The organism is Halomonas sp. 1513 (assembly GCA_001971685.1).
In the GTDB taxonomy this organism is placed as follows: domain Bacteria; phylum Pseudomonadota; class Gammaproteobacteria; order Pseudomonadales; family Halomonadaceae; genus Franzmannia.
On record CP019326.1, the window covers coordinates 970,892 to 1,083,944 of the forward strand.

A 113,053-nucleotide genomic window follows, 5' to 3' on the forward strand; every position below is an offset into this window, starting at 1 on the left:
GTGATCTGCCGCTACGCCGAGCCGCTGGTCGACCACGCCGGCTTCCTCAACCTCAAGGGCAACCTGTTCGACTCGGCGCTGATGAAGACCAGCGTGATCTCGGCGGATTTTCGCGCCCGCTTTCTCAGCGACCCCGACGACCCCGAGGCGTTCGAGAGCAAGGTGGTGGTGTTCGACGGCTCTGAAGACTACCACGCGCGCATCGACGACCCGGCGCTGGGCATCGACGACCGCACCATCCTGGTGATGCGCGGCGCCGGCCCGGTGGGTCACCCCGGTGGCGCCGAGGTGGTCAACATGCAGCCGCCGGAAGCGATGATTCGTGCAGGGACCGAGTCGCTGCCGTGCCTCGGCGACGGCCGCCAGTCGGGCACCTCGGGCTCGCCGTCGATCCTCAACGCCGCGCCGGAGGCGGCCACCGGCGGTGGCCTGGCGCTGCTCGAGGACGGCGACCGGCTGCGCATCGATCTGGGCCGGCGCGAGGTGCGGCTGCTGGTCGACGACGCCGAGCTGGCCGCGCGGCGCGAGCGCCTCGAGGCCCAGGGCGGCTATCGTTACCCGGACCATCAGACGCCGTGGCAGGAGATCCAGCGCAGCATGGTGGAGCCGCTGGACCGCGGCATGACCCTGGCACCGGCGACCAAGTATCGCGACGTGGCGCGGGTCAGCCCGCCGCGGGACAATCACTGACATGGCGGCATTTGCATCACTTTCACACCGTCAGCAGGGCCTGCTGCTGACCGCGGGTGGGGCGCTGATCATGGCCCCCGATGCGCTGCTGATCAAGGTCGCCAATCTGCCCGACGCCGAGATCCTGATGTGGCGGGGCTTTCTGTCGGCGCTGGGGTTCTTCCTGATCGCCTTGATGCGCCACGGCAATGGCCTCTGGGCGGTCTATCGCCGCTGCGGCTGGACCGGCATCGCCGTGGCGCTGCTGTTCAGCCTCACCACCTGTGGCTTCGTGCTCGGCAACCAGTACACCAAGGCCGGCAACGTACTGATGATCCTGGCCGGCGCGCCGCTGATTGCCGCGGCGTTGTCGTGGGTCATTCTCAAGGAGCGCCTGCCGCGGCGCACTTGGATCGCGATCTGGCTGTGCCTGGCGGGGATCGCCATGATCGCTCTGGATGACGCCGGTGCCGGCAGCTGGGTAGGCAACGCCTTTGCACTGATGGCAGCCACGACGCTGGCGATCAACTTCACCCTGTGCCGCACCCGGCCGGGCATCGACATGAGCCCGATGCTGGTGTTCAACGGCATCATCGTCGGCAGCGTGGCCGGGCTGTTCTGGCTGGCCGGCGGCGAGACGTCGCTGCCGCCGACCAACCAGCTCGCGGTGGTCGTGCTGCTGTGTCTGATCATCGTGCCCTGCGGGGTGACCCTGCTGCAGCGCGGCCCGCTGTATCTGCCCGCCGCCGAGGTGGGGTTGTTATTGCTACTCGAAGTGGTGGTCGGCACCCTGCTGGCGTGGTGGATCATTTCGGAGCAGCCGGCGCCCATGGCGCTGGTGGGTGGCGTGCTGGTGCTCGGCACACTGACCGTCAAAGGCCTCTACGAGCGGCGCCTGGAGCTCCGGCTGCGCGCTGGAGCCACGCCGGCGTTGCAACAGACAGTCGAACGCACGGATACGGTATGATATCGAGGAATCGCAACAGGGGCTTACCGCTTTGACGTCACCACTCTCCAAGCCTGCGGCATCCAAGCCTGCGGCATCCAAGCCTGCGGCGCGCCCCAGCATCGCCGAGCATCTCGCCGAGGCGATCTTCTCCGGTCGTTACCAGCCCGGTGACTTCGTGCCCCGCGAGCTGGATCTCTGCGAGCGCTTTGCTATCAACCGTTCGGCGGTGCGCAGCGACCTGCGGCAACTGGTCGATGCCGGCATCATCGAGCGCATCTCCGGCCACGGCTCCAAGGTGCGCGAGTATGCCGAGTGGCATATTCTCGACCCCCAGGTAACCGACTGGATGACCCGCTACGCCGCGCCCAATCCGGGCATTCAGCGCGAGATCCTGGCCTTTCGTCTCGACGTCGAGCCCTATGTGGCGATGACCGCTGCGCGGCGTGCCAAGGCTCGCGACCTGGTCGCCATCGAAGAGGCGTTCGAAGGGCTGGGGCAGAACCTGCGCAATGCCAGCTGCGCCGAGGAGCGGCGCCTGCACAGCGAGTGCGACGTGGCCTTCCACGTGGCGATCTTCAAGGCCACTCACAATATCGTCTGGTCGCAGCTGTCGCATATTCTGCGCCCCTCGATCCACCTGCTGGTGTCGATGTCCAACGAGAGTGCCAGCGACCCCGAAGAGAGCCTCGAGCGGCATCGTCAGCTGATGGAGAGCATCCGCATGCGTCGCCCGCGTGAGGCGTTTCTGGCCGCCCAGGCGGTACTCGCCGGCACCGCCGATGCGCTGGGCCTGGAGCCGGGTGCCAGTACGCTGGGTCGCTGCGTGGACCTGCCCTGAGCTACCGTCATTCATCGCTGCTCCAGCGCGATGCCAGCGAGGCCTTCGTCGAGTAGGGCAGGGTGGCTCAGAGGTCGTCCGAGCGTCCTGTCAGCAGCGGCGAGTCGCTCGCCTGCAGCGTAATGGCGATGCCGCCAAGGCAGGTCATGTCACGGTCCCAGGGGCAGCTGACGATACGCGTGGGGCCGATCAATTCGCTGACCAGCGCCTCGTCGATGGCGTCCTGCATGGCCTCCTGCATGGCCGCGTAGCCGCGTACCCCAGAGCCGGTCACCAGCACCAGGTCGGGGTTGAACAGCGCGAGTAGATTGGCCATGCCGTAGCCCAGCGCGCGTCCCGCCTCGTTGAAGATGCGTTGGGCGTTGGCTTCGCCCTGCATGGCCAGTTGGGTGAGGGCCTGCATCTGCGCCTCCGACGGGTGGGCGCTGTCGCCAGCGGGAAGCTCCAGCACCTCGCGGGCCTCGCGGTAGAGCGCGTAGTCGCTGGCATAGGCCTCGATACAGCCGCGCTTGCCGCAGGCGCACTGGGCCCCCCCCGGCTGGTACTTGCTGTGGCCGAACTCCGCGGCGGAGCCGTTGGCGCCGAGAAACGGCACGCCGTCGATCATCACCGACATGCCGATACCGTACCCCAGCATGATCACCGCCAGATTGGGATAGCCGGCATAGGCGGGCTTGGTGGCCAGCACGCTGGCGATGCAGTTGGCATCGTTCTCGAGCAGCACCGGGCAGCCGAAGCGCTCGGCCAGCGGCGGCGCCAGCGGCGTGTTGCGAAAGCCCAGGGCCGGCGACCAGATCAGCGTACCGCTATGCGACGACACCACCCCCTGCACCGCCAGGCAGATACCCACCAGGCGGCGGTGGCTGGCCAGGGCCTTGGCTCGCACCGCGGCAATCTTCTCCACGAGTAGCGTCACCAGATCCTCCGGGGTGAGGGCCAGAGTGGCGACGCTATGATGCTCGCTGTGCTGCACATGGCCGCTATAGTCGCCCACCACCAGCTGCAGCTCATTGATCGACAGCTTGACGCAGATGACGCAGGCCGCCTCGGGGGCCAGCCGGATCAGCGTCTTGGGGCGGCCACGTCCGCTGGGGCGGGTGGTGTCCGGCGGTAGCTCGCTGATCAATCCCAGTTTGAGGAGATCGGTGCTGATCGAGGTCACGGTGGCCGAACTGATGCCGTTGAGAAGGCCCAGATCGACCCGCGCGGCGGGGCCGTGCTCGCGCAGGCTGCGAATCACCGCCAGGGTGTTGTCGTGGCGGCTGGTGTCATGGGGCTGAGAGGCCATGGGTTTCGCCGTTGCTATGGGTCATGGGCAGTCTACCAGAGTCGCTATGTCGCCATGGCCTGCGGTGGCTGGCCCTCGACCGGTGGAAAAAAATGCGACCTAAGTTGCATAGGCGCGTATTTATTTTAGGGTCTAAATTAATTCTGCGCCAACGTCATCATCCCCTCCACAATGACAACAAGGGAGATCACCATGCGCGAGCCCACGGCCCGCTATCCCAGCCTCGATGAGCGCGTCGTTTTCGTTACCGGTGGCGGTGGCGGGATCGGTGCGGCCCTGGTCGAGGCCTTTCACCGCCAGGGTGCGAACGTCGCCTTCGTCGATATCGACGATGTGGCAAGTCAGGCGCTGTGCCGCGATCTCGAGGCGCAGACCGGTCGTGCGCCCAGCTACCACCGCTGCGACATCCGCGATATCGCCGCCCTGCAGGCCGTCATCGATGAGGTCAGCGAGCGCCTGGGGCCGATTCGCACCCTGATTAACAATGCCGCCAACGACGACCGCCATGATTGGCGTGACGTGAGCGTCGAGTACTGGGACGAGCGCATGTCGCTCAACCTGCGCCCGATGTTCTTCTCGAGTCAGGCGGTGGCCGAGCGCATGGCTCAGGCCGGCGGCGGCTCGATCATCAATTTCGGCTCGATCAGCGTGCGCCTGGCGCTGGGCAACTTGTCCACCTACGTCACCGCCAAGGCGGCAGTGCATGGCCTGACCCGTAGCCTGGCCCGCGACCTCGGCGAGCAGAATATCCGCGTCAATACCGTGGTGCCGGGCTGCATCATGACCGAGCGGCAGCTCGACAAGTGGATCGGCCCCGAGGACGAGGCGCGCATCCTCGAGCATCAGTGCCTCAAGGTGCGCCTGGCCCCTGAACACGTGGCGCCGACGGTGCTGTTTCTGGCCGCCGACGATAGCGCCCAGTTGACCGGCCACGAGTTCTCGGTGGATGCGGGGTGGGGCTGATGAGCGATCAGACTGCGCCACTTTTGTCGGCACACCGCATCTGCCGCTCGTTTGGCCAGAATCAGGTGCTGTTCGATATCGACCTCGATCTCGTCCCCGGCGAGGTGCATGCGCTGCTGGGTGAGAATGGCGCCGGCAAGTCGACGCTGGTCAAGATTCTCTCCGGCTACTTGAGCGCTACGTCGGGCGACATTCGCCTGCAGGGCGAGGCGCGTCGCTATCGCAGCAGCGGCGAGGCCGAGGCCGACGGCATCGTGATGATCCACCAGGAGCTGGCGCTGGCCGAGCAACTGACAGCCGAGGAGAACATCTTCCTGGGTCGTGAGCTGCGCCGCGGGCCCTTCCTCGACCGCCGCGCGATGCGCGAGCGCTGTCGTGCGGCGCTGACCGAGCTCGAGACCCGGGTCGACCCGCGCGCCAGGGTCAAGGACCTCAGCACCTCCGACCAGCAGATGGTGGAGATCGCCAAGGCGATCACCCGCGACGTGCGCGTGCTGATCATGGACGAACCCACCGCGACCCTCACCGAGCATGAGGTCGAAGTGCTGTTCACGCTGATAGGGCGGCTGCGCCAGCGCGGCGTGGCGATTCTCTACATCTCCCACAAGCTGCGCGAGATCGAGCGGATCGCCGACCGGGTCACGGTGCTGCGCGACGGCCGGCTGATCGACTGCGCGCCGATGGCCGGGCGCAGCAAGGAGGCGCTGGCGCGCCTGATGGTGGGGCGCGAGATCAGCGACATGTACCCCGAGCGCAGCGTGCTGGCCAACGACGCGCCGGTGGTGCTGGAGGCGCGGGACATGGTGGTGCCCGGGGCCGTGAAACAGGCGAGCTTCAGCCTGCGCCGCGGCGAGGTGCTGGGCTTCGGCGGGGTGGTCGGGGCCGGTCGCACGGCGCTGATCGAGGCCGTGCTGGGCCTGCGTGCCCGTAGCCAGGGCCAGGTGCTGCGCAACGGCCAGCCGGTGATGCTGCGGCATTTGCGCGACGCGGTACGCCAGCGCATTGCCTATCTCACCGAGGACCGCAAGGGCAAGGGCCTGGTGCTCAACATGGGGCTGCGTCCCAACTTCACGCTGCTCAACCTGCGCGCCTACTGCCGGCCGCTCATCGACCGGCGCCGCGAGGAGCAGGCCTTTCAAGAGGCCATCGAGCGCTTCGACATCCGCCTGCGCACCCAGGCGGCTAGTGCCGCCGAGCTCTCCGGCGGCAACCAGCAGAAACTGCTGCTGGCCAAGGTGATGTCCATCGATCCCGAGATCGTGATCATCAACGAGCCGACCCGCGGCATCGACGTGGGTACCAAGCACCAGATTTACCACTTCGTGCGCGAACTCACCGACGCCGGCCGCTCGGTGATCCTGATCTCCTCGGAGATGGCCGAGCTGATCGGCCTCTCGCATCGGGTGGCGGTGATGTGCGCCGGGGTGCTGACCGGTGTGCTTGAGGGCGAGCAGATCAACGAACACGACATCATGCAGTATGCATCCGGTATCAAGGGAGTGGGAGCAGATGAACAACGCCGTGCCTGATAACAAGCCGGTCGCTGGGAGCCGCGTCTCCTTCGATCTCAAGACCTGGGGGCCCTTCATTGCCTTGCTGGCCCTGGCGCTGCTGGGGGTGTTGATCAATCCCGCCTTCCTGGGGCTGGACAACCTCTCCAACATGCTCACCCGCAGCGCCTTCATCGGCATCATCGCCATCGGCGCCACCTTCGTGATCACCGCCGGCGGGCTGGATCTGTCGGTAGGCTCGATGGCGGCGTTCATCGCCGGGGTGATGATCATCCTGATGAACAGCCTGGTCGAGCAGTTCGGCCCCGGCCTCACTACCATCCTGCTGGGCATCGGTGCCTCGCTGCTGCTGGGGCTGTGCGCCGGTTTCATCAACGGCATGGTAACCACCAAGGGCAAGATCGAGGCCTTCATCGTCACCCTGGGCACCATGGGCATCTACCGCTCGCTGGTCACCTACCTCGCCGACGGCGGCACCCTGTCGCTGGACTGGGGGGTGCGCGACATCTACCGGCCGGTCTACTACGGCAGCCTGATGGGCATCCCGATTCCGGTGCTGGTGTTCCTGCTGGTGGCGGTGGCCGGCTACATCCTGCTCAACCATACCCGCTTCGGTCGCTACTGCTTCGCCATCGGCTCCAACGAGAAGGTGGCCGAGTACAGCGCCATCCACGTCGACCGCATCAAGACCATGACCTACATGCTGCAGGGCCTGTGCGTGGCGCTTGCGACCATCATCTACGTGCCGCGGCTGGGCTCGGCGTCGGGGGCCACCGGGGTGCTCTGGGAGCTCGAGGCGATCGCCGCGGTGATCATCGGCGGCACCGTGCTCAAGGGCGGGCATGGACGCATCTGGGGCACGGTGGTAGGGGCGATCATGCTGACCATGATCGGCAATATCCTCAACCTCACCGATGCCATCTCCAACTATCTCAACGGCACGGTGCAGGGGATCATCATCATCGTCGCGGTGTACCTGCAGCGCGCATCGTGGAGGAAGTCGGCGCCATGAGGCGCCTCATGAGGCAGCAGCATAACAAGCACAATCAGCAGAGGAGCATCATCATGCCAATCACCAAGCACACCAGGATGAAAGTCGCGGCCCTGACCGCGGCGGCGGCCATCGGCCTGCCGGGCCTCGCCATGGCCCAGGAATACACCATCGGCGTGTCGATTCCTGCCGCCACCCATGGCTGGACCGGCGGGGTCAACTTCCACGCCGAGCAGGCCAAGGAGCGCCTCGAGGCCCTGCATCCGGAGGTCTCGATCACCATCACCACCGCCAGCGATGCCGGCGGGCAGGCCAACGACCTCGAAGATCTGGTCTCGCAGCGCAACATCGATGCGCTGGTGGTGCTGCCCTTCGAGTCCGGGCCGCTGACCGACCCGGTGCGGCGGGTCAAGGAGGCCGGGGTGTTCGTCACCGTGGTCGACCGCGGCCTCGAGCAGGAGGGCATCGAGGACCTCTACGTCGCCGGTAACAACCATGAGATGGGCCGCGTCTCCGGCGAGTATATCCGCGACCAGCTCGACGGCGAGGGCGATATCGTGGTGCTGCGCGGGATCCCCACGGTGATCGACGAGGAGCGCGTGCAGGGCTTCCAGGAGGCCATCGAAGGCTCCGACATCAATATCCTCGACATGCAGCACGCCAACTGGAACCGCGATGACGGCTTCGAGGTGATGCAGGACTATCTGGCACGCTTCGACCGCATCGATGCGGTGTGGGCCCAGGATGACGATATCGCTCTCGGCGTGATCGAGGCGGTGCGTCAGGCCGGCCGCGAGGACGAGCTGTTCATCGTCGGCGGGGCCGGCATGAAGGACATCATCGCGCGGGTCATGGAGGGCGACGAACTGGTACCGGTAGACGTGCTCTATCCGCCGGCGATGATCGCCACCGCCATGGACCTCACGGTGCAGAACTTCGTCTCCAACGGCCCGGTGGTCGGCGAGTACATCCTCGGCTCGCCGCTGATCACCCAGGAGAACGCCGAGCAGTACTACTTCCCCGATTCACCGTTCTGATCGAGCCGGTGGGCGAGCGCCGCGGCGCTCGCCCGCATCGATCCGTCTACCACCCATCGGAGAGCCCACTATGCAAACCATCAAAGGGCCGGCGATCTTCCTCGCTCAGTTTGCCGGTGACGACGCCCCCTTCAACAGCCTCGACAGCATCGCCCGCTGGGCGGCGGGACTGGGCTACGAGGGCGTGCAGATTCCCAGTTGGGATGCGCGCCTGATCGACCTGAAACGCGCCGCCGAGAGCCAGACCTACTGCGACGAGATCAAGGGCACCCTGGCCGAGCACGGCCTGGCCCTGACCGAACTCTCCACCCACCTGCAGGGCCAGCTGGTGGCCGTGCACCCGGCCTACGACGAGATGTTCGACGGCTTCGCCGTACCCGAGGTGAGAGGCAACCCCAAGGCCCGCCAGGCGTGGGCGGTGGAGCAGCTGATGCTGGCCGCCAGGGCCTCGAAGAACCTCGGCCTGACCGACCATGGCACCTTCTCCGGCGCGCTGGCCTGGCCCTATGTGTATCCGTGGCCGCAGCGCCCAGCGGGGCTGATCGACGCCGCCTTCGACGAGCTGGCCAAGCGCTGGCGGCCGATCCTCGACGCCTTCGACGAGGCCGGGGTCAACCTCTGCTATGAGATCCATCCCGGTGAGGACCTGCATGACGGTATCACCTTCGAGATGTTCCTCGATCGGGTCGGCTATCACCCTCGCTGCCACATCCTCTACGACCCCAGCCACCTGATCCTGCAGCAGCTCGACTACCTGGGCTTTCTCGACGTCTACCGCGACCATATCCAGATGTTTCACGTCAAGGACGCCGAGTTCAATCCCAGTCCCAAGCAGGGCGTCTACTCCGGCTACCAGTCCTGGACCGAACGCGCCGGGCGCTTCCGCTCGCTGGGCGATGGCCAGGTCGATTTCAAGTCGATGTTCTCGTGGATGGCCGCCAACGACTACCACGGCTGGGCGGTGCTGGAGTGGGAGTGCTGCCTCAAGCACCTGGAGGTCGGCGCCCGTGAAGGGGCCACCTTCATTCGCGAGCATATCATCCAGGTAACCGAGCGCGCCTTCGACGACTTCGCCGACGCCGGCGTCGACCAGGCGACCAACCGCCGCCTGCTGGGCCTCGACTGAAGGATACGACGACATGAGCCAACAAAAGGATACGTCCCGCCGGCTGCGCCTGGGCATGGTCGGTGGCGGCCAGGGGGCCTTCATCGGCGGCGTGCATCGCATCGCCGCCAGGCTCGACGACCACTATGAGCTGGTCGCCGGCGCCTTCGCCTCCGACCCCGAGCGCAGCCGTGCGGCGGCCGCCGAGCTGCACGTGGCCGACGACCGAGCCTACCCCGACTACCGCGACATGGCCGAGGCCGAGCGCCAGCGCCAGGACGGCATCGACGTGGTCGCCGTCGTCACGCCCAATCACCTGCACTTCGACGTGGCGAAAACCTTCCTCGAGGCCGGCATCCATGTGATCTGCGACAAGCCGATGACCACCAGCCTGGAGGATGCCCAGGCGCTGGCTGCGCTGGTCGAGCGCAGCGGCCTGTTCTTCGGCCTGACCCACAACTATTCGGGCTATTCGCTGGTGCGTCAGGCCCGCGACATGGTGGCCGCCGGCGAGCTGGGCGAGCTCAGGGTGGTACAGGTGGAGTATCCTCAGGACTGGCTGTCGACGCGCCTCGAGGAGAGCGGCGTCAAGCAGGCCGAGTGGCGTACCGACCCCCAGCGTAGCGGCCCGGCCGGCTGCCTGGGCGATATCGGCACCCACGCCTATCACCTGGCGCGCTTCGTCACCGGGCTCGAGCTCGAGTCGCTGGCGGCGGACATGCACACCTTCGTCGAGGGCCGCGCCCTGGATGACAACGTGCACATGATGCTGCGTTTCAAGGGCGGCGCGCGGGGCATGCTGTGGTCGAGCCAGGTGGTGCCGGGCAACGAGAACGGCCTCAAGCTGCGGGTCTACGGCAGCCAGGGCGGCCTCGAGTGGCATCAGGAGGAGCCCAACCGGCTGCTCCACTCGCCGCTGGGCGAGCCGCCGCGCATCCTGACTCGCAACGGCCCGGGCCTTGGCGAGGCGGCGCTGGCGGCGTCGCGAATTCCCCCCGGGCACCCGGAGGGCTATCTCGAGGCCTTCGCCCAGCTCTACGGCGACTTCGCCGAGCAGATCCGTGCTCGCCAGGGCGGGCGTTCGGCCGCGCCGCTGGCCGCCAATACCCCGGACGTGATGGACGGGGTCGATGGCCTGCGTTTCATTACCCGGGCGCTGGCGTCGTCCGCGGCAGGAGGTGCCTGGGTGGATGTGTGAGGCCCAGACCCTCGACAACGGCCAACTGCGGCTGGTGGTGGCGCCGGGCAACGGTGCCTGTGTGGTGCGCTTCGAGGCACTGACGCCGGCAGGGCCGGTGCCGCTCTTGCGACCCGGTGACGGGCCGGATGACCACCCTAACCGCATGGGGCTGTATCCGCTGCTGCCGTGGTCAAACCGCATCTCCGGCGGCGGCTTCGCCTGGCGTGGCCAGGAATATGCGCTATTCGCCAACCTCGCCGGTGAGGCAGCGCCGATCCACGGCGACGGTTGGCAGCAGCCCTGGCGAGTGGTGGCGCTGGCACCAGAGAGGATGCGGCTGGTGCTGCACTCGGCCTGGCAGCTGCCCTTCGACTACCGCGCGGTGCTGGACTATCGGCTGCAGGGCGCCAGCCTGGTGGTCGACCTGCAGCTGACCCACCTGGGTCCGCAGCCCGTTCCCTACGGCGTGGGCATGCATCCCTGGTTCGTGCGCACCCCGGATGTGCGTCTCTCGGCCCCGGCGAATGGCGTTTGGGAGGTGGATGCCGCGCAGCTTCCCAGCCACTGGCGGCGCTTGGACGCAGAAGATCCCTGGCAGTTTGCCGAGACTGCGGCGCTGCCCGAGGGTCGCATCGACAATCTGTTCACCGGCTGGCGCGGGCGTGGCCAACTTAGCTGGCCGCAGCGCGGGCTGAGTATGGCGCTGAGCGTGGCGCCGCGGCTCAGTCGATACCTGGTGTTCTCACCGGGGCGCGATGCAGACTTCTTCTGCTTCGAGCCCGTCAGCCATACGGTGGATGCCCACCATCTCGACGACCCGCTTGGCAAGGGGCTGGTCGAGCTGGCCAGCGGTGAAAGCCTCAGGCAGCGCTGGCGCTTCGGCCCGGTGCAGTGGCATGGCACCGTCTAATCAAGGAGGACCGCGATGGCGGCTGAGATCGAGCTCGAGCTGAACATGAGCCTGGGCGAATGCCCGCTGTGGTCGGTGGCGCGCCAGACCCTCTACTGGGTGGATATCAATCGCGGCACGATCTACGCCTGGTGCCCGGGAAGTGGCGCGCCGCCGGAGACCATCACGCTAGGGGAGAAGGTCGGTTGCATCGCGCTGTGTGAAGACGGGCTGCTGGCATCGATGAGTTCGGGAGTCGTGCGGCTGCGCCTACCCTTCAACGGCCGGCTAGAACGCTTGGCGGCTAATCCCGAATGGAAAAAAGAGGGGAAGAAAGAGGGAAAAGAAGAGCGGCAGGGCAACCGCTTCAACGACGGCCGCTGCGACCCGGCCGGACGTTTCTGGGTGGGCACCATCGACGCCGAGGAGCGCCACCCCACGGCGGCGCTCTACTGCCTCGAGGGCGGCGAGCTGGTGCGCCGCCAGGCGAAGCTTGGCATCGCCAACGGCCTGGCCTTCAGCCCCGACCAGCGCTGGCTCTACCACACCGACTCGCTGACGCGGCGCATCCTGCGCTACCCCTTCGACGCGGCCAGCGGTGCCACCGGCGCGCCGCAACCCTGGGTCGATCTGGAGGCGCTGGGACTGCCGGGGGTGCCGGACGGCGCCGCGGTGGATAGCGAAGGCTGCTACTGGAGCGCGCTCTACGACGGCGGCCGCGTGGTGCGATTTTCGCCCCACGGCGAGCTGCTCGCCGAGATCGAGGTGCCGTGCCCGCACCCCACCATGCCGGCATTTGGTGGGCCCAACCTGCACACGCTGTATATCACCACGGCGACCCAGCATCTGGACGCGGCGGGCCGCGCGCGCTGGCCGGCGGCAGGCAGCTTGCTGAGCGTCAACCTAGACGTGCCGGGGCTCGCCGAGCCAAGCTGGGGGGGTAGCTGAACGAGTCTCAAGCGTCTCCCAAGGCTTGGCTGCTCTGGCGGAGTTACGCCTAGCGCCCCTAGGCTTGGCCACGCCAAGATCGGTTACAGTAAGGTGGGAAATACAGCCTTCAGGAGTGGTGACCATGACTGCCAGCCAGCGCGGGCTCGCAAGTTTCCGGGGAGCGGGGCGGCGTCGCTTCAAGCTTTGTGACCGGGTATATGGCGATATCGTCGACCGCATCATTCGGCGCGAGTTCGCGGAGGGCGAAAAGCTTCCTTCCGAAGAGTTATTGGCTAAGCGACACGGTGTCTCACGGCCGATTGTGCGTGAGGCCTTGGCAAGGTTGCGTGAGGATGGCCTGATTCGCTCGCATCGTGGCGCTGGCAGTTTCGTACACTTGCGGCCGAGTCGTGCAATGCTCGACTTCGCCCCATTGGAGAGCCTGGCCGATATTCAGCGCTGCTTCGAGTTCCGCATTGCCGTAGAGGCTGAATCTGCACGACTGGCCTCGCTCAATGCCACCAGTGAAGAGCGCCATGAGATCTCTGCCGCACTGGCACTCCTCGAACAGCGCATTCGCGATAATGCCTTGGGGGTCGATGCCGATTTCGGGTTTCACTTGGCAATTGCCCGGGCAACGCACAATCGATTCTTCGAGGACACCCTGCTGTCGCTAGAAGAGTCGATTACCTATGGCCAGAACTTGGCCCGAGGCCTGGGGTTGCGCCATCCCGGCCATCACCTCCCAGACGTGCAGTGGGAGCACCAGCAGATACATGATGCCATCCTTGCGGGGGATAGCGAGTTAGCGAGTCAGTCCATGCGCGCGCATCTCGGAAATTCTCGCCGAAGGATCTTTGAAGGGTGATTTAATATATTGATATTAAAGGATTAATTTCAAAAATTTGACAACTTTTACAACTTAGCTAGCTTGAAGGGGTGACGCTAACGAGAACCATGGTGGGTCGAACAACAACAACAGCCGGCCCGCTAACTCGTAGACAACAAACTCACAACAGCACAATGGAGCACGCCATGAAACTTCTCACCACGACTCTGGTGGGCGCTGTCTCATCCTTCTCGCTGCTCGGCATGGTGGCGATGGCCCAAGCCGACTATCCAGACAGTTCCATAGACTATGTGATTCCCTTCGATCCCGGCGGTGAGTCGGACGTCACCGCCCGATTCCAAGAACCCATTCTCGAAGACATCCTCGGCGTGAGTGTCAATGTGGTGCATCGGCCGGGTGGCGGTGGTGCAGTGGCTTGGAGTGAATTCCAGAACAGCGCTGAACCGGACGGCTACGAGATCATCGGGGTCAATATCCCACACATTATCGGCCAGCCGATCCAGCGCTCCGATGCTGGCTTCGACACAGAAAACTGGGAGATCATCACCTTCTTCCACTCAACGCCGAATGCTCTGATCGTACCGGCAGACAGTCCCTTCGAGACCCTTGATGATCTGGTCGAGTATGCCCGTGAGAACCCTGAAACCGTCACCTTGGGGGGGAGCGGCACCTACAGCGCCAACCACCTTGATATGCTGCGCCTAGAGCAAGAGGCAGATATCGAACTGACCTATATTCCCTTCACTGGTACTGGACCGCTGCCTGGCGCGCTAGAGGGTGGGCACGTGACCGGGGTCTTCAATTACACCATGCTCGGCGTACAGATGGACGACAGCGTGCGCGTCCTGGCGGTGGCCTCCGAGGAACGAGTGCCCGCCTTGCCGGATGTGCCTACCTTCCAGGAAGAGGGCTATGACATCGTCGGCGGTGCCTATCGTGGCGTTGCGGCGCCGGCGGGCACGCCAGACGAGATCGTCGAAACCTTGGCTGATGCCTTCTCTGAGGCTAATGAGCGGATCACCGATGAGCAGGAGCCGCTCGGCTTCGTCATGGAATATATCACCGGCGATGAGATCGATGAGGTAATCGACATGCTCGCCGAAGCATACGGCCCCATTCTCGAAGCCGCAGAATAAGCAACTTCCCCTCCACCCTGGGTACCGTCACCTGACGGCACCCAGGGTTGTCATCGCCTGCTGCCTCCCAAGCTGGGAGCCAACCGGAGGGTTAACGAATGGAGATGCTGTTACAGGCACTAGCCTCGCTGATGACCTTCGAGAGCTTCATCACGGTGCTGGTGGGGGTGTCGGCCGGACTATTGATTGGTTCAATGCCGGGCTTAACGGCCACTATGGCACTGGCTGTGCTACTGCCGTTCACTTTTTCGATGGAGGCCCTACAGGGGTTGATTGCCCTTGGTGCAGTCTATATGGGGTCGATCTATGGCGGTGCCTTTACCGCCATCCTCATTAATACTCCGGGGACGCCATCATCGATTGCCACGACCTTCGACGGCTATCCCATGGCGCGTCAAGGCAAGGCGTTTGAGGCGCTGACGGCGGCCACCCTGGCGTCTGTCGTGGGTGGCTTGGTGGGTGTGGCTTTCCTGCTGATTCTCGCGCCACCGCTCGCTCGGCTGGCGGTGGCCTTCGGCCCCGCCGAGATGTTCTGGGTGGCCATGCTGGGGCTGACGCTAGTGGCCAGCCTTTCCAGCGGTTCGTTGCTCAAGGGCATGCTGGGTGGCTGCATCGGTATGCTGCTCAGCACTATCGGTGTCTCACCAGTAGGTGGTGAGACGCGCTTCACCTTTGGCTTTCCGCCCCTACAAGGCGGGATTGAGTTGATCGTAGCGCTGATTGGCCTGTTCGTGATTCCCGAGCTGTTGACCATGGCAGCCGAGGGCAAGGGAGCACTTCCCCGGGAGGGAAAGTTTGGCAAGCGAGAAGCCAGTATCCGCCAAGTGGCGCGTACTGTCTTCAGTAAACCCGTTAACCTGGTTCGCTCCTGTCTGATTGGCCAAATTATTGCCATTATTCCCGGTGCTGGTGGCAATGTTACTAGCCTAGTGGCGTACAACGAGGCGAGGCGTTTCTCCAAAGATCCTAAGAGCTTCGGCAAGGGGAATGTCGAGGGCATCGTCGCATCGGAATCGAGTAATAATGTGATGGTGGCGGGTAGCATGATCCCGCTGTTGACCCTGGGCATTCCCGGCGCGCCTCCGGATGCCATTATCCTCGGTGTATTGCTTTTACACGGGCTTCGCCCAGGTCTCGATCTATTCACTGAGACCGGTGTGCTTACCAACGGCTTCATTCTCTCCATGGGCTTAGCAGCCTTGATGCTGCTACCGGTGGGGTTGCTGGGCGCTCGCTTGATCCATCGTATAGTGATCCGCACTCCCTACTACTTCATGGTGCCGTGCATCGCAATGGTGACAATTCTTGGCACCTTCTCGCTGCGTAACAGCCTACTCGATGTTGCGATCATGTTGACCTTGGGCTGCGCCGGTTACTTTTTGCGATTGATCGGCATACATGCCGCACCCATTGTGCTTGGATTGATTCTCGGTGGTATCGCGGAGCAGGGCTATGTGCAGACTATGCTGGCCGCAGTGACGGACCCCATCCCCTGGCTGAGACTACTGAGTAATACCCTTTCTAAGGTGCTCGCCGCAATGGTGTTGTTGGGGGTGGCAACGGCACTGGTCCCGATCTGGCTGCAGCGCAGCGGTCGCCTCGACAAGGCATCACCGGACAAGCGAGGTGAGCCATGATTATCAAACTCAATACGGATATTGCGGCAGGGTGCTTTGGGCTGCTGTTCTGTGCTCTATTGTGGTTCCCCCAGAGTGATCTGGGGCGGCTCAGCATTATCTTCCCGCGCGCGATTCTGTTGATCACTACGCTAATTGCCGTTGCCCTGCTGATCAAGGGGCTGTTCTTTACCCCGGAAGGACGTCAGGTAGAGATTACCGGTAGCCCACGTCGGCTGTTGGTCGTGATGGCCGGTTTCTTCATCTGGTGGTTGCTGATCGACATCCTCGGCTTTGCAGTGACCAGCTTCATCGCGATCTACCTACTTTGCTGGTATCTGGCGCGTGTTCAAGGCCCCGTGTCTGCAGGTCAGTTATTGCGTTGGCTGCCGATCATCAGCGTCATCGTAGGCAGTTTCTATCTGACCTTTCGACACCTACTCAATGTGCGTTTGCCTGCCGGGCTACTGTTCTAGGAGATTGATATGAAGATTACCGATATCCGTGAGGCGAGGGTATCGATTGCATCCGATATCGCCAATGCCTATATCTCGTTTGCCAAGATGGATGTGTCGGTGGTGGCGATTTACACCGATGCCTGGGTCGATGGGCGTCAGGTAGTGGGCTACGGCTTCAACTCCAACGGCCGCTATGCTCAGAGCGGACTGCTTCGCGAGCGCTTTCTGCCACGTCTTCAGGAGGCCGAGCCCACGGCGCTACGTGACGAAAGCGGGAGCAATCTAGACCCCTTCAAGGTCTGGTCGGTGTTAATGGCCAACGAGAAGCCTGGTGGTCACGGCGAGCGAAGCGTGGCGGTGGGTATCATCGATATGGCGATCTGGGACATCGTGGCCAAGATCGAGAACAAGCCATTGGCCCGACTGCTGGCCGAGCGCTATGGAGATGGCAATACCGATGAGCGTGTATCCGTCTACGCAGCGGGCGGCTACTACTATCCGGGAAAGCAGATAGAGGGTCTTCAGGATGAGATGCGCAGTTATCTCGATATGGGATACACCTGCACCAAGATGAAGATCGGCGGTGTGCCTCTGGTGGATGATCTCAAGCGTATAGAGGCTGCCATTGAAGTGGTGGGCGATGCTTCGCGTTTGGCCGTGGACGCCAATGGGCGCTTCGATCTCAAGATGGCCCTGGCCTTTGCTGATGGGCTCGCGCCCTATGGCGTTCGCTGGTATGAGGAGGCCGGCGATCCGCTCGACTATGCACTGCAGCAACAGCTCGGCGAGCACTACGACCCGCCGATGGCAACCGGCGAAAATCTCTTCTCTCATCAGGACGCACGCAATCTGCTGCGCTACGGCGGTATGCGGGCCGATCGCGATATCCTGCAGATGGACCCGGCGCTCAGCTACGGTCTGGTCGAGTACTTGCGGACACTGAAGGTGCTACGTAGCCACGGTTGGTCGCCTCGGCAGTGCATCCCACACGGCGGGCATCAGTTTGCGCTGAATATTGCCGCGGGTCTCAAGCTGGGTGGCAACGAATCCTACCCTGAGGTATTCGCACCCTTTGGTGGTTTTGCTGATTCAGCGCCGGTTGAAGATGGGCGAGTAACACTGCCGGATCTTCCCGGAATAGGGTTCGAGGATAAGCATGAATTGATGGAAGTGTTCCGTCAGCATCTTAGCTAAAAGAACGGAGTAAGGAGGACGTGTGAGAACACATCGAATAGCGGTTATTCCCGGCGATGGAATTGGCATTGAAGTCATCAATGCCGGCAAGCAAGTACTGCAGGCGCTGGCTGAGAAGAGCGGTGATTTCAATATCGAGTTTGATGACATTCCATGGAGCTCCGATTATTACCTCGAGCATGGCTACTATATTCCTGAGGGCGGGCTCGACCACCTTAAGACCTACGATGCGATATATTTCGGTGCCGTAGGTAGCCAGCAGGTACCCGACCACATCTCGCTATGGGACCTGCGTCTGGCGATTTGCCAGGGCTTTGATCAATATGCCAACGTGCGGCCTGCCCGAGTGCTGCCCGGCGTCAGCAGCCGGTTGCAGGGGGCCGACTCAATCGACTGGATGATCATTCGCGAGAACAGCGAAGGCGAGTACTCCGGTAACGGGGGGCGCGTACACCGCGGCCTGCCGGAAGAGGTTGGCACCGAAGTGTCACTATTCACTCGCTCGGGCGTCGAGCGTATTCACCGATTCGCTTTCGAGATGGCCATGAATCGGCCACGCAAGCGGCTCACGCTGGTTACCAAATCCAATGCCCAGCGCCATGGCATGGTGCTATGGGACGAGGTATTTTTCGAGGTGGCCGCTGATTATCCGGAAGTAGAGATCGACAGAGAACTGGTAGACGCGGTGACAACTCGCATGGTGCTGAAGCCGGGCAGTATGGATGTGATCGTGGCCACCAACCTGCACGCTGATATCATATCCGACCTGGCGGCTGCCCTTTCTGGCAGTCTGGGTATTGCTCCAACGGCTAACCTCAATCCGGAACGCCGTTTTCCCTCCATGTTCGAGCCAATCCATGGTTCGGCCTTCGATATTGCTGGCCAAGGCATCGCCAACCCAGTTGGTGCTTTCTGGACGGCGGTCATGATGCTCGAACACCTGGGAGAAGCTCAGGCTGCCGGCCGCTTGATGGCAGCGATCGAGCGACTGACAAGCGCCGGGCAGCATGCTCAAGACCTAGGGGGGAATGCCACAACGAGCGAATTGACGGACGCCGTTTGCCATTACCTCCAAGCAGCATGACACTCAGGATCTTGCGCTAGTAGCAGTAGCTCGTAGGCGCAACTCGCCGAGAGCTTACTGCTGCTAGTAAACCTTGCCACTACCCGCCGAACTGAACTGGCCTCGAGACCCGCAGGGCTCTGTTTGTTATTTCGCGGCCATCCGCTCGCCCAGCGCCCGCATAAAGCGGCCGCCGGCCTCGAGCTGCTCGATGTCGATATACTCGTCGGGCTGGTGGGCCTGGCTGATGCTGCCGGGGCCGCAGATCACGGTGGACAGCCCCTCGCGCTGGAACTGGCCGGCCTCGGTGGCGTAGGCCACGGCGCCGCCCGCCGCCTGCTCACCAAGCAGGTCGTGGCACAGCGTCAGTGCCGCGGCGTTGTCGCGGTCGGCGAGTGCCGGCACGGTGGCATTGAGCGTCTCGGTGACGATGCCGGTGTGCGGGGCGCGCCGTTGCATCTCGGCTTCGAGTTGGCTGGCGTAGTCGGTGACGCGGCCTAGCAGTTCGTCGAAGCGGTCCTGGGGCAGGTGGCGGATCTCCCAGTCGAAGCTGCACTCCCGGGCCATGATGTTGATCGCCGTGCCGCCGGCGATCTTGCCGACATGCAGGCTCGAGTGAACCACGTTGAAGGCCTCATCCACGCGGCCCTCCGCCTTGAGCTCGCTCATCACGTCCTCGATCTTGGTGACCAGGCGTGCCGCCACATGGATCGCCGAGACACCCTGGTTGACCTGGCTCGAGTGGGCGGCGTGGCCGGTCACGGTGGTGCGCAGGTTGGTGGCGCCCTTTTGCGCGACCACCGGTGCCATCGAGGTGGGCTCGCCGACGATCACCGTCGCCGGGCGCGGATGGTCGGCCATCAAGCGCTCGATCATGCGCGGCGCACCGACGCAGCCGATCTCCTCGTCGTAGGAGAGCGCCAGATAGATCGGCTTGGGCAGGTCGAGCGCCACCCAGTTCGGCACCTCGGCCAGGGCACAGGCGATAAAGCCCTTCATGTCGCAGGTACCGCGGCCGTAGAGGCGTCCGTCGCCCTTGTCGACCAGCATGAAGGGGTCACTGGTCCAAGGTTGGCCGTCCACCGGCACCACGTCGGTATGCCCCGAGAGCACCACGCCGCCCTCGACGGCGGGGCCGATGCGCGCCAGCAGGTTGGCCTTGCTGCCGTCGTCACTGTCGATGCGCCAGTGCTGCACGCCATACTCGTCGAGGTAGGCCTCGACCCACTCGATCAGCGCCAGGTTGGAGTCGCGAGACACGGTGGGAAAACCCACCAGCGTCTCCAGCAGCGTCGCCGCGTCGTTCATGCTGATGTCCCTTCTCATTGAATCCCATCAGCCTAGCATGAGCCGGGGGCGCCTTCGCCACTCGCACTTCCTACCGATATCTTCGGCGCTGCGGCGACTAAACGTCTATGCCGTGTGCGACTTGGAGCGAGATTCAACTATTCGGGAATTTTGGATAGTTCGGTGAGATGGGGATGAATGACGTGGGGCTTGCTGCTCTCACGCTTGCCTGCCCCAAAGGAGTGTCATGGCCACGGGAGCTGTGGCATTTAGCTCCATGGGCTTCGGCACTGGCCCCTCCCATGAATTAGTGGCAGGCTAAGGAAATATCAGCCCCACCCTGTCGTGATAGTGGTGAACCGCGCTCGGGGAAAATTGGTTTTCGCCTAGTGAAAGCTGGGCAGAGAAAAGGGGGGATAAGTGCTCCAGACTATCAACCAGAAAAAAACACAGATGTATCGTCGCTATCTGGGGCATCGTGATGGAAGCGAACGACGAGTGAGGGAAGAAGATGAGCTGACTGGGCTGCTACTGGGGCCGCTAGCCATGTTCCCCGGTTCTGCCCCTGCTATTTTTTGGTATAACTTGCTTATCGATTCTGGTATTGAAAATTTGCCATCACATGAGCCGCAAGCTTGCCGGATGCAGTTCTGGCCGAGATGTCAAGCGGCTGATGGACGAATTATTGAGCCCGACCTTGCTGTGGAGCTGTGCTGGCCAAGTGGTGACGTACGCCGAGTGACGGTGGAGATGAAATGGAATGCACCGCTAAGTGGTGAAGATCAACTCGGGCGTCAACTAATGAGCCAATGGGAAGGAATGAGGTTCGATTACTTGTTGTTTATTGGTAAAGATGTCACTGAGGCGGCAGGAATGCTTGCGTCGGAAGGCGATAGGAAAAAAGTGGCAGCTTGGACCTGGGACCGAATTGTTACTTTTCTCAATCATAGCGATATTTTGGGGCTAGAGACATGGAGCTATCAGGTGGTCTCGGTTCTCGAGTGTTTGGGAATCCGTGGCTTTCGTGGTTTTTATGTTTTTCAAATGCCAGAAGTTGAGTTGGTTAACAATAAGAGGGTTTTCTGGAAGGGTGAGGTTCTAGGTTAGAAATATTTATATTGAGGATTGATATGAATGAGTTCGCCGCTGGTGAGTCTATATTTCGAGCTTTTAACTTGGTAGAACAGGTGGGACACGAAATTAATGGCCTAGCCAGAATAATAGAGCATGAGCTGGTTGAAAGCTTTATCTCACAGGGGGAAGGAAAGGATGTTAAGTTGGCGAGTTGGCGTAAAGAGGCCGATTGGGTATCTGAGAGCCAGTGGGTCTATATGGGGCATGTCGTTTCTCTTGGCGTTACAACTTGCCGTGGTAAATTGCCTCGTCGGTACTTGAGTATTCAGTTTGCCATGATTGGCGAAACAATGACATCCTTCAAGCACCCTAACTCTCAGCCTCTTGTTCATGTGAGTTTTTGGGACGAGCCTGTGGACATGGAGTACAGCTACATGGGGTTGGAAGATCTTTCTAAACCACTGCCAACTCTGGTTAATGACTCGGTATTTTATTGGTCTGCACCTGGAGACTCGGGTCTATCGGCACAGTGGACATTCAGTGTTCGGCTTACCAGCTTGAATTCCCGAGATGATGTCAAAAATAAGATCGTAGATGTCTTCTGGGAGCTTTTGAGTTGTGATATTGATACTGCCCATCTGGATATTGAGGGTCTGGTCCGGTATAGACTATATGACGACGGTCATTGCAAAATGTTATCTGAAGTGGAATAAGTGGGGTAATGTAATGGACGCTATGCGAAGCCTATACTTGGCTCGACTTTTGATCGAGAATAGAAAAATTGTAGTCACGAATAAACTTGAGCTGCTCAATGGGATCATGGTTTTGCCATTTTTCTCTGCTATTTCACTGGATGTGGCTCGTTTGCTCAACTATAGAGATCATGAGGTCTTCATAGAGTGCAGAGCGAGCGATTATCAGATGACATTGTGCCTGTCTTAATATCATTAGAAGATGAAAGGCATTATCTGATTGCACCGTCGACTGGCTCAACCCAGCATGTACAGTGATGGTTTCACCTGACACATGCCCTCGTGGGGCCCCATAGTTAAACAGTGTTTTCTGCCGTTTTCCTGGCTTCCTTCTTTGGTGTTTTGGGGAGCCCCTTCTTGAAGACGGCATAGGGCGTCATCCCCTTCATGTTGCGGCCTTTGTGAGGGCGCTTCGTGTTGTAGGTGATCAGGTAGTTATCCAGATCCGTCTGCATCTCATCCAGCGCTTCGTACCACTTGGTGCGTCCCTGGATGCGGAAATGTTCGTCCAACAGCGTTCGATGCAGCCGCTCGACGAACCCATTGCTCTGAGGCCGACGCACCTTGGTCGTGCGGTGTTCGAACTCTTCGAGCTAGAGGAATAGCTCATACGGGTGATTATCCTTGCGTCCGCAGAATTCACGGCCGTTGTCGCTGAGCACCGTGCTGATCCTGGCATTGTGCGACTCGAAGAAGGGCAGCACGTCGTTGTTGAGCATATGGACTGCCGTAACAGGCAGTTTGTTGGTGTACAGGCGGCCCCAGGCATAGCGACTGAAGCAATCAATGACGGACTGCAGATAGACCCTGCCGACGCCCTTGAGCGTGCCGACGAAGAGGGTATCGACGGCCACCAGCTCACCGGTGCGGTGGACCTCGATACGGCGTTCGCGAAGTTCCGGACTGAAGCGCTCCAGGTGACGCACCTGGTCATCGGTCAGTTCGATTTTCTGCACGCGAGTGGCCCGTTCGAGGCGCAGGAGGCGCTCATGGCGCGTGAGCAGGTCATGGCGGCCCCAGACACCTCTCACCCCGGTTGAGCTTACCTGGACGCCGCATAAGGCCAGTTCTTGAGAGACGCGCACCGTGCCGTGAGTCTGGCAGGCCAGGCTGTGGCTCGAGGATGGCGGTTTTGATCGCTTCGTTGACGCGATTGGGATGCGGTCGTCGCGGTCCAGGGAGCTTGTCGATTAGCCCCTCGAAGCTGAAGGTTTGATAGTTGCGGCGGATCTCGTAGAACTGCTGGCGGGAGTAGCCCATCACCTTACAGGCCTTGCTGACGTTCTGCAGATCCGTTGCCAATTCTAGGAGGCTGAGCTTGCGTCGTGCTACCTTTTCTTCGGTGATCATAGTCGTTTCCTCATGGTGTTACAGCCGAGCGTCAGACACTCGTTCTATAACCCCCGGGGAGCACTATGGCCACTTCGCTTTCAGTGGCTGGCTGTCAGGTGAATACCGTCACATCTGATAACGAACAATCTACCAAGTGTCAATGCCCAGCATGAAATCGTCCGCCGCGTTGATCAGCTCTTCGCCTTCGCCGACCAGATCGAGCAGCAGGTCAAGAACGCCCAGGCCCGAGTCGACAAGCTGACCCTGTCCATCCTCGCCAAGGCCTTCCGCGGCGAGCTGACCGACGAATGGCGCGCAGAAAGCCCCGATGTGATCAGCGGAGAGAACTCGGCTAAAGCGCTGCTAAAGAGGATAAAGGCGGAGAAGACTAGGTAGGCGCCGGTGGAAAAATGACAAAATGAAAAGTCTAGGTAGGCTAGGTTTTCAGTATAATTAACCCGCTTTGGATTGGTGAAATACCTTGGCTTAACTTTCAGTTAAGGAGTAGTGAATGGCAGACTTTGGAGAGCTGAAAAGGAAAGGTCTTCGGGAGATATGGCAGCATGAAGCCACTGCGTTTACTCCTTGGCTGGCGAGGAATATCGAGGCTTTGGGCGATGCGCTGGGTATGGAGTTGGAGCTGGCGGGTGAGGAGGTCGCCGTGGGTGACTTTTCGCTGGACATGCTGGCCCACGACTTGGGTACAGGTGGGAAGGTCATTGTCGAGAATCAGTTGACGCCCTCTGATCATGATCACCTGGGAAAACTCATCACCTATGCGGCCGGCTTCGGAGCGGAGAAAGTCATCTGGTTGGCAGAAACCCTGCGCGAAGAGCACCGCCAGGCACTTGAGTGGCTCAATCAGAGAACCGATGAGGAGACGCAGTTTTTCGCCGTTACCGTTGATGTGTTGCAGATCGATAACTCTCGTCCTGCCTACGACTTCAAGGTGCTGGTCATGCCCAACGAGTGGCAGAAGACCACCAAACGGAGGAGGAATGCTCCAAGTAGTGAAAAGGGAGACCGGTATCGTGAATTTTATCAACGCCTGATAGATGAGCTGCGGGAGAAGTACCATTTTACCGGGGCGCGGGTGGGGCAGCCACAAAACTGGTACTCCTTTTCTTCGGGGCATACCGGGATACGCTATGGGCTTGTCTTTACTCAGGGAAGTAAGGTGAGAGTTGAGCTCTACATTGATCTTGGTGACGTCGAAAAGAATCAGCAGGTCTTCGATTACCTGGAGCAGCGCAAGCCGGAGATAGAAGTTGATTATGGTACTCCCCTTTCGTGGGAGAGACTGGATAATCGACGGGCCTCAAGGGTTGCAGCCTACCGTGAAGGTTCCATTCAGGATGAGGGTGAAACACTTGATGATATCCACGACTGGTCAGTGGAAGAGCTTCTCAGGATGAAGCGGGTTTTTTCTGAAAGAGTCAGATCAGCGGTTCGACTACTTTAATCGACAGAGAGGTGTTGGAGGTCACCATGCTCAACCGTTCCGCCCTGCTGCTGCACTACAAGGCTCCGGCCGTGCAGTGGATCAACGACGCCGACCCCTCGCCGGGTGGAAAGCCGATCGCCCAGGAGGAGGTCAATCGCGACCGCACCGTCTATCTGATCAGCGATGCGGTCGCGGAGTCTCCCGCGGAAGTCAGGCGGTGGGGCAAGGCCAACTGGCGCAGCCTGTTCTAATCGGAGCTGGCAGGCTGGTATGCCGCCACGGCGCTATGGCCGAAGCGTACCCTGAAGGGCTTTGATGAGTGGTTTGAGGTCGAGTGTCACAGCATGATGATCGATACGCTGGGTACGCCCATCGAGGACGATGAGGCGGAGGACTGACATGATGCTGGGCGGTGGCTACCTCGCGGCGCTTTACCGCAGGGTCAAGTATCTGGGTATGGATCGTTAGGGCGTCCCTGCCTTTCCCGTCGCTGCTGTAAGAGGCATGCTGGCGGGGCACACACCTGCTTGAGGACGTTTGCTCATGTCTCACCCGCAATGGATCGCCCAGTGCATCGAGCTCGCCGTGGAGAACGCCTCGCGTGGTCAGGCTCCCTTCGCCGCGCTGGTGGTGAGCAATGACAGGGTGATTGGGCAGGGCGTCAATGATGTAAAAGCCACCAATGACCTGACGGGGCATGCCGAGATCCGTGCGCTTCAGGCTGCCGCCCGAGAGACAGGGTCGCGGCGATTGACTGGATGTGTGCTCTACACCAGCTGCGAACCTTGCCCAATGTGCCTCGGGGCCATCTACTGGAGCGGGATTACCGAGGTCTATTACGGGCTGTCCATTGAAGGGCAGGCCGAGTTCGATAGCCTGCCGCAAACACAGTATGCCGAATTCAGCAGGGACGCTCACGAGCGCAGTGTCAGTTTGGTTTCGGTCGAGCCCGACGGCATGGATCCACGCCGCCCTTTCCTGGCCGGCTGATTTACATGCCGCGTTACGAACGCCGGCAGTCTCTGGCCCGCTATTCTGACGAGTCGAGGATTCGGGCAGATTAGCCGTCAATCACCGGTGCTAAAGCACCTCCCGCGCTACCTCCATCACCCGCCCATCCACGCCGCGCTGAATCTTGTCTTCGATCTCGCTGCACAGCGACTCCACCTTGGGCCGCGTGGTCGCGGCGACCACGAAGGTCCACTCGCTGGCTTCCAACCGGTCGAGCTCGCCGCTCTCGCAGACCGCGACCGACGGGTTGCGCCCGAAGCGCTCATGCAGGCCGCCCATGCGCTGGCGCTTCTCCTTCAGCGAGCGACAGCCGGGCAGGGAGATGCTGAGGGTGAGTACCGCGATATGCATGGCCGTGTCAGTTCCCCGCACCGATGGTCAGGCGCAGCGCCTGCAGGCCGTCGAGCTCCAGGCGCACCTCATCCGAGAAGACCGGGTGGCCGAGCATGCGAATATCCAGGCTGGCGTTGGCGCCGCGGTAGCGCACGCTGGTCGATAGGTGGGTGTCAGTGGTCAGCGGGGCCAGCGGGCCGTAGTCGACGCTCTCCACCGTCAGCGCGCCGAGGCCTCTTGCTTCGAGCTGCTGCTCGATGGCCTGTGTCGCGGCCATTCCGTAGTAGACATAAAGTCCGCCGTAGGCCAACCCGGCGATCACGATAAGCGATATAAGACGCCCCATGGGCTTCTCCTGATGATGCAACACACGCCACCGTGGCGGGTTGATGGGCAGGTTATACCACGCCGCGAGCCACGCGCATGCCGCCGGGCTGCCAGGCACCCTCGCGGATCATATGACAGCCGCTGACATCGTGGTTATACAGGTAGAGCCAGGCGGGCCCCAAGGCCGTTGTGTGAATGACACGCTTGAAGTCGCCCTGCTTGGGCGTGCGCACCCGGTGGTCTTCGAGGTGGTCGAGGCCGGCGAGCAGTTGGGCGTCGACCTTGAAGACTTCCACCTCGACGCCCTGCGATGGCTGCGGCTTGGCGCCAGGGTAGGGGCCCAGGTCGTAGAGCGTCACCGTGGTCAGGTGGTCGCTGCCGAGAAACTCGGCACCCTCCATCCAGTGATGATTGCGTAGCCCGCGCTTCAGCGTGCCGTAGACGGCCACCAGCGGGCTGTGAGCAACGGCAAGGACCGGGGTATGCATAAGTCATCTCCGTAACGCTGGATCATGCGGTGTATTCTAACACTGCAGCAGTGCGGCGCTATGCGAACCACCCGTGGGCCTTTCCCTGATGGTCGACTGGTCCAACGCGCGTTTTAATGGCAAGAGACAACTCGCGCTAACGATAAGCAGCAACTAGCCTAAGCCTCTGGCAGTTTCACAACGCTACGTACGCTATCGCACGGTGAGCCTGTATTTTAAGGTCCATGCTTAGGGCGAACGTGGCAAAGGAACTGCCTAAACAAGGATGTTGCGAATGCGCTGCAGGGATTGCAGCGCTCCCTTCCCATGGTAGTTCGGTTTTTCGATAGTACGTTATTCTTCACTCTGCGCATTTCTTTATCACCGCGGGCATCACCTGACGCTTATCTCGATGAGCAGTTTCTCATTCACCCCAATAGGTGCGATTATTATGGCCCACTTATTTGTATCGCTAATCGCGAGAAACCGTGCTTCGAGTGTCTCAAAAAATGACACCATGAAAGCCATAAGCCAAGTGATACTGTTTTATCCTTAGCGGTAAGTGCTGGGAACTCCCGCTTGACTAGATATTAACTATGCGCCCGATTCGATATGTTTCAGTCGAGTCTGGTTGCTGACGAGCTGGAGATGTCGTCGCAATCCCACCGGCAACTCTGCATCGTTGTTAAGCTGCAGCTGAAAGTTGCTAAGCAGATTTATGATCTTAATTAGTAAAGGAAGCTCTATGGTGATGCCATTAAATGATGATGATCGTCTTACCGACTTGAAAAAATTCGGTACTGACCCTGGGTCCTTGCATGCAGATATCTATATCCCGAAGAACTTCCATAAAAATGGGCCGCTCGTCGTCATTCTGCACGGCAGCACCCAGTCGGCGGAGAGCTACGATCACGGTTCAGGCTGGTCTGCTCTCGCCGATGAATGTGGAATAGCGCTTTTATATCCGGGGCAAAGAAAAACCAACAACCCCCTTAGCAGCTTCAACTGGTTCAAGTCTGGGGATACCCGCCGGGGTGGCGGTGAACCACTCTCGATTCGTCATATGATCGAGCAGGTCGTTGATGATTATGCCATCGACCCATCCCGCGTCTTCATTACGGGGCTGTCCTCGGGTGGCGCCATGACGTCTGTCATGCTGGCGACCTATCCGGAGGTGTTCGCAGGAGGAGCAATCATTGCCGGGCTCCCCTACGGTAGCGCGGACAATATGATGGAGGCGATGGTCCGCATGAAAGGCTATGGCGGACCGTCAGATCGCAAGCTCGACTCGCTGGTGCGCGATGCCTCGACGTTCGACGGTCCTTGGCCAACGATCTCGGTCTGGCATGGTGGCAGCGATTCGACTGTCAACAATGCCAACGCTGATTCCATCGTCCGACAGTGGCAGAAGATCCATAAGGTCGAGGAAGCACCGACACGGGTGGAGCAGATCGACGGCTATCCCCGACAGGTCTGGTGCAATGAGGAGGGGCGAGAGGTGATAGAGGAGTACATCATTGCGGGTATGGGCCACGGCACACCCATCATGGCCGGGGGAGACAAGGGCCTTGGGAAGGAAGACAAGTATATGCTGGAAGTCGGTATCTCTTCGACACGCCATATAGCGCATTTCTGGGACCTGACGAAGTAGGAGAAGAATGCACACATTCACAACGAGCAGCGCTTCCCTACGTCACTTTGTCTCCCAGCATGTGCTCTCCCCAGAACGTTTGTATCGTGACCATCGCCACGGTCGCTAGCGGTGCGGCGAGTATCGGCCCAGCCGCGCCGACGATAAGGCCTAGCAGTAACTGCACGGCGATATCAGGCTGACGCTCTCACCCTTGCATGTTGTAAGAAAAGGGCCGCTTCCTTTAGAAAGCGGCCCCAGAGCTGTAGTAGCAAAAATGTTCGCTGCCTTATTTGTCGGACGTGCTGGTCGACTTCTTGTTCTTATCAGCGTGCTGCTGATTTTTTTGCCGGGACTCTTCGCTCTCGCCCTTGCCTTTCTGCATGCTTTCCTTAACGTGTTCTTGCCCTTTTTCGAGATTTTGCTGAAGCTGCTGCTGGCCCTTCTGCATGTTTTCTTCGAGCTGCTTTTGGCCCGTTTGCATACTGCTCATCGCCAGTTGCTGGCTCTCTTTGAGGTATTCTTGGCTCAGAGAGCTGATTCTGTCGGTATCGGCTTTCAAGCGTTCGCTCATGTCCTTGATGGACTGCTGCTGCTCTTCGACGACCTTCCGGAAGCTTTCCGAGTCCTTGACCTCGAGCCAGGAGCGGGATTGGGCCAGGCTTGTCTCGGCAAAGGCGCGAACCGCATCGAACTGCGTCGAGAACAGCTCTTCATAGTAATTGGTGGTCAGAGATCCATAGGCACGTACCGGCTCGACGATCGAGCTCTCGAACTGCTGCTTGGCACGGTCGGTCTCTTTCTGGGTAGCTTTATCAGCATCCTGCTTAGTCTTTTCGGCGCTCATTTAGCACCTCCATGTCGGTGAACTGATTACATAGAATACGCGCTGGCTAATGAGTGCCGCCCCGGCAAACAGCCCGGTTTTCCAGCGAGATCGGGGATATCGGCGGAGGGTGCTTGGAGAGCATCCGGCGCCCATGGCGTCGCGTTCATATGATCAGTTAGAGACTAGGCTGAAGTGGCCAATCATTCTGTGCGCCAGCACACTGATTCAGTCTTTGCACCTCACTCCCGTTCGTCCCGCGTCGAGCGCAGCAGCACGCGGTCCATGCCGCGGGTGCTGAGCACTCGCTTGAGCGCGGCAAAAAGATGGGTGGGCACGGTCACCGCGTAGCGGGGCTTCGGCCGGCGGCTCTCCAAGGCGTGGATGAGCTTGTCTATCACGGCTTCGGGGCCGAGGGTGAAGGGGGCCTTGCCCTCCTGGCTGGCCAGGCGGGCTTCCACCTTGCGGTAGGTGTCGGCGTGGGCGCTGCGGGTGGTGTCGATATTGGCCTTGAAGGCCTGGTAGGCATTCTCGCGAAAGCGGCTGGCGATGGGGCCGGGCTGGATCAGGCTGATATGGATGCCGCTGCCGGCGAGTTCCTGGCGCAGGGTGTCGGTGAGGCCTTCGAGGGCGAACTTGGAGCAGACATAGGCGCCGCGGTAGGGCAGGGCGGCGAAGCCGAGCACCGAGCTGTTGTGGACGATGCGGCCATGGCCCTGGGCGCGCATTATCGGCAGTACCCGGGCGGTGAGCTCGTGGGTGCCGAGCAGATTGGTCTCCAGCTGTTCGCGCAGTACCGCACGGGTCAAATCCTCGACGGCGCCGGGCTGGCCGTAGGCGCCGTTGTTGAACAGTGCCGTCAGTCGACCTGCGGTGCGCGCCTCTACGCCTGCTACCGCGGCCTCGATGGAGGCGCTGTCGGCCAGGTCGAGCGGTAGTGCCTCGAAGCCCTCCTCCTCGAGCCGGGCGACGTCTGCCGCCGCCCGGGCGGTGGCGAAGACCCGCCAGCCGCGCTTGGCCAGCGCGTGGGCCGCGGCATGGCCGATGCCGCTGGAGCAGCCGGTGATCAGTATGCTGCGCGTAGACGTCTCGGGGGCGTCTGGCATCCTCGTCTCCTGGTGGTTTTGTGGTGCAGGGTGGCGTTGGGTCTCACGGTGGCGTGCCGATCATCCGCTCCAGCTCACGGTTGAAGGCCGCCGGCTTGGCCATGTGCAGGAAGTGGTCGCTATCTTCCATGATCACGGCGTCGAACTCCGCCAACAGCTGCCGGTTGGCGTCGATGTCGGTGGGCCACAGGTCGGCGTTGATCGCCGCCACGGGGATCGTCAGCTCAGCGAAGTGCCGCGCCGCTTCGCCATCGGCATGCCGCGACAGCATATCCTGCATGGCGCTCATCGCCACCTCGGGCGATGCGGCTGCCATGTCCTGCATGACCCAGTCGCGCAGCGTGGCATCAGTGCCGTCGATGAACATCGATGCCACGAACTGACGGGCGGCCGGGGCGAAGTCCTGCTGGAGCGGTTCGAGCAGCTCGTCGCGCTGCTCCTGGTCGATTTCCGCGGCCACGTCGTGGAAGGTGTCGACGCCGATGATGCCGATCACGCGCTCGGGTAGCAGGCGTGCCGCTTCGACGCTGACCGGCCCGCCCATGGAGTGCCCGATGAGGATCGCTTGCTCCACTTCCAGGTCGTCGAGTACTGCCTTCACGTCCTCCCCGAAGGCCGGCAGGGTGTAGGCCTCACGCCCCTGGCCAGAGTGGCCGTGCCCGGCAAGGTCGACCGTCACCACGCGATGGCGCTGCGCAAAGTGCGGCAGCTGCCCACGCCAGTAGCGCCCGTCGCCGCTCCAGCCATGGACGAAGACCAGCGTCGGCTCGCCGCTGCCCTGCACCTCGTAGGCAATCGGCACGCCGTCCGCCGAGTCGGTCATTCGCGGCCAGTTGACCTCGGCCGCCAGCGCCTGGCCGGCAAGCGCCAACAGCAGCATCAGGCCCGCGCCGTATACCGCAACTCTGCTCATGAGGACCTCCCTCGAGTGTTCGTGACTCCTGCAGCATAGATGAGTCATAGGCTATTCAGCAGGGGGCATCGCGCCTGGCGTTGCGGTGGGTCATGCGCTTACCAACCTGGCCCGGCTGGTGCCGTTGCCCAGCGGCTCGACCTGAATCTGCACCGGGATACGCTCGTGCATCTCCTGTACGTGGGAGATCACGCCGACGCGGCGGCCCAGCGCCTGCAGGCCGTCGAGCGCCTCCATGGCCAGCGCCAGCGACTGCGGGTCGAGGCTGCCGAAGCCTTCGTCGATGAACAGCGACTCGATGGTCAACTCGCCGGAGGCCATCGAGGCCAGCCCCAGGGCCAGCGCCAGTGACACCAGGAAGGTCTCGCCGCCGGAGAGCGAGTGCACCGAGCGGCGCTCGTCGCCCATGTCGTGGTCCACCACCAGCAGGCCGAGCTCGCTGCCGCCGCGCACCAGACGGTAGCGGCGACTGAGCCCGGCGAGGTGCAGGTTGGCGTGCTCGAGGAGCTGCTCGAGGTTGTAGGCCTGGGCGATGCGCCGGAACAGTTTGCCGTCGGCGGAGCCGATCAGCTCGCTGATCTGCCCCCAGCGGCGGTGCTCGGCACGCGCGGCCTCGCGTTCGGCCTGGCCGGCCTGCTGGCGGGCGCGCTTGCGGTCGTCGTCGCCGAGCGCGAAGGCGGCGTCGTCGCGGGCCTGCTGGGCGGCCTCCAGTTGGGGGGCCAGGGCCTGGCGCTCCTCGCTGAGCACCTGGCGCAGGTGGTCCAGCTCGGCCTCGGCGCGCTCACCGAGCAGGGCATCCTCATCGTCGTCGGGGGCCAGCAGCCCCTGGCCGCGGCGGTGTTGGAGCAGCGCCGTGCGCCGCTCGGCCAGGGTGGCGGCGGCGCGCTGGCGGGCCTGGTCGGCGGCCTCGATTCGCTGCTCCTCTGAGCGGGCCTCGTCGTCGCCCTGGGCCAACAGGCGGGCGAGCGTGGCATCGTCCAGCTCGGGGTGGGCACCGCGCCAGGCGTCCAGCTCGGCGCTGAGTGTCTCGAGCTCGTGGCGCCTTGCGCTGAGCTGCTCGGCCTCGTAGTAGCGCTGCTGAGTAAGACGCAGCCGGGCCTGTTCGGCAGCGTGCTGCTGAGTAAGTGCTTGCTCGCGTTCCCGGCGGGCGCTCTCCAGGGCGGCGTCGAGCCGCTGCTGCCAGGCATCCGGGCTGGCGTGCTCACCGAGTGTCTCGGCCAGGCGCCGGGCCAGGGCGGTGCGCTGCTCGCGTAGCGGCGGCAGCTGCGCGTCGAGTTCGGCCAGCCGCTGGTCGGCGCCGGCCTTGTCGGCCGCCAGGCGCGCCAGGGCCAGCTCCCCCTGGCGCAGGGCCTCTTCGAGGGGGGCAAGCTCGGCCTCGGCCCGGGCGAGTTCATCCAGGGTGTGGCGCTCGCGCCGCCGGCGAGACTCGCTGTCATCCTGCTGGGCGCGTAGCCAGGCGTCGCGCTGTGCGTCGTTAACCTCCGCCAGCTCGCCATATAGCGGATGCTCCTGCAGCGCCGACCGGGCGCTGGCCAAGCGCTGGTCGGTCTCCTCCAGCGCCTTGTGGCCCTGGGCCAGGGCGGCCTCCACGGCGCGGTATTCGCCGAGCAGGGTGTCGCGCTGCTGCTGGGCGGCGTCGCGGGCCTGCTTGGCGTCATCCAGCTGGCGCGCTTCTTCCGCTTCCTGGGCAGCGAGCTGGGCAGCCTCGGGTGTCGTGGGTGGCTGCTGGCGCCAGGGATGGTCGAGCCCGCCGCACACCGGGCAGGGTTCGCCCTCCTGCAACTGGGCGCGCAGCTGTGCCACGCTCTCGCTGCGCACCGCGCGGCTGCGCTCGATCAGTGCGCTGACGCTTGCGAGGTGGCCCTCGGCCTTGTCGAGGCGCTGGCGCGCGGCCTGGCCCTCCTCCAGCAGCCGCGTGCGCGCTGCCTGGTCTTTCTCCAGTTGGTCGGCGAGCCGACGCTGATTGGCATGGGTGCGCTCCAGCTCCTGCCAGCGGCCGGCCAGCTCGCCAAGGGCCAGCTGGCGCTGGGCGGCGCTGTCGTGCGCCTGCTGGGCGGCCTGGCGGGCGTCGTCCAGGCGCGGGTGCGTGCCCATCAACTGCTTGAGGGTCGCCTGCCTGTCATCTCGCTCACGCTGGCGGCCCTGCTGGGCCTCGTGGGCCTTGCGGTGTTCATCACTGAGGGTGGCGGCGCGGGCCTGCTGCTGGCGGTGCGTCGCTGCGAGGTCGGCAAGCTGTTTATCCACGCTTTCCAACTGCTGAGACTGTTCGCGCGCTTGACGTAGTGCGGGCTCGGCGCGCTGCCTGGCGTCGCCGGCGTCAGTGAGTGCTTGCTCCGCCGTTGAAAGCGCTGTAGTGGCGGCTTGCTGTTCTGAGAGTGCCGTTTCCAGCGCGCGCCGTGTCTTGGCGTGGGTCGCCTCCAGGGTGGCGATCTCGCCGGGGAGGGCGGCCTGGCGGGCGAGGGCGTGGCGCTGGGGCGCGATCCGCTGGCGCCAGGCGCGGTCGGCACGCTGCTGCGCCAGCCCCTGCCAGGCGTCGTCGGCGGCTTGCCGCTGGGCAACGCCCTGGCGATAGGCGTCGCGCAAGCGGGCGTCGTCATCATGCCAGCGCTGCCGTGTAGAAAGCCTTTCCTGCTGCTTCTTCAGGTTAGTGAGTGCTTGCTGGGTGGCCTCGGCGGCGCGCTCGAGTTCGGCGCGCGCCTCGGGCTCGGCGGGCAGGTCGTCGGCGAGTTTGGCGTCGAGGGCGTCCACCGCCTTCTTTGCTTGGCTGGCGCGGCGGTAGGCGGCGATCGAGATTTGCGAGTACTCGGCGGTGCCGGTGAGGCGCTCGAGCAGGTCGCTGCGCTCGTTGTCGTCGGCCTTGAGGAAGGCGGCGAACTCGCTCTGGGCCAGCAGTACGGCACGCGTGAACTGGTCGAAGCTGAGCCCCAGGCGTTCGGGAAGCAGGCGGTCGAACTCGCGCTTCTGGGTGGTCAGCAGCTGGTCGGCGTCGAGATCGCGCAGCGACTGCTCGGCGGCCTGCAGGCGGCCGCCGGCCTTTTCCCGGGCGCGGCGCACCGCCCAGCGGGCGCGGTAGCGGCGGCCGTCGCGGCCCAGGAAGTCGACCTCGGCATGGCCGCTGGCGGTACCGCGGCGCAGCAGGGTGCGCGGGTCGGCGGTGTTGAGGGTCTCGCCCTCCACGTCGGGCAGCGAGGCGTCGCGCACCGGCGCCTGGCGCAGCCGCGGGGTGCTGCCGTAGAGCGCCAGGCACAGCGCGTCGAGCAGGGTGCTCTTGCCGGCCCCGGTGGGGCCGGTGATAGCGAACAGGCCCGCATCGCGCAGCGGCGCGGTGGTGAAGTCGAGCTCGAGGGGGCCGGGCAGCGAGGCCAGGTTGGCGAGGCGCAGGGCGAGGATCTTCATGGCCGCGGCTCCTCGTCGTCGCTGTCCAGCACCTCCTGCAGCAGCCGGTCGAGGTCGGCCATCACCGCCTCGCCGGGGGGCTCGCCCCAGCGCGCTTGCCAGGTGCGCTCGAATAGCTTGCGCGGCCCCAGGCTCTCGAGGTCGATCCGCGCCGTGTCGGCCTGTTCGGCGACCCGCGGCAGGCGCCGCTCCAAACGCAGCAGGCGCAGGGCTTTGCCTTCCAGGGCGGCGTCTACCCGGGCGCGCAGGTCGGGAATCGGCGCCTCGAGCTCGACGCGTACCTCCAGCCAGGGCCAGCGCTCACGGGCCAGCGCGGGGTCATCCTCCAGGGCCTCTAGCTCGGCAAGCACCTCTTCAAGGGGCGCGGGGCCGATGCGCAGCATGGCCACCGGGCGCGGCACGCGAATTGCCTCGCTGGCCGCCAGGCTGTCGCCGTCGAGGGTGACCTCGACCACCTGGTGCGGGTAGTCGACCTCGCTGAAGTCCAGCGGCAGGGGGCTGCCGCTGTAGCGGATGCGCGCCTCGCCAACCTGCTGGGCGCGGTGCAGATGGCCGAGGGCGACATAGGCGATCTCGGCGGGGAACAGCGACGCCGGGATCGACTCTTCGCCGCCGATCACGATGGGGCGTTCGCTGGCTTCCGACACCGCCGCGCCGTGCAGGTGGGCGTGACTCATGGCGACCAGCGCCTGGCCGGGCTGGCGCTGGTCGCGGGCGGCGGCAATCAGCTGCTGGTGGACCCGTTCGATGCCGGCCACGTAGTCGTTGTGCTGTTCGCCATCGTCGGCGGCTTGGTCGGCACCAAGCCCCGCCCCGGTGACCTCGGCGGGGCGCAGGAAGGGCAGCGCCAGGCACCAGGCGCGGGTCTCGCCGTCGCTGTCGGTGAGCGGTACCAGCAGGCGCTCGGCGTCGAGGCGGCCATCATTCAGCCAGTTCACCCGGCCCAGGGCGTGGGTGCGCAGTCGTTTCATCAGCGGTGCCGGCAGTTCGATGCGATTGCCGCTGTCGTGGTTGCCGGCGATCAGCACGATATCCAGCCGCGGCAGCCGCTGGTGGGCGCGGACGATGAAGTCGTAGAGCAGCTCCTGGGCGCGCAACGAAGGATTGACAACGTCGAACAGGTCGCCGGCCACCAGCAGGGCGTCGGCTCGGCGCTCGGCCAGGGTATCGAGCAGCCAGTCCAGGAAGGCGCGGTGTTCGGCATGGCGCTCCTGACCATGAAAACTCTGGCCGAGGTGCCAGTCGGCGGTGTGGATCAGCTTCACGAAGGCTCCTGGGCGATGAGGCGAAAGGCTCGATGATAGCGCCTGGGCGGGTGGGCTGCAGCGGTGACCATGACAGTCATGCGATTGCCTCTGCGGGGCGGGTGTATCATCCATTAGTCGAAAAAGCTCCCCGCGGCTTTGCACCGGGCTTTTCGCGCCGCTACCCTGGATATTGTACATTCCCCTTTTCTTGTACAATTAATTTGCTTTTGCCTGCTTAAAGACTGCATCCCGCAAAACAACAACCGGAGTACGCTTGTGAAACGATTTGCACTGCTTCCCCTCGCTGCCGCCACCGTGATGATGGCTACCGCCACCCAGGCCGTGGCCGACCGTGAAGGCTGGCCTGATAGCTTCACCATGGGCACCGCCAGCCAAGGTGGCACCTACTACATCTACGGTTCCGGCTGGGCCAACCTGATCGCCGACGAGCTGGGCGACATCTCCGGCGGCGGCGAAGTCACCGGCGGCCCGACCCAGAACCTGGCGCTGGTCCACAACGGCGACATCTCCTTCGGGATGGCTACCATGGGGCCGGCCACCGATGCGGTGAATGGCGAGAGTCCGCTGGCGCCGGGCGTGCCGATGGACAACGTCTGTGCCATGTTCCCGATGTACGAGACGCCGTTCTCGATTACTGCATTGTCGAATTCCGGGATTACCAGCATCTCAGAGATTCCCGACGGCGCGCGGATCGGTTTCGGCCCTTCCGGCTCGACCTCCGACACCTACTTCCCGGCGATCCTCGAGGAGCTGGGAATCGACTTCGAGCGGCGTAACGGCGGCTGGACCGACCTGGGTGGCCAGCTGCAGGATGGCCTGCTCGACGTCATCGCCTTCGCCGCGGGCATCCCGATCCCGGCGGTCAGCCAGCTCGAGGTGCAGACCGATGTCAACATCATCGAATTCACCGAGGAAGAGCAGCAGACTGCCATCGACGCTTACCCGGTCTCCGAATTCATGATCCCGGCCGACACCTACGAGACCCTCGAGGAAGACGCCCGCGCCGTGTCGATGTGGAACTTCGCCATCGCCCGCTGCGACCTGCCGGAAGACTTCGTCTACGAAGTCACGCGCATCACCATGGAGAACAACGACAAGATGATGGACGTGCACCGTAGTGCCGCAACCACCATCCCCGAGAATGTCGTGCACAACGACGTGATGCCGTTCCACGCGGGCGCCGCGCGCTGGTTCAACGAGAACGGCTACGAGATCGATGACGACATGATTCACTAAGTGTTTCTTGCTTGAATCGATGCAACTGGCCGCTCGCCGCGAGGTGGGCGGCCAGTTTGTCTATTGTGAATTCATGCGGTGTCGATGGGTCGATACCGGTGCGGATGTGTGCGTCACATGATGCCTGGAGATGACACTGATGAGCGATAACGACAAGACCCCGCCGGCTGCCGGACGCGGTGCCGATGAGGGGGCCGAGAACAAGGACGCCAAAGAGCTACTCGCCGAAGGCGTCGACGAAGAGGTCATCGAGTCCAATCGCCGCCTGTTTACCGGCTGGCAGTGGGCGCTGTTCGGCGGTCTGGCGATTGCCTACTCGCTGTTCCACCTGATCACCCTCAACGTGATCCCGATGGAGACCTGGTCGTACCGGGTGATCCACATCGCCGGCGCGCTGATCCTTGGATACGGCCTCTATACCGGCGCGCGCTTCGCCTCTGACACCCATCAGGCGGCGCCCAAGTGGCAGGCCGTGCTGGCCGGGCTGCTGCTGCTGCCGGCGCTCTACGCGCTGCTGCAGACCTTCCTGATGTGGCGCGCCATTGCCGGCGGTGCCCAGCGCATCGAGCCGCATATCGAGGCCTGGCATTACGGCTATCCGCTGATCCTGGCCACCGCCGCGGCCATCGTGATGTCGTGGCTGTATCGTCAGGTGCGTGAGAAGTTCGCGCTGCCCGATCTGGTGCTGATGGTCTGCGCCCTGGCCAGCGCCGGCTACTTCCTGGTCATCTACAACACCCCGCTGCGCATGTCGACCGGCACCTCCTTCGCGCCGATGGGGATCTCCTACGCGGCCATCGCCGGCTCGCTGCTGATTCTCGAAATGACCCGCCGGGTCACCGGCAATGCGTTGGTGATCATCTCGCTGGTGTTCCTTGCCTATGTCTGGGGCGGGCCCTATCTTCCCGGTTTCCTCGGCTACCCGGGCCTCTCGGTGGGGCGCTTCTTCAGCCAGGTGTATACCGATGCCGGGATCCTCGGCCCGACCACCGCGGTGTCGTCGACCTACATCATTCTGTTCATCATCTTCGCCGCCTTCCTGCAGGCCTCCAAGGTCGGCGACTACTTCGTCAACTTCGCCTTCGCCGCCGCCGGCCGCGCCCGCGGTGGCCCGGCCAAGGTCTCGATCTTCGCCTCCGGCCTGATGGGCATGATCAACGGCACCAGCGCCGGCAACGTGGTCTCCACCGGCTCGCTGACCATCCCGCTGATGAAGAAGGTCGGCTATCCGGCGCGCAGTGCCGGGGCGATCGAGGCCGCGGCCTCCAGCGGTGGCCAGATCATGCCGCCGATCATGGGTGCCGGCGCCTTCATCATGGCCGAGATCACCGGTATTCCCTACCGCGAGATCGCCGTGGCGGCGCTGATCCCCGCCGCGCTGTACTTCCTCTCGGTGTACTGCATGGTCGACTTCGAGGCGGCCCGCAAAGGCATGCGCGGCATGCGCAAGGACGAGATCCCGCAGTTCCGCCGGCTGGTCAAGCAGGTCTACCTGTTCGCGCCGATCATCATCCTGATCGCCGCGCTGTTCATGGGCTACTCGGTGATCCGCGCCGGCACCCTGGCCACCGCCTCGGCGGCCGTGGTCAGCTGGCTGTCGCCGCACAAGATGGGCATTCCCTCGATCCTGAGGGCGCTGCAGCTGGCCGGCACCATGTCGATCCAGATCATCGTGGTGTGTGCCTGCGCCGGCCTGATCGTCGGGGTGATCTCGCTGACCGGGGTCGGTGCGCGCTTCTCGTCGCTGCTGCTTGGCCTGGCCGGGGTCAGCCAGCTGCTGGCGCTGTTCTTCGCCATGTGCATCTCGATCCTGCTGGGCATGGGCATGCCGACCACGGCGGCCTATGCGGTGGCCGCCTCGGTGGTCGCGCCGGGCCTGATCGGGATCGGCATCCAGCCGCTGGTGGCGCACTTCTTCGTGTTCTACTTCGCGGTGATGTCGGCGATCACGCCGCCGGTGGCACTGGCCGCCTATGCGGCCTCGGGGATCTCGGGGGCCAACGCCATGGAGACCTCGACCACCTCGTTCAAGATCGGGCTGGCGGCCTTCATCGTGCCGTTCATGTTCTTCTACAGCCCGGCGATCCTGATGGAGGGCAGCGGCATGCAGATCCTGCGCGTCGCGGTGACCGCGACGATCGGCGTGGTGATGCTCGCCGCCGCCGTGCAAGCCTGGTACTTCGGGGCGGTCAAGTCGTGGCAGCGGCTGCTGCTGCTGGCCGGCGCGATCTGCATGATCTATGGCGGCATCTATACCGATATTGCCGGCTTGCTGGTGGGCGGCGGCCTGCTGATGCTGCAACGGCGTCAGTCTGGTGATCGCCCGATGCCCGGCACCACCTGACCCCCGGCCATGGAGTGCCCCTGCGGCCCGCCTCATCGAGGCGGGCCGCCTGCGTTGGCGGCGCGACTTGCCAAGTGCGCCGATGTGAACTTGACTGGATAGTCGAGAGGTCGCCTTTTGTCGCTCGCGGCGCTGGCAGATCGCGCTGAACTTTTCTATGGAAAATATTTCCAATATAGTGAAAGTCACAGCCATGGAGATAACAACAGAGGACGCGACCCATGATGACCAATCCGCTGACCAGCAAACGTCCCGATACCCTGGGCATCCACGATGGGCGCCTGGCGGAGTGTCCGCCTACGGCCAACAGCGTCTGCAGCCAGGCCAACGACGATGCCCACTATGTCGAGCCGCTGGACCCGGGCGATCGCTCCAAGGCCCAGCTGATGCGGCGCCTGCAGACGGCGCTCGCCGGCTGCGAGGATGCCGTGATCGTCACCGCCTCGGAAGACTACATCCACGCCGAGTGCCGCTCGCCGCTGTTTGGCTTCGTCGACGACCTAGAATTCCTGTGGAGCGAAGAGGAGGGCGTATGCCACGTGCGCAGCGCCTCACGGCTGGGGGTGACCGACCTGGGCAAGAACCGCGCCCGCGTCGAGAAGCTGCGCATGCTGTTGGAAGGCTGGGGGTTCTGCGAATAGGCCCCGTCAAGGCAGGCATCTGCACCGGGAGGCGTGGTGACGGCGCTGCATGATTGGTCGCTGACGCCGAGCGCGGCGGTTGCCCTGCAGCGCGAGCTGGCGCCGCGACTGATCCTCGAGGATCGGGTCGAGGCGGTAGCGACCATCGCCGGTGTCGATATCGGTTTCGAGGCGGCGGGCGAGATCACGCGGGCGGCGGTCGTGCTGCTGGCTTGGCCCTCCCTCGAACGCCTCGAGCAGCACGTTCATCGTGAACCCACCCGCATGCCCTACGTGCCCGGACTGCTCTCCTTCCGGGAGGTACCCGCCGCGCTGGCCGCATTCGCTAAGCTGCAGCGGCGCCCCGACCTGGTCATGGTCGACGGCCAGGGCATCGCCCACCCGCGTCGCCTGGGCGTCGCTGCGCATCTTGGTCTGTGGCTGGATCTGCCGACCATTGGCATTGCCAAGTCGCGCCTGTGTGGCGAGTACGGCGAGGTGCCTGTGGCCAGGGGCGAGTGGACGCCGCTCACGCATCGCGGCGAGACCATCGGTGCGGTGCTCCGATCACGCCAGGGCGTAAAGCCGGTGTTCGTCTCCCCGGGGCATCGCCTGAGCCTGACCACCGCGGTCGACTGGGTGGTGCGCTGCCTGGGGCGCACCAAGCTACCCGAGCCGACCCGGCTGGCCGACCGCCTCGCCTCGCGGCGGGGCAGTTAGACAGCGCTACTAGACAATATCCAGGGGAACGTCCTGTTCAGGGGCCGGAAAGGCGGCATCGAGCCGCGCGATGGCCTCGTCGTTCAGCGTGATATCCAGCGCCCGGGCGTTCTGCTCGACGTGCTCGCTGCGCACCGCCTTGGGAATCGCGATCACGTCGCGCTTGCCGTCCAGCGGGCGAATCGCCCAGGCCAGCAGCAGCTGGGCGGGGGTGACGCCCAGGCCGGAGGCGACCTCGAGCACCTCGGGGTGGGTCAGCAGGCTGTCGCGCAGGCGGCCGCCCTGGGCGATGGGGCAGTAGGCCATCAGCGGCATGTCGTGCTGGCGCAGCCACGGGCGCAGGCGCCGTTCGATGCCCCGCGAGCCGAGGTGATAGAGCACCTGGTTGGTGGCGCACTCGGCGCCGCCGGGCAGTGCCGCCAGGCTGGCCATGTCGTCGGCGTCGAAATTGGAGACGCCGAAACGCAGGATCTTGCCCTGCTCGCGCAGCCGCTCGAAGGCCTCGAGGGTCTCGTCGAGAGGCACGCTGCCCGGCCAGTGCAGCAGGTAGAGATCGAGGTGGTCGGTGTCGAGGCGCGTGAGACTCGCTTCGCAGGCGGCGATGGCGCTGTCGCGCCCGGCATTCCAGGGGTAGACCTTGGAGACCAGGAAGGCTTGATCGCGGCGTCCGGCCAGGGCTTCGCCCACCACCCGCTCGGCGCCGCCCTCGGCGTACATCTCGGCGGTATCGATGACGCTCATGCCCAGTTCCAGCCCCTGCTGCAGGGCACGTACCTCGTCATGGTGGGGGGCCAGGCCTTCGCCCATGTACCAGGTGCCCTGGCCGATGGCGGGCAGCTCGACGGCGGGCTGGTGGGCACTGGCTGGCATGCTGACGCAGGCGGGTTGACGGGCGGTAGCGGCGGGGCCCATGGTGGTGTCCTCCGATGACATGATGGAAATCTGTTTCATGGCATGCTGGCTCAGGATAGGCGCCTTTGCAATGCGACGCGCTATACTGCTGTGTCAACCGAGGAACCCGATGTGAATGAAGTCCCAAGCCCCGATATCCACTGCGTGGCGGCGACGCGTCGCTGGGTCGAGCAGTTCGTGGTCGGCCATAGCATATGCCCGTTTGCGGCCCGTGAGGTCGAGGCGGGTCGCGTCCGCTATCTGGCCGTCTCGGCCGCCGATTGGACCACGCTGTTGACGACCCTGATCGAAGAGTGCCGCCGCCTCGATGACTCCGCGCAGATCGAGACCACGCTGCTGGTGATCGCCGACGGCGCCGAGGACTTCGATGACTACCTCGACCTGCTGGCGCTGGCCGAGGCGCTGCTGGTCGACCAGGGCTATGAAGGCGTCTATCAGCTGGCCAGCTTCCACCCTGACTACTGTTTCGCCGACGCCGCCGAAGACGCCGTCGAGAACTACACCAACCGCTCGCCGTGGCCGCTGCTGCATCTGCTGCGCGAAGCGAGCCTCAGCGCGGTGCTCGAACACCACCCCGACCCCGAGGCAATCCCTGAACGCAACATGGCGCTGATGGCCGAACTGGGCAGGGCGCAGTTGGCAGCGTCGCTGACGAAGCTACAGGGCTCGCCAGCGGCCGAGTAACGATTTACCCCACCATGAGGAGTGTGCATGAAACAGGTAACCCGTGCTGGAACCCCCGTCGACGTTGCCGGCGATTTTCCGCAGAGCGGCCAGGCGGCGCCATCGCTGACGCTGACCAATCAGGACATGCAGGACGTCACCCTTGCCGACTTCGCCGGCAAGCGCAAGGTGCTCAACATCATTCCCAGCGTCGATACCCCGACCTGTGCCACCTCGACGCGCAAGTTCAACGAGCTGGCGTCGAAGATGGCCAATACCGTGGTGCTGGTGGTATCGGCGGACCTGCCGTTCGCCGCCAAGCGCTTCTGCGGCGCCGAGGGGCTGGACGATGTCATCACCCTGTCGACCTTTCGCCATCCGGCCTTTCATCGCGACTACGGCGTGGCGTTGTCCAGCGGGCCGATGACCGGCTTGACCGCGCGGGCGGTGGTGGTGATCGATGAACAAGACCGGGTGATCCATAGTCAACTGGTCGACGAGATCAAGCACGAGCCAGACTATGAGGCAGCGCTGGCCGCGCTGGACTGATCGATCCTGGCGGCAGCCGTCGCCAGTCGTTGTGACCGGCCGCCTGGCGGCCGGTGCTTCCGTACCACGGATAGGATAGGAGATGACATGAGCATAACCAACAAGGCTTCAGCGCATTGGAAGGGCGATCTCAAGACGGGCCAGGGATCGGTCTCCACCGCCAGCGGGTCGCTCGACAAGACCCCGTACGGCTTCAAGAACCGCTTCGAAGGCGAACCCGGCACCAATCCCGAGGAACTGATCGGTGCGGCCCATGCCAGCTGCTTTTCCATGGCGCTGTCGATGATCCTCGGCGAGGCTGGCCTCACCGCGGACAGCATCGACACTCAGGCCACGGTCAAGCTCGACCAGGATGACAGCGGCTTCAGCATCACCGCGATTCACCTCGAGACCACGGCCAAGATCCCCGGTGCCGACGACGCGGCGTTCCAGGATGCCGCCAACAAGGCCAAGGCGGGGTGCCCGATCTCCAAGCTGTTCAATGCCGAGATCACCCTCGAGGCGACACTCGCCAACTGACCTTTCGCGTTCAGCGTGCCTGACGGCCACCCAGCGGGTGGCCGTCTTGCGTTGGGGCGCTCGCGCGACGCGCGGCATGGCGGCTCGAGGCCTTGACCAAGGCGCGAATCAGGCGCTGCTGCGGGCGGTTGAAAATCAGCCACTCGGGGTGCCATTGCACGCCGATCAGGAAGTCGTGCTCGCGGGACTCGATGCCCTGCACCAGGCCGTCGCGGTCACGGGCGACGATCTCGATGCCGCGCCCGGCCTTCTCTACCGCCTGATGATGAAGGCTGTTGATGCGGCACCAGCTGACCTTGAGGATACGCTGCAGCCGGCTGGCGCCGACGATGTCGACGGTCTTGCGCGGCAGCACCGTGCGGCGTCGCTTGAGGCCCTCGTGGGTGGTATAGATATCCGGATCGAGGGTGCCACCGAGGTGCACGTTGAGCAGCTGGGCGCCGCGGCAGATGCCGAGTACCGGGCAACCGGTGGGAATGAAACGCTCGAGCAGCTGCAGTTCGAGCTCGTCGCGCTGGGGGTCGACGCGCACGTCGAGCTGCACCTCGCCGCCGTAGAGGTGGGCTTCGATATCGTCGCCGCCGCCGATGATCAGCCCGTCGAGCGTCTCGGGGTGGGGGCGTGACGGCGACAGCCGCAGCGGACGGCCGCCGTGACGCCATACGGCGAACCAGTCGAACCACCAGGCAATGCGGCTCTTGTAGTCGGAGGTGGTAATGCCGATCAGTGGGCGGGGCATGCGACTCCTCAGGACTCTTTCATCCAGCTGCGTAGCTTGTCCAGCCAGCGCGTCATGGGTGATAGCGTGTGGTGCGCGAGATACTCCTGCGAACGCTCTTCCAGGCGCTCGAGGTCCGCGGCGAGGATCTCGACCTCGACCCACAGGTTCCACTCCACCACCGAGCCCCACTGCGGTGCCGACAGCTGGGCATTGGGTAGTCGATAGTGATAGGTGGGGCGCGGCTTGATCAGGGCATCGCTGAACATGGCGTCGGGATAGTCGGGGCGCAGGTAGCCAAACAGCGGGAACAGGTCGAGTTCGCGGTTGCGGGTCGGATTGTGCTGGATATAGTCGCCGATCAGGGTGTCGAGGTCCGGTCGGTAGTCGGGGTCGAGCACCAGGATCGCGTAGGCCTTGGGAAAGGGGTTGGCGTGGGGCAGGACCTCGCGGGTGATGTCGATGTCGATCTGATCGCGCAGCCACTCGGCGAGCAGCAGATAGGCGCGCAGATGGGCAAGGATCGAGTCGACGCCGAGGTCCGGCACTTCGGGGTTGAGGTGCAGGCCGAAGCCGTAGAGCAGGCTGGCGTCGGTTCCCTTGGCGCCGTGTACGCGCAGCGCATCGAACAGCGCATCGAGCGCGTCGAGCTGGTCCCAGGGCACTGGCGGGCAGACGATCTCGGTGGGTACCAGGCCGGCCACCACGTCGCCGATCAGCTCGCGGGTCTTATTGTGAAATTCGACCCGCATCTGGTGGCGCTGGCGATCCCATTCGGCATCGCTGATAGGGGCTTGATCGATGACCTTGGCATCGGGATGCGCGACCTGGGCGTCCAGCTCGATACCGAACTCGCCCCAGCGGGTGCCCTCGACCTTGAGGCGATGGGGGCTGAGCACTACCACCTGGCCGCCGAACAGCTCGCAGACCAGTTGGGCGGCGTTGGCGGGGGTGATGCCGGCAAATTCGATCTCGACGCCGACACGCCGCGTCTGGCCTTCTACGGTCTGGGGTGTCGGGGGTGGGCGCACATCCATGCCGGGCTCCACTGCAGCGATGACGGGTCAGCGCTCAGCCTAACATAAGCCAGCGGCGCGACACGCTACCCTAAAGAGGGGTGATGCATGTGCCGCCTTTACCGCGGCCGCGGGTCTGTGCAGACTCTGCGGCTACCACTTGATTGGAGGAAGCATGCCGCGAGCCGCCACTGACCTGCTGTCCGACCGCCTGCTGCGATTCGGCTGGCTGCTGCTTGTGCTGCTGGCGCTGTGCCTGGCGCTGCCGCAACAGGTGGGCGCCCAGGCCTTGCCCCTGGCCGGTTTGGCCGGCGGCGAGGAGGCGGGCGACGAGCACGACCCCGAGGCGTTTCTTGAATCGCTGGACGAAGTGATCGCGACCCTCGAAGACGCCGAGCGACGCGGCTCCCTGGTCGAGAACCTGCGCGACCTGCGCGAGGCTTCGGCCCAGGCCGAGGGCGAGGAAACCGCGCTGCCACGCCAGGGGCTGCTGGGCGCCCTGGCGGATACCCTCAGCGACTTTGGCGATCAGGCAGAGGCCGGCCAATCGCCGCTCGATGTGTGGCAGACCCAGTTCGACCAGGCGCTAAGCGAGAGCCTTGAGCTGCTTGACGAGGCGAGTTCCGGAGACCTGATGCGCCTGGCCGTCGAAGCCACGGTGATGCTGGGGATCTGGGTCGGTCTGCTGATCATCCTGATGGCGGCTGCCCGGCTGGTGGCGCTGCGCCACGACTGGCCGCTACGTCTGCCACGCGAGCCCCGCGCCTGGCAGCTGGTCGTCCATCTGCTCCGCCGCCTGCTGCCCTGGCTGCTGGCGTTCCTGCTCATGCTCGGAGTGGGGCAGTTCGTGCCGGAAAGCGCCGGGCGAGCAGTGGCGCTGGTAGTAGCCTACGCGGCGCTTTGCGGCCGGCTGCTGGCGGTAATCGTCGAGGTGGTGGTGTCGGTGTTCACCCGCGGCCATCGCTTCGTGGCCGTCTCCCACCTACGCCAGCGCGCGCTGCGTCGGCTGTTTGCCATCGGTGCGCTGGTGGCGCTGGCCGATGCGCTGGAGTCGGGCTATCTGATCGAGCTGCTCGGCGGCAATCTTTCTTCGCTGCTGTCGGTACTGGCCAATATCCTCGCCGCGCTGCTGGCGGGCTCGTTCGTGATGCGCTTCAAGCGTCCCATCAAGCACCTGATCCGCAATCGCCCCTACGCCCAGCGGCACCACGCCAGCACCAGCTACGACCTGATATGGGCGCTGGGGGGGCTGTGGCACGTACCCGCGCTGCTGCTGGTCGGCGCCTCACTGCTGGCGATCTTCGTCTCGGTGGGCGATGCCGGCGGCGCGCTGACCCGGGCGATCATCTCGGCGGCGCTGCTGGTGCTGACGCTGGTGGTGACCGGGCTGATTCGCCGCCACGGCGAGACGACGACCCGGCGCAAGCGCATTTCAGAATATCGCAAGCGCCTCGAGCGTTTCGGCTATGCGCTGGCGCACATGGTCTGCTGGGTGGCGTTCGGCGAGCTCTCGCTGCAGGTGTGGGGCGGCTCGCTGCTGGGCCTCGGCCAGCAGGGGGTGGCCAGTGCGCGCATCGGTCAGGCGCTGGTGGCGATCGGTGTCACCGTGCTGGTGGCGTGGTTGGCGTGGATCTTCGCCGACACCGCGATCCAGCGTGCCCTGACATCGTCGGCGCGTTCCCGCGGAAGGCGGGTCAACAGCGCCCGGGCGCAGACCATCACACCGCTGATTCGCAACGTGATCTTCGCCACCATCGTGGTGATCGCGGCCATCGTCGGGCTGGCCAATCTCGGCGTCAACGTCACGCCGCTGCTGGCCGGTGCCGGGGTGATCGGCCTGGCGATTGGCTTCGGTGCCCAGACCCTGGTGCAGGATCTGATCACCGGTATCTTCATCCTCATCGAGGACTCGCTGGCGATCGACGACTTCGTCGACCTGGGCGGCCACCTCGGCACCGTCGAAGGCCTGACGCTGCGTACCGTTCGGCTGCGCGACCTAGACGGCATCGTGCACATCATCACCTTCAGCCAGATCCAGTCGATCCACAACATGTCGCGCCAGTTCGGCATCGCCCTGATGCGGGTGCGCATCCCCCATGCGATGAAGATCGATGACGCCATCAGCCTGGTGCGCGAGGTGGCCGATGAGCTGCGCCAGGACCCGATGATGCGCCACCATATCTGGTCGCCGCTGGAGCTGCAGGGCATCGAGCGCTTCGAGGAGGGGGCGGCGGTACTGCGTATGCGCATGCGCACCGCGCCGGTGATGCAGTGGGACGTGGCGCGCGCCTTCAACCTGCGCCTCAAGCAGCGCATGGAAGAGGATGGCCTGGACGTCGCCATGCCGCGCATGAGCATCCAGATGGAGGGGCGCCTCGGCGAATCGCTGGACGAAGGCCAGGGCGAGACCCCCGAGGCGCCCCAGGACAGCGCCGGCCGCGAGCCCGGCGAAGCCGGGGTCGCCGACCCCGAGGGCGAGACCAGCCCCAGCGGCGGCTCGCCGGACCCTGCCCCATCGCGGTGAGCGAGAGAGGCTAGTTCACAGCAGCGTGTGGCACAGCGCGGCGCCGGCCAGCACGCCGCTGGCGAATAGCCCGGCGATCAGCCAGGGGGCGTGCCACGCCCGCCAGCGGTTGTGCCAGCCGGCGGCATGGCTGAGTCGCTCGACCAGCTCATCTTGCCGTGAGCAGGCGCTGTCCGGCGGCAGCGAGAAGTCGTTGGCCACGCTGTCCTGCCAGTAGGCGCCGTGGGTCAGGCCGAGACGCGCGCGCAGCAGGCCGATGTCACTCAGGGTGGCATGCAGGGCATCGTACTCGTCGCGCCGCGAGCCGACCTGCAGCACCATCTGGGCGTCGGCCTTGAGGGCGCTGTGCTGGCAGGCGTCGATGGCGGTGTGAATCGCCTCCTGACTGGCGTCGGGGGAGAGCCCCAGGCGCTTGTAGAGGTCGCGCATCTCAGCTCACCTCCATCAGGTATTCGTAGGCGTTCTTGATGCGCTGAAAGCGCAGCGAGGCGCTGGCCACCCGCGCCTCGCCCTGGGTGAAGACGCGGTCAGGGTGGTGGGTCTGGGCCAGGCGGCGATAGGCGCGGCGAATCTCGCTGCGACTGGCGCCGGGCTGGAGCCCCAGTACCACCAAGGCATGCCGGGTACGGTCACCGGGCGGCGGCGCTTGATCGCTGCGATGACGCTGCTGGCGCCGGTGGTACTGGTGCTGGTCGCGCTGTTCACGTTCGTGGCGCTGGCGCGCCCGCTCCTGGTAGTCGCGTTCGCGGCGCTGGCGCTCCTGCTCGCGCTGGCTATGCTGGCGTTGCTGCTGCTGACGGTGCTGCTCCTGCTGCTGGCGATGATGCTCCTTGGCCTGCCAGTAGCCGGTGCGGCTAGGATCGTCGGGGTTGGTGAAGGCCTTGCCGGCCACCGCCTCGAACAGCGGGGCGAACTCGCTGGGCGCCACGCCGACCAGATCAGCCAGAAAGCGCAGCACATGGTGGTTGGCCAGCGACGGCATGCCGCCCTCCGCTGCCAGGGCGATGGCCAGGCGCAGGAAGGGGTAGGCCTGTTCGCCGTGGCACTCCTTCTGCAGCAGCTCGGCGGCGAGCTGGATGGCGGCGAGATCCTGGCTGGCGGCGATCTCGATGATCGGTTCCAGGGCATGGCCGTGGCGAAAGCCGTGGGTCAGCTCGGTGAGCCGTGCGCGTTCCGGGTCGCCGATATGGCCACGACTGGCGAGCACCCAGGCAAGCAGCAGCAGCGCTGCCGTATCCGCCTGATGGCGGCTCTTCAGCAGTAGCAGCTCGAAGGGCGAAAAGCGCGCGATGGGCATCCCTTGTCTCCACGGGGTCGCAATTATTGATTATAGGACGTGGCAGCGCCACATGGTCGCCCCGCCTCGCGGTGAAGGCAAGTCCGGCGGCGGTCAGCGGTGGCAGGATCATGGTATAACCGAAGAGTGGGACAGTGTCCGCCAGGGAGCAACGATGGTCAGCGTCGAACGCAAGGAAGGTTTCACCCTCAAGATCTCGCGGATCCTGCGCGAGTCGACCACCCATCGTCTCGACCTCTATCTGTTCGTGCCCGGCGAGCTGGGGCTCTCCTCCGATGTCATCGCCGAGAATGCCTTCTATCACAGTGCGATCCACGTCAAGCGTACCTACTACAGCGATCGCCACCAGCTGCCGCTGGTGCTCAGCCGGCTGGCGCGGCGCGGCTCGCTGGACAGCGATCAGTATCGTCTCAGCCTGAGCCTCTACGCTTACCAGTACGTAGTGGCTCTCGAGCGCGGCGGCCGCGAGCTCCACGATGCCAAGCGCGAGGAGGAGCGCGGCGAGGATGAGGCGACGGCTCAGGCCGAGGCCCGACAGGCGAGCATCGAGGAGCTGGTCGAGCTGGCGCTGGATATCCTCAAGCGGCTGCGCCGTTCGCGTCCGGAGGACGCGCGGCTGCACAAGTATTTCGCCAACGTCGACAACTATCTGTCGTGGTTCACCGAACAGCGGCTGCTGTCGCTGGTGGCGCACCTGCCCCGCGACCGTCACTACAAGGCCAACAAGGCACGCCTGCTGGCGATCTGCCAGGCCGAGAGCGACTATCGCCAGGCGCAGGAGTACAACTCGGCGCGGGTCAATCGCGACCCGACGCGGATTTCCAACAAGATGCGCCTGCTGCGGCGACTGATCGAGTATCCGGTGACCCTCAAAGAGACCACCCAGGAGCTCGGCGGTGGGGAGGAGAAGGCGGTCAAGGGGCTGGCCACCGCGGTGGTGATGATCTTCGTCTCGCTGGGACTGCTGCAGGCCCGTGAGAGCATCGGCGATATCACCGCGCTGTTCGTGCTGGTGCTGGCGGTGCTCTATGCGCTGCGCGAGGTGTTCAAGGATGACCTGCGCACCACCCTGTGGCGCTGGCTGCGCAAGGGCCGGCCCAAGTGGCGGCGGCAGTACTTCGACGTGCACAGCAACCAGCTGGTGGGGCGCCAGCTGGAGTGGTTCGACTACCAGCGCTTCGCCAAGCTCGACGAGACGATCAAGACCGCGCGCAAGCGCAACGTGGCCCAGCGTGAGGAGATGGTGCTGCACTACCGCTCGAATTCACGCATGTCGCCGACGCGTTTTCTCAGCGGCTACGAGCAGACCCGCGAAACCCTGACCCTGGATCTTGCGGTACTCTCGCGGCTGATGGACAAGGCCTCGCACCATGTCTATCGGGTCAAGGATGGCCAGGTAGTGCGCGAGAGCGTCGAGAAGCGTCACCTTATCAATCTGGTGACGCGGGAGCGTATCGGCGACGGTGAGCCGGTGATCCAGCGCTGGAAGGTGGTGATGAGCCGCTCCAAGATCGTCGATATCGAGCCCGCCGAGCCTGGCCATCCGGCGAGCAGTGCGACCACCGGCCGCGACTCGGCGGACAACACCGGCGGCCGAGAGTGATAGACTGTGGCCCGACATTTTCGACTGGACAGACTCGCCTATGAGGCTCGTACTACGCTATTTCTTCCGCACCCTGCGACTGCTGCTGGCCCCGGTGATGCTGATCGCCGAGAAGCTCAGCACGCCGCAATCGGTAGAGCGCACCGATGAGCAGCAGGCCGAGGTGGATCGCGCCTGTGAATCGCTGGCGCTCTACCAGTTCCGCACCTGCCCGTTCTGCATCAAGGTGCGCAAGGAGATCGCCCGGCTGGGGCTCAAGATCGAAATCCGCGACGCCCAGCTCGACCCCGACCACCGCCAGGCGCTGCAGGAGGGCGGCGGCAAGGTCAAGGTGCCGTGCCTGCATATCACCCACGACGATGGCAGCGTCGAGTGGCTCTACGAGTCGGACGCCATCAACGCCTACCTGCACAAGCGCTTCGGGGCGTCAGCCTGACGACATCGGCGAGGGCTTGCCGATGTTCTCCGGCCCGAAGGAGTCGGGCAGCAGTTCGTCCATGCTGTAGGACTTGAGGTGCCGGCCGTTGGCGTCGAGGACGTCGATGCGGGTGTCGCGGCCGGCGAATTCGCGGATGCGCTGGCGGCAGTCGCCGCAGGGCGTGCACAGGTGTTCGCCGGGGCCCATCACATAGACCTGGCGAATCTGCTGGCGGCCGCTGCCGACCATGGCGGCGATGGCCGAGGCCTCGGCACACAGCCCCTTGTAGTTGGCGATCTCGACGTTGCAGCCGAGAAACTGGCTGCCGTCGTCGCTCTCCACCAGTGCGGCGACCGGATGCCGGGAGTAGGGCACATAGGCGTGCCCCTGGATCTCCCGCAGGCGTTCGACGATATCCCGCGATACCTCGCTCATGGCGTTACCCCTGTTGAGTGGCGTGCGGCGTCGTCGCGCAGTACCGCCTCGAGGGCGATCTCCATCATCTCATCGAAGGTGTTCTGGCGTTCGCTGCTGGACAGCGAGTCGCCGCGCACGATGTGGTCCGACACCGTGCACACCGTTGCCGCCCGGGCGCCGAACTCGGCGGCCACGCCGTAGAGGCCGGCGGCCTCCATCTCCACGCCGACGATGCCGTAGCGGCGCATCAGCTCGACCATCTCGGTCTGAGGGTTGTAGAACAGGTCGGCGGAGAAGATATTGCCGACCTTGACCGGAACGCCCTTGGCGGCGGCGGCATCCACCGCATGGCGGGTCAGCTCGAAGTCGGCGATGGCGGCGAAGTCGTGGTCGTTGAAGCGCAGCCGGTTGACCTTGGAATCGGTGCAGGCGCCGATGCCGATCACCACGTCGCGGACCTTGATGTCATCGCGCACCGCGCCGCAGGAACCGACCCGGATCAGCGTCTTGACGTCGTAGTCGGTGATCAGCTCCTTGGCGTAGATCGAGACCGAGGGGATGCCCATGCCGTGGCCCATCACCGAGATCTCGCGGCCCTTGTAGCGGCCGGTGTAGCCGTACATGTTGCGCACGCTGTTCACCTGGCGCACGTCGTCGAGGAAGGTGTCGGCGATGTACTGGGCGCGCAGCGGGTCGCCGGGCATCAGCACGGTGTCGGCGAAGTCGCCGCGTTCGGCGTCGATATGCGGAGTGGCCATCACGAGGCTCCTTGGATGGGGGTAGAGAGAAAGCTTTTGCCGTCGGCCATGGGCGCCAGGCCGAAGTGGCTGGCCAGGCTCTGGCCGATATCGGCGAAGCTGTTGCGCTCGCCCAGCGGGCCCGGCGCCAGGCCGGCGCCGCGAGCCAGTACCGGCACGTACTCGCGGGTGTGGTCGGTGCCGCGCCAGGTGGGGTCGCAGCCGTGGTCGGCGGTGAGGATCAGCAGGTCGTCGGCGTCGAGGCGTGCCAGCAGCTCGGGCAGGCGGGCATCGAAGCGTTCGAGTGCCGCCGCGTAGCCGGCCACATCGCGGCGGTGGCCGTAGAGCATGTCGAAATCGACGAAGTTGGTCATGATCAGCACCCGCTCGCCCGGCGCCCGGGTGGCACTGCGCGCCACCTCGGCCAGGGTGGCGTCCATCAGCGCATCGTGGCCGCTGGCCTTGACCGCCCGGCCGATGCCGCAGTGGGCGTAGATATCGGCGATCTTGCCCACCGAGACCACCTCGCCGCCGGCGTCATGCAGCCGCTGCAGCACGGTGGGCGAGGGCGGCTCGACGCTGTAGTCGCGGCGGTTGGCGGTACGCTGGAAGCTCGCCGCGTCGTCGCCGGCGAAGGGCCGCGCGATCACCCGGCCGATATTGTAGGGCTCGAGCAGTTCGCGGGCGATCTCGCACAGCCGGTAGAGGCGCTCGAGGCCGAAGTGCTGCTCATGGGCGGCGATCTGGAACACCGAGTCCGCCGAGGTGTAGACGATCGGCTTGCCGCTGGCGACGTGCGCCTCGCCGAGCCGGGCGATGATCTCGGTGCCCGAGGCGTGGCAGTTGCCGAGCACGCCGGGCAGCTCGGCTTCATCGATCAGCGCCTCGAGCAGCGCGGCGGGAAAGCTGTGCTGTTCATCCGCGAAGTAACCCCACGCGAAGCGCACCGGCACGCCGGCGATCTCCCAGTGGCCGGAGGGGGTGTCCTTGCCCGAGGAGATCTCCCGGGCGTGGCCGTAGGCGCCTGCGAGCCGAGCGGGTAGCGTGATGCCCGCCGCTAGGCTGCCGCTGCTGTCGCGGTGGGCGTGGAACAGCCCCAGGCGCGCCAGGTTGGGCAGCGCGAGTGGCCCGGCGCGCTGCGAGGTGTCGGCCTCGCCGCGGGCGCAGGCGGCGGCGATATGGCCCAGGGTGTCGGCGCCGGCGTCGCCAAAGGCGGCGGCGTCCGGGGCGGCGCCGATGCCGAAGGAGTCGAGCACCAGGACGATGGCACGGGTCATGAAGCCTCCCGACGAATAGCGTCGTGTATCAGCATGGGCGGCGTCGCGGCGGCGTCGCCCAGGGTAATGGCGGCGCGCAGCTGGGCGACGGCGCGTTCGGCGCTGGCCTCGTCGCGGGCGTGAATCACCGCCAGCGGACGCTCGGCGTCGACCTGTTCGCCGATGGCGGCGATCTCGCTGAGGCCGACGCGGTGGTCGATGGCGGCACCCGCCTGCAGGCGGCCGCCGCCGAGCTCGACCACCGCCATGCCCAGCGCGCGGGTATCCAGGCGCTGCACGATGCCCGGCGCCTCGGCGTGCACGGTGACGCGCAGTGGCGCCTCGGCCAGATAGCGGGCGGGGCGTTCGAGCAGGTCGGCGGGGCCGCCGAGCCCGGCCACCATGCGCGCGAAGCGCTCGGCGGCGGCGCCCGAGGCCAGCGCCCGCTCGAGTTTATGCTCGGCGTCATGGCGATCCTCGGCCAGCCGACCCTGCAGCAGCATTTCCACGGCCAGGGCGCGGGTTACCTCGAGCAGCCGGCTGTCGCCTGCATCGCCGCGCAGCAGGCGCAGCGTCTCGCGGATCTCCACGGCGTTGCCGGCGCAGGGCGCCAGCGGCTGGCTCATGTCGGTGACCAGCGCGGTGGTCGGCGTGCCGGCCTGGCTGGCGACCTCGGCGATGCGCGTGGCCAGCTCGAGCGACGCCTCGTGGGTGGGCATGAAGGCGCCGCTGCCGCTCTTGACGTCCATCACCAGAGCATCGAGGCCGCAGGCCAGCTTCTTGCCCAGGATCGAGGCGACGATCAGCGGCATCGACTCCACCGTGGCGGTGACGTCGCGCACCGCATAGAGGCGCTTGTCGGCGGGGGCCAGGTCGGCGGTCTGGCCGATGATCGCCACCCCGACCTCCTTGACCAAGCGCCGGAAGCGCGCCTGGTCGGGGCCGATGTCGTAGCCGGGGATCGCCTCGAGCTTGTCGAGGGTACCGCCGGTGTGGCCCAGGCCGCGCCCGGAGATCATCGGCACATGGCCGCCGCAGGCGGCGACCCATGGGCCCAGCACCAGCGACACCAAATCGCCGACGCCGCCGGTGGAGTGCTTGTCGAGCACCGGACCGGGCAGGTCGAGGTCGTCCCAGGCGAGCACCTGGCCGGAGTCGCGGGTCGCCTCGGTCAGCGCCACCGTCTCGGCGTCGTCCATGCCGTTGAGGTAGGCGGCCATGGCGAAGGCGCCGATCTGGGCATCGCCGATCTGGCCACTGGCGATGGCCTGGATGAAAGTACGCAGCGCCTCGGCCGGCAGCGCCTGGCCGTTGCGCTTGGCGCGTATCAGCTCCTGGGGCAGCATCAGTAGCCTCCCGGGGTACCCGACCCTGGCGCCTCGACGGCTTGTTCGACACCCAGGGTCTCGAGCAGGTTGTCGAGCAGGCTCGAGGCGCCGAAGCGGAAGTGCGCCGGGGTCACCCAGTCGGCGCCCATGATGCGCTCGGCCAGCGCCAGATAGGCGGCGGCGTCTTGCGCGCTGCGCACGCCACCGGCGGCCTTGAAACCGACATCGGTGCCGCTGCGCTTGATCGCCTCTAGCAGCAGCTCGGCGGACTCGAGGGTGGCATTGACCGGCACCTTGCCGGTGGAGGTCTTGAGGAAGTCGGCGCCGCCGGCGATGGCCAGCTCGCAGGCCTGGCGGATCAGCGACGGCGTGGCCAGCTCGCCGGTCTCGAGGATCACCTTGAGGGTCGCCTCGCCGCAGGCGGCCTTGCAGGCAGCGACCAGATCGCGGCCGAGCGTCTGCTGGCCGGCCATCAGCGCGCGGTAGGGGAATACCACGTCGACCTCGTCGGCGCCGGCGGCGACGGCGTCACGGGTCTCGCGCGCGGCGCGGGCGATGTCGTCGCCGCCGGCGGGGAAGTTGGTGACGGTGGCGATCCTGACCCGCTGGCGCAGGCCGCGCTCGCTGAGCCCGCGATGGGCGGCGGCAATGAAGGCCGGATAGACGCACAGCGCGGCGGGAGCACCGGCTGGGGTATCGGCCTGGGCGCAGAGTGCGGCGATGCTGGCGTCGCTGTCGTCGGCGTTGAGGCTGGTCAGGTCCATGAGGGCCAGCGCCCGGCGGGCGTCGGCCTGAAGGGGAGTATCGGTCATGGCAGTGTCCGTGGCGTCATTGAGAGGCGTGCAGTGGCGCTGCGGCGGCGTGGCCGCAGCGCTCGTTCATGGTATCGCGGGTCAGCCCATGGCCCCCAGGGCCAGGAAGAAGCCGGCGATGGAGGCCGACATCAGGTTGGAGAGGGTGCCGGCGAGCACCGCCTTGAGGCCGAAGCGGGCGATGTCGTGGCGGCGGCTCGGGGCGATGCTGCCGAGGCCGCCGAGCAGAATGGCGATCGACGACAGGTTGGCGAAGCCGCACAGCGCGAACGACAGGATCGCCATGGTGTGGGCGCTCATCGCCTGACCGGTGGCGGCCACCACCTGTTCGCCGTCGAGGTAGGGCGCCAGGTTGATATAGGCGACGAACTCGTTGACCACCAGCTTCTGGCCGATGAAGGAGCCGGCCAGGGTCGCCTCTTCCCAGGGCACGCCGAGCAGAAAGGCCAGCGGCGCGAACAGCCAGCCGAGGATCAGCTCCAGGCTCAGCCACTCGGCGCCGAACCAGCCGCCGATGCCGCCCAGCATGCCGTTGATCAGCGCGATCAGGCCGATGAAGGCGAGCAGCATGGCACCCACGTTGGCGGCCAGCTTGAGGCCCGAGGTGGCGCCTGCCGCGGCGGCGTCGAGTACATTGGCGGGGCGGTCCTCCTCCTCCTTGAGACGCTCCTCGGCCTCGGAGACGCTGTCTTCGGGCTCCTGGGTCTCGGGCATGATCAGCTTGGCGAACAGCAGCCCGCCCGGGGCGGCCATAAAGGAGGCGGCCACCAGGTACTCCATGGGGATGCCCAGCGCGGCATAGCCGGCCAGCACCGAGCCGGCCACCGAGGCCAGCCCGCCGCACATCACCGCGAACAACTGCGAGGGGGTCATGCGCGCAATGAAGGGACGCACCACCAGCGGCGCTTCGGTCTGGCCGACGAAGATGTTGGCGGTGGCCGACAGCGACTCGGTGCGCGAGGTGCCCAGCGCCTTCTGCAGCGCGCCGCCGAGGATGCGGATCACCCACTGCATGATGCCGATGTAGTAGAGCACGGCGATCAGCGACGAGAAGAAGATGATCACCGGCAGCACCTTGATGGCGAACACGAAGCCGACGGTGTCGGTATCGGCCAGGCCGCCGAACAGGAAGTCGATGCCGTCGTTGGCGTAGGTCACCACCTGGCTGACGGCGTCGGAAATCGCGTAGAGCACGGTCTGGCCGAACGGCACATAGAGCACGAAGGCGCCGATGCTGGCCTGGATGGCGAAGGCGCCGCCCACGGTGCGCAGGCGGATGGCGCGGCGGTCGGAGGAGAACGCAAGGGCGATCAGGATGAGGGTGGTCATCCCGACCAGGCTCATAAGGAGTGTCATAGGAGATCCTTCGAGTCGGGCTGGTGAGCGAGGGGCGGTGGTTCTGTGAAATCTATAACATGTGCTGTTATTTTTCTAACATTCTTTGTGCTGGGGCGTCCCGCGTGGTGTGCTTTCGACGCTGGACAGCGCCTGGGACAGCGCCTGGGACAGTGCCTGGGACAGCGCCTGGGACAGCGCCGCAGTGGAAATTCGTCGACGCCTGGCTCAGCATGGAGCGACACGTCATATCGATCTGGAGGTGGGGGTTAGATGAACGGCCGAAGCGCCATGCGCCTGGCCCGGCTACAGGATGTCCTGGCCGGGGGCGGTACCATTCATCTCAGCGAGGCGGCCAAGCTGTGCGGCGTCTCGGAAATGACCATTCGCCGCGACGTGGCGGCCAGCGACGGGGCCATGACCTTTCTGGGTGGCCACCTGATGATGGCCGACAACCCGCAGTTCGCGCCGCTCTACGACCTCGACGAGCAGCGCGGCAGTCACTACCTGGCCAAGCAGCGGCTGTGCCAGGGCGCGGCGTCGTTCATCGCCGAAGGCGATACGCTGTTCATCGACTGCGGCACCACCCTGATGCCGCTGCTGGGCATGCTCGGTGAGTTCGAGGAACTGACCGTGGTGACCTATGCGCTCAACGTGGCCAATGCGGTGGGCAGCCTGCCCAATGTTCGGCTGGTGCTGCTGGGCGGGCTCTATCACCACAGTTCACAATCGTTCGGCAGCGGCGAGATGTACGACGCGGTGCGGCGGCTGGGGATCAACAAGGCATTCATCTCGGCGGCGGGCGTTGACCTGGAGCGCGGCGTGAGCTGCTTCCATTTCCACGAGGTGGCGCCCAAGCAGGCGGCCATCGAGAGTGCCCGCTACCGTATCCTGGTGGTCGATGCCAGCAAGCTGGGCATCGTGCGTCCCGCGCTATTTGCCGAGCTTGGCGCTTTCGACATGGTGGTCACCGATGCCAAGGCGGCACCGGCGCTGAATACCCGGGACGGCGGCGAGCGTCAGCCGCCGCGGGTGATGGTGGCCTGAGAGCCGCAGCGGTTCACGGCTGGCAGAAGTAGACCTGGGCAGGCGGGATGTTGAGCGGCTCGAAGCCGCGCCGCACCTTCTGGTAGGTGCGCTGAAGATCGGGCAGGACCTTGGGGGAGAACTGATAGATCAGCAGCTCGCCGTGGGCGGCGAGAGCCTCGCGGGTGGCGTTGAGCACGCCGTGACGCAGGCCCTCCGGCATGGTACTGAAAGGAATGCCGGCAACCACGTAGTCGGCGGCGGAGAGCTCGCGCTCGGCGAGAATCGTCGCCACGTCCTCCGCCGAGCCCGGCACCAGCTGCAGGCGCGGGTCGGGTAGCGCGGTGCGCAGGTAGTCGACGAAATCCTCGTTGGTCTCGATGGCCACCAGGATTGCTTCGGGGTGCATGCGGCGCAGGATTTCGCGGCTGATGGTGCCAACGCCGGGACCGTACTCGACGATCACCCTGGCGCGCTCCCAGTCCACGGGCTCGAGCAGGCGGCGAATCAGGAACGGTGAGCTGGGTATGATCGATCCCAGCATCTTGGGATGCTTGAAGAAGTTGCGTGCAAATAGCGACAGCTGCTGGCGCTGAGAACTCGGTGTGGCGGCGGTCTTGCGTTCTTCTACGTTCATGCATCCATCCCGTGGCAAGTGAGCGATTCTCCCACTCTAGGCCATGGCGGTGCCGAGAGGAAATTTCCCGTTGCGTTGAGTGCCGCGCTTGTCGTGGATCAAGGTCGTTGATCTCGCCCGGCTGCTAAGCTCAAGGGATCAGGGGACGATGGTTCGTCGCCGCGTTGAGGAGGACCTCACCATGCAAGCCTTCGATGTCATGACCCACGATGTGATCAGCGTCTCGGTGGATACCGAGGTGCGCGAAATCGCCGGACTGCTGCTCGAGCAGCGCATCAGTGCGGTGCCGGTGGTCGGCGCCCAGGACGAGGTGCTGGGTATCGTCAGTGAGGGCGACCTGATGCGCCGGGTCGAGACCGGCACCGAGCGGCGCAGTTCGTGGTGGCTGACCAACCTGTTCAGCGGCACCCAGAGCGCCGGCGAGTACGTCAAGTCCCACGGCCGCAAGGCGGGGGAGATCATGACCCCCAACCCGGTGACCGTCGCCGAGGACACTCCCCTCGGTGAAGTGGCCAAGCTGCTCGAGAAGCACCATATCAAGCGCGTGCCGGTGGTCCGCGATGGCCGCCTGGTGGGTATCGTCAGCCGCGCCAACCTGCTACACGGCTTGGCCATGGCGGGAGTCAGCCAAGCGCAGGCGCCGAGCAGCGATGATCGCGACATCCGCGCCGCGATCATCAAGGAGCTCAAGGACAACACCAATGTGATGACCGATCACCTCAACGTGATGGTCAGCGGCGGTGAAGTGCAGCTATGGGGGCTGGTGGAGAGCAAGCAGGAGAAGCTGGCGGTACAGGTGGCCGCCGAGAACGTCAGCGGCGTGACCCGGGTCGAGAATCACCTCGGCTTCATGCCGCGGGGTGGACTCAGCGGAACCTGAACGCGCGGCGCCGCAAGGCGCCGCGCGGGCTTAACCCGCCTCAGTTCAGGCGGGTAAGCGCCGACTCGAGCGCGGCCACGCTGCGCTCGACGTGGTGCAGCTTGTCGAGGCCGAACAGGCCGATGCGGAAGGTGCGGAAGTCGTCGCCCTCATCGCACATCAGCGGCACGCCGCCGGCGACCTGCAGGCCGGCGGCGGCGAACTTGGCGGCGATGCCGGCATCGTCGCAGTAGCTGACCACCACGCCCGGCGCCTCGAAGCCTGGCGCGGCGACGCTCTTGAAGCCGTGGGCGGCGAGCAGCCCGCGTACCCGCTCACCCAGCTCGAGCTGTTCGTCACGCACCTTGTCGAAGCCGTAGGCCTCGGTCTCGGCCATGATCTCGCGCAGCCGGCGCAGGCCGTCGGTGGGCATGGTGGCGTGATAGGCGTGGCCACCGCTCTCGTAGGCCTGCATGATCTCGTACCACTTGCGCAGGTCGGCGGCGAAGCTCGAGCTGGTGGTGGTCGCCAGGCGCTCCAGGGCGAGCGGCGACATCATCACCATGGCGCAGCCCGGCGAGCCGCTCCAGCCTTTCTGCGGCGCACTGATCAGCACGTCGACGCCGGTCTCCTGCATGTCCACCCACAGCGTGCCGGAGGCGATGCAGTCGAGCACCAGCAGGCCGCCAACGGCATGCACGGCATCGGCCAGGCGGCGGATATAGGCGTCGGGCAGTAGCATGCCGGCGGAGGTCTCGACGTGGGGCGCGAACACCACGTCGGGGCGTTCGGCCTCGATGGTGGCGACGGCCTCGTCGATGGGCACCGGCGCGAACGGCGCCTGGGCACCGTCGCCCTGGCGGCGCGCCTTGAGCACCGTGGCGCTGGCGGGAAGATCGCCCATCTCGAGGATCTGCGTCCAGCGGTAGCTGAACCAGCCGTTGCGGATCGTCAGGGTCTTGTTGCCGGCGGCGAACTGGCGCGCCACGGCTTCCATGCCGAAGGTGCCGCTGCCCGGCACGATGGCCACCCCCGCGGCGCCGTAGACGCGCTTGAGGGTCGTCGAGACGTCGTTCATCACGCCCTGGAAGGCTTGCGACATGTGATTGAGCGAGCGGTCGGTGTAGACCACCGAGTATTCGAGCAGGCCGTCGGGGTCGACGTCGGGCAGTAGTCCGGGCATGGTCAGCCTCTTGGTATCAGCGTGGCGTGGATAGCTCTAGCCTAAGGGCATCGCGCCCGGGGAGCCAGGCGGATGCTGTCGAGATGGGCGGTATCAGCAGCAAAATCTACTGTGCGGCCTGGATGGCGGTCAGTGCGATGGTGTAGACGATGTCGTCGACTAGGGCGCCCCGCGAGAGGTCGTTGACCGGCTTGTTGAGGCCCTGCAGCATTGGCCCCACGCTGACCACCTTGGCGCTGCGCTGCACCGCCTTGTAGGTGGTGTTGCCGGTGTTGAGGTCGGGGAACACGAACACCGTGGCCCGGCCGGCCACCGGCGAGTCGGGCGCCTTCTGCTTGCCGACGCTGTCGATTGCCGCGGCGTCGTACTGCAGCGGGCCGTCGATCAGCAGCTCGGGGTCGCGCTGGCGGGCGATGCGGGTCGCCTCGCGGACCTTGTCGACGTCGGAGCCGGTGCCCGACTCGCCGGTGGAGTAGCTGATCATCGCCACCTTGGGCTCGATGCCGAAGGCCTTGGCCGAACGCGCGCTCTGGATGGCGATCTCGGCCAGCGCCTCGGCGTCGGGGTCCGGGTTGACCGCGCAGTCGCCGTAGACCACCACCTGCTCGGGCAGCAGCATGAAGAAGATCGACGACACCAGGCGGTAGTCCGGGGCGGTCTTGATCAGTTGGAATGCCGGACGCACGGTATTGGCGGTGGTGTGCACCGCCCCCGAGACCAGGCCGTCGACCTCGCCGCGATGCAGCATCATGGTGCCCAGCACCACCGTGTCCTGCAGCTGGGCCTCGGCCATCGGCTCGTTGATCTTGCCACGGCGGCGCTCGACCATGTCGGCGACGTAGTCGTGATAGATGCTTTCCGGGTCGATGATCTCGAGCCCCTCGGGGAGCTCGATGCCGCGGCTGCGCGCCACGCTCTCGACCTCCTCGCGCTTGGCCAGCAGCACGCAGTCGGCGATGCCGCGGCGCTGGCACAGCGCGGCGGCCTCCACGGTGCGCGGCTCGCTGCCCTCAGGCAGCACGATACGCTTGTGCGCCTGCTGGGCCTTCTTGACCAGCTGATGGCGAAACGCCGACGGCGACAGGCGCCGGACATAGCCGCGGCTGAGATGATCCTTGAGCCACTGCAGGTCGATATGCGCGGCGACGAAATGGGCCACCTGCTCGGCACGCTCCAGGTCGTCGGCGGGGATCTCGTTGCTCATCCGGGTCAGGTTCTGCACCGTGGTGAAGCTGTCGGTATCCACCGCCAGCACCGGCAGCCCGGTCTTCAGCGCCGGACGGCAGGCGTCGATCATGTCGTCGTTGGGCAGGTAGCCGTTGGTCAGCATCACCCCGGCCAGCGGCGTGCCGTTCATGGTCATCAGCGCCGCGGCGAGTACGATGTCGTCGCGGTCACCGGAGGTGACGATCAGACTGCCGGGTTTGAAGGCATTCAGCGCATGGGCGGCGCTGCGCCCGCACAGGCTGGTGCTCAGCACCCGCCGACTGGCGGCCTCGCCCTGGTTGAGCCAGCGCGCGCCGAGCGCCTCGGCGACATCCCGGGTGCGTGGCACGCTGAGGGTGTCGCTGAAGGGCACCACGCCGATCAGGTGGAAGCGGTCGGTGGCCAGCGCCGGGGAGTGGCGGCGCAGCTCCTCGAGTAGTCCGGCGTCGAGGGTCACGTTGGCGGTGCCCGGGGCGATCGGCTGCTCGCTGGCCGGCGGCGCGGGCAGGCCCTTCATGCGCATCAGGATGCAGCCCATGGTGCGCGTCGAGCTGACCCCGCCGAAGCTGCGCGAGTGCATGTCGAGCTGATCGGCCAGCTCGCGGGGATCGGCCAGGTCACCGCTGCCGACGAAGATGATGCGAGCATTGAGGGCGTGGGCCAACTGGGCGTTGAGCTGGTTGGCGTAGGTGCTGTGCTCGGTGGGCACCAGGCCTTCGACCACCACGATGTCCTGGGTGGCATCGGCTAGGCTAGCGGCCTGCTGATGCAGCTCGATCACCGACTCCAGCAGCTCGTCGAGCTGGTCCTCGCGCAGCAGGCGTTCGAGGCGCTCCTGGGTGATCGGCTCCGGCGGCGTGCGGCCCAGGGCGCGGGCGACCAGGGCGCTGGAGCGGTCGGGGCCGCTGCCGTTGAGCTCGCGCTGCATGAACGGCTTGAGGAAACCGGCCTTCATGCCGATGAAGTCGAGCGCCTGGATCAGCCCCAGGCAGGCCGAGGTGAGGCCGGCGCCCACCGAGGTGGGCACCAGTAGCAGGGTCTGGACCTGGCGGTTATCGGGTAGCGGGGTCATGCCTGGCGCTCCAGCAGTTGGCGGGTCTCGTGGGCGATCTGGCCCTCCTCGTCGGTGGGGATCACCCACAGCAGGGGGCCGTCGCCTGCGTCGATGCGGCCCTCGCGTCCGCGCAGGGTGGCCCGGTTGGCGGCGTCATCCAGGTTCAGGCCGAAGTGCGGCAGGGCGGCGATCACCTTGGCGCGTACGCGGGGCGAATTCTCGCCGATGCCGCCTGTGAAGATCAGCCCGCTCAGCGTCGGCAGCGCACAGGAGAGCGCCGCCAGCGACTTGGCGATGCGATAGCAGAACACTTCCAGCGCCAGGCTGGCGCCGGCGTGGCCGCGCTCGGCGGCGGCCTCCAGTTCGCGCATGTCGTTGGTCAGCTCCGACAGCCCCTCGAGGCCGCTGCGCTGATTGAGCATGGCGTCGATTTCGTCCAGCGACCAGCCCAGCTGACGATGCAGGTGCGCGTGCAGCCCGGGGTCGACATCGCCGCTACGGGTGCCCATCACCAGGCCCTCCAGCGGCGTCAGGCCCATGCTGGTGTCGCGGCTCTGGCCCTGCCATACCGCGCAGGTGGAACAGCCGTTGCCGAGGTGGGCGGTGAGCCAGCCGTGGTCGCTACCGCCGGCCAGGGCGTCGGCGCGCTGGCTAACGAAGGCGTGGCTGGTGCCGTGGAAACCGTAGCGGCGAATGCCGTGCTCGCGATACAGCGACGCCGGCAGCGCGTAGCGGTAGGCGTGGGCCGGCAGGCTCTGGTGGAAGGCGGTATCGAAGACGCCGACCTGGGGCAGCTCGGGGTAGAGCTCCCGGGCCGCCGCGATGCCGGCCAGGTTGGCCGGGTTGTGCAGTGGGGCCAGCGCCGAGGTTGCCTCCACCGCGGCGATGACCTCGTCGTCGAGCCGTGAGGCACGGGTAAAGTGCTCGCCGCCGTGGACGATGCGATGGCCCACGGCCAGCGGGGTGTGGCCGTCGAGGCGGGCGAAGATCGCCGCCAGTGCCGTGGCGTGGTCGGCCCCCGGCAGCGCCACCTCGTGCACCTCGCCCCGGGCATCCTTGGCCTTGAGGCGAGCCCCCTGGCTGCCCAGCCGCTCGGCGATGCCCTCCAGGCGCGGCGTGTCGTCGGCGGGAATCAGCGCGTACTTGATGGAGGAGGAACCGCAGTTGATGACCAGAACGGGAGCTTGCATAGCGCGACCTGTAGCGTATCGAACGAGAGCATTAGACCTTAGTATAACATTTTCCACTGGCGCCTGAACCGATAGCGGTAATCCCTACGCTGCAGCACTGGGTTTGGCGTGGGATTTATGCTCTGATACTCAATTGAATTAGCCTGCTATCGATTGGATGACCGAATGCCCGCGACCGACCCCAACGCTGCACTGCTGCCTCGTCACCTGGCCATCCTGCTGCTGCTCAGTGTGGCATGCCTGTTTGCCGCCAACCATGTGGCGGCGAGACTGGCGTTCGACGATGGCACCGGCCTGCTGCTGGCGATCATGGCGCGTTCGAGCCTGGCGCTGGTGGTGCTGGGTGTGCTGCTGGCGGTCAAGCGCAGGCCGCTGACGCTGCCCGCCGGAAGCTGGCCCTGGCAGCTCGGCGTCGGCTTGCTGATCGCGCTGCAGAGCCTGTTTCTCTATTCGGCGGTGGCGCGGCTGCCGGTGGCGGTGGCGCTGCTGCTGATGAACACCTTTCCGATCCTCTTGGCGCTGCTGACCTGGGCGCTGGGCGGCGCCCGCCCGACGCTGCGTGCGACCCTGATCATGGCGGTCATCCTGGTGGGGTTGGTGGTGGTGCTCGACGTGCCCACCTGGCTCGCCGACCCGGCGCAGATGGGCGACGACTGGGTCTCCGGGGTGGCCTTCGGCATCGGTGCGGCGGCGGTGTTCTCCTGCGCGCTGTGGATCACCGACCGGCGCCTGGCGCGGGTCAGCAATACCCTGCGAACCTTCCTGACCATGGGCGTGGTGCTGCTCAGCATGCTGGTTGCCGGCGTGGCCGGGCTGGTGCCCGGCGGCCTTGCGCTGCCCGCCACGGCCAGCGGCTGGAGCGGCCTCACGGCGTTGGCACTGCTCTACGGCATCGGCTTCTCGATGCTGTTCGTGTCGTTGCCGCGGCTGAACATGGCGCGCAATGCCCCGGTGATGAACATCGAGCCGGTCGCCTCGCTGGTGCTGGGGTATCTGGTGCTGGGGCAGATGCTCGGCCCGATCCAACTGCTGGGCGGGGCCATCGTGCTGGGTGGGATAGTCGTTCTAGGGCTATCGCGTCGCGCCTGAAGAGGCTGGGCGACACTTAGTGCACGAACGGTGAAAATGAAGTTCTCTCATTTGTCTTTCGTCGAACGGTGATCCACACTTACCGCGAGTTAGAAAACGCTGTTTTCAAACAGGAGGTGTGTGTGATGAAGAGACTACTTTCGGCAAGCGCTATCGCCATGATCGCCGCCGTGGGTGCCAGCGCGGCTCACGCCCAGCAGGCGCAGACCTTCTACCCGCAGGGCTATGTCGGCGGTGACGCCATGTTCTGGGATCTCAACCCCGACCAGGGCACCAGCCGTGATGACGTGGGCCTGCGTCTGCGCGGCGGCGCCCAGATCAACGACTACTTCGCGGTCGAGGGGCATCTCGGCGGCGGTGGTTCCGACGGCCCGGTGGAGCTCGACTACCTGGTGGGTGCCTATGCCAAGGGTATTCTGCCGGTGGCCGACGAGATCCGCCTCTACGGCCTGGCCGGCTTCACCGAGGTCGATTTCGACGTCGACCGCCAGAGCGGCTTCTCCTACGGCGCCGGGGCGGAATTCGACGTGGCCCAGAACCTCTCGGTGGGGGCCGACTACATGCGCTATCTCGACAAGTCGGATTACACCTTCGACGCCGCCAGCGTCGGCCTGCGCTATCGCTTCTAAGCGCTTGCGTCAGGTGTGATATCACCGCGCCCCCGGCCATTGGCCGGGGGCGCGGTCGTTGGTGGCGAGGAATCGCACGTCGCTCAGCGGTAGGTGGCGTCGTACTCGCGGCGCAGCTGGTTCTTCTGCACCTTGCCCATGGTGTTGCGCGGCAGGCTGTCGACGAAGAATACCTTCTTGGGCTGCTTGTACTTGGCCAGCCGGCCGCCCAGGTGCGCGAGCACCTCGCCCTCGTCGAGGGTGGCCCCCGCCTGGCGCACCACCACCGCGGTGACGCCTTCGCCGAAGTCGGGATGGGGCAGGCCGATCACCGCCGACTCCTGCACCCCATCGAGTTCGTCGATCAGCTGCTCGACCTCCTTGGGGTAGACGTTGTAGCCGCCGGAGATCACCAGGTCCTTGTCGCGTCCGACGATATGCACATAGCCCCGCTCGTCGCGCATGGCCAGGTCGCCGGTGATGAAGAAGCCATCCTCGAGCAGTTCCTCGCGGGTCTTCTCGGGCATCCGCCAGTAGCCGATGAAGACGTTGGGCCCGCGGATCTGCAGCATGCCGATCTCGCCCTGGGGCACCTCGGCGCCGCTCTCGCGGTCGGTGATGCGCATCTCCACGCCGGGCAGCGGCATGCCCACCGTGCCGGCACGACGCTCGCCGTGATAGGGGTTGGAGATATTCATGTTGGTCTCGGTCATGCCGTAGCGCTCGAGGATGGCGTGGCCGGTCATGGCCTCGAAGGCCTGGTGGGTCTCGGCGGTGAGCGGCGCCGAGCCGGAGACGAACAGGCGCATGTTGGCGGTCAGCTCAGGCGTCAGGCGCGGGTCCTGTACCAGGCGGGTATAGAAGGTCGGCACGCCCATCATCACCGTGCCTCGGGGCAGTTCCTCGACGATCACATCGGCATCGAACTTCGGCAGGAACAGCATGCTCGAGCCCGCCATCAGGGTAACGTTGCAGGCCACGAACAGGCCGTGGGTATGGAAGATCGGCAGGGCGTGAATCAGTCGGTCTTGGGCAGTGAAGTGCCAGGCGTCGGCCAGGGTCGCGGCGTTGGAGCCGAGGTTACGGTGGGTGAGCATGGCGCCCTTGGAGCGCCCGGTGGTGCCCGAGGTGTAGAGGATCGCCGCCAGGTCGCGCTCGCCGAGTTCGGCGATCGCTTCGCGGGGCGTGGCCGCCGCGGCCTTGTCCATCAGGCTGCCGTCGGCAGCGCTGCCCAGCGTTTCCACGGCGGGGCAGCCGGTCTCGGCGGCGAGTTGGCGCGCCTCGTCCAAGGCGGCGGGGCGGCAGACGAACAGTGCCGGCTCGGCGTCGTTGAGGAAGTAGCGAATCTCCTCACCGGTGTAGCCGGTATTGAGCGGCAGGTAGACCGCTCCGCTGCGCAGGCAGGCGAGGTAGAGCAGGATCGCCTCGGGACTCTTGTCGACCTGCACCGCGACCCGGTCGCCTGGCGTTACGCCCAGCTCTCCCAGGGCGCCGGCCAGGCGGGCGCTCTCTGTGAGGGCATCGGCGTAGGAGTAACCCCGCCCTTCGCGGGTGTTGATGAAGTCGGCGTCGCCGCGCGCCTGCATGCGCTCGGCAAAGGTCGCGAAGAGGTTGTGGTTCATGTGGGACTGTCTCCGGTGATCAGCTTCCGAGCGCGCTTGGCGAGATCCTTGACCTCGCTGGAGCGTGCCACACTGGCGTTGGCGCTGTAGTTTTCATGGTTGCGCTCGATGTCATCGAGCACGTAGAGGTAGTTGACCATCAACCCGGCGGCTTGGCTAAGTCCTTTGTCAGAGGTGTCACCGAGCCAGTTGATGCGATGCAGCTGCGCCCCGTTGCCGAGGTGGAAGCGAGCCACTGGGTTGAGCGGCAGTCCACTGCGGTGCTTGGCCTCCATCAGATACCTTGCCGCCAAGGGCTTTATGATGGCGGCCAACTGATCGGCGAGTTCGGGCTGTCGATGCCAGTCTGGTGTTTCTAGTGCCTCGAGCGCGTTGCGCGTAGCACTGGTAAGGCTGTCGCTCTCACGCTGCTCGTTCAGCCACTCGGCGAAGCCGGGCACCGGCGACAGCGTAACGAAGTGCTTGACCTGTGGTAGCTCCTGCTTGAGTTCCTGGACCACCTGCTTGATCAGGAAGTTGCCAAACGATATGCCGCGCAGGCCGGTCTGGCAGTTGCTTATGCCAAAGAAGGCCGCGGTATCTGCGTCCTCGGGCTCTTCCACGCCGGTGTCTTCGCCGGCCAGGATCGGCTGGATGCGGCTCGGTAGCCCCTTGTGCAGCGCCACTTCAACGAAAATCAGCGGTTCGTCGCCGATCGCCGGATGGAAAAAGGCGAAGCAGCGGCGGTGGCGGGCGTCGAGGCGTCGGCGCAGATCGTCCCAGTCCTGGATCTCGTGTACCGCCTCGTAGCGGATGATCTTCTCCAGGATAGATGCTGGGGTGTTCCAGTCGATACGTCTGAGCACCAGGAAACCGCGGTTGAACCAGGAGCCGAACAGGTGGGCGAAATCGGCATCGATGGCCTGTAGCGCGGGGGCCTCCTTGAGTTGGCTGAGCAGGTCCTCGCGCATCTTGACCAACTGGTAGGTGCCGCCACTGGCCAGGTTGAGGCGCCGGAACAGCTCTTGTCGACGTGGCTCACAGGCACCGAACAGCGCCTGCAGGCTACTGTTGTCTCGCGCTTCGCGGTAGGCCGAGTAGGCGGCGTCGATCTCTGCCGGGTCGGCAGCGAGCGCGTCTGCCAGGGCGTGGAAGAACGCTATCTTGTGGTCGTCATCGAGTTGCTGGTAGATCGCCAGCGCACGGCTCGCCTGGGTGATGCTGGAGGCTTCGCCGTCACTCTCCAGCAGATCGTGGCACACCTCGACTAGCACGCTGTGGTCGTGAACGACGGCATCGCCCTGGCGCCGCCACAGCAGCGCGTCGCGCTGGGTGATGTTGTTGAACAGCTCCTGCAGGAATGACATGTTCATGGTCTTTTACCCCCGTCTCGGCTTAGGGGAAGAAGGTCAAACCGATCACATAGAACGGAATCGAAATGATCAGCAGCGTCATGCAGTAGCCCATGATATGACGTGCCTTGACGCCGGTAATACCCAGCAGCGCCAGTGCCCAGAACGGCTGGAACATGTTGGTCCAGGTATCGCCGGCACCAAAGGCGGTGATAATACGCCCGACTGATACTTCAAGCTCCTTGGCTACCTCCATCAGGATTGGACCTTGCACGGCCCACTGGCCGCCCCCGGAGGGTACGAAGATATTGAGCAGGCCTGCGGCGAACCAGCTGATTACAGGCAGGGTCTGGGGCGTAGCAATGCTGAGCATCGCATCGACGAAGATCACTGCAAGGCCAGACAGCGTCACCATGCCCATGATGCCGCCATAGAAGGGGAACTGAAGGATGATGCCGCTGGCCCCCCTGGTCGCGTCGGTTACCGCATTCATATAGCGAACCGGGGTCTTGTGCAGGGCCAGGCCAAGGAATAGGAATAGAAAGTTGACGATGTTGAGGTTGAGGTCAAAGCCATTGCGTGTGAAATGCATGATTGCATAGCTGCCAGCGAGGATCAGCAGGACTACCGTGAACCACACCGAATCCATGCGGGCGCCGATACTATCAGTATCATCTTCTTGCTGTGGCTTAGGCTCCTCCTCTTTGAGGAACTGAGGAGCATAGGCGTCTATGCCGGCCATCTCATCCTCCCGGCGAGGCGACATGAGATAGAAGGTGACGGGTACGACCACGGCAATCAGCATCAGGCTGTTGAGCAGGGCATAGCTCGAGAAAGCGGTCTGAGTGATCGGGATGATGCCGATAGCGTCTTCCAGGAAGTGGCCGCTGGTGGCCACGGTAAGCCCGGAGGAGGAGGAGGGCCCCATATGCCAGACCATCTGGCCGGAGTAGCCTGCCGCAACGATCAGGGGGTAGTGCAGCTTGATGCCCTGGCGGTGTGCCGCCTTGCCGATCTCGAGAGCGAAGATAGCCCCTACAATCAGCCCCAGTGCCCAGTTGAACCAGGAGAAAACGCAGGCAATCAGTGCGGTCAGAGCCGCCGCCTGGGCGCTACTGGCAGGCTGAGAGGCAAGCCGCTGGATCCACTTCTTGACGGCAGGGGCCGTTGCCAAGGCGTGGCCTGTGACCAGAATCAAGACCATCTGCATGGTGAAGGAGAGCAGGTCCCAGAAGCCCTCATACCAGTGGTCGACCATGGCCAGCAGGCCACTGTCGGTGAGTATCAGGCCGAGCAGGAAGGTAACGATAGTCAATAGCACGGCGAAGATGATCGGCTCGGGCATATAGCGTTCGGAGAAACGCGAAAAAGTATCGCCAAGTTGTTTGATCATGAAGTGTCTCGCTGTCAGGGAATGGGTGTTGTTGTACGTCCATGGCCGGGCGGCGTTGGGCCGCTCCCTGTGGCTGGCGTGATTCACCTCAAGCGGTGGACGTTTTATTCTTATATGGCAAGCGATAAAGAATTTATCATGTGCGCTTGATGTATATATCAATAGGGATTTTATGTACTACTGTCAAGTTTGTGGCACTGCATATGGACGCAGCCTGGGCTGCTCTGGGCTGCTGAGTGGGCAGATGAGGGGAGAGTTCAAATGACCGGCGCCAAGCGTTCCAGTGCGCAGCGGCTAAGGGATGCGCTGGAAGACGACATCATCAATGGGCGTCTGGCGCCCGGAGAGCGTGTCGATCCCGAAGCTCTCGAGCGCCGCTTCGAGGTCTCGCGCACGCCAGTCCGCGAGGCGATCCAGCAATTGGTGGCCAGCGGGCTGCTGACGGTGTCGCCCAAGCGGGGGACCTTCGTGGCCAAGATAGGGCTAGATCAGTTGATCGAGATGTTCGAAGTCATGGCCGAGCTGGAGGGCATGTGCGGGCGTCTGGCCGCGCGGCGTATCACGACCACCGAGCTCGCCTCGCTCGCCGCGACCCTGGCGCGCTGCGAGGCGGCGGCAGAGGCGGGCGATACCGACGAGTACTATTACGAGAACGAGGCCTTCCACGAGTGCATCTATGTCGCCAGCCACAATGCCTTTCTGGCCGATGAGGCGCGCCGTCTCAAGCAACGCCTGAAGCCTTACCGGCGCCTGCAGCTGCAGGTTCGCCAGCGCATGAGCAACTCGCTGGGGGAGCATCGCGAGGTTGTTGCGGCGATCCAGCAGGGCAATGCCCAGGCCGCCGAGCAAACGCTTCGCGAGCATGTGCTGATTCAGGGGGAGCGCTTCAGCGATTTCGTGGCCAGCATCAGAGGGTTCGGCGTCTCGTCCTGACCATAACGCCATCGAATAGCCCAGGTTATCGACGCCCAGTTCCATAAAGCGCCTATGCTGTAGGTGGCGCTGAACGTCTGTGCCGTCGGCCCAGGCGGTTACGCAGCGCTTTTACTGCACTCACGGATTCGAGGTGTTGATCATGACCAATGGAAAGACAGACAAGGCGAAGGGTACTGCCAACAAGGCCGGTGGCAAGGTCAAGGAAGCAGCGGGCAAGGCGACCGGCAGCACCGAGACCCAGGCCAAGGGCAAGGCACAGCAGGCCAAGGGTGACCTGCAGAAGGGCAAGGGCGAGGTCAAGGACAAGCTCAAGAAGTAAGCGAGCCGCTTGACCGCGCAATATCGCAGGGGCCATCAGGCCCCTGCGTCGTGTCTGGCGGTCGTCACACCTCCTTGTAGAGCTCGGCCCCCGCCTTCCTGAATTTATCCGCCTGCTCCTCCATGCCCTTCATCACCGCTTCCTGATCGCCATCGAGGCCGTTGTCGCGAGCGTAGTCGCGAACCTCCTGGCTGATCTTCATCGAGCAGAACTTCGGCCCGCACATGGAGCAGAAGTGCGCCACCTTGGCGGAGTCCTTGGGCAGGGTCTCGTCGTGGTACTCGCGGGCGGTATCCGGGTCCAGGCCGAGATTGAACTGGTCCTCCCAGCGGAACTCGAAGCGCGCCTTGGACAGCGCATTGTCGCGGCGCTGGGCGGCCGGGTGCCCCTTGGCGAGATCTGCAGAGTGCGCGGCGATCTTGTAGGTGATGATGCCGGTCTTGACGTCGTCCTTGTTGGGCAGGCCCAGGTGCTCCTTGGGCGTTACGTAGCAGAGCATGGCGCAGCCGAACCAGCCGATCATGGCAGCGCCGATGCCCGAGGTGATGTGGTCGTAGCCCGGGGCGATGTCGGTGACCAGCGGGCCGAGGGTGTAGAAGGGCGCTTCGTCGCAGTACTCCAGCTGCTTGTCCATGTTCTCCTTTACGAGATGCATGGGCACGTGGCCGGGGCCCTCGATCATCACCTGGACGTCGTGCTTCCAGGCGATATGGGTCAGCTCGCCCAGAGTCTTGAGCTCGGCCATCTGGGCCTCGTCGTTGGCGTCGGCCACCGAGCCGGGGCGCAGGCCATCACCCAGCGAGAAGGCCACGTCGTACTGCTTGCAGATCTCGCAGATCTCCTCGAAGTGGGTGTAGAGGAAGCTCTCCCGGTGATGGAACAGGCACCACTTGGCCATGATCGAGCCGCCGCGGGAGACGATGCCGGTGACACGCTTGGCGGTCAGCGGCACGTAGCGCAGCAAGACGCCGGCGTGGATGGTGAAGTAGTCCACGCCCTGCTCGGCCTGCTCGATCAGGGTGTCGCGGAACACCTCCCAGGTGAGGTCCTCGGCCACGCCGTTGACCTTCTCCAGCGCCTGGTAGATGGGCACGGTGCCGATCGGCACCGGGGCGTTGCGGATGATCCACTCACGGGTCTCGTGGATGTTCTGGCCGGTGGAGAGATCCATGATGGTATCCGAGCCCCAGCGGATGCCCCAGGTCATCTTGTCGACCTCTTCCTCGATGGAGGAGGTGACCGCTGAGTTGCCCAGGTTGCCGTTGATTTTCACCAGGAAGTTGCGGCCGATGATCATCGGCTCGGACTCAGGGTGGTTGATATTGCAGGGGATGATCGCCCGCCCGGCGGCCACTTCGGCACGCACGAACTCCGGGGTGATCTCTTCCGGCAGGCGTGCGCCGAAGCCCTGCCCCGGGTGCTGGTGGCCCAGAATGCGTTCGACTTCCTCGGTGCCGAGCGCCTGGCGGCGCTGGTTCTCGCGAATGGCGATGAACTCCATCTCCGGGGTGATGATCCCCTGGCGGGCATAGTGCAGCTGGGTGACGTTTCCTACCCGGCCATCTTTTGTAGGGAGTGCGCGCCGTGGCGTGCGCTTCAGGTCGAAACGCAGCTGGGCCAGCATGGGGTCGTTGGCGCGGCGCTTGCCGTACTCGGAGGTGGGGCCGTCGAGAAATTCGGTGTCGCCACGCTCTTCGATCCAGGCGCGGCGCAGCTCCGGCAGGCCACGGCGCAGATCGACGCTGATTTCGGGGTCGGTGTAGGGGCCAGACGTATCGTAGACCAGCAGCGGCGGGTTCTCTTCGTCCTCGCCGGAGGTCTTGGTGGGTGATAGCGATATCTCGCGAAAGGGCACGCGAATGTCGGGGCGTGAGCCTTCGATATGGACCTTGCGTGAGCCGGGTAGCGGCTGGATGGCGGCCTCGTCGACCATGGCGGTATCGGCGAGGAAGTGCTGGGTCTTGCTCATGGAGTGTTCTCCCTAGGGTATTGCGGCGGTTGTGCGTTGTCAGGGAGGACAGCTGGGAGGACAGGGGCAGCCAGGCGGAATGCCCTGGCTGCGTGTCGCTTGATCCCTACGCTGGTCCTAGCCAGTTCAGGTTCAACGGGATCCATGCTTCGGCGCGCTGCGCTGCATGATCTCAGCCGTTTTCAACGGCACCCCGTCAAGCGTGGTGGTGCCCGCCGGCGAAGGCGGACAGGTTGCTACTGCATACGTTGCTGCCTTTCTGCTTCTGGCCCGGGGCTGATCCGGCGGCAGGCCTACGAGGAGGCGCTATAAATACTTCCTTGTACGCTACCTACGCCATCCATGGCGTAGAACCTCCTCTTCGGCCTGCCCCCGGCGCCCCTCACCCTGTGGCAACAGCAACGGGTCTACTTCGGCTGGATGGCAGCGGAGTCAATCGCTGCCATCCAGCCCCATCTGCCAGAAGTCGATCTCGAGCCGCGTCGCGTCGCGGAAGATCCGCGTCAGCGCGTCGAAGCGGGCCGGCGTGACGTCGGCCAGGCGCGCATCGAGCCATGCCAGTTCGGCGCGCATGGCGGCCTGGAACTCCTCGCCCTCGTACATGGCGATCCAGGCGTCATAGGGGTTGGCGTCGCCGCGCAGGGTATCCGGCTGAGCATTCAGCCAGTTGGCGATCTCGCCATAGCCCACCAGGCAGGGCGCCAGGGCCACATGCAGGTCGAGCAGGTCGCCGCGATTGCCGGTGTCGAGCACGTAGCGGGTATAGGCGAGGGTGGCACGCGCTTCCGGCAGTTCGGCCAGCTGCTGCTCGCTGATGCCCCACTCCCGGCAGTAGCCGACGTGCAGCTCGAGTTCGACGTCGACGATGGCCTTCAAGCCGTCATGGGCTTGGCGCAGGTCGGCCAGCGTCGGGCTCTTGTAGGCGGCCAGGGCATAGGCACGGGCGAAGTGGATCAGGAACAGGTAGTCCTGCTTGAGATAGTGGCGAAAGGCGTCATCGGCGAGGCGACTCTGGCCCAGCTGGCGCACGAAGTCGTGCTCGATATAGGCGCGCCAGTCGTCCTGGCAGGCTGCAGTGAGGTCGGTAAAGCGGTAGCCCATCTTGCCTCCGGAAGCGATATGGCAATCCGGTGCACGGGCGAAGGGAGAGGGGCCGCACGAAGGGCGAAACGCTGGTGTGCCTGGCCACCGCTTGATTCCTACGCCGGTACGAGCCGGATCAGGTTCAACGGGACCAGTGCTTGGGTGTTGTCGAGAGCTCGACCTACCCCTGCGCCATCTCAGCCGGAATTCACCGACACCCCGTCAAGCGTGGTGCCAGTCTAGCAGGCCAGTGGAAAGTTGCTAGCCTACTGATGCAGCACGAGGCGATTCCGGCGAGAGGCCTGCGAGGGGGCGCTGTGAACCCCTCCCTGGGCGCTACCTATGCCATCCATGGCATAGAACCCCCTCTCCGGCCTCTCGCCAGCGCCTATCGCTCAGCGTTGAATCACTGGCGGCGGTAAAGCCAGCGAACGTCCACGGCGAAGGAGAGGCTCAGCAACAGCAGTGCGGTGGCAGTCAGCAGGCTGGCCAGCGCGGCCGACACCCCGGGCAGCAGAGCCACCATCAGGGCGACCACCTGAACCACGCAGATCGCCTTGCGGCGCAGGCTCTCCGGCAGCGCTGCCTGCAGCCAGGGCCAGCGCTGGCCGCTGAACACGAAGGCGTAGCGCATGGCGCCGATCAGCAGCACCCAGCTGCCGACCTTGCCGAGCACCACCAGTGCCAGGCACAGCAGCAGAATAAGCCCAGCGTCCAGCTCCATGTCGAAGCGCGCACCGAAGGCGCTGATGGATCCAGTGCGCCTGGCCACCCAGCCGTCGATGCCGTCGAGCAGCAGCGCGGCAGCAGCGATCCCGGCGAGTGCGACGGTGTGCTGCTGCCACAGGACGGGCCACCACAGGCTGCCGGCGAGCAGCGCGATCAACGCCGCGCGCAGCAGCGTCACGCGGTTGGCCCAGCCAAAATGGCGCAGTTCTCCGGTCCAGGCAGCGGCAACCAGCACGGCGATGACGAGGTAGCTCAGGGCGCTGGTCAGGGCCAACCACCCCGGCGCGGTCAGCGCATGTTGAGTTAACTGTGCCAGCACCAGCACAACGGCGAGCCCTGCGGCCAGATCGGCTATCGGGCGCTGAAAGGCGGTAGAAGTAGAGAGAATACGACTCATGCGGGGCTCTTATGCGCTATAGCTGAAGGGGGACGTCTGTCGTGCCAGCCGGCGTATGGCCTATTGCCAATAGCCTAGCCCAGCGCCGTATCGTTGGCGAAAAATGATGCAAAATACCCTGCCAGTACATATATTGTATAAATATTGAAACCTAAATGTCGAGAACGCGTCTTCAGTAGCACGACTAACAGCGGGACCGCGATATGCCTTATACGACAAGCATGGCCTTCTGGACGCTGGCTCCCGGTCACGGTGTGCTGCGCAGCGAGCCGCTGGAGGCGCCTGGTCCGGATGAGGTAGTGGTCGAGGCGCTTTACAGCGGTGTGAGCCGGGGTACCGAATCGCTGGTGTTCACCGGCCGGGTACCGCCCAGCGAGTATCAGCGCATGCGTGCGCCGTTTCAGGAGGGTGACTTCCCAGGCCCGCTGAAGTACGGCTACGCCAGCGTGGGTTGCGTGGTCGAGGGGCCTGAGACGCTGCGCGGGCGCACCGTATTCTGCCTCTATCCGCATCAGCAGCGCTACGTGGTGCCGGCCAGCGCCGTGCATCCGCTGCCCGATGACGTTCCCCCCGAGCGCGCCGTGTTGGCGGCCAATCTCGAGACGGCGATCAACGGCGTGTGGGACGCGGCGCCCGGGCTCGGAGATCGCATCTGCGTGATCGGCGCCGGGGTGGTCGGTGCGCTGGTGGCTTGGCTATGCCAGGGTATTCCCGGTACCCAGGTGTGCCTGGTGGATATCGAGCCAGAGCGAGCCGGCCTGGCTCGGGCGCTGGGCGTGCCCTTTGCCCTGCCCGATGAAGCGCCGCTCGACAACGACCTGGTGATCCATGCCAGCGGCCACCCTGGTGGGCTGGACACGGCGCTGCGTGTGGCCGCCCGCGAGGCCACCCTGGTCGAGATGAGCTGGTACGGCGAACAGCCAGTGGCACTGCCGCTGGGCGGCGCCTTCCACGCCCAGCGCCTGACTCTGCGCTCCAGCCAGGTGGGCGGCATCGCGCCCCAGCGTCAGCCGCGCTGGGACTTTCGCCGGCGCATGCAGCTTGCGCTGCGGCTGCTGGCCGAGCCGCGGCTCGATGCGCTGATCAGCGGCGAGACGCCCTTCTCCTCCCTGCCCGACGAGATGCCGCGCCTGGTACAGGGCGGCGGCACGGTGCTCTGCCACCGTATTCGCTATGCAACGACCTGACCCCCTTCGAGGAGCTGTCTATGTACCGTCTGACCGTTCGTGACCACTTCATGATCGCCCATAGCTTTCGTGGCGATATTTTCGGCCCCGCCCAGCGCACTCACGGGGCCACTTATGTGGTCGACGTCACCTTTCAGCGCCGCGAGCTGGATGACGACGACCTGATCGTGGATATCGGCCTGGCCAGCGAGACGCTGTCGACCCTGCTGGCCGAGTTCAACTTCCACAACCTCGACGAGCTCGAGGAGTTTCAGGGCCGTAACACCACCACCGAATTCATGGCGCGGGTGATCTTCGAACGCCTCGCGGCGGCGATCGCCGACGGGCGGCTCGGCGAAGGGGGGCGTGGCCTCGAAGCGCTGACGGTCACCCTCCATGAGTCGCATATCGCCTGGGCCAGCTACGAAGGAGCGTTGTAATGCCGCAAGCGCCCGATCTGTGCCTGATCGTCGCCGGCGACCCCGGGCAGCTGACCGGCGGCTATGTCTATGATGCGCGCATCGTCGCCGCCCTCGAGGCGCGCGGCTGGCGGGTCGAGGTAGTGGGGCTGGCGGGGCGGTTCCCCGACCCCGATGCACGCGCCCGTGATGCGCTGGAGACGGCGCTGGCCGCCCAGCCCGATGATCGCCGGGTGGTCATCGACGGCTTGGCCATGGGGGGGCTGCCCGAGGTGGTCGAAGCGCATGCCACACGGCTCGATCTCACGGCGCTGGTGCATCACCCGCTGGCCGACGAGACGGGGCTCGACGAAGCCACGCGTGTGCGGCTACTGGACAGCGAGGCGCGCGGCCTGGCCGCGGTGGCGCGGGTGATCAGCACCAGTGCCTTCACGGCCCGACGCCTGCGTGACTTCGGAATTGCCGCGGCACAGGTGGTCGAACCTGGCGTCGAGCCCGCGTCGCTTGCCCCCAGCGCCCTCGATCTGGAAGACAGCCAGCGTCCTCAGCGACTGCTGTGCGTGGCCACCGTGACCCCGCGCAAGGGCCACGATTTGCTGGTCGAGGCGCTGGCCGGGCTGGATGCCACCCGCTGGCGCTGTGACTGCATCGGCGGCCTCGACCGCGATCCGGCCCACGCTGAGCGGGTTGCCGCCAGCATCGCCGAGCATGGCCTCACGCAGCAGTTGCGGCTGCTCGGCGAGCGCGAGCCTCAGGCCCTGGACGTGGCCTATCGCGACGCCGACCTGTTCGTCCTGCCCTCTCACTATGAGGGCTACGGCATGGTGGTCACCGAAGCGCTGGCCCGCGGCCTGCCGGTGATTACCACCACCGGCGGGGCGCTGCGTTACACCCTGCCCGAGGGCGCCGGGCTGGCGGTGGCGCCCGGTGACGTAGAGGCCCTGCGTGGGGCCCTGCGCAGCTGGCTGGATGATGCTCGCCTGCGGCGGGAGCTGCGCCGCGGCGCCATCGCGGCCCGCGAACGGCAGAGCGACTGGCAAGCCGCGGGCGACGCCTTCGCTGCTGCGCTCGGGGTAGCGCATCCATGACCGTCGCGGACAACGCCGGGGGCGGCCGTTTCGCCAGCGACTGGCTGGCGCTGCGTGAGGCCGCCGATCACGCCGCACGCTGTGCCGAGCTGACCGCCGAGGCGGGTGCCTGGCTGCGCCGTCACCGGGCATCCGACAGCGCACCGCTGACGCTGGTCGATCTGGGCTGCGGGCGCGCCAGTAATCCTGCCTATTTGGCGTCGCGCCTGCCTGGCCCGCAGCGCTGGCGGCTGGTGGATCATGATCCGGCGCTGCTGGAGAGGGCTCGCCGGCGGCTGGCAGACTGTGCCGATGCGGCGGGCAGGCAGCCCGATATCGAAAACCGTCAGGTCGACCTGGCCGACCTCGAGGCGCTGCCTGGCCTGCTCGATGGCGCCGAGCTGGTGTGCGCCTCGGCGCTGTTCGATCTCTGCTCCACGGCCTGGGTCGAGGCGTTGGCCGAGGCCTGCGCGGCACGCCGCTTGGCGGCGCTGTTCACCCTCAGCGTGGATGGCCACTGGCAGTTCATCGATGCCAGCGGGCCGCGCCAGGACGCCGAAGACGATTGGGTACGCACGCTGTTCGGCGACCATCAGCGCCGCGACAAGGGGCTGGGGTCGGCGTTGGGGGGAGAGGCGCCGGCGGTGCTGGCTGCCGCCTTCGAGGCGCACGGCTATCGCGTCGAGCGTGCCGCCAGCCCGTGGCAACTGGCGCCGGGCAGCGAGGCGGCGCTGACCCTGGGGCACGCGCTGGTGGCCGGTTGGGCCACGGCGGCGGCCGAGCAGTGCCCCGCGCAGGCGGGGCGAAGCGAGGCCTGGCAGTTGGCCCGCCAGCGCGACCTGGCCAACGGCCGCTGCGGGGTCTGGGTCGGCCACGTCGACCTGCTGCTGCTGCCTCCTGAGGGAGCTGCCTGATGGGTGGCGCGACGCGGCGGCGCAGCCTGCTGCGCCTGGCGGTCAGCCTGGCGCTGCTGGGCGGCGTCGCGCTGTGGCTGGAGGCCGCGGAGGTGATCGCCGAGGTGCAGCGGCTGGCCCCTGGCTGGGTGCTGCTGGCACTGCTGCTGAGTCTGCCCCAGGTCGTGATCTCGGCGTGGCGCTGGCGCTTTACCGCCGCGCGCCTCGGAGTAGGGCTGAGCTGGCGCCATGCCATCAACGACTACTATCTGGCCAGCTTTCTCAATCAGGTGCTGCCCGGCGCGGTGCTCGGCGATGCCGCCCGCGCCTGGCGTCATGCTCGGGCCAGCGGTCAGCGCGCCGCGGCATGGCGCGGCGTGGTCATCGAGCGCGCTTCCGGCCAGCTGGTGCTGGCGGTGGTTACCCTGGCCATCCTGGCACTCTCGCCGCTGTGGCATGCCGCCATTGGCGACCTGCTGGCACGCCCCATGGTGGGCACTAGCGTCGCGGTAGTCGCAGGGCTGGCAGTGCTGGGGACGGGGCTGTGGTGGGGGCTGTGCCGCTCAGGCATCACCCCGCCGACCTGGGCCAGCGGCCTGGGTGGTGACCTGCACCGAGCGCTCTTCAGCCGGCGCGCCTGGCCGGCGCAGCTGGGGGGCTCGCTGCTGGTGCTGGCCAGCTATGGCGCGATCTTCGTCTGCGCCGCGCGGGCGATAGGTGTCGAGCTGCCGGTCACCACTCTGCTGGCGCTGCTGCCGCCGGTGCTGCTGGCGATGCTGATCCCGCTGTCGGTGGCCGGCTGGGGCTTTCGCGAGGGCGCCGCGGCGCTGGTCTGGCTCGGCGTCGGCCTGCCGCCGGCGCAGGGTGTGGCGGTGTCGGTGAGCTACGGGCTGCTGGTGCTGCTGGCCAGCCTGCCCGGGGCGCTGTGCTGGTGGCAGCGCAAGCGCAACGCGGCACCCGGCTCAGTCGATGGCGGGGCGCAGGGCGACATCGAAGAGGGTGTCGTCGCCGCAGTCGAAACGTCGCGCGGTGGGCCGCAGCGCCTGGTCGAGGGTGTCGATGACGGGCAGCGACAGCCCCGGGCGCCCGGAGCCGATCAGCAGCGGCGCTACCAGCAGATGCAGGCGGTCGACACAGCCGGCGGCGATGAACTGCGACACAGTTTGACCGCCGCCCTCGATCAGCACGCGGCGGCAGCCGGCCTGCTGCAGGACATCGATCACCGCCAGGGGAGACACCCGGCCCTCGGCGTCCTGCGTCAGCCGGTAGTGCTCGACGTGTGTGCCAACCCCGTTGGGCGCCGCCACGCCCTCGCCGAGCAGGTGCAGCGTCGCCAGCCGCGTGTCCTGAAACACACGCCGCGCAGCCGGTACCCGGCCGCGCGGGTCGAGCACCACCCGCCGCGGCTGGCGACCCTCGACGTGGCGTACGTTGAGCTGCGGGTCGTCCTCGTCGGCGGTGCCGGCACCCACCAGCACGGCGTCGACCAGGGCGCGCAGCCGGTGCAGATGAACCCGGCTCGCGACGCCGTTGATGTAGTGGGAGTGACCGCTGTGGGTGGCGATGCGTCCGTCGAGGCTCTGGCCGAGCTGGGCGACCACCCGCGGGCCGGCGTCGCAGACCAGCGGCAGCAGGCTGTCGAGCAGCGCGCTGGCGGCGCTGCCCAGTGTCGGCTCGGCATGCCACTGGCCGCCGCGGATCAGCGTCAGTTGGGCGCTACCCTGGCTGACGGTCAGTCGGCGCTGGCGGCTCCAGGGGTGGTCGCGCGCCGTCTGCAACGCCTGCCAGGCGAGGCTCAGCTCGCTGTCGTCGCGACGCGGCGTGGCGGGGTGGCTCATTCACGGCCTCTCTCGATCAGAAACGTTCCTTATCATGGGCAGCCGCCACGGGCGGCACAAGCCCCATGCATCCGTGGCGCCGTGGCGCCCGTATCCAGACCCATTATCCCCAGTGCCATACGCCTCCCCGGGTGAGGCGACAAGGAGGCTACATGCCACGTACAGGACATCACGTCGAGCGCGCCATCTTCGATCTTCGCCGCGGCGTACCGGTGGTACTGCAGGATGCCGACACGGCGACCCTGATCCAGCCGATGGAAGGACTATCGGCGAGCCAGTTGGCGACGCTGCAGGAGGACGCTGCGCTGGTGATTACCGGTCACCGTCTGGCGGTGTTGAACGGTGACGCAGGTGGCGTGTCCAGGCAGGTCGAGGCCCTGCGCCTGCCGCTGGGCAGCTGCGGCCCGCTGGATCTGGCGCGTCTCGAACGGCTGGCGTTCGGCTCCCAGGCCGAGCCGCGAACGGCGGCGCTGGCCCAACCGGCCGGGGCGGGTGAGCATGGCGCGCTGGCGCTGATGCGCCGCGCGTTGCTGATTCCCGCGGCGTTGACCGTCGAGCTGACCGGCGCCGCGCGCAGCGCCGCCCAGGCACGTATCGATGCCGGCGAGTGGTTGAGCGTCGAGGCCGAGGCGGCGATCGACTGCTTCGACAGCGCTGCCGGCATGCTGACCCGAGTCAGCGAGGCGCGGATTCCGCTGGCCGAGGCCACCGAGAGCCGTTTCATCCTGTTTCGTGAGCCGGATGGGCTGCGTGAGCACGTCGCGGTGGTGATCGGTGAGCCCGGCGACTGGCAGCCGGCAGTGCCGCTGCGCCTGCACTCGGCGTGCCTGACCGGTGATCTGTTCGGCAGTCTGCGCTGCGACTGCGGCGAGCAGCTGCGCAACGCGGTAGCGGATATCGAGTCGCTGGGTGGTGGGGTACTGCTGTATCTGGCCCAGGAGGGGCGCGGCATCGGCCTGGCCAACAAGCTGCGCGCCTACACCCTGCAAGACGGTGGCCTGGACACCGTGGACGCCGACCGGGTGCTGGGGTTCGGCGACGACGAGCGCCACTATCGCGCAGCGGTGGACATGCTCGCGGCACTCGAGATCCAGCGGATCCAGATGTTGACCAACAACCCGCAGAAGATCTCGGCCCTGCAGGCCGGCGGCATCGAGGTGGTGGAGCGACAGGCGCTGTATGGCCGTCTCAACGATCACAATCGCCGCTACCTGAGTGCCAAGGCCGAGCGCTCCGGGCACCTGCTGGATGAGGTGCTAAACGCCGATACGTCACGCTCTTCGGCCTGCAAGTAGTCTTGGCTCCTCAGTCCTGTTGCATATAGCTACGGGACTCGGCGAAAGCCCTGCGAGGAGGCGCTGACTCAGCGCTGCTGCGCCCAGCCGGGCAGCGATAGCGTCTGGGTCTCGATCACTACCTCGGCCAGCCGCGCGGCGTAGTGTGCCACCAGCCGCTCGCCCAGCGCGGCGTCGGCCAGGGTGGCATTGCCGGCAACGCCGTCGGCGTGCAGGTCCTCGGCCAGCCAGGCGAAGGCCGCCTCGCCCTCGGGGCCCACCAGCTTGCCCGCGGCGGCCAGGGTCTCACTACTCGCCGACGGGTGACCGGCGGCTGCCTGCGTCACCTTGTGCGGCGCCAGATGCAGCATCATCGCGGTTTCCAGCGCCCCGCCGTGAAGGCCGTGGCGCAGTTCCTCGGCGGGCAGCCAGTCGCCGGGCGGCGGCGCCAGTCGGGTATAGGTGGCCTTGACCACCAGCATGGCGTGGCGGCGGCGCAGGGCCAGTGCGGCGAGATCCATTACCGCCTTGTTGCCGCCGTGGCTGTTGAGCAGCAGCAGGCGACGTATGCCGGCCCGGGCGAGGCTGTCGCCGTAGGCCTCGAGCGTGGCGATGGCCAAGGCAGGCGGCAGGCTCAGGGTGCCGGGATAGCTGGCGTGCTCGTCGCTGGCGCCCACCGCCAGCGGCGGCAGGCAGACCACGTTGAGGGCGGCGCCTGTCTCGGCAGGGCGCCGTGCGAGCGCCTCGAGGGTGGCCTGCTGCAGGCCCAGCCCGATATCCAGGTCGGTGGAGAGCGGCAGATGGCGACCGTGCTGCTCGACGGCACCCAGCACCAGGATCGCCACCGGGTCCTCGGCGGCCAGTGCAGCGAGGCCTTCGCTGGTCAGATCGCTCCAGTCGCCGATATGGCTCATGGCGTTGCTCCCGTTGGCGGGGTGGGCTGGCGGCGGGCATACAGATCGCCGGAGGCCAGGCCGTCGGCGCCGTCAGCGAGCCAGGCGCGTATCTGCACGGGGCTGCGCCACTCACCCCAGATGAACGCCCGGCGCTCGCCCTGGATGGCGTTGAAACGGTAGTCGCCGAGGGCCTCGAGGCGTGCCACGCAGGCCTCGGCAACGTCCAGCGCACCGGCCACGAACTCCACGGACAGCGCCTCTACCGGCTGGCTGAGGCCGGCCAGTACCTCGGCCTCGAAGCCCTCGACATCGACCTTGATGAAGCGCGGCACGCCGAAGCGCGCGATCAGGGCGTCGAGGGTGGTCACCGTCACCGTCACTCGGCGCTCCCAGCGGACCTGGCGAAAGCCGGGATTGGTGCGGCCGATGCGCTTGCGCCAGTGGCGCGCCAGCGTCGAGACGCTGGGGTTGGCGACGCTGATGGCGATCTCGGCCTCGCCCTCCTCGGGCCCGGCGGCCACGGGCATCAGCACCAGGCCGCGGCGCGCGCCCATCAGCCGCACCAGCCAGCGGAACAGGCCCGGCTGCGGCTCCAGCGCCACCACCTCGGCGCCCAGCGCCTGGAAAGCGGCGGTGCGGTCGCCGAGATGGGCGCCGATATCGAACGCCAGGTCGCCGGGGGCCAGGAATTCGGCGTAGAGACGCTGAAGGCCAGGCTGACGCCCCGGGCGCCAGTACACCACCAGCGAGCGAGCCAGGCCGAGTGCGGCCTTGACACGCTGCTGCAGCGGCGGAGGGGAGTCGATGGCATGGGGCATCAGTAGGGTTCCTTTAGCGGCGGGCGATGGCGTGCCGGTCGCTGGCGGCGCCAGCCCAGGTGCTGGAGAGGCATATCGCCTGGCTGCTCGGCCGGTACGCTGGCGGCGCGGCTGTCGGCGTGCGCCGGCGTGGCGCACGCCAGTGTCTGGTCGAGGCGCATCAGTACCGCGGCGGGCGTCTCTTCACCGGGGGTTGCCAGCAGCCCGACGCCTGCCAGCCAGGCGCCGAGGCGGCGACTGCCCGACAGCCGCACCAGCAGCGGGGCAATGATCAATCCCACCCATACCGGGGTCAGCCACCAGAAGAAGCTCGGCGTGAACTGGTACATGGCCAGCGCCCAGGCGCCGCCGACCAGGGTTGCGGCGCGAGTGTGAGCGAACGCCTGGCGCCATGCCACCGACCGGCCCTCGCGCACCTGCGGGTCCCAGCCGACGCTGCGCCCGATCAGGATGCCAAGCACGAAGACGGTATGGAAGACCATCATCAGCGGGGCGATCAGGATCGCGTGGAACATCTCCAGCAGTGCACTCAGGCTGAGCCGCCAGCGCCCGCCGAAGGCTGCCGGGGTTTGCCACAGCGCCAGCAGCAGGCCGAACAGCTTGGGCAGCAGCAGCATGGCGGCGGTCAGCGCCAGCAGCGGCATGACCATTGCGCTGGTGTCCAGCGGCCAGTCGGGAAACAGCTGGTAGGTGTCGCTGAAGAAGCGCTCACGGCTGAAGGCGTTGAGCATGGCGGCGGCACTGCTCAGCGCCAGCATCAGTACCCACAGCAGCGAGGAGAGGTAGGCCAGCGCGCCCATGGCGAAATGCAGGCGACTGATCGGGTGCAGGCCGCCGGCCGCCAGCAGGCGCAGGTGCTGGAGATTGCCCTGGGTCCAGCGCCGGTCGCGCCGCGCATAGTCGAGCAGGTTGCCGGGCAGCTCCTCGAAGCTCGCCGTGATGCTCGCGTCGAGCCGCACCCGCCAGCCGCCGCGGCGCAGCAGCGCGGCTTCGACGAAGTCGTGGCTCATGATGTCGCCGCCCAGCGGCGGGCGGCCCGATAGCGCGGGCAGGCCGCAGTGGGCCATGAAGGCACGGGTGCGCAGGATGGCGTTGTGCCCCCAGTAGTTGGCGCAGTCGCCCTGCCAGAAGGCCTGGCCGGCAGCCAGCATGGGGCTGTAGAGCGCCGCGGCGAACTGGGTGAAGCGTCCGAACAGGGTGGCCTGGCGCACCGGGATCGGCACCGTCTGCAGGAGGCCCAGCTCGGGCTCGCGCTGCATGGTGCTGATCATCTGCAGCAGGCTGCGGCCGCCCATCAGGCTGTCGGCGTCGAGCACCACCAGGTAGTCGTAGCGGCGCCCCCAGCGGCGGCAGAATTCGGCCAGGTTGCCGGCCTTGCGGCCGGCGTTGTCGGCGCGGCGCCGGTAGTGCACCGCCAGCCGACCGGCCAGGCGCTGGCGCAGTGCGGCGACGTGGCGGCGTTCGTCGGCGGCGATGGCGTCGTCGCGGGTGTCGCTGAGCACGAAGGCTTCGACGCGGTCGTGGAGGTCCTGGTCGGTGCTGGCCAGCAGGTCCTGGCAGGTCGCCTCCAGACCGCCCAGGGCGCGTGCCGGATCCTCGTTGTAGATCGGCATGACCAGCGCGGTGCGCGAGGCCAGCGCGGCCATCGCCGGCGGGGCCTGGCGCGCCAGGCTCAGCGGGTCGCGCCGCGCGAGGCTGATCACGAAACCCACCAGGGCGGTCCAGAAGGCCAGCGCGATCCAGCCGAAGGTGATCGCGAACAGTCCCAGCACCGCGGCCTGCAATATGCCTAGGCCGCCGTCGTAGAGGATGCGGAACATGGTTGCCACGCCCAGCGCGGTGCTCGCCGCTACCAGCGCCAACAGGCCCAGCCTGCGCAGCCACAGCAGGGGCTGGCGCGGCGCCGAGTCAGCGTAGCTCATCGGGGTACCAGACATAGCTCCAGGTTTCGCTGATCGGCGAGCCGCGCAGGCTCAGGAAGAGGCGCATGTCGGCCGGCTCGCGGCCCTGGGGTTGGACGCGGAAGCTGGCGCGCCAGGTATCGCCGTCGGGCAGGCGTTGGACTTGGGCCTGGTGGATGTCACCACGACTGGTGGAAAGCTCGGCCTCTACCGGCTGGCTGGCATCCAGACCGGCCAGTTCGCCGCCGTGAAAGTCGACGATGAACTGGCGCCGGCTGCGCGGCGGCGGGTCGCTCTGCCCGGGGATCGCGCCCCAACCGCTGCGGGTGCGTATCACGCTGGCCTGGCGCTGTTCGTCGAGGCGGTCGCCGAAGGTCTGGGTGCGGTAGTGAAAGCGCCGCGACTCGCCGGCGTTGAGCGGCTCATCCGGTACCCAGTAGGCGACGATGTTGTCGTTGGTTTCGGTGTCGGTAGGAATCTCCACCAGCTCGACGCTGCCGCGCCCCCAGTCGCCGCCCAGCGCCTCGACCCACTGGCTGGGGCGACGCTCGTAGCGCGCTTCCATGTCCAGGTAGGCGTCGAAGTCGCGCTCGCGCTGGACCAGGCCGAAGCCGCCGGGAGATTCATCCTGCAGCGCGGAAACGCGCAGCCGGCGAGGATTGGAGAGCGGCCGCCAGATCCACTCGCCGGCGGCGGTGTGCATCGCCAGGCCGTCGGAGTCGTGGACCCGGGGGCGGAAGTCGTCGGCGCCGTAGGGGCTGGTATCGCCGTGGGTGAACATGCTGGTCAGCGGCGCCACGCCGAGCTTGGCCACGTCGCGACGGGCGAACAGCCGGGCGTCGACCTCCACGTCCACGTCGCGCCCGGGGCGGATGTCGAAGCGGTAGGCGCCGGCAAGTGACGGGCTGTCGAGCAGCGCCAGCACGCTCATCTGTGTGGCGTCCTCGGCCGGCTTGACCAGCCAGAATTCACGGAAGGCCGGGAACTCCTCGCCGTGCGGCGCTGCGGTGTCGATGGCCAGGCCGCGCGCCGAGAGCCCGTAGCCCTGATCGCGGCCGACCAGGCGAAAGTAGCTGGCGCCGAGGAATACCGCGAACTCATCGGCGTAGTCGCCGCGGTTGAGGGGGTAGTGAAGCCGGAACCCGGCGTGGCCGGCGCCGTCCAGGTCGGCGTCGAGCAGGCGCTCGGCGTCGCCGTCATAGGAGTAATACTCCTGGGAGTAATCCAGCCGCCTGGCCTCGCCGTCTTCGACCAGATTGAGGGTCACCGGCGTGTCGAACAGGAAGCCGCTGTGAAACAGCTGCACCGAAAACAGCCCGTCGTCGCGCCAGATCGCCTGGTCACCGCGAAAGCGGATCTGGCGATAGGTGTCATAATCGAGGTTGCGCAGGGCGGTGGGTAGCGACGCGCCAGCGCCCTGGTAAGGCTCGCCTGCCAGCGCTTCGGCGCGCTCGATGACGTCCTCGAAGTGGCGCTGGGTGTTCTCATCGGCGCTGGCCAGGGGCATGAGAAACAGCCAGCAGGCGCATCCCAGGGCGGTGCGTGTCGTGAGTTTCAACGGCGTCTCCTTGGCAGGGGAAGTAAAACAAAGCGAGACATAACTTGTACATTATCCGATTACAGTACATGTTTTAGCGAGCTGCCACCCTATAAAAAAGGATTTCGTACCTATGCGCTGGCTCTTCAGTGGCCTGCTTCTCAATATCCTAGTGCTGTTTCCGCTGTGGTGGCGGTTTACCGAGGTCACGCCGCGACTGATCGCCTGGGAGGCGTGGTGGCTGGCGGCGCTGTTCGCGCTGCTGCCGCTGGCTGCCTGGAGCCTCGCGCTGCGCTGGCTGGCGGTGGCACTGGTGATGGCCGGCGTGCTGGCCGCGCTCGGCGAGGCCGCTGCGCAAATGGCGCTGGGGCGCTCGCTCAACGTCTACCTCGACCTGCCGCTGCTGCGCGCCGTCTACCATCTGCTGCAGGGCAATCTCGGTCAGGTCGCCGCCGTGCTGGCCATGGGCGGCGGCGCGCTGCTGATCGCGCTGGTGATCTGGGGCGTGGCGCGGCTGCTGGCGGCTTCTCTGGGCGCACCGCTCGGTGCCACGTGGCGCTGGTTCACGGTCGTGGCGCTGGCGTTGATCACGCTGCTCGCCGGGCTGGAGATTGCCGGCACCCGGCTGGTGCCGGCGGCGCGCACGCCGCTGATCGATACCTGGCGCTATCAGACCGAGCAGGTGGTGGACACCCACCGCGCCCGCCAGGCGTTCAGCGAGCGGCTCGCCGAGTCGCCGAGCCCGGCCCGGCCGCTGCCGGGGCTCGAGGGGCGCGACGTGATCCTGGCCTTTGTCGAGTCCTACGGCGTTGCCGCGCTGGAGGATGCACGTTACTCGCATGTTTTGCTGCCGACCCTGGCCGAGATGGACGAGCGGCTGGACGCGGCCGGCCTCTCGGTGGTATCCGGGGTACTCGATGCGCCGATCCGCGGCGGCCAGTCGTGGCTGGCCCATGCCACTGCGCTGAGCGGGCTATGGATCGACAATCAGCTATGGTATCGGCTGCTGCTGGGCAGCGATCAGGCCACCCTGATCGACGACTTTCGCGCCACCGGCCAGCGCACCCAGACGGTGATGCCGGCGATCACCATGCTGTGGCCGGAGGGCGAGGCCTACGGCTTCGACGATATCTATGCTGCCGCCGACATCGACTACGCCGGCCCGCCGCTGCACTGGGTGACCATGCCCGACCAGTTCGTGCTCGACTACTACCAGCGTCGGATTCGCGCGCCGCAAGACGCGCCGCTGTTCACCCAGCTCGCCTTGATCTCCAGTCATGCACCCTGGACGCCGATTCTGCCGGTGCTCGAGGATTGGGCGCTGATCGGTGACGGCAGCCTGTTCGCGCCCTGGGAGCACGCCGGCGACCCGCCCGAGGTGCTGTGGCAGGAGATCGAGCGCATCCGCGACCATTACGCCTGGTCGGTCAACTACTCTGTCAAAGCCACTGCACGCTGGGCCGAGTGGGCGGTGGACGACAATACCCTGCTGATCATGCTCGGCGACCACCAGGCCGCGCCGCTGATCACCGGCGAGGGCGCCGGCCTCGGCGTGCCGGTGCATATCATCAGCGGCGACGCCGCACTGCTGGCGCCGTTCCTCGAACGCGGCTTCGTGCCGGGCAGCGTGCCGCCGCCGTCGGAGGGCGCGGCAGGCATGGACCGCCTGCGCGGCTGGTTGCACGAAGACTTCGGTGAACCCGGCGCCGAGCTCGCCCCGCTGGATGACGATCAACGACTGCCAGGAGCCACGCCATGAGCGAGTCCTTGACCCCGGTGATTCTCGCCGGCGGCAGCGGTAGCCGGCTGTGGCCGCTGTCGCGCCAGCACTACCCCAAGCAGTTTCTGGCGCTGGGCGATCAGGGCGGTGCTGACCTCCCGGCCAGCCTGCTGCAGCAGACCCTGGCGCGCCTGGCTGGCTTGCCTCTGGCGCCTGCGCTGGTGGTGGGCAGCGAGCCGCATCGCTTCCTGCTCGCCGAGCAGCTGCGCGCGGCCGGTATCGATGATGCCACCCTGTTGCTCGAGCCGGAGGGGCGCAACACCGCCCCGGCGATTGCCTGCGCGGCGCTATACGCCTGCCGCGACGGCGGCGATCCGCTGCTGCTGGTGCTGCCCGCTGATCACCTGATCCGTGATGCCCAGGCATTCCGCTCGAGCGTGGCGGCGGCGGCAAGCCTGGCGACTGGCGGCGAGCTGGTGACCTTCGGCGTGGTACCCGAGCATGCCGAGACCGGCTATGGCTATCTGCAGCGCGGCGCGGCGCTGGGTGAGTCGGGGTACCGCTTGTCGCGTTTCGTCGAGAAACCCGAGCGCGCCACCGCCGAGGCGTACCTGGCTAGCGGCGACTATCTATGGAACAGCGGCATGTTCGTGTTCCGCGCCTCGCGCTACCTCGACGAGCTGGCGGCGCGCCAGCCGGCCATGCTCGCCGCTTGCCGCGCCGCGCTGGACGCTGCCCGCGAGGACCTCGACTTCCTGCGCCTCGACGCCGAGGCGTTCCGCGCAAGTCCCGCCGACTCCATCGACTACGCGGTGATGGAGCATGCCAGCCGCGCGGCAGTGGTGGCGCTGGACGCCGGCTGGTCGGATATCGGCGGGTTCCAGGCGCTGTGGGAGGCCAGCGCCAAGGACGAACGTGGCAATGCGCTGAGCGGCGATGTGCAGCTTCACGACTGCCGCGGGCTGCTGGTACACGCCGAACAGCGCCTGGTCAGTGCGTTGGGGGTCGAGGACCTGGTGATCGTCGAGACCCAGGATGCGGTGCTGGTGGCCGACCGCCGACGCAGCCAGGAGGTCAAGACACTGGTCGAGGGGCTGCTGGCGGCGGGGCGCGACGAGCCGATCGAGCATCCGCGGGTACATCGGCCCTGGGGCTGCTACCAGGCCATCGAGCGCGGCCAGCGCTACCAGGTCAAGCACATCACGGTGGCGCCGGGGGCGCGCCTCTCGCGGCAGCTGCACCACCACCGCGCCGAGCACTGGGTGGTGGTCAGCGGCACCGCCAAAGTGACCCTCGATGACCGTGAGTTCATGCTTAGCGAGAACCAGTCGGCCTATATTCCCATCGGCGCCACCCACCGCCTGGAGAACCCCGGCAAGATTCCGCTGGAACTGATCGAGGTGCAGTCGGGGAGCTACCTGGGTGAGGACGATATCGTGCGGTTCGACGATCTCTATGGCCGGTGAGGGCAGTGGCTGAGGCGCTATGGGGCGCTTAATAAAGCCGGAACGAGGGGTGGTCAGGGTGCCCCTGCTGCTCCTGGATCACCTTGCGGTAGCGCTTGTACTCCCACTGGTACTGGGCCGGTTCCAGGGAAATGGCGGCCTCCACGCAGGCGTTGACGCCGGCCGCCGAGGCGGTCTCGTCGGTCTCGTAAACGCGGCTGTCGGCGGCCAGGAAGTGGATCACGAAGCCCTTGCCCGGTACCCGCTGGGCCACGCCGGTGACCACCCGCGCCTGGGTGCGGGCGACCAGCTTGGGCAGCAGGGTGGCGGTATAGGCCAGGCGGCCGTAGAAGGGCGCGAACACGCCGCTGCCCCAGTCCGGCTCCTGGTCGGGCAGGATACCCACCGCTTCGCTGCGCTTGAGCGCCTTGAGCAGCGCCGCCACGCCGCGCGGGTTGGTGGGCACCAGGCTGGCGCCCATGCGTTCGCGGCCGTGGCGAATCACCGGATCGAGACGCTCGATCTTGGGGGGCTCGTACATGGCGGTGAACGGGAAGTGGCTCGACAGCCAGAAGTTGAGCACCTCCCAGTTGCCGAAGTGGGGCGCCAGCACGATCACCCCGCGGCCCTCGGCGCGAGCGTCATCGAGCAACTCGCGACCGTGTACATCGATGATCGAGCGCTCCACGCGGCCCGGCTCGGCCATCCAGGCGAAGCCCAGCTCGAGCATGGTGGCGGTGGAGTGAGCGAGACTGCTGCGGGCTAGCCGGCGACGCTCGGCGTCGCTCTGCTCGGGGTAGACCTCGGCCAGGTTGATCTCGGTGACCTCGCGCTCGCGACGGCTGAAACGGTGCACCAGCGGACCGGCGATGCGCGCCAGGCCCCACAGCAGGCCCAGGCGGCAGACGGCCAGGCTACGCCAGAGCCCGGCAATCAGTTTGGCCTGCAGCGGCGAGGAACTGGAGCGTGGCTTGCGACTCATGGTTTAGAACAGCCAGGTGTCGACGTTGTCCGGCGCGCGCTGGGCCTGCAGGGCCTTGATGCCCTTGACGCAGCGAATCACCAGCCACACCACGACCACCAGCCATAGCACGAAGCCGATGGCGATCAAGGTCAGGATCCCCGCCAGCAGGAAGTAGACCAGCGAGATCCAGAAGGTGCGGATCTGGAAGCGGTAGTGCTCGTCGAGCCAGTCGGGGCCCTTGCCGCGGTAGACGTAGGCGATCACCACGCCGATTAGCGAGGTCAGCCCCCCGGTGGCGATACCCGCCAGGTGCAGCGCATAGACCACGATGGGGATGGTGGTATCCGGCCCCTTCGACGGTTCGACCGGGTTGGGCTCGGGCGTGACGGTATCATTCATCGGGTCATCCTTGAGGCTTACCATATGGGCCTTCATGATACCCGCCCTATCCGCCGATGCCAGCACCGAGCCCACCGCCATGACCGAGAGCCCCATCTGCCCGCTGTGCGGTGCCGCCCGCTGCCGCCACTATCACCGCGACCAGCGCCGCGACTACCTGCAGTGCCCGCGCTGCGCGCTGATCTTCGTGCCGCCTGCCTTCCACCTGGCAGCGGCCGAGGAGCGCGCGGTCTACGACCAGCACCAGAACTCGCCGGATGACGCCGGCTACCGGCGATTCCTGTCGCGCCTGTTCACGCCGCTGGCCGCCGAGCTCGCTCCCGGGGCTCGCGGTCTCGACTTCGGCAGCGGACCGGGGCCGACGCTGTCGGTGATGTTCGAGGAGGCCGGCCACCCGATGGCCATCTACGACCCCTACTATGCGCCGGACAGCGCGGTGCTGGCGGGTACGTATGACTTCATCACCGCCACCGAGGTGGTCGAGCACCTGGCGGCCCCCGGCCGCGAACTCGAGCGGCTGGTGGCGCTGCTGCGCCCCGGCGGCTGGCTGGGGCTGATGACCAAGCGGCCGCGTGATCACGCGGCCTTCATCGGCTGGCACTACATCCTCGACCCCACCCATGTGTGTTTCTACGGTGAAGCTACCTTCGAATGGCTGGCCGATCGTCTTGATATGCAGGTGGTGTTTCCGGCGGCTGACGTGGTGATGATGCGAAAGGAGTATCGCGGGACGCCGAATGAGGCGCCGCGACCCTAAAGGCTATCGCCGCATGACCTGACGCAGATTTTCCCTCCCTCCAGCGTGGTAGTGTTGATCTCTGTCAATCACCACCACGCGCAACGCCTAAGGGAATAGCGATGCAATCGGAAGGTAGTCCGGGCTCTCTGCAGCAGACCAACGGTGAGCGCCCCCCGCGCCTGGTGGCGGCCGGCGACTGGACACTGGCCCACTACGCCACGCTGTGTCGAGAGGTCGAGCGCTGGCGGGGAGCTGAAACGCTTGAGCTTGCCCAGGTACAGCGGTTGGACACCGCGGGCGTGGTGCTGCTTGCCCGGCTGCTCGGCGTCGAGGGGTTGAGGGCGCTGGCCGCTAGCGACCCATCGCTCAGCGATGAGCGGCGAGCGCTGCTGCGCACCGTCTGCGAAGCGCTGGTCAAGGTTGGGCAGTCGCCGGCGCGGCAAGAGACGTCACGGCTCGGCGACTGCCTGGCACGCATCGGTCAGCATGTGCAGCTGCATCTGCATAATCTCGTCGGCCTGCTCGGCTTTATCGGGCTGACCCTGGCCAGCGGCGCGCGGGTGCTGTTTCGCCCGCGCCGCTGGCGGATCAACGCGCTGATGAGTCAGATTCAGAACACCGGCCTGAATGCGCTGCCGATCGTTGCCCTGCTGACCTTCATGATCGGGGCAGTAGTGGCGTTTCTCGGCGCCACGGTGCTCGACGCCTTCGGTGCTAGCGTCTACACCGTCGACCTGGTCGCCTACTCCTTCATGCGTGAATTTGGCGTGCTGCTGGCGGCGATTCTGGTGGCCGGCAGGACCGCCAGCGCCTTCACCGCCCAGATCGGCTCGATGAAGGTCAACGAGGAGATCGATGCGCTGCGCGTGCAGGGCTTCGACCCGGCGGAGTGGCTGGTGCTGCCGCGGGTGCTCGCGCTGCTGATCACGCTACCGTTGCTGGCCTTTGTCGGCCTGCTGTCAGGCCTGGTGGGCGGCGGCCTGGTGGCGCTGCTGGCCCTCGACATCCCGCTGGGGCGGATCATGGCCATCTACCGCGACGTGCCGCTGCAGCATTTTCTGGTGGGCATGGGCAAGGCACCGGTGTTTGCCTTTCTGATCGCCGTGATCGGCTGTCGGGAGGGCTTCAGGGTCAGCGGTAGCGCCGAGTCGGTGGGCCAGCACACCACCTCGAGCGTGGTGCAGAGCATCTTCGTGGTGATCCTGGTCGATGCGCTGGCGGCCCTGTTGTTCATGGAGATGGGCTGGTGATGAATACCGAGGACACAACGACGTCTGCCGTGCAGGAGGCGATCATCCAGGTACGCGGGCTACAGAATCGCTTCGCTGAGCATGTGGTGCACGACCGCCTCGACCTGGATGTCATGCGGGGCGAGATACTGGGAGTGGTCGGTGGCTCCGGCAGCGGCAAGTCGGTACTGCTGAGAAGCATCGTCGGCCTGCTGCGGCCAAGCGGCGGCGAGGTAAGGATGCTCGGCGAGCGTCTCGACCAGCTCTCCGAGCGTCGGCGCGTGCTGCTGGAGAGGCGCTGCGGCGTGCTCTTCCAGCAGGGCGCGCTATTTTCGTCGCTGACCGTCACCCAGAACGTGGCGCTGCCGCTGAGTGAGCATCTTAACCTGCCGCGTGCCGAGGCCGAGCGACTGGCCGCGGTCAAACTGGCGCTGGTGGGGCTGCCGGCGCATGCCGGTGAGCTGTCGCCCTCGGCGCTCTCCGGGGGCATGATCAAGCGCGCTGCCCTGGCGCGGGCGCTGGCCCTGGACCCCGATATCCTGTTTCTCGACGAGCCCACCGCCGGGCTCGATCCCATCGGCGCCGCGGCCTTCGATCAGCTTCTGCTGACGCTGACCAACGCCTTCGGGTTGACGGTCTTCCTGGTGACCCACGATCTCGACACGCTGTATACCACGTGCGACAGGATCGCCGTGCTCTCCGGCAAGAGGGTGCTGGTCGCCGATACTCTGAGCGTCGTCGAACAGACCGATGACGAGTGGATTCGTGACTATTTCCATGGTCCTCGTGGGCGTAGTGCCCAGCTGGCCAAACACTCGGCAAGGGAGGCTTGAGCGATGGAGCCACGTGCCAATCACATCATGATCGGTGGCATTACCCTGCTGCTCATCGCTGCCACGGCGCTGTTTGGGCTATGGTTGGCCAGGTTCGGCGACGAGCGTGAAACGCTGACGATCGATGTGGTCTTCCAGGAGGCGGTGAGCGGGCTCGCCGACGGCAGCCGCGTCGAATACAACGGCCTGCGCGTCGGCTCGGTGAGCCGGTTACGCCTCGATGAGACCGACCCGACCCAGGTCATCGCGCGCATTACGGTGGCCGCCGATACGCCGGTGACCACCGATACCCAGGCGCGTATCGCCATGACCAATATCACCGGCTCAGCGCATATCCAACTGAGCACCGACTCCTTGAGCGGGCCGCCGCTGGTCGCCGAGCGGGACGGCGAGGTGCCGGTCATCATTGCCGAGCCGTCGCCGTTCGCCCGCCTGCGCACCAGCTGGGAAGAGTCCATGGGGGGCGTCAATTCGCTGGTCGACAATATCAATCAGGTGTTCTCCGAAGACAACGCCAGCAGCATCTCCTCGATCCTGCGCAATGTCGATCAGGTCAGCCGTTTCGCCCTCGACCATCAGGAACAGGTCGGACTGGCGCTGGACAACCTCGCGCAAACCACTGCATCGGCCAATCTGGCGTTCGAGAGCCTCGACGGCTTGATACAGGACACCAGCCGAATGCTGGATATGCACGGTGAAGAGGCGATGCGCAGCGTATCGGACACGATGCGGCGACTCGACGCCGTTATTGCCTCGGTGGATGACGTCATCAATGACAATCGTGGCTCCCTCGAGCAGGGCTTGCAGGGCGTCAATGCACTGGAGCCGGCGATTCGTGATTTCCGCGATGCGGTCAACACGATCGAACGCACGACCCGTCAATTCGACGCGGACCCGGCCGGCTACATGCTGGGGCGCGAGCGCTTACCGGAGTTCACTCCATGAGGCCTGTCACTGCCAGACTCGGCGCCTTGGCGACGCTGCTGCTGCTCGTGGGATGCACGGTATTTCCCGAGCGTGAGCCGCGCCAGGTCTATCAGCTTCCCGCCTCGCAGCTCGCCGCCAGCCAAGCGCCGCCCAGCGAGTGGGTGTTGAGGGTCGCCAGGCCTGCCGTGGATGAGTCGCAGGGCGGCATGGACATCGTCGTGGCGCCTGATCCGATCACCCTGCAGAGCTACGGCCAGGCGCGCTGGAACGCCCCCGTTCCGGTAATGCTGCGCGATCATTTGATGGAGGCCTTCGTGCGTGATGGACGCCTGGCGCGGGTGGTCTCCGACCAGCAGGGCGTTGCAGCGGACCGGCAGCTGGGTGGGCAACTGCGCGCTTACCGGATCCAGTATGAGCAGGGTGAACCCTTCGCGATGATCGTGTTCGATGCTCAGCTGATCGATCTCTCCGCTAATCGCCTGGTCGGCAGTCAACGCTTCGAGGTGCGCGAGGCGCTCGAGGACGCCTCCGTGGAGCAAGCAGTGATGGCGCTGTGGCGCGCCACGGAGCGGTTCTCCAGCGAGTTGGTCGAGTGGGCAGTCAAATAAGCAAGGAGACCTGATGTATCGCCAAGCCTCTACGGGATTGTTCAAGGGGATGAATGCCCGTGTCACGCTGACCGCCATCGTGATGGTGGGCACGGCGTTAGTCTATGGAGCCTTTTTTACCTGGCACCTATCCGCTGTGTTGGAGGGGGTGCGTGGCGCTATCAACCCCTTCCTCGAGTGGTACTACGTCCTGCTGGTGGCGTTCTTGCTGCTATTCATGATCTGGCTAGGCGTTGGGCGCTTCAAGAACGTCCGCTTGGGTGGCGACAATGAACAGCCAGAATTCACCTTCTTCTCCTGGATTTCGATGCTGTTTGCCGCCGGTACCGGGGTGGGCATCCTGTTCTGGGCGGTGGCCCAGCCGATCATGCAGTTTCAGGAAAACCCCTTTGTGTCCGACGGAATGAGCCCGGATGCGGCGAGGGTGGCGATGCGCCTGACCTACTTCCACTGGGGGCTGAACGGATGGGCGATCTTCTCCTTTGTGGCGCTGGTGCTGGCCTACTTCGCCTATCGCCGCAATCTGCCGCTGACGGTGCGCTCCGGGCTGGAGCCGATCCTGGGTAAGCGCACCCACGGCATCCTGGGTGACATGGTCGACCTGCTGGCGGTGTTCGGCACGGTATTCGGGATCGCCACCACGCTGGGGCTGGGTGTCCAGCAAATGAATGCCGGCCTGGACGCGGTATTCGGGCTGTCGTCGTCGGTCGAGCTGCAGTTGGTCATCACCGCCGTCATCATGAGCGTGGCAACGCTGTCGGTGGTCTCCGGGGTCAAGCGCGGCGTGCGCCTGCTATCCGAGGCTAACTTCTGGCTGAGTATCGCGGTGGTGGTCTTCATGCTGCTGTTCGGCCCTACCCAGTACCTGATTGCCCTGACCATCGAATCCGCCGGCGACTATCTGCAGAACCTGCTGGGCATGACGTTCCATACCAATGCCACCATTGCCGATGGCTGGCAGTCGGAGTGGACGGTGTTCTTCTGGGGTTGGTGGCTTGCCTGGTCGCCTTTCGTCGGCATGTTCATTGCGCGGGTCTCGCGGGGGCGCACCTTCCGCGAGTTCGTGATGGGTGTGCTGCTGGTGCCCACCGTGATCACCATTATCTGGATAGGCCTGTTCGGTGGTACCGCGCTCTATCACGAGCTTTTTGGTGTAGGGGGAATCATCCAGGCCGTTGACGACGATGTGGCCACGGCACTGTTTGCTACGGTGGCGGCCATGGATCTAGGAGCTCTCGGCATCGGTGTGTCGGCGCTGTTGGTAGTGCTGATTGCCACCTACCTGATCACCTCTGCCAATGCCGGGACCCTGGTGATCAACACCATTCTCGCCGGCGGTGACCCTGAACCGCCTACGCTGCACCGGATCATCTGGGGGGCAGTGCTGGGGCTGCTGACGGCGGTACTGCTACTCGCCGGTGGGCTGGAAACGCTGCAGTCGGCGGTGATCATGGCCGCCTTGCCGTTCTCGGTAGTGGTGATCCTGATGGTGGTAGGGCTGCTGAAGGCGCTACATAGCGAGCGGTTCGCAGCGCGTACCGGGTCGCGGACAGAGGCGCCACGCGAGCCGTGGGCGGACCTGGATGACGCCGGGACTCAGGCGACGCCGGTGTCGCCGGATGAGCGCCATCTTCCCCACTGAGCGGTAAGCCACGCCCAGGGGGCCGCTCGATGAGCGGCTTCTAAACAGCCATTGACTTCTCTATTGCCGAGTGTATATTCCCCGCGTCTCCCTGCACACGGCTGGCCTGGCAGGCATTCATCGGCAATTTCTGCCACCCTCGTTCCTGTCGATTCACATGCCTGTGAGGCTGATTTCATGTCGCGGCAACTACTCTCCATGGCGCTGGCGCCGCTGCTGGGGTTGTTCATTCTCGGTATCGGCAACGGCTTCCTCGCCACCCTGATCACCCTGCGCTTGGACGATGCCGGTTATTCTCCGGTGGTCATCGGCTGGGTCTCCTCGGCCTACTTCATCGGCCTGGCGCTGGGCGCGGTGTTCAACGACCGGCTGCTGCTGCGTATCGGCCATATCCGCGCCTACGGCTGCTTCGCTTCCATCGTTGCCGTCACCGTGCTGCTCCAGGGCCTGTGGCTGGACGCCTACGCCTGGTTCGTGCTGCGCCTGATCGGCGGCTGGGCCACGGTGGGCGTCTATCTGGTGATCGAGAGCTGGCTGCTGACCTCCGGCGACCAGAAGGTGCGCGGACGGCTGCTGGCGATGTACATGATCTCGCTCTACGCTGCCGGCGCCATTGGCCAACTGCTACTTGGGGTCACCGACGCCGCCGGGGTCACCCAACCGTTCATGGTGGTGGGCATGCTGGCGGCACTCTCGGTGCTGCCGATGGCGATGATTCCGCGGGTCTCGCCGCTGATCGAGCACGCCGAGCCGCTGTCGCCGTGGCGGCTGATGGTCGTCACCCCCACCGGCGTGGTGGGTAGCTTCGGCTCGGGCCTGCTGGTGGCGGCGATCTACAGTCTGCTGCCGCTCTATCTGCAGCGGGTGGGGCTCTCAGTCAACCAGATTGGCCAAATGATGGCGGTGGTGGTGGTAGGTGCGATGCTGCTGCAGTACCCCATCGGCCGCTGGTCGGATCGCCACGACCGCCAGCAGGTGCTGATCCTGATCGGCGCCTTCTGCGTGGTGATCTCGGCCGGCATGCTGTGGCTGCCGCTCAATACCTGGCTGCTGGCCGGGCTGCTGTTCCTGCTCGGCGGCGGGGTGTTCGCGCTCTACCCGGTGGCGGTGAGCCACGCCGCCGACCGCGCCCCGGCCGGCGCCCTGGTGCGCATGAGCCAGGGCCTGCTGCTGATCAACGCCATCGGCTCGACGCTCAGCCCGCCGCTGATCACGCCGGTGATGAGCGCTGTGGGCGACGGCGGCCTGTTCTGGTCGCTGGGCGCACTGGGGCTGATGCTGGTGGCGTTCTTCATCTGGCGTCGCAGCGTGCGCCCGGCGCCGCTGCCGGTGGCGCCGTTCGCCCCGAGCACGCCGATGACCTCGGTGGGTGCCGAGCTGGGGGTGACCGAGGAACTGATGCAGGGCGCCATCGAGCACGAGCACGCCGAGGATCTCTCGGCGGTGGTGCCCGATGTCGAGGTGGCCGAACCGCTGGTCGGTCCGCCGCGTGAAGACGCCGCGCATATCGAGTATTTCGACGTCGATGCCGAGGCCGGCCCTCACGGCGACGACGCCCGGGTGGAGGAAGGCTCGCGGAGTTAAGCGCTTGCTGCCGCGGCGCTGGACAGGCACCTTATAGGGCTTATGTGCAGCGCAACAGGAGCGAGTGATGAGCGATATGACGATCGGCGTGGTCGGCGCCGGTACCATGGGCCAGGGCATTGCCCAGGTGGCCATTACCAGCGGTTTCCAGGTCGTGATGTGTGATGTTGCCAAGGCGTCCCTCGAGCGCGGCCAGGCGGCCATCGACAAGCGCCTGGCCAAGCTGGTGGACAAGGAGAAGCTCGATGACGCCGAGCGGCAGGCGGCCCTGGCGCGGCTGACCAGCACGACCCAGCTGGATGGCCTGGCCGGCTGCCAGGTGATCATCGAGGCGGCGCCGGAGGACCCTGAGCTCAAGGAGCGCCTGTTCCGTGACCTAGACGCCCTGGCGCCGGATGCCATCCTTGCCTCCAACACCTCGTCACTGTCGCTGACCCGGCTGGCGGCGGTCTGCGAACGCCCCGAGCGGGTGGTCGGCATGCACTTCTTCAATCCGGTGCCGGTACTCAAGCTGGTCGAGGTGATCCGCGCCGAGCAGACCTCGGATGCGACGGTCGAGGCGGTACAGGACCTCGCCGAACGCCTCGGCAAGACCGCGGTACTGATCGCCGACGCCCCGGGGTTTGCCGTCAATCGCCTACTGGTGCCGATGATCAACGAGGCCGCCTTCCTGCTCCAGGAGGGTGTGGCCAGCGCCGACGATATCGATGCCAGCATGAAACTCGGCGCCGCCCATCCCATGGGACCGCTGCAGCTTGCCGACCTGATCGGCCTCGACGTCTGCCTGGCGATCATGGAGGTGCTGCAGCAGGGCTTCGGCGATCCCAAGTACCGGCCCTGTCCGCTGCTCCGGCGCATGGTCGCCGCCGGCTATCTGGGCCGCAAGAGCGGCCGCGGTTTCCACGTCTACGACTGAGCGGAGCGAGTGATGAGCGATAACCTGATCGAACGCAGCGAACGCCACGGCCTCGTCTGCCTGACCGTCAATCGACCCAAGGCGCTGAACGCGCTCAACAGCGCTGTACTTGAGGCCCTGGCCGCCGAGCTCGATGCCCTCGAGGCCGAGCCCGGCCTGCGCGGGGTAGTGATCACCGGCGCCGGCGACAAGGCCTTCGTGGCGGGGGCCGATATCACCGAGATGCGCGAGCTGAGCGCTGCCCAGGCGCGGGACTTCGCCCAGCGCGGCCTGGCCACGCTGAAGCGCCTGGAAGCACTGCCGGTGCCGGTGGTGGCGCTGGTCAACGGCTTCTGCCTCGGCGGTGGCTGCGAGCTGGCGCTAGCCTGCGACTGGGCGGTGGCCAGCGACAACGCCATCTTCGGCCAGCCCGAGGTGGCGCTGGGGGTGATCCCCGGCTTCGGCGGCACCCAGCGCCTGCCGCGCCGGGTCGGCCCGGCCATGGCGCTGGACCTGGTCACCACCGGGCGCAAGATCGACGCCCAGGAGGCGCTGCGCATCGGCCTGGTCAATCAGGTGCTGCCCCAGGCCGAGCTCGACGCCTACGTCGAGCGGCTCGCCAAGCAGCTTGGCGGCAACGGTCCCCAGGCGGTGCGCGCCGCCAAGCAGGCGGTCCACGACGGCCACGACCAGGACCTCGACAGCGCCCTGGCGCTGGAGGCGAGCCTGTTCGCTTTGGCCTTTGCCGGCGACGAGCAGCGCGAAGGCATGGGCGCCTTCGTCGACAAGCGCAAGCCGAACTTCTGATCGGAGCACATCGCTTAGCGGCGAGCTTGCACCATGAAGCCCTCCAGTTCGGCGGGGGTGTCGATATCCCGACAGACCCCGCCATCCTCGACGGCGATCTCCCGATAGCGATCGCGGTGCCGGCGGATGACTTCTCTAGCGCCCTGGTCGCCGTCCAGCGATGCCAATTCAGGCCACAGTTCCCGCCCGAACAGCACCGGATGCCCGGGCCGGCCGGCATGGCTGGGGCGCAGGATGGTTGCGGCATCGGCGTGGTCCTGCAGGCGCCTCAGCGTGGCGGGGGAGATCGCCGGCATATCGCCGAGCAGCACGGCGGCGGCGGCAACGTCGGCTAGTTCGGAGTCGCGGCCAAGCACGGCGATGCCATCGCCGATACTCGCGCCCAGGCCGCGCTCGGCGCGGGAGGCGCGGATGATCGGCGTGGTCGCGGCTAGCCCCAGGGCGTGCGGGTCGTCGTCTTCGCGCAGCACCACCCGCAGCAGGGCAAAGGCCTGTTGAGCACGCGCCAGGGTCGCGGCCAGCAGGGTCTGCTCACCGGTCGACGGCGCGCTGCGCTTGTCCTGGAGGCCGAAGCGCCGCGAATAGCCGGCGGCCATGATGATCGCCACGCAGGCGTTGGCGCGGGGCGGCTCACCGTTCATCTCATAGTTCATCGCGGGCCTTGCCGCGCTGCACGCGCAGGATATCGGCCATCACCGCCAGGGCGATCTCCGCAGGTGCTTTGCTGCCCAGGTCGAGGCCGATGGGCATGTGCAGGCGGGCAACCTCCTCGTCGCTGAGACCGCCGGAACGGCGCAGGCGCTCGGCGCGCGCGTCAGAAGTGCGCCGCGAGCCCATCACGCCGATATAGAACGCCGGCGTGCGCACCGCTTCGATCATCGCCAGGTCGTCGATACGCGGGTCATGGGTCAGGGCGACGACGGCGGTGGCCGCATGGCAGGCGCCGGAGGCGATGAACTGCGACGGCAGCACCCGCTGCAGTTCGACCCCGTCGAGCTCGATGTCGCGATGCTGCTCGTCACGGGGGTCGCACACAATCACTTCGAAGCCGAGGCCCAGAGCAAACCGGGCGCAGGCCTCCGAGACCGGCGAAATGCCGGCGATGATCAGGCGCGCCGCGGGGCCGATGCGCAGCTGGACCGTGCGCCGCTGCGGGTCGCGTACCACCCGCGGCCCGGTGCCGTCATCGCTGAGGAAGTGCCTGCGCCCCGTGTCGAGATCGACGCAGCGCAGTAGCCCGCGCTGCCCGAGCAGCGTGGCGTGGAACACCTCCAGATGGACCAGGGTCTCGGCGTCCGCTGCCAGGCGCTCGACCAGCACGTCGAGGGTGCCGCCACACGGCAGACTGACGCCGGGGGCATCGACGCTGCCGCTGCCCCCGCCGTAGCGCAGGGTGGTCACGGCTGAGTCGAACTCACCGCGCTGCAGGCGTTCGAGAAAATCCTCCTCTACGCAGCCCCCGGACAGCGAGCCGACCTGCCGGCCGTCGCCGCACACCGCCAGCAGCGCCCCCGGCGCACGGGGCGACGAGCCATAGGTGGCCAGCACCGTGCACAGCCACACGCTTTCGCCGTCGCGGGCCCAACTCAGGGCACGCTCGATCACCTGCAGGTCGAGGTGCTGCATGCTCACCCCGCCAGCTGGTTGCCGACCGGCAGGCGGCGGATGCGCTTGCCGGTGGCGGCGAAGATCGCATTGCACAGCGCCGGTGCCATCGGCGGCAGGCCCGGTTCGCCTACGCCGCCCAGCGGTATCTCGGGGTCGTCGTTGATCAGGTGAACGCGGATCTCGCGGGGGGTGTGGGAGAGGCGCGGAATCTGGAACTGGTGGAAGTTGTCCTGCTCGATGCGCCCCTGATCGGCGCTGATCTCGCTGTGCAGGGCGATGCCGATGCCCATCAGGCAGGAGCCCTCCATCTGCGCGCGAATGCGGTCCGGATTGATCTGTGGGCCGCAGTCGAAGGCGATATCGGCGCTGTGAATCGTCACGTCTCCGTCGTCGTTGACCTCCACGTCGAACACCACCGCGGCGTAGGCGGCGAAGCTGTGGTGCACGGCCAGCCCTAGGCCGCGACCCGCGGGGCGCTCACGCTGCCACTCGGCCGCCTCGGTGGCGCGCTCGATCACCCCGCGCAGGCGGCCGATATCGATGGGGTAGCGGTCCGGGTCTTCGCCGTAGTTCCAGGTGTCGTTGACGTCGCGCGGGTCGATCTGGCGCGCCGGCCCCAGCAGCTCGAGCAGATAGTCGCGATGATCGCGGCCCGCGGCATCGGCCATCTCGGCGGCGAAGCTCTGGATGGCGAAGGCGTGGGGCAGGTTGTAGACGGCGCGGAACCAGCCGATGCGCACATGCGCCGAGGCGTCGGGGTTCTCCAGGCGCATGGCGGGAATATCGAAGGGCACCGGGGTGAAGCCCATGCCGAGCTCGAAGTCCTGCTTGTGCTCCGGGTCGGGGGCGAACAGCGAGGCGATGCTCGGCGAGAGGGTGCGGTGGCGCCAGCCCAGCGCCTTGCCCTCGCCGTCGAGGCCGGCCTCCAGGCGGTCCACCGAGACGGCGTGGAAGTAGGCGTGGTGAAGGTCGTCTTCGCGGGTCCACTGCACGCGCACCGGGCGGCCGTCCAGCGCCTGGCTCAGGTAGCTGGCCTCGAGGATGAAGTCGGGCTTGGACTTACGACCGAAGCCGCCGCCCAGCAGGGTCGCGTGGATGGTGACATCCTCGAGCGGGATGCCGAGCTGCTCGGCGACGCCCTCCCGGGCGGCCTGGGGATGCTGCACCGGGGCCCAGACTTCCGCCTTGCCGTCGACGATTCGGGCCAGCGCCACGGGCGGTTCGATAGGGGCCTGGGCCATGTGCGGCATATAGTAGGTCGCCTCGAGGCGCTGTTCGGCGTCGTCCAGGGCGGCGTCGACATCGCCACGTTCGCGAATCACGCGGCCGGCTTCTGTGGCGGCCTGTTCCAACGCCTCGCGGTAGGCAGGGCTGCTGTAGTCGGCGTTGTCCCCGGCGACGTCCAGGTCCCACTCGATCTCGAGCGCATCGCGCCCCTGGATCGCCGGCCAGGTGTTCTCGGCGAGTACCGCCACCCCGCCCAGCGGGGCGAAGCCGCCCGGTTGCCCGGTTCCCGGCACCTCGATCACGCGCACCACCCCCGGGACGTCGAGTGCCGCCGAGTCGTCGACGCCGGCGAGCTGCGCGCCGTAGACCGGCGGCCGGGCGATTACCGCATAGAGCATGTCGTCGAGGTGAACGTCGGCGCCGTAGATGGCGCGGCCGGTGACGATATCCTCGCCGTCGATGGCCAGCGGCGCGTCGTCGCGGACGTTGTCGCGGCCGATATAGCGCCACGCGTCGCGGGGCTTGAGCGTCAGGCTGTCGCGTTCCGGCACCGCCAGCTGGCTGGCCGCGGCGGCCAGCTCGCCGAAGCCGAGTTCGCGGCCGCTGGGGGTGTGAATGATCACATGCACGCCGGCCTGGCACTCATCAATGGGTACTTCCCACTGCTCGGCGGCGGCCTGTTCGAGCATCTGGCGCGCCGCGGCGGCGGCGCGGCGCATGGGATCGAAGGAGTGGCGCATGCTGCGCGAACCGTCGGTGTTCTGGTTGCCGTAGGTCTCCTCGTCGCCCGGGGCCTGTTCGACCCGCACGCGCTGCCAGTCGGCGCCCAGCTCATCGGCGGCGACCATCACCAGGCTGGTGCGGATGCCCTGGCCCATCTCGGCGCGGTGGTTGACCACGCTGACCGTGCCGTCTTCGTCGATGCGGATAAAGACGTTGGGGTCGTCGACCCAGCCGTGGGGCATGGCCTCGGCGCCATAGCTTGTCTGCTCGTCGGCGCTTAGCGGCGCCCAGCGGGCGGCGATGACTAGGGCGCCGCCGGCGGCCAGGCCCTTGAGGAAGTGGCGACGGCTGACGTTGGCCAGTAGCAGCGTGTTGTTGAGGGTCGTCATGCCTGCTGCTCCCCATGCTCGGCGGCGCGCTGGATCGCCTGGCGGATACGCGAGTAGGTACCGCAGCGGCACAGGTTGCCGTCCATGGCCTCGACGATCTGTGCGTCGCTGGGTGACGGTGTCTGCTTGAGCAGGGCCGAGGCGCCCATGATCTGGCCGCTCTGGCAGTAGCCGCACTGGGCGACGCCGAGCTCGAGCCAGGCCTGCTGTACGCGGCTGCCAACGGTGTCATCGGCGATGCCTTCGATGGTGGTGACGTCGCGATCCTGGGCCTGGGAGACCGGGGTGACGCAGGAGCGCACCGCCTCGCCGTCGAGGTGCACGGTGCAGGCGCCGCACTGGGCGATACCGCAACCGAACTTGGTGCCGGTGAGCCGCGCTACATCGCGCAGCGCCCACAGCAGGGGCATCTGGTCGGGCACGTCGAGCTCGTGCTGCTGACCGTTGATCGTCAGGGTGATCATGCGCTATCTCCTTACAGCGTCGTTATTGTGTTCTGAGTGCTCCGCTTCTCCACGCGGGCGTAGCCTCCCTGGCAAGGGTAGCCGATACCCGGTAGTACGCATATTGGCGGGTATCGGCGAGCGCGGTCAGGCGGCGTCGTTCTTCAGGGTGGCCATGTCGATGACGAAGCGGTAGCGCACGTCGCCCTTCTCCATGCGCTCGTAGGCCGCGTTGATATTGTGGATATCGAGCATCTCGATATCGCAGGTGATGCCGTGCTCGGCGCAGAAGTCGAGCAGCTCCTGGGTCTCGGCGATGCCGCCGATCAGCGAGCCGGCCAGCACGCGGCGCTTGAACACCAGGTTGAAGCCCTCGATGGCGGGCTCGATGGGATCGAGCAGTCCCACCAGGATATGGGTGCCATCGTACTTGAGCGCCGCCAGGTAGGGGTTGAGGTCGTGCTGCACCGGCACGGTGTCGAGCATGAAGTCGAAGGTCTCGGCCACGGCCTCCATCTGCGCCGGGTCGCCGGAGACGACCACGTGGTCGGCACCGTTGCGCTTGGCTTCCTCGACCTTGGCCTCTGAACGGGTGAATACCGTGACTTCGGCGCCCAGCGCCTTGGCCAGCTTGACGCCCATATGGCCGAGGCCACCCATGCCGATCACCCCGATCTTGTGGCCGGCGCCGACGCCGTGCTTGCGCAGCGGCGAATAGGTGGTGATGCCGGCGCACAGGATGGGGGCCGCGGCGGCCGGGTCGAGCCCCTCGGGCATGCGCAGCACGAAGTGCTCGCTGACCACGATGCTGTCGGAGTAGCCGCCCTGGGTCAGGGTGCCGTCCTGGCGATCTTCGCTGCCGTAGGTCATGGTGAAGCCGTTGAGGCAGAACTGTTCGACGCCGTCTTCGCAGGCCTGGCAGTGGTGGCAAGAGTCGACCATGCAGCCCACCCCGACCAGGTCGCCGGTCTTGAACTGGGTCACCGCGTTGCCCACCGCGGTGACGCGGCCGACGATCTCGTGGCCGGGCACGAGGGGGAAGGTGGTCATGCCCCAGTCGTTGCGGGCGAAGTGCAGGTCGCTGTGGCAGACGCCGCAGTAGAGGATCTCGATGGCCACGTCGTCGGGACGCGGGGCGCGGCGCTCGAAGGTGAAGGGGGCGAGCGGCTGGTCGCCGGCGTAGGCGGCATAGGCGTGGGTCTGGCTCATGTACATCTCCTCTCGATCGGTCATGCCTCGTGGCGAGGCCATGTCGGCATTATTGGCCGATCGGGGGCAGGGTACGACCGTCGTTTCTCCGGGGTTTTTGCTTATTTCTCCAGAAGCCCGGCCCAGGGGGCTCCACAGCTGCCAAAAATTGACATAATTCGCTGATACTGCTGCTACGAGGAGCTTGTCATGCCGCCATCATCGACGCTGCCCGACCCACTGGTCGACCTGCTGGCGCCACTGATCGAGCGCGACGGCTACACCGCGACGCCGCTGCCCGGCGTGTCGCTGATGGCCATGCATCGCGCCCACGGGCCGGCGCCGCTGATCTATGACCCGAGCCTGATCATCGTCGCCCAGGGCCAGAAGGTGGGCTATCTCGGCGCGCGGGAGATCCACTACGGCCCCGGCCACTATCTGGTCCAGACCCTGCCGCTGCCCTTCGAGTGCCAGACCCACGCCAGCCTTGAGGCGCCGCTGCTTGGCGTGTCGGTGCGCCTGGAGCCGACCCTGCTCGGCGAGCTGGTAACGGCGATGGGCGAGTCGCTGGTCGACGATAGCGCAGCGGATCCGGTGCCGATGGCTTCGGTGCCGATGGCGGCGGGCATGCACGGCGCCGTGGTGCGTCTGCTGGAGAGCCTGCACGAGCCCGGTGCGGCGGCGGCGATGGGCGAGGCGCGAGTGCGCGAGGTGGTGTTCGAGGCGCTCAAGGGCGAGCAGGGGCCGGCGCTGCGCGCCCTGGTGCTGCATCAGGGCCATTATGCGCGGATCGTGCAGGTGCTGACGCGGCTGCAGGTGCACTACGCCGAGGACATCTCGGTGGAGGAGATGGCCCGACAGGCCAACATGAGCCTGTCGACGTTTCACCAGCACTTCAAGCAAATCGTCCACTCATCGCCGCTGCAGTACGTCAAACGGCTGCGCCTGATCAAGGCGCAGCAGCTGCTGATGCAGGAGGCCTGCAACGTCAATCGTGCCGCGGCGGCAGTGGGCTATCGCTGCGTGTCGCAGTTCAGCCGCGACTACAAACGCTACTTCGGCGCCTCGCCGCTGCAGCACCGCCGCGAGGAGCGTGCGCTGCAGGTGTCGTGACGGCGCGGGTTACTTGGCGAACAGCTGGCTCATGTCCTTGAACGCCTTGAACTCCAGGGCGTTGCCGCAGGGGTCGAGCAGGAACATGGTGGCCTGCTCGCCGACCTCGCCCTTGAAGCGCACATAGGGCTCGATCACGAACTCGGTGTCGCGGCCGCGCAGGCGCTCGGCCAGTGCCTCCCACTGATCCCACTCGAGGATGATGCCGAAGTGCGGCACCGGTACGTCGTGGCCGTCGACGGGATTGGTGTGGGCGCTCTCCTGGGTGGAGGTCTTGGGGTGCTCGTGGATCACCAGCTGGTGGCCGTAGAAATCGAAGTCGACCCACTGCTCACTGGAGCGGCCTTCGGCCAGGCCGAAGACCTCGCCGTAGAAGGCGCGGGCGGCGGGCAGGTCGTGAACGGGGATGGCCAGATGGAAGGGCGAGAGGCTCATGGTCGGCTCCTGTGGAGGGTAGTGGATCAGCTCACAGCCTAGGAGAAGCGAAGTCATAATAAAATCAATATATATTTGTTAGAAACACAAAGAGTATTGATGAATGCTTCGTGAGCTGCAGACCTTCATCGCCGTGGCCGAGGTCGGCACCTTCGCCGCCGCCGGCGAGCGCATCGGCCTGTCCCAGGCCGCGGTGAGCGCCCAGATGAAGCGCCTGGAAGCGGCGCTGGGCGTTGCCCTGTTCGAGCGCCACGGACGCAGCGCCCGGCTCACCGTCCGCGGGCGCCACACCCTGCTGCAGGCCCAGGAGCTGGTCAAGCTCTATGCCAGCCTGGGCGCCGACGACGCTGGCCCGGCCGCCGCGGCGCTGGTCTCCATCGGCGCGATTGCCTCGGTGCAGCGCGGCCTGCTGCCCGGCGTGCTGGCACGCTTTCATCGCCACTTCCCCGGCTGCCGTACGCGAGTGATGCCGGGGCTCTCGATGCAGCTGGTGGATCTGGTCGATGCCGGCGAGCTCGACATGGCGGTCAGCATCCGGCCGCCGTTCTCGCTGCAGAGCGACCTGCGCTGGACGACGCTGGCGCGGGAACCCTTCCGCCTGCTGGTGCCCGCCGGCCAGGCCGGCAGCGACTGGCGCGAGTGCTTGAGCGACCGTCCCTTCGTGCGCTACGACCGTGCCTCCTTCGGCGGCCGCCAGGTCGAGCGCTTCCTGCGCGAACGGCGCCTCGGCGTGCGAGAGGTGTGCGAAGTCGACGAACTCGAGGCCATCGTCGAGCTTGTCGCCAACCGCGTCGGCGTGGCGCTGGTGCCGGAGACCGCGGCGCTACGCCACTGGCCCGCCGGGGTCCGCGCCATTGATCTCGGCGCCGACACCTTCCATCGCGACATCGGCCTGGTGCAGCGCGCCACCGGCCAGATCAGCGAGCCGGCCTGGGCGCTGGCCGAGCTGATCGAGCAAGTGGTTAGTGCAAAGGATAATTGTCGCTAGGCGGTGTTGAGGTGCAGGCTCGGCTAGCGATAGTGCTACCCCCATGACGACGACAGGAGAGCAACATGGATCTAGCCATAGCCGGCCGCTGGGCCATTGTCTGTGCAGCCAGCCAGGGATTGGGTTTCGGCTGTGCCGCGGCACTGGCGCGGGAAGGCGTCAATCTGGCCATCAATTCGCGCGACCCGCACAAGCTCGAGGCGGCAGCCGAGCAGCTGCGACAGCTCAACGCCGGCATCGAGGTGCGCAGCGTCGCCGGCGATATCGGTACCCCTGAGGTGCGCACGGCGCTGCTCGATGCCTGCCCGCAGGTGGACATCCTGATCAACAACAATGGCGGCCCGCCGCCGGGAGATTTCCGCGACTGGCAGCGCGACGACTGGGTCGGTGCGGTGGACGCCAACATGATCACGCCCATCGAGCTGATCAAGGCCACGGTGGACGGCATGGCTGCGCGCGGCTTCGGGCGGGTGGTCAACATCACCTCCTCGGCGGTCAAGGCGCCCATCGATATCCTCGGCCTCTCTAACGGTGCACGCTGCGGCCTCACGGGTTTCGTCGCCGGCCTGGCCCGCCAGCCCCAACTGGCCGGCAGCAATGTCACCATCAACAACCTTCTGCCGGGTGCCTTCGATACCCAGCGCCTGGCCGGCACCCTCGACAAGCTGGCGGCCGCCTCCGGCGAGTCACTGGAGACGGTGCGTGAAAAGCGCGCCCAGGCCATCCCCGCCCAGCGCTTCGGCACTGCCGAAGAGTTCGGCAGCTACTGTGCGTTTCTGTGCAGCGCCCAGGCCAGCTATATCACCGGTCAGAACCTGCTCATCGATGGGGGTAATTATCCCGGCACCTTCTGAGTGTCGGCGCCCTTTAGGGCGGCGGCGTCGGCACGACCCGCCTCCTGAAGCGCACCATGCGGGTGGCCACGGCGGTGCCGGTCAGGGTGATCGCCATGCCGATCAGGATCTGCACGCTGAGCACTTCGCCGAGCAGCAGATAGCCCCATAGCAGGGCGCTGACCGGAACCAGGAAGGTCACCGTGGAGGCGGCGGTGGCGCCAGCGCTGGAGAGCAGCCCGAAGTAGAGCAGGAAGGCCACGGTGGTGCTGAGCACCGCCAGCGCCAGGCCGTTGGCCCAGGCCAGGCCGCTGATCGGCTCGCTGGGCCACAGCAGCAAGCCGGGGATCAGCAGGATCAGCGCCGACATCGCCGAGCTGCCCGCGGCCAGCACCCGCACGGGTAGGTGCGAGAGGTGGGTCTTGGAGTAGTTGCCGGCGATGCCGTAGCAGAAGGTGGCACCCAGCACCGCGAGAATGAACCAGCCATCGCCGCCCAGCGCGAAATCGAGTCGATTGGCCGACAGCACATAGACCCCGACGAAGGCCAGCGCCAGCCCCAGGTACTGCTGGCGGCGCACCGGCGTGGTGAAGAACAGCGCGCCGATCAGCGCGGTGAAGATCGGTGTGGTGGCGTTGATCAGCGAGGTGAAGCCGGCCTCCAGCCGGGTGGTGGCCAGCGCCAGCAGGCAGAACGGCAGCACATGGTTGACGAAGCCGAGCAGGAACAGCTGACGCTTGTGCTGCCACACCAGGCTCAGGTAGCGCGCCCCGAGCAGCAGCGGCATCAGCAGCAGGGCGCCGATGCCCATGCGCACCAGCACCAGCGGGACAGGGCCGAACTCGGGTACCGCCACGCGCATGAAGATAAACGACAGACCCCACAGCGAAGAGAGCAGCAGCAGGCGCAGGGTATCGGCGGGAGACATGCGGTGTCCTTGTGAATCGGAAACGACTCAGCTTACGACCCGCGCGGTGAGAAAGAAAGCGCGCTAACGACTGGGCCGCGGCGTAATCTCCGCGGCCCGAGTGACGAACCGAATCAGCGGGTCAGGCGTCGAGCCCGATGCTCTCGTCGAGGCCGAGGTGGACGTTCATGTTCTGTACCGCGGAGCCGGCCGCGCCCTTGCCGAGGTTGTCGAGGCGCGAGACCAGGCACAGCCGCTCGGCGCTGCCGAACACGAACAGGTCGACGCGGTTGGTCTCGTTGCTGCCCTGGACGTCGAAGAAGCCACCGTCGAGGTTGGCCATGTCGTCGACGCCGTGGACGCGCACGAAGGGCTCGTCGGCATAGCGCTCGCGGTAGGTATCGAGCAGCTGCTCGGCACTGGCCCCGCGCTTCAGGTGCGAGCACTGCAGCGGCACCGTGACCGCCAGCCCCTTGAGGAAGGGGCCGACCACCGGTGAGAACACCGGCGGCTGTGCCAGCCGGCCGTGCTGCTGCATCTCCGGCAGGTGCTTGTGGGCCAAGCCCATGGCATAGGGACGCGGTGCCTGCAGCCGGCCGTCGCGGTCGGCCTCGTAGGTGGCGATCAGCTGCTTGCCACCGCCGCTGTAGCCGGTCAGCGAGAAGGCCGAGAGCGGGTAGTCGGGCGGCAGCAGGCCGGCATCGACCAGCGGGCGCACCAGCAGGATGAAGGCGCTGGCGTGGCAGCCGACGTTGGCGATGCGCTTGCTGGCGCGGATCGCGTCGCGCTGGCCAGGTGCCAGCTCGGGCAGCCCGTAGACCCAGGTGGGGTCGGTACGGAAGGCGGTGCTGGCGTCGATCAGGCAGGTATCGGGGTTGTCGACCATCGCCGCGGCCTCGCGGGAGGCGTCGTCCGGCAGGCACAGGAAGGCCACATCGGCGGCATTCAGCAGGCGCGCGCGCTCGGTCGGATCCTTGCGCTTAGCGCTGTCGATGCGCAGCAGTTCGATGTCGGTGCGTGCGTTGAGGTATTCGAACAGCCGCAGGCCAGTGGTGCCTTCCTGCCCGTCTACGTAGACCTTGAATGCCATGCCGTGGGGTGCCTCGCTGAGAACGAATCGAGAAATCGAGTCGGTATTGTGCGGATTTCGCGGCGCCTTGTCACACCCGGGCGCGTACTCTCAGGCGTACGTAGTCGGCGCTCCAGTGGCCGGTGTCATCGCGCAGGCTATGCGCGAGCAGCGTCAGGGTGTTTTCCAGAACCGCTTCGCGCACGTCCTCGTCGAGACCGTGCAGGAAGGGGTTGGCGAAGGTTTCGAGCCAGCCGGCCATGCCGGTAGAGAGAGGCGTGGGGCGCGGTATCAGCGCGATCTCCTCGACCCGGAAGCCGGCGTTCTCGAGCAACCGACGGTACTCCTCGGCGGTGGGGAAGTACCAGGGGTGGCGCCCGCGAGCGCTGATGCCGCGGAACTGCAGCGAGGCCAGCAGCGCGGTACAGATAGCGGCGACGTTGCCGTGGCCGCCGAACTCGGCGACGAAGCGGCCGCCGGGCTTGAGCGCGCGCTTGACCCCGGCGATCACCGCCTGGGGCTCGAGCATCCAGTGCAGCGCGGCGTTGCTGAAGACGGCATCGAACTCGTGGTCGAACGGCAGCTGATGGGCATCGAGCTGCCGCGCGGTCAGGCCGCGTTCGCGGGCGGCGGCGACCATTGCTTCGGAGGCGTCGACGCCGAGAACGTCGACGCCGAGCTTGGCCAGACGCTCGGTGAGGGCGCCGTCGCCGCAGCCGAGGTCGAGGATACGCTCGCCGGCCTGGGGCGCCAGGAGCTTGACCACCTCACTCCCCAGGGTGGGCACGAAGTCGGCGTGACGGGCGTAATCGTCGGCGTTCCAATGCTGGCCCGGAGCGTTATGCGGCGGTTGGGTCATGGCCAAGTCTCGTCGGCAGTGTGATCGAGGCAATATAGCAGTTACACAGAAAAGCTGACTATGCGCAGCGGCTGTAAAGCTATGGCATGTTCATCAGCGATATCCATCCCCGGGCTTGATCCAGGGCAATATCCGTGGCGCTGGCGTGTGGCTTGATGGTGGTGTGCCCTGACTCACGTCAC

105 protein-coding genes, 4 pseudogenes and 2 riboswitches (1 of these 111 only partly in view) are annotated in these 113,053 nt (G+C 66.0%); of the genes and pseudogenes, 60 read left to right on the plus strand and 49 right to left on the minus strand.

What is annotated here, in order from left to right; all coding sequences use genetic code 11:
* The 3 genes from BWR19_04455 to BWR19_04465 form a co-directional block, all read left to right on the plus strand.
* On the plus strand, window positions 1-690 hold the 3' portion of the coding sequence (locus BWR19_04455) for a dihydroxy-acid dehydratase (GenBank protein ID APX92250.1). The gene continues 1,113 nt to the left of window position 1, outside the view; the window shows 690 of its 1,803 coding nt (coding positions 1,114-1,803); its start codon lies beyond the left edge, outside the window; it ends in the stop codon at window positions 688-690.
* Window position 691: 1 nt separating this feature from the next.
* Window positions 692-1,636: an EamA family transporter gene (locus BWR19_04460; GenBank protein APX92251.1), complete on the plus strand. Its 945-nt coding sequence runs from the start codon at window positions 692-694 to the stop codon at window positions 1,634-1,636.
* Between the two features lie 100 nt (window positions 1,637-1,736).
* Window positions 1,737-2,456, plus strand: a complete 720-nt coding sequence (locus tag BWR19_04465) for a GntR family transcriptional regulator (protein ID APX94895.1) — start codon at window positions 1,737-1,739, stop codon at window positions 2,454-2,456.
* A 67-nt stretch (window positions 2,457-2,523) separates the two neighbouring features.
* Here the strand turns inward: BWR19_04465 and BWR19_04470 are convergent, their stop codons facing one another.
* A complete protein-coding gene (locus BWR19_04470) occupies window positions 2,524-3,744 on the minus strand; it encodes a Xyl repressor (protein APX92252.1) in 1,221 nt (406 codons plus the stop codon).
* Between the two features lie 192 nt (window positions 3,745-3,936).
* On the opposite strand from BWR19_04470, the gene BWR19_04475 reads away from it, so the two are divergent.
* The 14 genes from BWR19_04475 to BWR19_04540 all read left to right on the plus strand — a co-directional run bounded on the left by BWR19_04475 (window position 3,937) and on the right by BWR19_04540 (window position 18,688).
* Window positions 3,937-4,707, plus strand: coding sequence for a 3-oxoacyl-ACP reductase (locus tag BWR19_04475; protein APX92253.1), 771 nt, complete (start codon window positions 3,937-3,939; stop codon window positions 4,705-4,707).
* Window positions 4,707-6,236, plus strand: a complete 1,530-nt coding sequence (locus tag BWR19_04480) for an ABC transporter ATP-binding protein (GenBank protein APX94896.1) — start codon at window positions 4,707-4,709, stop codon at window positions 6,234-6,236. The genes BWR19_04475 and BWR19_04480 overlap by 1 nt, the downstream gene beginning before the upstream one ends.
* Window positions 6,217-7,230 carry an ABC transporter permease gene (locus tag BWR19_04485; protein APX92254.1) on the plus strand — a complete coding sequence of 338 codons (1,014 nt, stop codon included), beginning with the start codon at window positions 6,217-6,219 and terminating at the stop codon, window positions 7,228-7,230. The genes BWR19_04480 and BWR19_04485 overlap by 20 nt, the downstream gene beginning before the upstream one ends.
* Window positions 7,231-7,283: 53 nt before the next feature.
* Window positions 7,284-8,246, plus strand: coding sequence for an ABC transporter substrate-binding protein (locus BWR19_04490; protein ID APX94897.1), 963 nt, complete (start codon window positions 7,284-7,286; stop codon window positions 8,244-8,246).
* A gap of 70 nt (window positions 8,247-8,316) precedes the next feature.
* Entirely contained in the window at window positions 8,317-9,372 is a 1,056-nt protein-coding gene (locus BWR19_04495; GenBank protein ID APX92255.1) for an AP endonuclease, read from the plus strand.
* Window positions 9,373-9,385: 13 nt separating this feature from the next.
* Window positions 9,386-10,549 carry an oxidoreductase gene (locus BWR19_04500; protein ID APX92256.1) on the plus strand — a complete coding sequence of 388 codons (1,164 nt, stop codon included), beginning with the start codon at window positions 9,386-9,388 and terminating at the stop codon, window positions 10,547-10,549.
* Window positions 10,542-11,441: an aldose epimerase gene (locus BWR19_04505; GenBank protein APX92257.1), complete on the plus strand. Its 900-nt coding sequence runs from the start codon at window positions 10,542-10,544 to the stop codon at window positions 11,439-11,441. The genes BWR19_04500 and BWR19_04505 overlap by 8 nt, the downstream gene beginning before the upstream one ends.
* A 15-nt stretch (window positions 11,442-11,456) precedes the next feature.
* Window positions 11,457-12,368: a gluconolaconase gene (locus BWR19_04510; protein APX92258.1), complete on the plus strand. Its 912-nt coding sequence runs from the start codon at window positions 11,457-11,459 to the stop codon at window positions 12,366-12,368.
* 124 nt (window positions 12,369-12,492) lie between these two features.
* Window positions 12,493-13,218: a GntR family transcriptional regulator gene (locus BWR19_04515; protein ID APX92259.1), complete on the plus strand. Its 726-nt coding sequence runs from the start codon at window positions 12,493-12,495 to the stop codon at window positions 13,216-13,218.
* A 167-nt stretch (window positions 13,219-13,385) separates the two neighbouring features.
* Window positions 13,386-14,336, plus strand: coding sequence for a C4-dicarboxylate ABC transporter substrate-binding protein (locus BWR19_04520; protein ID APX92260.1), 951 nt, complete (start codon window positions 13,386-13,388; stop codon window positions 14,334-14,336).
* 98 nt (window positions 14,337-14,434) lie between these two features.
* Window positions 14,435-15,973, plus strand: coding sequence for a C4-dicarboxylate ABC transporter permease (locus BWR19_04525; protein ID APX92261.1), 1,539 nt, complete (start codon window positions 14,435-14,437; stop codon window positions 15,971-15,973).
* Window positions 15,970-16,428 carry a hypothetical protein gene (locus BWR19_04530; GenBank protein APX92262.1) on the plus strand — a complete coding sequence of 153 codons (459 nt, stop codon included), beginning with the start codon at window positions 15,970-15,972 and terminating at the stop codon, window positions 16,426-16,428. The genes BWR19_04525 and BWR19_04530 overlap by 4 nt, the downstream gene beginning before the upstream one ends.
* A 9-nt stretch (window positions 16,429-16,437) precedes the next feature.
* Window positions 16,438-17,604: a mandelate racemase gene (locus BWR19_04535; GenBank protein APX92263.1), complete on the plus strand. Its 1,167-nt coding sequence runs from the start codon at window positions 16,438-16,440 to the stop codon at window positions 17,602-17,604.
* A 22-nt stretch (window positions 17,605-17,626) separates the two neighbouring features.
* Window positions 17,627-18,688, plus strand: coding sequence for a tartrate dehydrogenase (locus tag BWR19_04540; protein ID APX92264.1), 1,062 nt, complete (start codon window positions 17,627-17,629; stop codon window positions 18,686-18,688).
* A 126-nt stretch (window positions 18,689-18,814) separates the two neighbouring features.
* Here BWR19_04540 and BWR19_04545 read toward each other — a convergent pair whose 3' ends face one another.
* Entirely contained in the window at window positions 18,815-19,975 is a 1,161-nt protein-coding gene (locus BWR19_04545) for an acetylornithine deacetylase (protein ID APX92265.1), read from the minus strand.
* A gap of 798 nt (window positions 19,976-20,773) precedes the next feature.
* Here BWR19_04545 and BWR19_04550 point away from each other — a divergent pair.
* On the plus strand, window positions 20,774-21,061 hold the full coding sequence (locus tag BWR19_04550; protein ID APX92266.1) for a hypothetical protein: 288 nt from the start codon (window positions 20,774-20,776) through the stop codon (window positions 21,059-21,061).
* A gap of 585 nt (window positions 21,062-21,646) precedes the next feature.
* Window positions 21,647-21,970, plus strand: coding sequence for a hypothetical protein (locus BWR19_04555; protein ID APX92267.1), 324 nt, complete (start codon window positions 21,647-21,649; stop codon window positions 21,968-21,970).
* 106 nt (window positions 21,971-22,076) lie between these two features.
* On the opposite strand, the pseudogene BWR19_04560 reads toward BWR19_04555, so the two are convergent.
* Together BWR19_04560 and BWR19_04565 are read right to left on the minus strand one after the other, a co-directional pair.
* Window positions 22,077-22,760 (minus strand): annotated as a pseudogene (locus BWR19_04560) (IS481 family transposase).
* 25 nt (window positions 22,761-22,785) lie between these two features.
* Window positions 22,786-23,130 (minus strand): hypothetical protein, encoded by a 345-nt coding sequence (locus BWR19_04565; GenBank protein ID APX92268.1) that lies wholly within the window; start codon window positions 23,128-23,130, stop codon window positions 22,786-22,788.
* A 129-nt stretch (window positions 23,131-23,259) separates the two neighbouring features.
* On the opposite strand from BWR19_04565, the pseudogene BWR19_04570 reads away from it, so the two are divergent.
* The 4 genes and pseudogenes from BWR19_04570 (at window position 23,260) to BWR19_04585 (ending at window position 25,546) form a co-directional block, all read left to right on the plus strand.
* Window positions 23,260-23,508, plus strand: a pseudogene (locus BWR19_04570) (restriction endonuclease subunit S).
* Between the two features lie 115 nt (window positions 23,509-23,623).
* Window positions 23,624-24,574 carry a hypothetical protein gene (locus tag BWR19_04575; GenBank protein ID APX92269.1) on the plus strand — a complete coding sequence of 317 codons (951 nt, stop codon included), beginning with the start codon at window positions 23,624-23,626 and terminating at the stop codon, window positions 24,572-24,574.
* A gap of 26 nt (window positions 24,575-24,600) precedes the next feature.
* Window positions 24,601-24,954, plus strand: a pseudogene (locus BWR19_04580) (hypothetical protein).
* Window positions 24,955-25,099: 145 nt separating this feature from the next.
* Window positions 25,100-25,546, plus strand: coding sequence for a hypothetical protein (locus tag BWR19_04585; protein ID APX92270.1), 447 nt, complete (start codon window positions 25,100-25,102; stop codon window positions 25,544-25,546).
* Between the two features lie 90 nt (window positions 25,547-25,636).
* Here the strand turns inward: BWR19_04585 and BWR19_04590 are convergent, their stop codons facing one another.
* Genes BWR19_04590 through BWR19_04600 form a run of 3 tightly spaced genes read right to left on the minus strand, consistent with a single transcriptional unit; the run spans window position 25,637 to window position 26,715 of the window.
* Window positions 25,637-25,918, minus strand: coding sequence for a hypothetical protein (locus BWR19_04590; GenBank protein APX92271.1), 282 nt, complete (start codon window positions 25,916-25,918; stop codon window positions 25,637-25,639).
* A gap of 7 nt (window positions 25,919-25,925) precedes the next feature.
* Window positions 25,926-26,246: a hypothetical protein gene (locus BWR19_04595; protein APX92272.1), complete on the minus strand. Its 321-nt coding sequence runs from the start codon at window positions 26,244-26,246 to the stop codon at window positions 25,926-25,928.
* A gap of 52 nt (window positions 26,247-26,298) precedes the next feature.
* Window positions 26,299-26,715: a gamma-glutamylcyclotransferase gene (locus BWR19_04600; GenBank protein ID APX92273.1), complete on the minus strand. Its 417-nt coding sequence runs from the start codon at window positions 26,713-26,715 to the stop codon at window positions 26,299-26,301.
* A 724-nt stretch (window positions 26,716-27,439) separates the two neighbouring features.
* Between BWR19_04600 and BWR19_04605 the strand changes: the two genes are divergently transcribed.
* The gene (locus BWR19_04605; protein ID APX92274.1) at window positions 27,440-28,345 is read left to right on the plus strand and encodes an esterase; all 906 of its coding nucleotides are present in this window, start codon (window positions 27,440-27,442) and stop codon (window positions 28,343-28,345) included.
* A gap of 268 nt (window positions 28,346-28,613) precedes the next feature.
* On the opposite strand, the gene BWR19_04610 is transcribed toward BWR19_04605, so the two are convergent.
* From BWR19_04610 to BWR19_04630, 5 genes are all read right to left on the minus strand, one after another.
* On the minus strand, window positions 28,614-29,171 hold the full coding sequence (locus BWR19_04610; GenBank protein ID APX92275.1) for a hypothetical protein: 558 nt from the start codon (window positions 29,169-29,171) through the stop codon (window positions 28,614-28,616).
* A 221-nt stretch (window positions 29,172-29,392) separates the two neighbouring features.
* Window positions 29,393-30,256, minus strand: a complete 864-nt coding sequence (locus BWR19_04615; GenBank protein ID APX92276.1) for a short-chain dehydrogenase — start codon at window positions 30,254-30,256, stop codon at window positions 29,393-29,395.
* Window positions 30,257-30,299: 43 nt separating this feature from the next.
* Window positions 30,300-31,217: a hypothetical protein gene (locus BWR19_04620; GenBank protein APX92277.1), complete on the minus strand. Its 918-nt coding sequence runs from the start codon at window positions 31,215-31,217 to the stop codon at window positions 30,300-30,302.
* Between the two features lie 42 nt (window positions 31,218-31,259).
* A complete protein-coding gene (locus BWR19_04625; GenBank protein APX92278.1) occupies window positions 31,260-34,565 on the minus strand; it encodes a chromosome segregation protein SMC in 3,306 nt (1,101 codons plus the stop codon).
* Entirely contained in the window at window positions 34,562-35,830 is a 1,269-nt protein-coding gene (locus BWR19_04630; protein ID APX92279.1) for an exonuclease SbcCD subunit D, read from the minus strand. The genes BWR19_04625 and BWR19_04630 overlap by 4 nt, the downstream gene beginning before the upstream one ends.
* Window positions 35,831-36,088: 258 nt before the next feature.
* On the opposite strand from BWR19_04630, the gene BWR19_04635 reads away from it, so the two are divergent.
* The 4 genes from BWR19_04635 (at window position 36,089) to BWR19_04650 (ending at window position 40,753) form a co-directional block, all read left to right on the plus strand.
* Complete coding sequence (locus BWR19_04635; GenBank protein APX92280.1) at window positions 36,089-37,069, plus strand: C4-dicarboxylate ABC transporter substrate-binding protein; 981 nt, start codon at window positions 36,089-36,091, stop codon at window positions 37,067-37,069.
* Between the two features lie 139 nt (window positions 37,070-37,208).
* Complete coding sequence (locus BWR19_04640; protein APX94898.1) at window positions 37,209-39,413, plus strand: C4-dicarboxylate ABC transporter permease; 2,205 nt, start codon at window positions 37,209-37,211, stop codon at window positions 39,411-39,413.
* 221 nt (window positions 39,414-39,634) lie between these two features.
* Window positions 39,635-40,054, plus strand: a complete 420-nt coding sequence (locus tag BWR19_04645) for a hypothetical protein (GenBank protein ID APX92281.1) — start codon at window positions 39,635-39,637, stop codon at window positions 40,052-40,054.
* A 36-nt stretch (window positions 40,055-40,090) separates the two neighbouring features.
* Window positions 40,091-40,753 (plus strand): endonuclease V, encoded by a 663-nt coding sequence (locus BWR19_04650; protein APX92282.1) that lies wholly within the window; start codon window positions 40,091-40,093, stop codon window positions 40,751-40,753.
* Between the two features lie 9 nt (window positions 40,754-40,762).
* On the opposite strand, the gene BWR19_04655 is transcribed toward BWR19_04650, so the two are convergent.
* Window positions 40,763-41,623, minus strand: coding sequence for a hypothetical protein (locus BWR19_04655; protein ID APX94899.1), 861 nt, complete (start codon window positions 41,621-41,623; stop codon window positions 40,763-40,765).
* A 153-nt stretch (window positions 41,624-41,776) separates the two neighbouring features.
* Here BWR19_04655 and BWR19_04660 point away from each other — a divergent pair, with 153 nt between their 5' ends.
* The 3 genes from BWR19_04660 to BWR19_04670 all read left to right on the plus strand — a co-directional run bounded on the left by BWR19_04660 (window position 41,777) and on the right by BWR19_04670 (window position 43,396).
* Window positions 41,777-42,349: a hypothetical protein gene (locus tag BWR19_04660; GenBank protein APX92283.1), complete on the plus strand. Its 573-nt coding sequence runs from the start codon at window positions 41,777-41,779 to the stop codon at window positions 42,347-42,349.
* Between the two features lie 27 nt (window positions 42,350-42,376).
* Complete coding sequence (locus tag BWR19_04665; GenBank protein APX92284.1) at window positions 42,377-42,877, plus strand: lipid hydroperoxide peroxidase; 501 nt, start codon at window positions 42,377-42,379, stop codon at window positions 42,875-42,877.
* Window positions 42,878-42,964: 87 nt separating this feature from the next.
* Window positions 42,965-43,396 carry an OsmC family peroxiredoxin gene (locus BWR19_04670; GenBank protein APX92285.1) on the plus strand — a complete coding sequence of 144 codons (432 nt, stop codon included), beginning with the start codon at window positions 42,965-42,967 and terminating at the stop codon, window positions 43,394-43,396.
* Between the two features lie 10 nt (window positions 43,397-43,406).
* On the opposite strand, the gene BWR19_04675 is transcribed toward BWR19_04670, so the two are convergent.
* Window positions 43,407-44,135, minus strand: a complete 729-nt coding sequence (locus BWR19_04675; protein APX92286.1) for a gamma-glutamyl-gamma-aminobutyrate hydrolase — start codon at window positions 44,133-44,135, stop codon at window positions 43,407-43,409.
* Between the two features lie 8 nt (window positions 44,136-44,143).
* The gene (locus tag BWR19_04680; protein ID APX92287.1) at window positions 44,144-45,151 is read right to left on the minus strand and encodes an amidoligase enzyme; all 1,008 of its coding nucleotides are present in this window, start codon (window positions 45,149-45,151) and stop codon (window positions 44,144-44,146) included.
* Between the two features lie 154 nt (window positions 45,152-45,305).
* On the opposite strand from BWR19_04680, the gene BWR19_04685 reads away from it, so the two are divergent.
* Window positions 45,306-47,654 carry a mechanosensitive ion channel protein MscS gene (locus BWR19_04685; protein APX92288.1) on the plus strand — a complete coding sequence of 783 codons (2,349 nt, stop codon included), beginning with the start codon at window positions 45,306-45,308 and terminating at the stop codon, window positions 47,652-47,654.
* A gap of 15 nt (window positions 47,655-47,669) precedes the next feature.
* Here the strand turns inward: BWR19_04685 and BWR19_04690 are convergent, their stop codons facing one another.
* Both BWR19_04690 and BWR19_04695 read right to left on the minus strand, forming a co-directional pair.
* Window positions 47,670-48,083, minus strand: a complete 414-nt coding sequence (locus BWR19_04690) for a hypothetical protein (protein APX92289.1) — start codon at window positions 48,081-48,083, stop codon at window positions 47,670-47,672.
* 1 nt (window position 48,084) lies between these two features.
* On the minus strand, window positions 48,085-48,951 hold the full coding sequence (locus tag BWR19_04695; GenBank protein ID APX92290.1) for a hypothetical protein: 867 nt from the start codon (window positions 48,949-48,951) through the stop codon (window positions 48,085-48,087).
* Between the two features lie 154 nt (window positions 48,952-49,105).
* On the opposite strand from BWR19_04695, the gene BWR19_04700 reads away from it, so the two are divergent.
* Together BWR19_04700 and BWR19_04705 are read left to right on the plus strand one after the other, a co-directional pair.
* Window positions 49,106-50,554 (plus strand): hypothetical protein, encoded by a 1,449-nt coding sequence (locus BWR19_04700; protein APX92291.1) that lies wholly within the window; start codon window positions 49,106-49,108, stop codon window positions 50,552-50,554.
* A gap of 40 nt (window positions 50,555-50,594) precedes the next feature.
* Complete coding sequence (locus BWR19_04705) at window positions 50,595-50,990, plus strand: glutaredoxin (GenBank protein ID APX92292.1); 396 nt, start codon at window positions 50,595-50,597, stop codon at window positions 50,988-50,990.
* On the opposite strand, the gene BWR19_04710 is transcribed toward BWR19_04705, so the two are convergent.
* From BWR19_04710 to BWR19_04735, 6 genes are all read right to left on the minus strand, one after another.
* Entirely contained in the window at window positions 50,982-51,407 is a 426-nt protein-coding gene (locus tag BWR19_04710; protein APX92293.1) for a cytidine deaminase, read from the minus strand. The genes BWR19_04705 and BWR19_04710 overlap by 9 nt on opposite strands.
* Window positions 51,404-52,147 carry a purine-nucleoside phosphorylase gene (locus BWR19_04715; protein ID APX92294.1) on the minus strand — a complete coding sequence of 248 codons (744 nt, stop codon included), beginning with the start codon at window positions 52,145-52,147 and terminating at the stop codon, window positions 51,404-51,406. Before BWR19_04715 ends, BWR19_04710 begins: the two co-directional genes overlap by 4 nt.
* Window positions 52,147-53,403, minus strand: a complete 1,257-nt coding sequence (locus BWR19_04720; protein APX92295.1) for a phosphopentomutase — start codon at window positions 53,401-53,403, stop codon at window positions 52,147-52,149. The genes BWR19_04715 and BWR19_04720 overlap by 1 nt, the downstream gene beginning before the upstream one ends.
* The gene (locus tag BWR19_04725) at window positions 53,400-54,728 is read right to left on the minus strand and encodes a thymidine phosphorylase (protein ID APX92296.1); all 1,329 of its coding nucleotides are present in this window, start codon (window positions 54,726-54,728) and stop codon (window positions 53,400-53,402) included. Before BWR19_04725 ends, BWR19_04720 begins: the two co-directional genes overlap by 4 nt.
* On the minus strand, window positions 54,728-55,522 hold the full coding sequence (locus tag BWR19_04730) for a deoxyribose-phosphate aldolase (protein APX92297.1): 795 nt from the start codon (window positions 55,520-55,522) through the stop codon (window positions 54,728-54,730). The genes BWR19_04725 and BWR19_04730 overlap by 1 nt, the downstream gene beginning before the upstream one ends.
* An 81-nt stretch (window positions 55,523-55,603) precedes the next feature.
* Window positions 55,604-56,878, minus strand: coding sequence for a nucleoside transporter NupC (locus BWR19_04735; GenBank protein APX92298.1), 1,275 nt, complete (start codon window positions 56,876-56,878; stop codon window positions 55,604-55,606).
* Between the two features lie 252 nt (window positions 56,879-57,130).
* Between BWR19_04735 and BWR19_04740 the strand changes: the two genes are divergently transcribed.
* Window positions 57,131-57,904 (plus strand): DeoR family transcriptional regulator, encoded by a 774-nt coding sequence (locus BWR19_04740; protein APX92299.1) that lies wholly within the window; start codon window positions 57,131-57,133, stop codon window positions 57,902-57,904.
* Window positions 57,905-57,917: 13 nt separating this feature from the next.
* On the opposite strand, the gene BWR19_04745 is transcribed toward BWR19_04740, so the two are convergent.
* Window positions 57,918-58,520: a methyltransferase gene (locus BWR19_04745; protein ID APX92300.1), complete on the minus strand. Its 603-nt coding sequence runs from the start codon at window positions 58,518-58,520 to the stop codon at window positions 57,918-57,920.
* 181 nt (window positions 58,521-58,701) lie between these two features.
* Between BWR19_04745 and BWR19_04750 the strand changes: the two genes are divergently transcribed.
* Window positions 58,702-59,400, plus strand: coding sequence for a hypothetical protein (locus tag BWR19_04750; GenBank protein ID APX92301.1), 699 nt, complete (start codon window positions 58,702-58,704; stop codon window positions 59,398-59,400).
* A gap of 40 nt (window positions 59,401-59,440) precedes the next feature.
* Here BWR19_04750 and BWR19_04755 read toward each other — a convergent pair whose 3' ends face one another.
* From BWR19_04755 to BWR19_04765, 3 genes are all read right to left on the minus strand, one after another.
* Complete coding sequence (locus BWR19_04755; GenBank protein APX92302.1) at window positions 59,441-60,562, minus strand: class V aminotransferase; 1,122 nt, start codon at window positions 60,560-60,562, stop codon at window positions 59,441-59,443.
* Between the two features lie 106 nt (window positions 60,563-60,668).
* Entirely contained in the window at window positions 60,669-62,840 is a 2,172-nt protein-coding gene (locus BWR19_04760) for a phosphate acetyltransferase (protein APX92303.1), read from the minus strand.
* Entirely contained in the window at window positions 62,837-64,012 is a 1,176-nt protein-coding gene (locus tag BWR19_04765) for an acetate kinase (GenBank protein APX92304.1), read from the minus strand. The genes BWR19_04760 and BWR19_04765 overlap by 4 nt, the downstream gene beginning before the upstream one ends.
* 165 nt (window positions 64,013-64,177) lie before the next feature.
* Between BWR19_04765 and BWR19_04770 the strand changes: the two genes are divergently transcribed.
* Together BWR19_04770 and BWR19_04775 are read left to right on the plus strand one after the other, a co-directional pair.
* On the plus strand, window positions 64,178-65,101 hold the full coding sequence (locus BWR19_04770; protein ID APX92305.1) for an EamA family transporter: 924 nt from the start codon (window positions 64,178-64,180) through the stop codon (window positions 65,099-65,101).
* Window positions 65,102-65,226: 125 nt separating this feature from the next.
* Entirely contained in the window at window positions 65,227-65,730 is a 504-nt protein-coding gene (locus BWR19_04775; protein APX92306.1) for a hypothetical protein, read from the plus strand.
* Between the two features lie 83 nt (window positions 65,731-65,813).
* Here BWR19_04775 and BWR19_04780 read toward each other — a convergent pair whose 3' ends face one another.
* The 3 genes from BWR19_04780 to BWR19_04790 are packed head-to-tail and all read right to left on the minus strand — an operon-like array spanning window position 65,814 to window position 70,055.
* Window positions 65,814-67,331 (minus strand): malonyl-CoA synthase, encoded by a 1,518-nt coding sequence (locus BWR19_04780; protein ID APX92307.1) that lies wholly within the window; start codon window positions 67,329-67,331, stop codon window positions 65,814-65,816.
* Window positions 67,328-68,683: an MCD, Malonyl-CoA decarboxylase MCD gene (locus BWR19_04785; protein APX92308.1), complete on the minus strand. Its 1,356-nt coding sequence runs from the start codon at window positions 68,681-68,683 to the stop codon at window positions 67,328-67,330. Before BWR19_04785 ends, BWR19_04780 begins: the two co-directional genes overlap by 4 nt.
* A gap of 22 nt (window positions 68,684-68,705) precedes the next feature.
* Window positions 68,706-70,055 (minus strand): hypothetical protein, encoded by a 1,350-nt coding sequence (locus tag BWR19_04790; GenBank protein APX92309.1) that lies wholly within the window; start codon window positions 70,053-70,055, stop codon window positions 68,706-68,708.
* 261 nt (window positions 70,056-70,316) lie between these two features.
* On the opposite strand from BWR19_04790, the gene BWR19_04795 reads away from it, so the two are divergent.
* Both BWR19_04795 and BWR19_04800 read left to right on the plus strand, forming a co-directional pair.
* Complete coding sequence (locus tag BWR19_04795) at window positions 70,317-70,988, plus strand: GntR family transcriptional regulator (GenBank protein ID APX92310.1); 672 nt, start codon at window positions 70,317-70,319, stop codon at window positions 70,986-70,988.
* A gap of 142 nt (window positions 70,989-71,130) precedes the next feature.
* Entirely contained in the window at window positions 71,131-71,310 is a 180-nt protein-coding gene (locus BWR19_04800; protein APX94900.1) for a CsbD family protein, read from the plus strand.
* A 64-nt stretch (window positions 71,311-71,374) separates the two neighbouring features.
* Here BWR19_04800 and BWR19_04805 read toward each other — a convergent pair whose 3' ends face one another.
* From BWR19_04805 to BWR19_04815, 3 genes are all read right to left on the minus strand, one after another.
* Window positions 71,375-73,279 (minus strand): phosphomethylpyrimidine synthase ThiC, encoded by a 1,905-nt coding sequence (locus BWR19_04805; protein ID APX92311.1) that lies wholly within the window; start codon window positions 73,277-73,279, stop codon window positions 71,375-71,377.
* 86 nt (window positions 73,280-73,365) lie between these two features.
* A riboswitch (TPP riboswitch) is annotated at window positions 73,366-73,485 on the minus strand.
* A gap of 226 nt (window positions 73,486-73,711) precedes the next feature.
* On the minus strand, window positions 73,712-74,380 hold the full coding sequence (locus BWR19_04810) for a thiaminase II (GenBank protein APX92312.1): 669 nt from the start codon (window positions 74,378-74,380) through the stop codon (window positions 73,712-73,714).
* A gap of 78 nt (window positions 74,381-74,458) precedes the next feature.
* A riboswitch (TPP riboswitch) is annotated at window positions 74,459-74,594 on the minus strand.
* Window positions 74,595-74,768: 174 nt separating this feature from the next.
* Window positions 74,769-75,488, minus strand: a complete 720-nt coding sequence (locus tag BWR19_04815; GenBank protein ID APX92313.1) for a hypothetical protein — start codon at window positions 75,486-75,488, stop codon at window positions 74,769-74,771.
* A gap of 203 nt (window positions 75,489-75,691) precedes the next feature.
* On the opposite strand from BWR19_04815, the gene BWR19_04820 reads away from it, so the two are divergent.
* From BWR19_04820 to BWR19_04840, 5 genes and pseudogenes are all read left to right on the plus strand, one after another.
* Window positions 75,692-76,675, plus strand: a complete 984-nt coding sequence (locus BWR19_04820) for a dehydrogenase (GenBank protein ID APX92314.1) — start codon at window positions 75,692-75,694, stop codon at window positions 76,673-76,675.
* Window positions 76,676-76,695: 20 nt separating this feature from the next.
* Complete coding sequence (locus BWR19_04825) at window positions 76,696-77,094, plus strand: hypothetical protein (GenBank protein APX92315.1); 399 nt, start codon at window positions 76,696-76,698, stop codon at window positions 77,092-77,094.
* Window positions 77,094-78,161 carry a glycosyl transferase family 1 gene (locus BWR19_04830; GenBank protein APX92316.1) on the plus strand — a complete coding sequence of 356 codons (1,068 nt, stop codon included), beginning with the start codon at window positions 77,094-77,096 and terminating at the stop codon, window positions 78,159-78,161. The genes BWR19_04825 and BWR19_04830 overlap by 1 nt, the downstream gene beginning before the upstream one ends.
* On the plus strand, window positions 78,158-79,054 hold the full coding sequence (locus tag BWR19_04835) for a hypothetical protein (GenBank protein ID APX92317.1): 897 nt from the start codon (window positions 78,158-78,160) through the stop codon (window positions 79,052-79,054). The genes BWR19_04830 and BWR19_04835 overlap by 4 nt, the downstream gene beginning before the upstream one ends.
* Window positions 79,055-79,101: 47 nt before the next feature.
* Window positions 79,102-79,950 (plus strand): annotated as a pseudogene (locus tag BWR19_04840) (hypothetical protein).
* Between the two features lie 45 nt (window positions 79,951-79,995).
* Here BWR19_04840 and BWR19_04845 read toward each other — a convergent pair.
* Window positions 79,996-80,736: a deaminase gene (locus tag BWR19_04845; GenBank protein ID APX94901.1), complete on the minus strand. Its 741-nt coding sequence runs from the start codon at window positions 80,734-80,736 to the stop codon at window positions 79,996-79,998.
* A gap of 287 nt (window positions 80,737-81,023) precedes the next feature.
* Between BWR19_04845 and BWR19_04850 the strand changes: the two genes are divergently transcribed.
* Entirely contained in the window at window positions 81,024-82,166 is a 1,143-nt protein-coding gene (locus BWR19_04850; protein APX92318.1) for a GTP cyclohydrolase, read from the plus strand.
* A 68-nt stretch (window positions 82,167-82,234) separates the two neighbouring features.
* On the opposite strand, the gene BWR19_04855 is transcribed toward BWR19_04850, so the two are convergent.
* From BWR19_04855 to BWR19_04870, 4 genes are read right to left on the minus strand one after another with little or no spacing between them, the layout of a single operon-like run.
* Window positions 82,235-83,059 carry a creatininase gene (locus tag BWR19_04855; GenBank protein ID APX92319.1) on the minus strand — a complete coding sequence of 275 codons (825 nt, stop codon included), beginning with the start codon at window positions 83,057-83,059 and terminating at the stop codon, window positions 82,235-82,237.
* On the minus strand, window positions 83,056-83,859 hold the full coding sequence (locus BWR19_04860; protein ID APX92320.1) for an FkbM family methyltransferase: 804 nt from the start codon (window positions 83,857-83,859) through the stop codon (window positions 83,056-83,058). Before BWR19_04860 ends, BWR19_04855 begins: the two co-directional genes overlap by 4 nt.
* The gene (locus BWR19_04865) at window positions 83,859-85,796 is read right to left on the minus strand and encodes a glucan biosynthesis glucosyltransferase H (GenBank protein APX92321.1); all 1,938 of its coding nucleotides are present in this window, start codon (window positions 85,794-85,796) and stop codon (window positions 83,859-83,861) included. The genes BWR19_04860 and BWR19_04865 overlap by 1 nt, the downstream gene beginning before the upstream one ends.
* The gene (locus tag BWR19_04870) at window positions 85,768-87,267 is read right to left on the minus strand and encodes a glucan biosynthesis protein D (protein ID APX94902.1); all 1,500 of its coding nucleotides are present in this window, start codon (window positions 87,265-87,267) and stop codon (window positions 85,768-85,770) included. Before BWR19_04870 ends, BWR19_04865 begins: the two co-directional genes overlap by 29 nt.
* Window positions 87,268-87,430: 163 nt before the next feature.
* Here BWR19_04870 and BWR19_04875 point away from each other — a divergent pair, with 163 nt between their 5' ends.
* Both BWR19_04875 and BWR19_04880 read left to right on the plus strand, forming a co-directional pair.
* Window positions 87,431-89,056 (plus strand): alkaline phosphatase, encoded by a 1,626-nt coding sequence (locus BWR19_04875; GenBank protein ID APX92322.1) that lies wholly within the window; start codon window positions 87,431-87,433, stop codon window positions 89,054-89,056.
* Window positions 89,053-90,483, plus strand: coding sequence for a mannose-1-phosphate guanylyltransferase/mannose-6-phosphate isomerase (locus BWR19_04880; GenBank protein APX92323.1), 1,431 nt, complete (start codon window positions 89,053-89,055; stop codon window positions 90,481-90,483). Before BWR19_04875 ends, BWR19_04880 begins: the two co-directional genes overlap by 4 nt.
* 28 nt (window positions 90,484-90,511) lie before the next feature.
* Here BWR19_04880 and BWR19_04885 read toward each other — a convergent pair whose 3' ends face one another.
* A complete protein-coding gene (locus tag BWR19_04885; GenBank protein ID APX92324.1) occupies window positions 90,512-91,444 on the minus strand; it encodes a lipid A biosynthesis acyltransferase in 933 nt (310 codons plus the stop codon).
* Window positions 91,445-91,447: 3 nt separating this feature from the next.
* On the minus strand, window positions 91,448-91,825 hold the full coding sequence (locus BWR19_04890; protein ID APX94903.1) for a hypothetical protein: 378 nt from the start codon (window positions 91,823-91,825) through the stop codon (window positions 91,448-91,450).
* A gap of 79 nt (window positions 91,826-91,904) precedes the next feature.
* Here BWR19_04890 and BWR19_04895 point away from each other — a divergent pair, with 79 nt between their 5' ends.
* The 9 genes from BWR19_04895 (at window position 91,905) to BWR19_04935 (ending at window position 101,089) form a co-directional block, all read left to right on the plus strand.
* Complete coding sequence (locus BWR19_04895; GenBank protein ID APX94904.1) at window positions 91,905-92,582, plus strand: methyltransferase; 678 nt, start codon at window positions 91,905-91,907, stop codon at window positions 92,580-92,582.
* 101 nt (window positions 92,583-92,683) lie between these two features.
* Entirely contained in the window at window positions 92,684-93,814 is a 1,131-nt protein-coding gene (locus BWR19_04900) for an ABC transporter permease (protein APX92325.1), read from the plus strand.
* Complete coding sequence (locus BWR19_04905; protein ID APX92326.1) at window positions 93,814-94,626, plus strand: ABC transporter ATP-binding protein; 813 nt, start codon at window positions 93,814-93,816, stop codon at window positions 94,624-94,626. The genes BWR19_04900 and BWR19_04905 overlap by 1 nt, the downstream gene beginning before the upstream one ends.
* 3 nt (window positions 94,627-94,629) lie before the next feature.
* The gene (locus BWR19_04910; protein ID APX92327.1) at window positions 94,630-95,571 is read left to right on the plus strand and encodes a hypothetical protein; all 942 of its coding nucleotides are present in this window, start codon (window positions 94,630-94,632) and stop codon (window positions 95,569-95,571) included.
* Entirely contained in the window at window positions 95,568-96,161 is a 594-nt protein-coding gene (locus BWR19_04915) for a hypothetical protein (GenBank protein ID APX92328.1), read from the plus strand. Before BWR19_04910 ends, BWR19_04915 begins: the two co-directional genes overlap by 4 nt.
* Before the next feature lie 13 nt (window positions 96,162-96,174).
* On the plus strand, window positions 96,175-97,803 hold the full coding sequence (locus BWR19_04920) for a choline transporter (GenBank protein ID APX92329.1): 1,629 nt from the start codon (window positions 96,175-96,177) through the stop codon (window positions 97,801-97,803).
* Window positions 97,804-97,980: 177 nt separating this feature from the next.
* Window positions 97,981-99,387: an MFS transporter gene (locus BWR19_04925; GenBank protein ID APX92330.1), complete on the plus strand. Its 1,407-nt coding sequence runs from the start codon at window positions 97,981-97,983 to the stop codon at window positions 99,385-99,387.
* A 67-nt stretch (window positions 99,388-99,454) separates the two neighbouring features.
* Complete coding sequence (locus BWR19_04930) at window positions 99,455-100,303, plus strand: 3-hydroxybutyryl-CoA dehydrogenase (GenBank protein APX92331.1); 849 nt, start codon at window positions 99,455-99,457, stop codon at window positions 100,301-100,303.
* A gap of 12 nt (window positions 100,304-100,315) precedes the next feature.
* Window positions 100,316-101,089, plus strand: a complete 774-nt coding sequence (locus BWR19_04935; GenBank protein APX92332.1) for an enoyl-CoA hydratase — start codon at window positions 100,316-100,318, stop codon at window positions 101,087-101,089.
* 14 nt (window positions 101,090-101,103) lie between these two features.
* Here BWR19_04935 and BWR19_04940 read toward each other — a convergent pair whose 3' ends face one another.
* From BWR19_04940 to BWR19_04960, 5 genes are all read right to left on the minus strand, one after another.
* Complete coding sequence (locus BWR19_04940; GenBank protein ID APX92333.1) at window positions 101,104-101,730, minus strand: CTP--molybdopterin cytidylyltransferase; 627 nt, start codon at window positions 101,728-101,730, stop codon at window positions 101,104-101,106.
* A 1-nt stretch (window position 101,731) separates the two neighbouring features.
* Window positions 101,732-102,715 (minus strand): XshC-Cox1 family protein, encoded by a 984-nt coding sequence (locus tag BWR19_04945; protein ID APX92334.1) that lies wholly within the window; start codon window positions 102,713-102,715, stop codon window positions 101,732-101,734.
* Between the two features lie 2 nt (window positions 102,716-102,717).
* On the minus strand, window positions 102,718-105,036 hold the full coding sequence (locus BWR19_04950) for a twin-arginine translocation pathway signal protein (protein APX92335.1): 2,319 nt from the start codon (window positions 105,034-105,036) through the stop codon (window positions 102,718-102,720).
* Window positions 105,033-105,500 carry a (2Fe-2S)-binding protein gene (locus BWR19_04955; GenBank protein ID APX92336.1) on the minus strand — a complete coding sequence of 156 codons (468 nt, stop codon included), beginning with the start codon at window positions 105,498-105,500 and terminating at the stop codon, window positions 105,033-105,035. Before BWR19_04955 ends, BWR19_04950 begins: the two co-directional genes overlap by 4 nt.
* Window positions 105,501-105,626: 126 nt before the next feature.
* Window positions 105,627-106,688, minus strand: coding sequence for a hydroxyacid dehydrogenase (locus tag BWR19_04960; protein APX92337.1), 1,062 nt, complete (start codon window positions 106,686-106,688; stop codon window positions 105,627-105,629).
* A gap of 189 nt (window positions 106,689-106,877) precedes the next feature.
* On the opposite strand from BWR19_04960, the gene BWR19_04965 reads away from it, so the two are divergent.
* Complete coding sequence (locus BWR19_04965) at window positions 106,878-107,780, plus strand: AraC family transcriptional regulator (GenBank protein ID APX92338.1); 903 nt, start codon at window positions 106,878-106,880, stop codon at window positions 107,778-107,780.
* A 9-nt stretch (window positions 107,781-107,789) separates the two neighbouring features.
* Here BWR19_04965 and BWR19_04970 read toward each other — a convergent pair whose 3' ends face one another.
* Window positions 107,790-108,215 carry a glyoxalase gene (locus tag BWR19_04970; GenBank protein APX92339.1) on the minus strand — a complete coding sequence of 142 codons (426 nt, stop codon included), beginning with the start codon at window positions 108,213-108,215 and terminating at the stop codon, window positions 107,790-107,792.
* A 103-nt stretch (window positions 108,216-108,318) separates the two neighbouring features.
* Between BWR19_04970 and BWR19_04975 the strand changes: the two genes are divergently transcribed.
* Together BWR19_04975 and BWR19_04980 are read left to right on the plus strand one after the other, a co-directional pair.
* Window positions 108,319-109,203 carry a LysR family transcriptional regulator gene (locus BWR19_04975; protein APX92340.1) on the plus strand — a complete coding sequence of 295 codons (885 nt, stop codon included), beginning with the start codon at window positions 108,319-108,321 and terminating at the stop codon, window positions 109,201-109,203.
* 65 nt (window positions 109,204-109,268) lie between these two features.
* Complete coding sequence (locus tag BWR19_04980) at window positions 109,269-110,057, plus strand: 3-oxoacyl-ACP reductase (GenBank protein ID APX92341.1); 789 nt, start codon at window positions 109,269-109,271, stop codon at window positions 110,055-110,057.
* 13 nt (window positions 110,058-110,070) lie between these two features.
* Here the strand turns inward: BWR19_04980 and BWR19_04985 are convergent, their stop codons facing one another.
* The 3 genes from BWR19_04985 to BWR19_04995 all read right to left on the minus strand — a co-directional run bounded on the left by BWR19_04985 (window position 110,071) and on the right by BWR19_04995 (window position 112,871).
* Window positions 110,071-110,964 (minus strand): EamA family transporter, encoded by an 894-nt coding sequence (locus BWR19_04985; GenBank protein APX92342.1) that lies wholly within the window; start codon window positions 110,962-110,964, stop codon window positions 110,071-110,073.
* 121 nt (window positions 110,965-111,085) lie between these two features.
* Window positions 111,086-112,033: an N-acetyl-gamma-glutamyl-phosphate reductase gene (locus BWR19_04990; protein APX92343.1), complete on the minus strand. Its 948-nt coding sequence runs from the start codon at window positions 112,031-112,033 to the stop codon at window positions 111,086-111,088.
* A 70-nt stretch (window positions 112,034-112,103) separates the two neighbouring features.
* The gene (locus BWR19_04995; GenBank protein ID APX92344.1) at window positions 112,104-112,871 is read right to left on the minus strand and encodes an SAM-dependent methyltransferase; all 768 of its coding nucleotides are present in this window, start codon (window positions 112,869-112,871) and stop codon (window positions 112,104-112,106) included.
* Between the last annotated feature and the right edge of the window lie 182 nt (window positions 112,872-113,053).

Coding starts and splice junctions, on each gene's coding strand:
- BWR19_04785 (APX92308.1), bottom strand. CDS start 68,683: ATGAACATGTCATTCCTGCAGGAGCTGTTCAACAACATCACCCAGCGC.
- BWR19_04775 (APX92306.1), top strand. CDS start 65,227: ATGAAGAGACTACTTTCGGCAAGCGCTATCGCCATGATCGCCGCCGTG.
- BWR19_04625 (APX92278.1), bottom strand. CDS start 34,565: ATGAAGATCCTCGCCCTGCGCCTCGCCAACCTGGCCTCGCTGCCCGGC.
- BWR19_04970 (APX92339.1), bottom strand. CDS start 108,215: ATGAGCCTCTCGCCCTTCCATCTGGCCATCCCCGTTCACGACCTGCCC.
- BWR19_04915 (APX92328.1), top strand. CDS start 95,568: ATGAGGCCTGTCACTGCCAGACTCGGCGCCTTGGCGACGCTGCTGCTG.
- BWR19_04890 (APX94903.1), bottom strand. CDS start 91,825: ATGAATGATACCGTCACGCCCGAGCCCAACCCGGTCGAACCGTCGAAG.
- BWR19_04895 (APX94904.1), top strand. CDS start 91,905: ATGACCGAGAGCCCCATCTGCCCGCTGTGCGGTGCCGCCCGCTGCCGC.
- BWR19_04505 (APX92257.1), top strand. CDS start 10,542: ATGTGTGAGGCCCAGACCCTCGACAACGGCCAACTGCGGCTGGTGGTG.
- BWR19_04515 (APX92259.1), top strand. CDS start 12,493: ATGACTGCCAGCCAGCGCGGGCTCGCAAGTTTCCGGGGAGCGGGGCGG.
- BWR19_04980 (APX92341.1), top strand. CDS start 109,269: ATGGATCTAGCCATAGCCGGCCGCTGGGCCATTGTCTGTGCAGCCAGC.
- BWR19_04665 (APX92284.1), top strand. CDS start 42,377: ATGAAACAGGTAACCCGTGCTGGAACCCCCGTCGACGTTGCCGGCGAT.
- BWR19_04530 (APX92262.1), top strand. CDS start 15,970: ATGATTATCAAACTCAATACGGATATTGCGGCAGGGTGCTTTGGGCTG.
- BWR19_04720 (APX92295.1), bottom strand. CDS start 53,403: ATGACCCGTGCCATCGTCCTGGTGCTCGACTCCTTCGGCATCGGCGCC.
- BWR19_04700 (APX92291.1), top strand. CDS start 49,106: ATGGTCAGCGTCGAACGCAAGGAAGGTTTCACCCTCAAGATCTCGCGG.
- BWR19_04710 (APX92293.1), bottom strand. CDS start 51,407: ATGAGCGAGGTATCGCGGGATATCGTCGAACGCCTGCGGGAGATCCAG.
- BWR19_04780 (APX92307.1), bottom strand. CDS start 67,331: ATGAACCACAACCTCTTCGCGACCTTTGCCGAGCGCATGCAGGCGCGC.
- BWR19_04955 (APX92336.1), bottom strand. CDS start 105,500: ATGATCACCCTGACGATCAACGGTCAGCAGCACGAGCTCGACGTGCCC.
- BWR19_04655 (APX94899.1), bottom strand. CDS start 41,623: ATGCCAGCCAGTGCCCACCAGCCCGCCGTCGAGCTGCCCGCCATCGGC.
- BWR19_04945 (APX92334.1), bottom strand. CDS start 102,715: ATGCAGCACCTCGACCTGCAGGTGATCGAGCGTGCCCTGAGTTGGGCC.
- BWR19_04820 (APX92314.1), top strand. CDS start 75,692: ATGCCTTATACGACAAGCATGGCCTTCTGGACGCTGGCTCCCGGTCAC.
- BWR19_04675 (APX92286.1), bottom strand. CDS start 44,135: ATGCCCCGCCCACTGATCGGCATTACCACCTCCGACTACAAGAGCCGC.
- BWR19_04695 (APX92290.1), bottom strand. CDS start 48,951: ATGCCCATCGCGCGCTTTTCGCCCTTCGAGCTGCTACTGCTGAAGAGC.
- BWR19_04770 (APX92305.1), top strand. CDS start 64,178: ATGCCCGCGACCGACCCCAACGCTGCACTGCTGCCTCGTCACCTGGCC.
- BWR19_04885 (APX92324.1), bottom strand. CDS start 91,444: ATGAGTCGCAAGCCACGCTCCAGTTCCTCGCCGCTGCAGGCCAAACTG.
- BWR19_04610 (APX92275.1), bottom strand. CDS start 29,171: ATGAGCGCCGAAAAGACTAAGCAGGATGCTGATAAAGCTACCCAGAAA.
- BWR19_04545 (APX92265.1), bottom strand. CDS start 19,975: ATGAACGACGCGGCGACGCTGCTGGAGACGCTGGTGGGTTTTCCCACC.
- BWR19_04685 (APX92288.1), top strand. CDS start 45,306: ATGCCGCGAGCCGCCACTGACCTGCTGTCCGACCGCCTGCTGCGATTC.
- BWR19_04860 (APX92320.1), bottom strand. CDS start 83,859: ATGCCCCATGCCATCGACTCCCCTCCGCCGCTGCAGCAGCGTGTCAAG.
- BWR19_04575 (APX92269.1), top strand. CDS start 23,624: ATGGCAGACTTTGGAGAGCTGAAAAGGAAAGGTCTTCGGGAGATATGG.
- BWR19_04485 (APX92254.1), top strand. CDS start 6,217: ATGAACAACGCCGTGCCTGATAACAAGCCGGTCGCTGGGAGCCGCGTC.
- BWR19_04935 (APX92332.1), top strand. CDS start 100,316: ATGAGCGATAACCTGATCGAACGCAGCGAACGCCACGGCCTCGTCTGC.
- BWR19_04870 (APX94902.1), bottom strand. CDS start 87,267: ATGCCCCTGGCCAGCGCCGATGAGAACACCCAGCGCCACTTCGAGGAC.
- BWR19_04525 (APX92261.1), top strand. CDS start 14,435: ATGGAGATGCTGTTACAGGCACTAGCCTCGCTGATGACCTTCGAGAGC.
- BWR19_04550 (APX92266.1), top strand. CDS start 20,774: ATGAGGTTCGATTACTTGTTGTTTATTGGTAAAGATGTCACTGAGGCG.
- BWR19_04940 (APX92333.1), bottom strand. CDS start 101,730: ATGAACGGTGAGCCGCCCCGCGCCAACGCCTGCGTGGCGATCATCATG.
- BWR19_04850 (APX92318.1), top strand. CDS start 81,024: ATGCCACGTACAGGACATCACGTCGAGCGCGCCATCTTCGATCTTCGC.
- BWR19_04950 (APX92335.1), bottom strand. CDS start 105,036: ATGACGACCCTCAACAACACGCTGCTACTGGCCAACGTCAGCCGTCGC.
- BWR19_04460 (APX92251.1), top strand. CDS start 692: ATGGCGGCATTTGCATCACTTTCACACCGTCAGCAGGGCCTGCTGCTG.
- BWR19_04520 (APX92260.1), top strand. CDS start 13,386: ATGAAACTTCTCACCACGACTCTGGTGGGCGCTGTCTCATCCTTCTCG.
- BWR19_04930 (APX92331.1), top strand. CDS start 99,455: ATGAGCGATATGACGATCGGCGTGGTCGGCGCCGGTACCATGGGCCAG.
- BWR19_04880 (APX92323.1), top strand. CDS start 89,053: ATGAGCGAGTCCTTGACCCCGGTGATTCTCGCCGGCGGCAGCGGTAGC.
- BWR19_04725 (APX92296.1), bottom strand. CDS start 54,728: ATGCTGCCCCAGGAGCTGATACGCGCCAAGCGCAACGGCCAGGCGCTG.
- BWR19_04690 (APX92289.1), bottom strand. CDS start 48,083: ATGCGCGACCTCTACAAGCGCCTGGGGCTCTCCCCCGACGCCAGTCAG.
- BWR19_04500 (APX92256.1), top strand. CDS start 9,386: ATGAGCCAACAAAAGGATACGTCCCGCCGGCTGCGCCTGGGCATGGTC.
- BWR19_04590 (APX92271.1), bottom strand. CDS start 25,918: ATGCATATCGCGGTACTCACCCTCAGCATCTCCCTGCCCGGCTGTCGC.
- BWR19_04480 (APX94896.1), top strand. CDS start 4,707: ATGAGCGATCAGACTGCGCCACTTTTGTCGGCACACCGCATCTGCCGC.
- BWR19_04740 (APX92299.1), top strand. CDS start 57,131: ATGAACGGCCGAAGCGCCATGCGCCTGGCCCGGCTACAGGATGTCCTG.
- BWR19_04730 (APX92297.1), bottom strand. CDS start 55,522: ATGACCGATACTCCCCTTCAGGCCGACGCCCGCCGGGCGCTGGCCCTC.
- BWR19_04990 (APX92343.1), bottom strand. CDS start 112,033: ATGGCATTCAAGGTCTACGTAGACGGGCAGGAAGGCACCACTGGCCTG.
- BWR19_04600 (APX92273.1), bottom strand. CDS start 26,715: ATGCATACCCCGGTCCTTGCCGTTGCTCACAGCCCGCTGGTGGCCGTC.
- BWR19_04670 (APX92285.1), top strand. CDS start 42,965: ATGAGCATAACCAACAAGGCTTCAGCGCATTGGAAGGGCGATCTCAAG.
- BWR19_04815 (APX92313.1), bottom strand. CDS start 75,488: ATGAGTCGTATTCTCTCTACTTCTACCGCCTTTCAGCGCCCGATAGCC.
- BWR19_04705 (APX92292.1), top strand. CDS start 50,595: ATGAGGCTCGTACTACGCTATTTCTTCCGCACCCTGCGACTGCTGCTG.
- BWR19_04490 (APX94897.1), top strand. CDS start 7,284: ATGCCAATCACCAAGCACACCAGGATGAAAGTCGCGGCCCTGACCGCG.
- BWR19_04640 (APX94898.1), top strand. CDS start 37,209: ATGAGCGATAACGACAAGACCCCGCCGGCTGCCGGACGCGGTGCCGAT.
- BWR19_04975 (APX92340.1), top strand. CDS start 108,319: ATGCTTCGTGAGCTGCAGACCTTCATCGCCGTGGCCGAGGTCGGCACC.
- BWR19_04510 (APX92258.1), top strand. CDS start 11,457: ATGGCGGCTGAGATCGAGCTCGAGCTGAACATGAGCCTGGGCGAATGC.
- BWR19_04795 (APX92310.1), top strand. CDS start 70,317: ATGACCGGCGCCAAGCGTTCCAGTGCGCAGCGGCTAAGGGATGCGCTG.
- BWR19_04910 (APX92327.1), top strand. CDS start 94,630: ATGGAGCCACGTGCCAATCACATCATGATCGGTGGCATTACCCTGCTG.
- BWR19_04755 (APX92302.1), bottom strand. CDS start 60,562: ATGCCCGGACTACTGCCCGACGTCGACCCCGACGGCCTGCTCGAATAC.
- BWR19_04925 (APX92330.1), top strand. CDS start 97,981: ATGTCGCGGCAACTACTCTCCATGGCGCTGGCGCCGCTGCTGGGGTTG.
- BWR19_04835 (APX92317.1), top strand. CDS start 78,158: ATGACCGTCGCGGACAACGCCGGGGGCGGCCGTTTCGCCAGCGACTGG.
- BWR19_04745 (APX92300.1), bottom strand. CDS start 58,520: ATGAACGTAGAAGAACGCAAGACCGCCGCCACACCGAGTTCTCAGCGC.
- BWR19_04920 (APX92329.1), top strand. CDS start 96,175: ATGTATCGCCAAGCCTCTACGGGATTGTTCAAGGGGATGAATGCCCGT.
- BWR19_04475 (APX92253.1), top strand. CDS start 3,937: ATGCGCGAGCCCACGGCCCGCTATCCCAGCCTCGATGAGCGCGTCGTT.
- BWR19_04960 (APX92337.1), bottom strand. CDS start 106,688: ATGAGCCAGACCCACGCCTATGCCGCCTACGCCGGCGACCAGCCGCTC.
- BWR19_04985 (APX92342.1), bottom strand. CDS start 110,964: ATGTCTCCCGCCGATACCCTGCGCCTGCTGCTGCTCTCTTCGCTGTGG.
- BWR19_04680 (APX92287.1), bottom strand. CDS start 45,151: ATGGATGTGCGCCCACCCCCGACACCCCAGACCGTAGAAGGCCAGACG.
- BWR19_04645 (APX92281.1), top strand. CDS start 39,635: ATGATGACCAATCCGCTGACCAGCAAACGTCCCGATACCCTGGGCATC.
- BWR19_04965 (APX92338.1), top strand. CDS start 106,878: ATGCCGCCATCATCGACGCTGCCCGACCCACTGGTCGACCTGCTGGCG.
- BWR19_04715 (APX92294.1), bottom strand. CDS start 52,147: ATGGCCACTCCGCATATCGACGCCGAACGCGGCGACTTCGCCGACACC.
- BWR19_04875 (APX92322.1), top strand. CDS start 87,431: ATGCGCTGGCTCTTCAGTGGCCTGCTTCTCAATATCCTAGTGCTGTTT.
- BWR19_04865 (APX92321.1), bottom strand. CDS start 85,796: ATGTCTGGTACCCCGATGAGCTACGCTGACTCGGCGCCGCGCCAGCCC.
- BWR19_04760 (APX92303.1), bottom strand. CDS start 62,840: ATGACCCCGCTACCCGATAACCGCCAGGTCCAGACCCTGCTACTGGTG.
- BWR19_04585 (APX92270.1), top strand. CDS start 25,100: ATGTCTCACCCGCAATGGATCGCCCAGTGCATCGAGCTCGCCGTGGAG.
- BWR19_04855 (APX92319.1), bottom strand. CDS start 83,059: ATGAGCCATATCGGCGACTGGAGCGATCTGACCAGCGAAGGCCTCGCT.
- BWR19_04805 (APX92311.1), bottom strand. CDS start 73,279: ATGAGCAAGACCCAGCACTTCCTCGCCGATACCGCCATGGTCGACGAG.
- BWR19_04995 (APX92344.1), bottom strand. CDS start 112,871: ATGACCCAACCGCCGCATAACGCTCCGGGCCAGCATTGGAACGCCGAC.
- BWR19_04615 (APX92276.1), bottom strand. CDS start 30,256: ATGCCAGACGCCCCCGAGACGTCTACGCGCAGCATACTGATCACCGGC.
- BWR19_04535 (APX92263.1), top strand. CDS start 16,438: ATGAAGATTACCGATATCCGTGAGGCGAGGGTATCGATTGCATCCGAT.
- BWR19_04900 (APX92325.1), top strand. CDS start 92,684: ATGCAATCGGAAGGTAGTCCGGGCTCTCTGCAGCAGACCAACGGTGAG.
- BWR19_04810 (APX92312.1), bottom strand. CDS start 74,380: ATGGGCTACCGCTTTACCGACCTCACTGCAGCCTGCCAGGACGACTGG.
- BWR19_04790 (APX92309.1), bottom strand. CDS start 70,055: ATGATCAAACAACTTGGCGATACTTTTTCGCGTTTCTCCGAACGCTAT.
- BWR19_04620 (APX92277.1), bottom strand. CDS start 31,217: ATGACTCATCTATGCTGCAGGAGTCACGAACACTCGAGGGAGGTCCTC.
- BWR19_04800 (APX94900.1), top strand. CDS start 71,131: ATGACCAATGGAAAGACAGACAAGGCGAAGGGTACTGCCAACAAGGCC.
- BWR19_04595 (APX92272.1), bottom strand. CDS start 26,246: ATGGGGCGTCTTATATCGCTTATCGTGATCGCCGGGTTGGCCTACGGC.
- BWR19_04750 (APX92301.1), top strand. CDS start 58,702: ATGCAAGCCTTCGATGTCATGACCCACGATGTGATCAGCGTCTCGGTG.
- BWR19_04765 (APX92304.1), bottom strand. CDS start 64,012: ATGCAAGCTCCCGTTCTGGTCATCAACTGCGGTTCCTCCTCCATCAAG.
- BWR19_04605 (APX92274.1), top strand. CDS start 27,440: ATGGTGATGCCATTAAATGATGATGATCGTCTTACCGACTTGAAAAAA.
- BWR19_04495 (APX92255.1), top strand. CDS start 8,317: ATGCAAACCATCAAAGGGCCGGCGATCTTCCTCGCTCAGTTTGCCGGT.
- BWR19_04735 (APX92298.1), bottom strand. CDS start 56,878: ATGACACTCCTTATGAGCCTGGTCGGGATGACCACCCTCATCCTGATC.
- BWR19_04830 (APX92316.1), top strand. CDS start 77,094: ATGCCGCAAGCGCCCGATCTGTGCCTGATCGTCGCCGGCGACCCCGGG.
- BWR19_04905 (APX92326.1), top strand. CDS start 93,814: ATGAATACCGAGGACACAACGACGTCTGCCGTGCAGGAGGCGATCATC.
- BWR19_04825 (APX92315.1), top strand. CDS start 76,696: ATGTACCGTCTGACCGTTCGTGACCACTTCATGATCGCCCATAGCTTT.
- BWR19_04470 (APX92252.1), bottom strand. CDS start 3,744: ATGGCCTCTCAGCCCCATGACACCAGCCGCCACGACAACACCCTGGCG.
- BWR19_04565 (APX92268.1), bottom strand. CDS start 23,130: ATGATCACCGAAGAAAAGGTAGCACGACGCAAGCTCAGCCTCCTAGAA.